The sequence below is a fragment of the Enterococcus crotali genome (genome assembly GCF_000633635.1).
Classification (GTDB): Bacteria; Bacillota; Bacilli; order Lactobacillales; family Enterococcaceae; genus Enterococcus_L; species Enterococcus_L crotali.
Genome location: NZ_AYPQ01000001.1, coordinates 346,029 through 461,371 on the forward strand (window position 1 = coordinate 346,029; position 115,343 = coordinate 461,371).

General features: G+C 36.2%; 101 protein-coding genes, 1 other RNA gene, 10 pseudogenes, 2 riboswitches and 1 other annotated feature (1 of these 115 only partly in view). Of the genes and pseudogenes, 91 read left to right on the top strand and 21 right to left on the bottom strand.

The features are described 5' to 3' along the window. The 16 genes and pseudogenes from V192_RS0101680 to V192_RS0101750 all read left to right on the top strand — a co-directional run. On the top strand, positions 1–185 hold the 3' portion of the coding sequence (locus V192_RS0101680) for an LPXTG cell wall anchor domain-containing protein (protein ID WP_025868662.1). It extends 172 nt beyond the left edge of the window; only the last 185 of its 357 coding nucleotides appear in the window; its start codon lies beyond the left edge, outside the window; it ends in the stop codon at positions 183–185. After that, the gene (locus V192_RS0101685; RefSeq protein ID WP_025868663.1) at positions 182–973 is read left to right on the top strand and encodes a WxL domain-containing protein; all 792 of its coding nucleotides are present in this window, start codon (positions 182–184) and stop codon (positions 971–973) included. The genes V192_RS0101680 and V192_RS0101685 overlap by 4 nt, the downstream gene beginning before the upstream one ends. 30 nt (positions 974–1,003) lie before the next feature. Beyond that, the gene (locus tag V192_RS0101690; RefSeq protein WP_025868664.1) at positions 1,004–1,819 is read left to right on the top strand and encodes a WxL domain-containing protein; all 816 of its coding nucleotides are present in this window, start codon (positions 1,004–1,006) and stop codon (positions 1,817–1,819) included. 113 nt (positions 1,820–1,932) lie between these two features. Continuing rightward, positions 1,933–3,000, top strand: coding sequence for a WxLIP family cell surface protein (locus tag V192_RS0101695; RefSeq protein ID WP_025868665.1), 1,068 nt, complete (start codon positions 1,933–1,935; stop codon positions 2,998–3,000). Positions 3,001–3,023: 23 nt separating this feature from the next. Continuing rightward, complete coding sequence (locus V192_RS0101700; protein WP_025868666.1) at positions 3,024–3,686, top strand: hypothetical protein; 663 nt, start codon at positions 3,024–3,026, stop codon at positions 3,684–3,686. Between the two features lie 15 nt (positions 3,687–3,701). Then, on the top strand, positions 3,702–4,457 hold the full coding sequence (gene lepB, locus V192_RS0101705) for a signal peptidase I (protein ID WP_025868667.1): 756 nt from the start codon (positions 3,702–3,704) through the stop codon (positions 4,455–4,457). A gap of 231 nt (positions 4,458–4,688) precedes the next feature. Next, entirely contained in the window at positions 4,689–5,045 is a 357-nt protein-coding gene (locus V192_RS0101710; RefSeq protein ID WP_025868668.1) for a hypothetical protein, read from the top strand. A 309-nt stretch (positions 5,046–5,354) separates the two neighbouring features. Beyond that, positions 5,355–6,476, top strand: coding sequence for a tyrosine-type recombinase/integrase (locus V192_RS0101715; protein ID WP_025868669.1), 1,122 nt, complete (start codon positions 5,355–5,357; stop codon positions 6,474–6,476). 265 nt (positions 6,477–6,741) lie between these two features. Then, a complete protein-coding gene (locus V192_RS0101720) occupies positions 6,742–9,393 on the top strand; it encodes a glycoside hydrolase family 38 N-terminal domain-containing protein (RefSeq protein ID WP_025868670.1) in 2,652 nt (883 codons plus the stop codon). Continuing rightward, positions 9,390–10,712, top strand: coding sequence for a PTS sugar transporter subunit IIC (locus V192_RS0101725; protein WP_025868671.1), 1,323 nt, complete (start codon positions 9,390–9,392; stop codon positions 10,710–10,712). The genes V192_RS0101720 and V192_RS0101725 overlap by 4 nt, the downstream gene beginning before the upstream one ends. 83 nt (positions 10,713–10,795) lie before the next feature. Next, positions 10,796–11,233, top strand: coding sequence for a MurR/RpiR family transcriptional regulator (locus V192_RS21835; protein ID WP_239644540.1), 438 nt, complete (start codon positions 10,796–10,798; stop codon positions 11,231–11,233). Beyond that, positions 11,152–11,592: a MurR/RpiR family transcriptional regulator gene (locus V192_RS21840; RefSeq protein ID WP_239644565.1), complete on the top strand. Its 441-nt coding sequence runs from the start codon at positions 11,152–11,154 to the stop codon at positions 11,590–11,592. Before V192_RS21835 ends, V192_RS21840 begins: the two co-directional genes overlap by 82 nt. Positions 11,593–11,606: 14 nt before the next feature. After that, the gene (locus tag V192_RS0101735; protein WP_025868672.1) at positions 11,607–12,881 is read left to right on the top strand and encodes a glycoside hydrolase family 125 protein; all 1,275 of its coding nucleotides are present in this window, start codon (positions 11,607–11,609) and stop codon (positions 12,879–12,881) included. Positions 12,882–12,892: 11 nt separating this feature from the next. Then, a pseudogene (locus V192_RS18975) lies at positions 12,893–14,265 on the top strand (glycoside hydrolase family 1 protein). Positions 14,266–14,475: 210 nt separating this feature from the next. Continuing rightward, complete coding sequence (locus tag V192_RS0101745) at positions 14,476–14,841, top strand: hypothetical protein (protein ID WP_025868673.1); 366 nt, start codon at positions 14,476–14,478, stop codon at positions 14,839–14,841. A 151-nt stretch (positions 14,842–14,992) separates the two neighbouring features. Beyond that, positions 14,993–15,760, top strand: coding sequence for a class I SAM-dependent methyltransferase (locus V192_RS0101750; RefSeq protein ID WP_025868674.1), 768 nt, complete (start codon positions 14,993–14,995; stop codon positions 15,758–15,760). A gap of 89 nt (positions 15,761–15,849) precedes the next feature. Here the strand turns inward: V192_RS0101750 and V192_RS0101755 are convergent, their stop codons facing one another. The 3 genes from V192_RS0101755 to V192_RS0101765 form a co-directional block, all read right to left on the bottom strand. Further along, positions 15,850–16,284, bottom strand: coding sequence for a universal stress protein (locus V192_RS0101755; protein ID WP_025868675.1), 435 nt, complete (start codon positions 16,282–16,284; stop codon positions 15,850–15,852). A gap of 211 nt (positions 16,285–16,495) precedes the next feature. Next, the gene (locus tag V192_RS0101760) at positions 16,496–17,803 is read right to left on the bottom strand and encodes a murein hydrolase activator EnvC family protein (protein WP_025868676.1); all 1,308 of its coding nucleotides are present in this window, start codon (positions 17,801–17,803) and stop codon (positions 16,496–16,498) included. A 238-nt stretch (positions 17,804–18,041) separates the two neighbouring features. Continuing rightward, entirely contained in the window at positions 18,042–18,857 is an 816-nt protein-coding gene (locus tag V192_RS0101765) for a helix-turn-helix domain-containing protein (protein ID WP_025868677.1), read from the bottom strand. A 306-nt stretch (positions 18,858–19,163) separates the two neighbouring features. On the opposite strand from V192_RS0101765, the gene V192_RS0101770 reads away from it, so the two are divergent. The 22 genes and pseudogenes from V192_RS0101770 (at position 19,164) to V192_RS0101880 (ending at position 45,808) form a co-directional block, all read left to right on the top strand. Then, entirely contained in the window at positions 19,164–19,727 is a 564-nt protein-coding gene (locus V192_RS0101770) for a hypothetical protein (protein WP_025868678.1), read from the top strand. A gap of 202 nt (positions 19,728–19,929) precedes the next feature. Then, positions 19,930–21,976: pseudogene (locus V192_RS18980) on the top strand (heavy metal translocating P-type ATPase). 106 nt (positions 21,977–22,082) lie between these two features. Beyond that, positions 22,083–22,310 (top strand): hypothetical protein, encoded by a 228-nt coding sequence (locus tag V192_RS21845; RefSeq protein WP_239644541.1) that lies wholly within the window; start codon positions 22,083–22,085, stop codon positions 22,308–22,310. After that, complete coding sequence (locus V192_RS18985; protein ID WP_239644542.1) at positions 22,283–23,560, top strand: helix-turn-helix domain-containing protein; 1,278 nt, start codon at positions 22,283–22,285, stop codon at positions 23,558–23,560. Before V192_RS21845 ends, V192_RS18985 begins: the two co-directional genes overlap by 28 nt. A gap of 60 nt (positions 23,561–23,620) precedes the next feature. Next, on the top strand, positions 23,621–24,532 hold the full coding sequence (locus V192_RS0101785; protein WP_025868679.1) for an aldo/keto reductase: 912 nt from the start codon (positions 23,621–23,623) through the stop codon (positions 24,530–24,532). A 554-nt stretch (positions 24,533–25,086) separates the two neighbouring features. Beyond that, positions 25,087–27,732: a DNA polymerase I gene (gene polA, locus V192_RS0101795; RefSeq protein ID WP_025868681.1), complete on the top strand. Its 2,646-nt coding sequence runs from the start codon at positions 25,087–25,089 to the stop codon at positions 27,730–27,732. A 98-nt stretch (positions 27,733–27,830) separates the two neighbouring features. Then, positions 27,831–28,666: pseudogene (gene mutM, locus V192_RS18990) on the top strand (DNA-formamidopyrimidine glycosylase). A 3-nt stretch (positions 28,667–28,669) separates the two neighbouring features. After that, positions 28,670–29,266, top strand: coding sequence for a dephospho-CoA kinase (coaE, locus tag V192_RS0101805; RefSeq protein ID WP_025868682.1), 597 nt, complete (start codon positions 28,670–28,672; stop codon positions 29,264–29,266). A 456-nt stretch (positions 29,267–29,722) separates the two neighbouring features. Continuing rightward, positions 29,723–30,208 carry a transcriptional regulator NrdR gene (nrdR, locus tag V192_RS0101810; RefSeq protein ID WP_025868683.1) on the top strand — a complete coding sequence of 162 codons (486 nt, stop codon included), beginning with the start codon at positions 29,723–29,725 and terminating at the stop codon, positions 30,206–30,208. A 12-nt stretch (positions 30,209–30,220) separates the two neighbouring features. After that, positions 30,221–31,627 (top strand): replication initiation and membrane attachment family protein, encoded by a 1,407-nt coding sequence (locus V192_RS0101815; protein WP_025868684.1) that lies wholly within the window; start codon positions 30,221–30,223, stop codon positions 31,625–31,627. Continuing rightward, positions 31,627–32,556, top strand: coding sequence for a primosomal protein DnaI (gene dnaI / locus V192_RS0101820; protein WP_025868685.1), 930 nt, complete (start codon positions 31,627–31,629; stop codon positions 32,554–32,556). The genes V192_RS0101815 and dnaI overlap by 1 nt, the downstream gene beginning before the upstream one ends. A gap of 113 nt (positions 32,557–32,669) precedes the next feature. Beyond that, entirely contained in the window at positions 32,670–33,140 is a 471-nt protein-coding gene (locus tag V192_RS0101825; protein WP_025868686.1) for a hypothetical protein, read from the top strand. Positions 33,141–33,295: 155 nt separating this feature from the next. Continuing rightward, positions 33,296–33,465, top strand: a riboswitch (M-box (ykoK) riboswitch). Between the two features lie 565 nt (positions 33,466–34,030). After that, positions 34,031–34,561, top strand: a complete 531-nt coding sequence (locus V192_RS0101830; protein ID WP_239644543.1) for an MgtC/SapB family protein — start codon at positions 34,031–34,033, stop codon at positions 34,559–34,561. A 133-nt stretch (positions 34,562–34,694) separates the two neighbouring features. After that, the gene (locus tag V192_RS0101835) at positions 34,695–35,162 is read left to right on the top strand and encodes a GNAT family N-acetyltransferase (protein WP_239644544.1); all 468 of its coding nucleotides are present in this window, start codon (positions 34,695–34,697) and stop codon (positions 35,160–35,162) included. A gap of 249 nt (positions 35,163–35,411) precedes the next feature. Further along, positions 35,412–38,072, top strand: coding sequence for a magnesium-translocating P-type ATPase (gene mgtA, locus V192_RS0101845; protein ID WP_025868687.1), 2,661 nt, complete (start codon positions 35,412–35,414; stop codon positions 38,070–38,072). A gap of 177 nt (positions 38,073–38,249) precedes the next feature. Continuing rightward, entirely contained in the window at positions 38,250–38,981 is a 732-nt protein-coding gene (locus V192_RS0101850) for a LytR/AlgR family response regulator transcription factor (RefSeq protein ID WP_025868688.1), read from the top strand. A gap of 33 nt (positions 38,982–39,014) precedes the next feature. Further along, a complete protein-coding gene (locus V192_RS0101855) occupies positions 39,015–40,340 on the top strand; it encodes a GHKL domain-containing protein (protein WP_239644566.1) in 1,326 nt (441 codons plus the stop codon). 109 nt (positions 40,341–40,449) lie between these two features. Next, positions 40,450–41,121 carry a YhfC family glutamic-type intramembrane protease gene (locus V192_RS0101860; protein ID WP_025868690.1) on the top strand — a complete coding sequence of 224 codons (672 nt, stop codon included), beginning with the start codon at positions 40,450–40,452 and terminating at the stop codon, positions 41,119–41,121. Between the two features lie 11 nt (positions 41,122–41,132). Continuing rightward, positions 41,133–41,522 (top strand): DUF3887 domain-containing protein, encoded by a 390-nt coding sequence (locus V192_RS0101865; RefSeq protein WP_025868691.1) that lies wholly within the window; start codon positions 41,133–41,135, stop codon positions 41,520–41,522. Between the two features lie 538 nt (positions 41,523–42,060). After that, on the top strand, positions 42,061–44,664 hold the full coding sequence (clpB, locus tag V192_RS0101870) for an ATP-dependent chaperone ClpB (protein WP_025868692.1): 2,604 nt from the start codon (positions 42,061–42,063) through the stop codon (positions 44,662–44,664). A 125-nt stretch (positions 44,665–44,789) separates the two neighbouring features. After that, the gene (locus tag V192_RS0101875; RefSeq protein ID WP_025868693.1) at positions 44,790–45,230 is read left to right on the top strand and encodes a MarR family winged helix-turn-helix transcriptional regulator; all 441 of its coding nucleotides are present in this window, start codon (positions 44,790–44,792) and stop codon (positions 45,228–45,230) included. A gap of 173 nt (positions 45,231–45,403) precedes the next feature. Next, the gene (locus V192_RS0101880) at positions 45,404–45,808 is read left to right on the top strand and encodes an organic hydroperoxide resistance protein (RefSeq protein WP_025868694.1); all 405 of its coding nucleotides are present in this window, start codon (positions 45,404–45,406) and stop codon (positions 45,806–45,808) included. A 67-nt stretch (positions 45,809–45,875) separates the two neighbouring features. Here V192_RS0101880 and V192_RS0101885 read toward each other — a convergent pair whose 3' ends face one another. From V192_RS0101885 to V192_RS0101900, 4 genes are read right to left on the bottom strand one after another with little or no spacing between them, the layout of a single operon-like run. Beyond that, positions 45,876–46,232: a hypothetical protein gene (locus V192_RS0101885; protein ID WP_025868695.1), complete on the bottom strand. Its 357-nt coding sequence runs from the start codon at positions 46,230–46,232 to the stop codon at positions 45,876–45,878. A gap of 39 nt (positions 46,233–46,271) precedes the next feature. Continuing rightward, on the bottom strand, positions 46,272–46,964 hold the full coding sequence (locus tag V192_RS0101890) for a DUF2238 domain-containing protein (RefSeq protein WP_025868696.1): 693 nt from the start codon (positions 46,962–46,964) through the stop codon (positions 46,272–46,274). Between the two features lie 43 nt (positions 46,965–47,007). Continuing rightward, complete coding sequence (locus V192_RS0101895; protein ID WP_025868697.1) at positions 47,008–47,487, bottom strand: nucleoside 2-deoxyribosyltransferase; 480 nt, start codon at positions 47,485–47,487, stop codon at positions 47,008–47,010. 59 nt (positions 47,488–47,546) lie between these two features. Next, the gene (locus V192_RS0101900; RefSeq protein ID WP_025868698.1) at positions 47,547–48,767 is read right to left on the bottom strand and encodes a GNAT family N-acetyltransferase; all 1,221 of its coding nucleotides are present in this window, start codon (positions 48,765–48,767) and stop codon (positions 47,547–47,549) included. A gap of 141 nt (positions 48,768–48,908) precedes the next feature. On the opposite strand from V192_RS0101900, the gene V192_RS18995 reads away from it, so the two are divergent. The 8 genes and pseudogenes from V192_RS18995 (at position 48,909) to V192_RS0101940 (ending at position 57,044) form a co-directional block, all read left to right on the top strand. Beyond that, the gene (locus tag V192_RS18995; RefSeq protein ID WP_051581914.1) at positions 48,909–49,613 is read left to right on the top strand and encodes a histidine phosphatase family protein; all 705 of its coding nucleotides are present in this window, start codon (positions 48,909–48,911) and stop codon (positions 49,611–49,613) included. A gap of 87 nt (positions 49,614–49,700) precedes the next feature. Further along, positions 49,701–51,535, top strand: a pseudogene (gene lepA, locus V192_RS19000) (translation elongation factor 4). Positions 51,536–52,145: 610 nt separating this feature from the next. Further along, positions 52,146–52,883, top strand: coding sequence for a TraX family protein (locus V192_RS0101915; protein ID WP_025868699.1), 738 nt, complete (start codon positions 52,146–52,148; stop codon positions 52,881–52,883). A 129-nt stretch (positions 52,884–53,012) separates the two neighbouring features. Then, entirely contained in the window at positions 53,013–53,681 is a 669-nt protein-coding gene (locus tag V192_RS0101920; RefSeq protein ID WP_025868700.1) for a response regulator transcription factor, read from the top strand. 85 nt (positions 53,682–53,766) lie between these two features. Continuing rightward, positions 53,767–54,684: an ABC transporter ATP-binding protein gene (locus V192_RS0101925; protein WP_025868701.1), complete on the top strand. Its 918-nt coding sequence runs from the start codon at positions 53,767–53,769 to the stop codon at positions 54,682–54,684. Continuing rightward, positions 54,677–55,483, top strand: coding sequence for an ABC transporter permease subunit (locus tag V192_RS0101930; protein ID WP_025868702.1), 807 nt, complete (start codon positions 54,677–54,679; stop codon positions 55,481–55,483). The genes V192_RS0101925 and V192_RS0101930 overlap by 8 nt, the downstream gene beginning before the upstream one ends. 28 nt (positions 55,484–55,511) lie before the next feature. Continuing rightward, positions 55,512–56,417 carry a sensor histidine kinase gene (locus tag V192_RS0101935; RefSeq protein ID WP_025868703.1) on the top strand — a complete coding sequence of 302 codons (906 nt, stop codon included), beginning with the start codon at positions 55,512–55,514 and terminating at the stop codon, positions 56,415–56,417. Positions 56,418–56,843: 426 nt separating this feature from the next. Continuing rightward, a complete protein-coding gene (locus V192_RS0101940) occupies positions 56,844–57,044 on the top strand; it encodes a cold-shock protein (protein ID WP_010761095.1) in 201 nt (66 codons plus the stop codon). 481 nt (positions 57,045–57,525) lie between these two features. Here the strand turns inward: V192_RS0101940 and V192_RS19005 are convergent. Then, positions 57,526–58,889 (bottom strand): annotated as a pseudogene (locus V192_RS19005) (TrkH family potassium uptake protein). Between the two features lie 238 nt (positions 58,890–59,127). Between V192_RS19005 and treP the strand changes: the two are divergent. Further along, a complete protein-coding gene (treP, locus tag V192_RS0101950; protein ID WP_025868704.1) occupies positions 59,128–60,594 on the top strand; it encodes a PTS system trehalose-specific EIIBC component in 1,467 nt (488 codons plus the stop codon). A 523-nt stretch (positions 60,595–61,117) separates the two neighbouring features. Then, positions 61,118–62,122: a nucleoid-associated protein gene (locus V192_RS0101960; protein ID WP_025868705.1), complete on the top strand. Its 1,005-nt coding sequence runs from the start codon at positions 61,118–61,120 to the stop codon at positions 62,120–62,122. A gap of 119 nt (positions 62,123–62,241) precedes the next feature. On the opposite strand, the gene V192_RS0101965 is transcribed toward V192_RS0101960, so the two are convergent. Beyond that, complete coding sequence (locus tag V192_RS0101965; RefSeq protein WP_025868706.1) at positions 62,242–62,601, bottom strand: YxeA family protein; 360 nt, start codon at positions 62,599–62,601, stop codon at positions 62,242–62,244. Positions 62,602–62,784: 183 nt separating this feature from the next. Between V192_RS0101965 and V192_RS0101970 the strand changes: the two genes are divergently transcribed. Then, positions 62,785–63,489, top strand: a complete 705-nt coding sequence (locus V192_RS0101970) for a zinc metallopeptidase (protein WP_025868707.1) — start codon at positions 62,785–62,787, stop codon at positions 63,487–63,489. An 84-nt stretch (positions 63,490–63,573) separates the two neighbouring features. Next, a complete protein-coding gene (locus V192_RS0101975) occupies positions 63,574–63,909 on the top strand; it encodes a hypothetical protein (protein WP_025868708.1) in 336 nt (111 codons plus the stop codon). A 157-nt stretch (positions 63,910–64,066) separates the two neighbouring features. On the opposite strand, the gene V192_RS0101980 is transcribed toward V192_RS0101975, so the two are convergent. Beyond that, positions 64,067–64,921, bottom strand: coding sequence for a helix-turn-helix domain-containing protein (locus V192_RS0101980; protein WP_025868709.1), 855 nt, complete (start codon positions 64,919–64,921; stop codon positions 64,067–64,069). A gap of 69 nt (positions 64,922–64,990) precedes the next feature. Here V192_RS0101980 and tadA point away from each other — a divergent pair, with 69 nt between their 5' ends. Then, positions 64,991–65,503: a tRNA adenosine(34) deaminase TadA gene (tadA, locus tag V192_RS0101985; RefSeq protein WP_025868710.1), complete on the top strand. Its 513-nt coding sequence runs from the start codon at positions 64,991–64,993 to the stop codon at positions 65,501–65,503. Between the two features lie 40 nt (positions 65,504–65,543). After that, positions 65,544–65,628, top strand: an RNA gene (ffs, locus tag V192_RS21085) — signal recognition particle sRNA small type. Positions 65,629–65,746: 118 nt separating this feature from the next. On the opposite strand, the gene V192_RS0101990 is transcribed toward ffs, so the two are convergent. Beyond that, on the bottom strand, positions 65,747–65,971 hold the full coding sequence (locus tag V192_RS0101990; protein WP_025868711.1) for a hypothetical protein: 225 nt from the start codon (positions 65,969–65,971) through the stop codon (positions 65,747–65,749). 181 nt (positions 65,972–66,152) lie between these two features. Here V192_RS0101990 and V192_RS0101995 point away from each other — a divergent pair, with 181 nt between their 5' ends. Next, on the top strand, positions 66,153–66,422 hold the full coding sequence (locus V192_RS0101995) for a hypothetical protein (protein ID WP_025868712.1): 270 nt from the start codon (positions 66,153–66,155) through the stop codon (positions 66,420–66,422). A gap of 290 nt (positions 66,423–66,712) precedes the next feature. Next, on the top strand, positions 66,713–67,009 hold the full coding sequence (locus tag V192_RS0102000) for a putative quinol monooxygenase (RefSeq protein ID WP_025868713.1): 297 nt from the start codon (positions 66,713–66,715) through the stop codon (positions 67,007–67,009). Positions 67,010–67,102: 93 nt separating this feature from the next. Here the strand turns inward: V192_RS0102000 and V192_RS0102005 are convergent, their stop codons facing one another. Next, positions 67,103–67,648, bottom strand: a complete 546-nt coding sequence (locus V192_RS0102005) for a DUF5067 domain-containing protein (RefSeq protein WP_025868714.1) — start codon at positions 67,646–67,648, stop codon at positions 67,103–67,105. Between the two features lie 475 nt (positions 67,649–68,123). On the opposite strand from V192_RS0102005, the gene V192_RS0102010 reads away from it, so the two are divergent. The 7 genes from V192_RS0102010 (at position 68,124) to V192_RS0102040 (ending at position 73,948) form a co-directional block, all read left to right on the top strand. Beyond that, positions 68,124–69,068 carry a sugar-binding transcriptional regulator gene (locus tag V192_RS0102010; RefSeq protein WP_025868715.1) on the top strand — a complete coding sequence of 315 codons (945 nt, stop codon included), beginning with the start codon at positions 68,124–68,126 and terminating at the stop codon, positions 69,066–69,068. A gap of 215 nt (positions 69,069–69,283) precedes the next feature. Next, positions 69,284–70,081 (top strand): SDR family oxidoreductase, encoded by a 798-nt coding sequence (locus V192_RS0102015; RefSeq protein WP_420834548.1) that lies wholly within the window; start codon positions 69,284–69,286, stop codon positions 70,079–70,081. A 5-nt stretch (positions 70,082–70,086) separates the two neighbouring features. After that, positions 70,087–70,503, top strand: a complete 417-nt coding sequence (locus tag V192_RS0102020) for a PTS sugar transporter subunit IIA (protein ID WP_025868717.1) — start codon at positions 70,087–70,089, stop codon at positions 70,501–70,503. Position 70,504: 1 nt separating this feature from the next. Further along, complete coding sequence (locus tag V192_RS0102025; RefSeq protein WP_025868718.1) at positions 70,505–70,996, top strand: mannose/fructose/sorbose PTS transporter subunit IIB; 492 nt, start codon at positions 70,505–70,507, stop codon at positions 70,994–70,996. A gap of 11 nt (positions 70,997–71,007) precedes the next feature. After that, entirely contained in the window at positions 71,008–71,823 is an 816-nt protein-coding gene (locus V192_RS0102030; protein ID WP_025868719.1) for a PTS mannose/fructose/sorbose transporter subunit IIC, read from the top strand. Positions 71,824–71,835: 12 nt separating this feature from the next. Continuing rightward, entirely contained in the window at positions 71,836–72,696 is an 861-nt protein-coding gene (locus V192_RS0102035) for a mannose/fructose/sorbose PTS transporter subunit IID (protein WP_051581915.1), read from the top strand. A 22-nt stretch (positions 72,697–72,718) separates the two neighbouring features. Further along, the gene (locus V192_RS0102040; RefSeq protein WP_025868721.1) at positions 72,719–73,948 is read left to right on the top strand and encodes a zinc-binding dehydrogenase; all 1,230 of its coding nucleotides are present in this window, start codon (positions 72,719–72,721) and stop codon (positions 73,946–73,948) included. A 131-nt stretch (positions 73,949–74,079) separates the two neighbouring features. Here V192_RS0102040 and V192_RS0102045 read toward each other — a convergent pair whose 3' ends face one another. The 3 genes and pseudogenes from V192_RS0102045 to V192_RS0102055 form a co-directional block, all read right to left on the bottom strand. Next, positions 74,080–74,892, bottom strand: coding sequence for a TPM domain-containing protein (locus tag V192_RS0102045; RefSeq protein WP_025868722.1), 813 nt, complete (start codon positions 74,890–74,892; stop codon positions 74,080–74,082). Then, a pseudogene (locus V192_RS19010) lies at positions 74,889–76,060 on the bottom strand (TFIIB-type zinc ribbon-containing protein). The gene V192_RS0102045 and the pseudogene V192_RS19010 overlap by 4 nt, the downstream one beginning before the upstream one ends. Positions 76,061–76,176: 116 nt before the next feature. Then, the gene (locus tag V192_RS0102055; RefSeq protein ID WP_025868723.1) at positions 76,177–77,409 is read right to left on the bottom strand and encodes an SPFH domain-containing protein; all 1,233 of its coding nucleotides are present in this window, start codon (positions 77,407–77,409) and stop codon (positions 76,177–76,179) included. Between the two features lie 330 nt (positions 77,410–77,739). Here V192_RS0102055 and pbp4 point away from each other — a divergent pair, with 330 nt between their 5' ends. The 6 genes from pbp4 to argS all read left to right on the top strand — a co-directional run bounded on the left by pbp4 (position 77,740) and on the right by argS (position 85,008). After that, positions 77,740–79,776, top strand: a complete 2,037-nt coding sequence (gene pbp4, locus V192_RS0102060; RefSeq protein ID WP_025868724.1) for a penicillin-binding protein PBP4(5) — start codon at positions 77,740–77,742, stop codon at positions 79,774–79,776. Positions 79,777–79,904: 128 nt separating this feature from the next. After that, on the top strand, positions 79,905–80,624 hold the full coding sequence (gene tsaB / locus V192_RS0102065) for a tRNA (adenosine(37)-N6)-threonylcarbamoyltransferase complex dimerization subunit type 1 TsaB (RefSeq protein ID WP_035010684.1): 720 nt from the start codon (positions 79,905–79,907) through the stop codon (positions 80,622–80,624). Beyond that, positions 80,608–81,156 carry a ribosomal protein S18-alanine N-acetyltransferase gene (gene rimI / locus V192_RS0102070; protein ID WP_025868726.1) on the top strand — a complete coding sequence of 183 codons (549 nt, stop codon included), beginning with the start codon at positions 80,608–80,610 and terminating at the stop codon, positions 81,154–81,156. Before tsaB ends, rimI (V192_RS0102070) begins: the two co-directional genes overlap by 17 nt. A gap of 4 nt (positions 81,157–81,160) precedes the next feature. Continuing rightward, positions 81,161–81,625 carry a ribosomal protein S18-alanine N-acetyltransferase gene (gene rimI, locus V192_RS0102075; RefSeq protein ID WP_025868727.1) on the top strand — a complete coding sequence of 155 codons (465 nt, stop codon included), beginning with the start codon at positions 81,161–81,163 and terminating at the stop codon, positions 81,623–81,625. Then, complete coding sequence (gene tsaD / locus V192_RS0102080; protein ID WP_025868728.1) at positions 81,622–82,656, top strand: tRNA (adenosine(37)-N6)-threonylcarbamoyltransferase complex transferase subunit TsaD; 1,035 nt, start codon at positions 81,622–81,624, stop codon at positions 82,654–82,656. The genes rimI (V192_RS0102075) and tsaD overlap by 4 nt, the downstream gene beginning before the upstream one ends. 66 nt (positions 82,657–82,722) lie before the next feature. After that, positions 82,723–82,929: a binding site (T-box leader), on the top strand. Positions 82,930–83,316: 387 nt separating this feature from the next. Next, entirely contained in the window at positions 83,317–85,008 is a 1,692-nt protein-coding gene (argS, locus tag V192_RS0102085) for an arginine--tRNA ligase (protein WP_025868729.1), read from the top strand. 48 nt (positions 85,009–85,056) lie between these two features. Here the strand turns inward: argS and V192_RS0102090 are convergent, their stop codons facing one another. Then, on the bottom strand, positions 85,057–86,010 hold the full coding sequence (locus V192_RS0102090; RefSeq protein WP_025868730.1) for a Gfo/Idh/MocA family protein: 954 nt from the start codon (positions 86,008–86,010) through the stop codon (positions 85,057–85,059). Positions 86,011–86,234: 224 nt separating this feature from the next. On the opposite strand from V192_RS0102090, the gene V192_RS0102095 reads away from it, so the two are divergent. The 9 genes from V192_RS0102095 to purB all read left to right on the top strand — a co-directional run bounded on the left by V192_RS0102095 (position 86,235) and on the right by purB (position 93,677). Next, complete coding sequence (locus tag V192_RS0102095) at positions 86,235–86,756, top strand: hypothetical protein (protein ID WP_025868731.1); 522 nt, start codon at positions 86,235–86,237, stop codon at positions 86,754–86,756. Between the two features lie 20 nt (positions 86,757–86,776). After that, on the top strand, positions 86,777–86,977 hold the full coding sequence (locus V192_RS0102100; RefSeq protein WP_025868732.1) for a hypothetical protein: 201 nt from the start codon (positions 86,777–86,779) through the stop codon (positions 86,975–86,977). Positions 86,978–87,062: 85 nt separating this feature from the next. Next, entirely contained in the window at positions 87,063–87,686 is a 624-nt protein-coding gene (locus V192_RS0102105; RefSeq protein WP_025868733.1) for a glycoside hydrolase family 73 protein, read from the top strand. A gap of 28 nt (positions 87,687–87,714) precedes the next feature. Beyond that, on the top strand, positions 87,715–88,398 hold the full coding sequence (locus V192_RS0102110; RefSeq protein WP_025868734.1) for a beta/alpha barrel domain-containing protein: 684 nt from the start codon (positions 87,715–87,717) through the stop codon (positions 88,396–88,398). A 115-nt stretch (positions 88,399–88,513) separates the two neighbouring features. Continuing rightward, a riboswitch (purine riboswitch) is annotated at positions 88,514–88,611 on the top strand. Between the two features lie 82 nt (positions 88,612–88,693). Then, positions 88,694–89,275 (top strand): xanthine phosphoribosyltransferase, encoded by a 582-nt coding sequence (locus V192_RS0102115; protein WP_025868735.1) that lies wholly within the window; start codon positions 88,694–88,696, stop codon positions 89,273–89,275. A 2-nt stretch (positions 89,276–89,277) separates the two neighbouring features. Then, positions 89,278–90,606 carry a nucleobase:cation symporter-2 family protein gene (locus tag V192_RS0102120; protein ID WP_025868736.1) on the top strand — a complete coding sequence of 443 codons (1,329 nt, stop codon included), beginning with the start codon at positions 89,278–89,280 and terminating at the stop codon, positions 90,604–90,606. A gap of 155 nt (positions 90,607–90,761) precedes the next feature. Next, positions 90,762–91,250 carry a 5-(carboxyamino)imidazole ribonucleotide mutase gene (purE, locus tag V192_RS0102125; RefSeq protein WP_025868737.1) on the top strand — a complete coding sequence of 163 codons (489 nt, stop codon included), beginning with the start codon at positions 90,762–90,764 and terminating at the stop codon, positions 91,248–91,250. Next, on the top strand, positions 91,243–92,364 hold the full coding sequence (gene purK, locus V192_RS0102130) for a 5-(carboxyamino)imidazole ribonucleotide synthase (protein WP_025868738.1): 1,122 nt from the start codon (positions 91,243–91,245) through the stop codon (positions 92,362–92,364). Before purE ends, purK begins: the two co-directional genes overlap by 8 nt. Positions 92,365–92,381: 17 nt before the next feature. Next, positions 92,382–93,677 (top strand): adenylosuccinate lyase, encoded by a 1,296-nt coding sequence (purB, locus tag V192_RS0102135; RefSeq protein WP_025868739.1) that lies wholly within the window; start codon positions 92,382–92,384, stop codon positions 93,675–93,677. A gap of 116 nt (positions 93,678–93,793) precedes the next feature. Here the strand turns inward: purB and V192_RS0102140 are convergent, their stop codons facing one another. Together V192_RS0102140 and V192_RS0102145 are read right to left on the bottom strand one after the other, a co-directional pair. After that, a complete protein-coding gene (locus tag V192_RS0102140; protein WP_025868740.1) occupies positions 93,794–94,117 on the bottom strand; it encodes an inorganic pyrophosphatase in 324 nt (107 codons plus the stop codon). An 81-nt stretch (positions 94,118–94,198) separates the two neighbouring features. Then, positions 94,199–94,585: a hypothetical protein gene (locus tag V192_RS0102145; protein WP_025868741.1), complete on the bottom strand. Its 387-nt coding sequence runs from the start codon at positions 94,583–94,585 to the stop codon at positions 94,199–94,201. Between the two features lie 306 nt (positions 94,586–94,891). Between V192_RS0102145 and purC the strand changes: the two genes are divergently transcribed. From purC to V192_RS0102195, 10 genes and pseudogenes are all read left to right on the top strand, one after another. Next, a complete protein-coding gene (gene purC / locus V192_RS0102150) occupies positions 94,892–95,608 on the top strand; it encodes a phosphoribosylaminoimidazolesuccinocarboxamide synthase (RefSeq protein ID WP_025868742.1) in 717 nt (238 codons plus the stop codon). Positions 95,609–95,630: 22 nt separating this feature from the next. After that, positions 95,631–95,879: a phosphoribosylformylglycinamidine synthase subunit PurS gene (gene purS, locus V192_RS0102155; RefSeq protein WP_025868743.1), complete on the top strand. Its 249-nt coding sequence runs from the start codon at positions 95,631–95,633 to the stop codon at positions 95,877–95,879. Between the two features lie 2 nt (positions 95,880–95,881). Beyond that, the gene (purQ, locus tag V192_RS0102160; protein WP_025868744.1) at positions 95,882–96,565 is read left to right on the top strand and encodes a phosphoribosylformylglycinamidine synthase subunit PurQ; all 684 of its coding nucleotides are present in this window, start codon (positions 95,882–95,884) and stop codon (positions 96,563–96,565) included. Continuing rightward, positions 96,562–98,783 (top strand): annotated as a pseudogene (purL, locus tag V192_RS19015) (phosphoribosylformylglycinamidine synthase subunit PurL). The gene purQ and the pseudogene purL overlap by 4 nt, the downstream one beginning before the upstream one ends. Continuing rightward, positions 98,768–100,207, top strand: coding sequence for an amidophosphoribosyltransferase (gene purF / locus V192_RS0102170; RefSeq protein WP_025868745.1), 1,440 nt, complete (start codon positions 98,768–98,770; stop codon positions 100,205–100,207). The pseudogene purL and the gene purF overlap by 16 nt, the downstream one beginning before the upstream one ends. Positions 100,208–100,266: 59 nt before the next feature. Next, complete coding sequence (gene purM / locus V192_RS0102175) at positions 100,267–101,307, top strand: phosphoribosylformylglycinamidine cyclo-ligase (protein ID WP_025868746.1); 1,041 nt, start codon at positions 100,267–100,269, stop codon at positions 101,305–101,307. 2 nt (positions 101,308–101,309) lie between these two features. After that, positions 101,310–101,893: pseudogene (purN, locus tag V192_RS19020) on the top strand (phosphoribosylglycinamide formyltransferase). Continuing rightward, a pseudogene (gene purH, locus V192_RS19025) lies at positions 101,890–103,430 on the top strand (bifunctional phosphoribosylaminoimidazolecarboxamide formyltransferase/IMP cyclohydrolase). Before purN ends, purH begins: the two co-directional pseudogenes overlap by 4 nt. A gap of 12 nt (positions 103,431–103,442) precedes the next feature. Beyond that, positions 103,443–104,710, top strand: a pseudogene (gene purD / locus V192_RS19030) (phosphoribosylamine--glycine ligase). 732 nt (positions 104,711–105,442) lie between these two features. Further along, entirely contained in the window at positions 105,443–105,937 is a 495-nt protein-coding gene (locus tag V192_RS0102195) for a type II toxin-antitoxin system Phd/YefM family antitoxin (RefSeq protein ID WP_025868747.1), read from the top strand. A gap of 19 nt (positions 105,938–105,956) precedes the next feature. Here V192_RS0102195 and V192_RS0102200 read toward each other — a convergent pair whose 3' ends face one another. From V192_RS0102200 to V192_RS0102210, 3 genes are all read right to left on the bottom strand, one after another. Continuing rightward, positions 105,957–106,706 carry a TIGR03915 family putative DNA repair protein gene (locus tag V192_RS0102200; RefSeq protein WP_029948086.1) on the bottom strand — a complete coding sequence of 250 codons (750 nt, stop codon included), beginning with the start codon at positions 106,704–106,706 and terminating at the stop codon, positions 105,957–105,959. Next, positions 106,696–108,009: a putative DNA modification/repair radical SAM protein gene (locus V192_RS0102205; protein ID WP_025868749.1), complete on the bottom strand. Its 1,314-nt coding sequence runs from the start codon at positions 108,007–108,009 to the stop codon at positions 106,696–106,698. Before V192_RS0102205 ends, V192_RS0102200 begins: the two co-directional genes overlap by 11 nt. 268 nt (positions 108,010–108,277) lie before the next feature. Then, positions 108,278–109,090 carry a Cof-type HAD-IIB family hydrolase gene (locus V192_RS0102210; protein ID WP_025868750.1) on the bottom strand — a complete coding sequence of 271 codons (813 nt, stop codon included), beginning with the start codon at positions 109,088–109,090 and terminating at the stop codon, positions 108,278–108,280. Between the two features lie 183 nt (positions 109,091–109,273). Between V192_RS0102210 and V192_RS0102215 the strand changes: the two genes are divergently transcribed. The 5 genes from V192_RS0102215 (at position 109,274) to V192_RS0102230 (ending at position 115,267) form a co-directional block, all read left to right on the top strand. Then, entirely contained in the window at positions 109,274–109,879 is a 606-nt protein-coding gene (locus V192_RS0102215) for a DUF1361 domain-containing protein (protein ID WP_025868751.1), read from the top strand. 68 nt (positions 109,880–109,947) lie between these two features. After that, positions 109,948–110,496, top strand: coding sequence for a metallophosphoesterase family protein (locus tag V192_RS21850; RefSeq protein ID WP_239644545.1), 549 nt, complete (start codon positions 109,948–109,950; stop codon positions 110,494–110,496). Next, the gene (locus V192_RS19035) at positions 110,493–112,250 is read left to right on the top strand and encodes a 5'-nucleotidase C-terminal domain-containing protein (protein ID WP_239644546.1); all 1,758 of its coding nucleotides are present in this window, start codon (positions 110,493–110,495) and stop codon (positions 112,248–112,250) included. The genes V192_RS21850 and V192_RS19035 overlap by 4 nt, the downstream gene beginning before the upstream one ends. A gap of 280 nt (positions 112,251–112,530) precedes the next feature. Further along, positions 112,531–113,937 carry an NCS2 family permease gene (locus V192_RS0102225; RefSeq protein ID WP_025868752.1) on the top strand — a complete coding sequence of 469 codons (1,407 nt, stop codon included), beginning with the start codon at positions 112,531–112,533 and terminating at the stop codon, positions 113,935–113,937. Positions 113,938–114,070: 133 nt separating this feature from the next. Next, the gene (locus V192_RS0102230; protein WP_025868753.1) at positions 114,071–115,267 is read left to right on the top strand and encodes a multidrug efflux MFS transporter; all 1,197 of its coding nucleotides are present in this window, start codon (positions 114,071–114,073) and stop codon (positions 115,265–115,267) included. The last annotated feature ends 76 nt before the right edge of the window (positions 115,268–115,343 follow it).

The window sequence follows — 115,343 nt, forward strand, 5'->3', positions numbered from 1 at the left end:
ATTCATTAAGTGATTTAAAAATTTCTGAAGAACCAAAACAAAGTAAGCCGATCGGGCGATTTCCACAAACTGGAGAAATCGTAAAAAAATCACTGATGCTTAGTGGCATAGTGCTTGCTTTATCAGCGCTTTATGTCTATGTGAAAAAGCACAAAAAAGAACACGAAGGAGAGACCAAACCTTGAAAAAGATAATGACATTCACTTTTTGTTTCTCCGTCCTTCTTTTGCTCACTCCTAAGACTAATGTTCAGGCTCAGTCTGCTACAAATGAAGGAACGATTGGTTTTGATGCAGCGCTAATCCCGCCGCAAGTCGTGGATCCAGAAAAACCAGTGAAGCCAGTTGATCCAGGTCCTAGCCCATCTACAGAAGGATTCTTGCGAATTGATTTTGTACCTAGATTAGACTTTGGACGAAATCGATTATCTAAAGAAGATCAATTTTATCAGGCTAGAGCACAATTGTTTCATGACGATACAGGAGCAAGAGGCAATTTTGTTCAAGTGACAGATAGCCGTTCTACCGGAGCAGGCTGGACGTTACAAGTTCGTCAAGAAACAAACTTCATGATCCCAAACAACGAAGCATCGGAACTAAAAGGCTCGTATATTTCTTTGGATAAATCGTGGACAAACTCTTCGATGGATAAAAAATACGCGCCATCATTAGTTAATGATGTGATCAAAATCGATAAAATGCAAACAACTTATGATTTAGCTAAAGCTGATAAAGGAAAGGGTCAAGGCATTTGGAGTGTAGAATTTGGTGCTTCTGCTGAAAATGAGAATGATTTAGATTCAACACTCACACCACTTGTTGATGAAACAGGTCAACAAGTTCTTGATCCTAGCTTTGAAAATAAGCAAATATATGAAAACAATGCAGTAACATTTTTTGTTCCAGGCTCACCTGATCGAAAACCTGGAAAATACCAAACGGTGCTGACTTGGATATTATCCGAGTTACCATAAATATTAAAAGATAAATAGGGGGAAACACAAATGAAAAAAAGAACACTATGTTCTATCGCGTTATTAGCTGCACTAGGTGCTAATGTATTACTACCAGCTGCTGCGAGTGCGGACAATGGAAAAGCAACTCAAGCAAATGGACAAGGAACAATCGATTATGTAGAAGATTCTGGTAAAAATACAGATAAGGATCCAGAAAAACCTACAGATCCAGTAACACCACCATACACACCTAATCCAGATGATGGACCATTGAAAATCGATGGTGTTTCAGACATGAACTTCAAACAACAAAGTGCTGTCTTAACTGACGAAAACTATTTTGCTGAGCAAGTAGAAATTGATAAAAATGGAACAAAAGAAAAACGTGGTGTTTATTTACAATTAACAGATAAACGTATTGATAGCCGTGGAAAATGGGCTTTAAGAGCATCAATGACTCAACAATTTAAAGCTGCGTCTGGAAATGTGTTAAATAATGCTACAATTAGCTTTAAAAATCCAATCGTTGAAACAGAAACAGATGCAGCAGTTAGTCCTCATGCAGTTTTAGCATCAACTGGTTCAGTATTTGAATTATTAGAAACTGGCAATGTCGTTGACGTTTTAGAAACGAAAGATGCTAAAGACGGTTTTGGTACGTATACTGTCGCTTTTGGTAATACAGTTGAATATAATACTAATACTGGAAAAGGAACAGCTGAAGATTCAACAGGTGTACCAAATGCAACCAATAAAAACAAAATTGAAAATGGTTCAGTATCATTATTCGTTCCAGGTAAAACTGTGAAAACCAAAGAAGCACATACTGCAACAGTTTTGTGGGAAATTGCAGAAGTACTTTAAAATTAAGATTTAAATAAATAAACCGAGAATGTTTTAGATGACAAGCTCACTAATTATTACGAATTTTAGTAATTGGGAGCTTGTCTTTAAATGAGAGGATTTGTTTTACGTTTATGAAAAAATTTTTTCAGCAGTTAACTATTACCTTCTTTTTAATCATTGCTATTTCCTTTGTTCATACTCAAATAAGTGAGGCTTCCTCAGATCCTTCAGGAGCAGTTGGCTTTTTATATAAAAGCAACCATCCGGAAAATCAAATCGACGAGTCTGGTTATTTTAATTTGAAAATGACACCCGGACAAAAGCAGAAAGTATCAATCACATTATCAAACCTTAGTAAAGAAGAAGTCACTGTCAATGTAGGATTGAATGGTGCTAGAACCAACTCTAATGGGGTTTTAGAATATGGAAAAACAAAACTTGATAAAGATACTTCAATGAAATTTGATTTTACTGATATTGTAAAAGCGCCTAAAACAGTCACACTTCCTCCAGAATCAGATAAGGATCTAGAGTTAGAGATCAATATGCCGGAAACAAGTTATGACGGTATTATTTTAGGGGGAATCCAGCTTCAAAAGGCGACAAAGGAAAACGAAAAGAAAGAAAATACAGGAACAACAATTATTAACGAATACGCCTATACGATTGCAATGTTGCTTAGAGAAAACGATACAAACGTTGAACCTAAAATGGGCTATCTTAAAACATATGGAACACAGCCTAATGGACGGAATACAATAGTTGTAGATTTAGCCAATCAAGCAGCTAATTTATTGGAAGACTTGACTGTGGAAGTTCAAATCATGCCTGAGAAAAACGATGAAGTACTGTATGAATCGAAAAAAACAAAAATGAGAATGGCTCCAAACTCGGTTTTAAACTATCCAGTCAGCATGGAAGGTCAAGCGATGGTTCCAGGGAAATATCGGGCGCATGTTAAAGCTGCTTCAGCAGATAAAAACTGGGAATGGACCGAAACGTTTGAAATTACCAAAGAAGAAGCAGATAAGTTTAACCGTGAAGATATTGGTCTCGATCAAGAGCGCGGAATTGATTTCAAATTAGTCGGTATGATCATAGGAGGCGTCATAGGCCTTATCTTGATTATTTTCTTAGTCATTCGCTTTGCCGCAAATAAAAAGACCAAGAAAAAGAAACGCCCCTCTAAAAAAAGATAGGACGGAAAGTTGGAAGAGATAAAATGACATTATTGGATTGGATTGCGGTCATAAGTTTAGCAATAGCAATTATCTTTCTTCTCTTTATTCTCTTGTTCTTAGTGGGGATCATAAAAACTGGAAAAGAACAAAAAAAAATTCTGTTGATTCGAACTAAAAATAAACGTAAGAGAAAGGTAATTGCTAGAAAAAAGCGACAACTACAGAAGAAAAAGAAAAAAAGCATCGTTGCAAGCTTTTTATGTTTGATTGTCATGTTTATAGGCATTGCTACTTCTATGTATGCAGTTTATTATCAATCAACGAATCTAGGTGAGGAAGATAAAAAAGCAATTGTTTCAGGATATTACAATCTTCGAGATATTGAGGATCAATTGCAATTGGCTGAATCAGGTGAAGGAGAACGGGCAGAGCAAAACCTAAAGAATCTTTCTTTACGGCTAGCAGCATTTGCTTTGAATAGAGCAGACTATCGTATTAATGGTGATGGACAGATACGTATCAATCGCTATTATTCTTCGATGAAGGAGCTGGGAATCAATCTGTCTTCACAAGAAAAAGGCTTTTATAATGATCCGTCTTTACTAGAATCTTTTAAAGGAGATATTGAAAGAGTGAAGAAAAATGAGCAGGCTGTGATCGAGCAATTTAAAATAAACGAAAAATCATTGGCAGAAAAAAAATAACGGAGTTAAATGTTTATGGCAAACACAGGGCATTCATCAAATAACAAAACTAAGTTACAAACGCCTTCAAATAAAAGAGCTCGGAAAAAGCGCCTAAAGAACAAACATAAGACTCCAGTTATACAAAAGCAACATGAAGCAACTAAAAGGAAAAAACGGTCAAATCAAAGACCCAATAAAAAGAGAAATTCGATTTATTTAAAACGAAAAAGACAGCAAAAGTTTGTTCGATTTAGTCTTGAAATCAGTAGTTCAATCTTGATTGCGTGTATTTTTATCTGGGTGCTTTCCTTATTTTTATTTACCTTTTCAAAAGTTGATGGTTATAGCATGCTGCCAACACTTTCTGAAAATGATTTTGTGTACATCAATCGTCGAGCGAGAATCAAACGCTTTAGCATAGCTTATTTTAAGACACCTGATCAACACGGAAAAGCAATGCGTCGCATCATCGGATTACCTGGTGAAACTGTGGAGTACAAGGGCGATAAGTTGTTTGTGAACAATGAAGAAGTAATGGAGTCGTTTATTGACAATCAAGAAGTAAAAAAAATGCAAAGTATGGATACTTTTTTTACAGAAGATTTTGATACAAAAACGATCAAAAATGGTCAGCTAATAATTCCCAAAGATTCATACTTAGTATTGGGGGACAATAGACCCTATTCTACCGACAGTCGATATTATGGTTTCGTTCCGAAAGAAAATATTATCGGCGTTGTCAAAGTGAGAATTTTACCCATACACAAGATAGAAAATTTAAATCGATAATTAGCTGATACAAGCTATTTTAGATTGTGCAAAAAACATAGGAAGTATAAAGAAATCAGAGTTTAGTACATATGTTGGCCTATTTTTATCATAAGAAATAGCCACATATTTATGAAAGAATAAAAGAATCAGCTGCTAATGAAGAGTGATTCATATCTCTTTCAAATGTATTTGATAATTTTGGTTTTTTTAAAGGGTCACTTAACAATATATTACGAGGAGATGTTATAAATGAAAAAGAAATTATTAGTTATGTTTTCACTAGCAATGGGACTATTCATTCTGTTAGGGTTCGGAGGACAACAAGCCGAAGCAACAACTGCAAAAAACACTTATTTTGAAAATCAAACAGAGGTAACCAATGCAAAATCAACTAACCCTAAATTAATTTTAAAGGGGGAAGTTACAGTTACTACTGAATCTGAAGCTACAACTAAGTATGCAAAAATTTATACAGTTTATAACAACAGAAAATTTTATGATAGCTGTGCAAAATTAGTTTCTACAACACCAGAATATGATTCTAAAGGTCTTGAAACAGGAAGATATTTCCATGTTTACAAATTCTGTGGCTGTAAAGTAAAATAAATAATTAAGTAAATTGAGTGACTTCTTTAAAAACTATTATTATATACAATGCCAAACAAAAAGAGTTTATTTTTTGTTTGGCATTTTTGTTCTTCAAATGATAATGAGAACGCTTTTGAAAGGAGTTTTAAAACATTTTTATATAATATAGAGAAAAATATCGATAGCATACCAGATAAAACAAAAAAATATTAAATAGTAGTGTATATTTATAATGATATAAGGTATATTAAATTTACACTATTTATTTTAATTATTTGGTTTGGAATAATTGAGTGTATGATTTGTTTGTTGAAAAGGGGTATAGAAATGACTAGAAAAGGTGAAAATATTTATAAACGGAAAGATGGTAGGTGGGAAGGCCGCTATATAAAAAAAAGAGATAGTAAAGGCAGAATTATTTATGGCTATACTTATGGAAAACGCTATATAGAAGTAAAGTCAAAATTAATATTATTGAAAGCGCAACATTTTGAGTTAGATACTATCAAGACTTTTAATGGCGATTTACAAGAGTGGAGTGTTTATTGGTTACATCACTATAAAAAATCTACTATAAAGCAGTCTACATTTTTTAATTATAAATGGTTGATAAACAAATACATTCTTCCTTATATAGGTGAAAAAAGGATAAGTGATCTGAAAAATGAAGAAGTTAGAAGCTATATTGAAACGATAGAAGGACTGGGATTATCACATGGAACAACGAATAATATTTTTATTTTACTTAAAAAAATTTTAGAAGAAGCAGAAAATCAAAACATAATTTCTTCTAATCCTTGTCGAAACATTAAGTTGTCCAGAAAAAAATATAGGAATAAAGTACCAGTTGCTCTGACGGTGAATGAGCAAAAGCAATTAGAATATTTTGCATTCAAAGAAAAAGGGTGCTCCGCAATTATTTTGGCCTTGTACTCAGGTCTTCGGATTGGTGAGATTAGTGGACTTAAATGGTCAGATATTGATTTTGAGAATGGAACTATTTACGTTAATCGTACGATTTTCAGAGTAAATAGTCATAGCGAAGGTCGCAAGACGGAAGTACTGGTTGGAATTCCTAAAACAGATCAATCCTCTAGAGTTGTTCCATTAGCTGGAAACTTAAAAAACTACTTGCTTGCAAAAAAAGCACTATCAGCTTCGAGTTATGTTGTATCATGTAAAAATAAAATGACTGAACCCAGAGTGATCAGATACCGATTTAAAAAAGTTGTAGAAGCCTCAGGAATTAGAAACATCCACTTTCATTCTTTGCGCCATACATTTGCGACTCGATGTTTAGAAGAACGTGTAGATATATCCAGTTTGAGTAAGCTTTTGGGTCACACTTCAGCAAAAATGACTTTAGATACGTATGCAGATTCGGTACTTGAAAGTCGACAAAAAGCGATCTTTAAAATAGACAAATTAATGACTTATCAATTGGATTAAGACTGTTTATTGAGTTAAAAGAGGTATGAGATGTGAAAATATTTTTAGTTTTTATCAAATAAACAATGAATATGTAGTATTAGTGCCTAGTGAATGAGTCAGTTTCTTTTACTCAGGCACTTTTTTTTGCTGAAATCTCACTTAGAAAATATTTTCGTTATATTTGAATAATTAAGAAAATACTTGAAAATATTACCGAAATCGTTTTCTTTTCAAGAAATGCGGAGTATATTTATAAAGAAGAGAGATGGAGGGAAAAGTTTAGATGAAGAAGATACATGTAGTGGCTCATACTCATTGGGATCGTGAGTGGTACTTTAGTGACAATGAAGCATTTATCCAATTTTCTTATCATATGGACGAAGTGATTTATGCTTTAGAAAACAACGAACTGGATTATTACTATTTGGATGGACAATTGAGTATTTTAGATGATTACTTAAAAGTGTATCCAGAAAAAGAAGCAAAAATCAGAGAACTTGTTGAATCAAACAAGTTATTTATTGGTCCTTGGTATACGCAAATGGATGAATTTGTTGTTGCGGGAGAGTCAGTCGTTAAAAACTTACAAATCGGGATCAATATGTCCACACATTTAGGGGGTCATACTTCATTAGGTTATTTACCAGACTCGTTTGGTCAAGGAAAAGACATGCCCAAAATTTATAATGGTTTTGGGATCGAAGATGCTGTATTTTGGCGAGGTATGCCAAACGAAGTGACAAAGAGCCGTGAATTTTATTGGGTAGCCGAAGACGGGTCGAAAGTTTTAACGATCAATATACGTAATGGCTACTATGCTGGAGTAGCGTTGGTTGAAGGGGAAGATTATCAGAAAAAGGCCATGTTAGATCTTGTGTCTCAGGACAATGCTACAGATATCGTTACTTTACCAGTTGGGGGAGATCAGCGAGCTGTTGATCGAAATTTGAAAGAAATTATTCAACAAGTGAATGAGCAATATGGCACTGAATATCAGATTGAAGAAAGCAATTATCCACATATTTTTAATTTATTAAGAAAAACAGCTGCAGATTTACCTACGGTTCAAGGCGAATTTATGAGTGGTAGCGTTTCAAAAATTCATCGTTCGATTTATTCATCAAGGTACGACCTAAAAAAACTGAACGATACGATCGAAAATCGTTTGATTTTCCAGCTAGAACCATTGATGCTGATGGCTGATGATTTAGGGATCCCATTTAAACGAGAGCTTTTGGATTATATTTGGAAACTATTGTTAAAAAATCATGCCCACGATAGCATCGGCGGATGTAATACTGATAAGACGAATGAAATGATCTTAGCCCGATATAAAGAGGCCGATCAACTATCTTATTCTACGATTGATTATTTAGTAAGGAAAATTTCGGAGTCAATAGAAGGAATTCAAGAGAATGACTTAGTGTTATTTAATACACTACCGTATACGAGAACAGATACTCAGATAGTGGAAGTCAGCACCAAACTTGAAAAAGTCAAGCTATTTGACGAAAATCACAAAGCATTAGAGATGCAAATTTTGTCGACAGAAAGAGTATACGCTGGTGAAGTCAGAAGATCAGAAGAAGATTATGACGAATCGAAATACTACTACATTCATAAGATAAGTTTAACCAAAGAAATTCCTCCACTTTCTTATGTGATCGTTACTGTAGAAGAACAAATTGAAACAAATGAAAATGTAGAAACTGCTGATCTTAAAAAGACCATGATCGAAAATGAGAACTATAAAATTATTTTTTCAAATGGAAATTTCTCTATTACGACAAAAGAGCAAAGGAAAACTTACGAAAATTGTCTATTTATTGAAGAATCAGGCGATGAAGGAGATACATATGATTATTCTCCGGCTTACCATGATCAAGTCCATCAGTTATTATTTGATACGTCAGATGTTGCCATTCAAAGTGGACCTTTACTTTCTGAAATGATAGTAAAAGGAAAATGGCATGTTCCAAAAGATTTAGAGGCCAGAAAAGCACACAAGACAAATGCTGTTATTGATTATACTTTTACATTGTCATTAAAGAATGATTCTAAGCGAATTGATATGAAACTGAAAATCAATAATCAAGCGATGGATCATCGTATGCGCCTAGTTGTAAAAACGCCAGTTGAAACCAAAGTCAGCTATGCAGATACTTTGTTCGGGATCGTAGAAAGAGAAAATCAAGATCCTCATATTCATGATTGGAGAGAGTTAGGCTGGAAAGAAGAACCTACAGAAATTTATCCAATGATCCATTATTCAAACATTCATGATTTAGAAACTAGCTGGACCGTGATGAGTAAAGGAATCAAGGAGTATCAAGTGATCGACAGCGATTTGTATCTGACCTTGTTTAGAGGGATAGGATTTTTAGGGAGACCAGAATTGTTGAGAAGACCTGGAGATGCTTCTGGCAACCAATATCGTTATATTCCAACACCAGATAGCCAATTATTAGGTACTTTGGAGATGGAACTGTCATTATTGATCGCGGATGTTTTTGATCCAGTAATGAGTCAAAAAGAGTATCAAGCTTACTCAGTTACATGCCCGTATTATCAAATTCAAACATTGAATCGTTTTACGAATCCTATTCAATATTTCCAAAGCAATAAAGTAGACCAGTTACAGGCTCTAAAAGAATGTATAAATTTAACTGACTCAAATTTAGTCTTTAGTGCATTAGAGTTAAGTCGTGACGAGCAGTGGATCAATCTTCGTTTATACAATCCCTCTCTAATTGAGACGGTCATAGATGAAAAAATCACTTTACCAACTGAAAGTACTGTTCGTTTTGTCGATTTAAATGGCGACACACTTGAATCTTTAGGAAAAGTAAAAGAAATTTTATTAGGCGAGTTCAAACCAGGACAAATTAAATCAGTTTCAATAGAAAGAGAACACGGGAAGGTTGAGATAAAATGAAAATAAATATCGAAAAAATTCAAGATCCATTGCTAAAAATTGCCAATAAAGTGGATAACAACAGTGTTTTACAAGCAATTAAAAATGCCTTTATCAGCAGTATTCCCTTTACGGTCGTGGGGTCTTTTTCCAATCTAATCAAAATGCAGATCGATGCCTTTTTTGGTGAGACGGCGATCGGTCAAACCGCATCAGCAATTTTTGGAAATGTTTATTTAGGAACTTTGGGTATCGTAGCATTATTGATTGTATTTTCTACTGCTTATAATTATGCTAAAGAATTGATGAAAAAACACCCTGAGGCAAATATCAATCCACTATTAGCAACCTTATTAGCTTTTGCGGCATATTTTGTTATGGTGCCTAATAATGTGAATTTTGCTGATAGTTCTGCGGAAGTAGTTCAAGGTTATGCAAACAATTTCTTTAGTTATGAAGGAATGTTCACAGCGTTGATCGTTGGTTTACTTGCCGTATTTTTCTATTCAATCTTGGCGAAGCATAAAATTGCGATCAAATTGCCGGGAAATGTTCCGCCAAACGTATTTGATTCATTCTTTGCATTGATTCCAATTTCAATTGTTCTGCTTGCTTGTTCGATAATGAAAGTCGTGATCGAAGCGTTTGACTTTAATTCATTTATGGATCTGGTCAGTCAATTATTTGTTCAACCATTGACTTCTGTTGGAACAGGTTTACCAGCAATTATCGTCGTTATTTTATTAGAACAAATTTTATGGTTCTTAGGTCTACATGGATTTAATATTGTTTGGGGCGTTGTTTCTGCTTTATGGTTGCCGATTTTCTTAGAAAACGTGGCTAAATTTGCTGAAACTAAAAGCTTTGCTGATATTTCAGTTGCACCAAATACAATGACCAATGTGTATGCAATGATCGGAGGATCTGGTGCAACATTCGGCTTGATTTTAGCAATTTTGATTTTTACTCCTAAAACATATAGTGGTCGTGAGGTTGCAAAACTTTCATTTATTCCAGGTTTATTTGGGATCAATGAACCGATCATCTTTGGATTTCCGATTGTATTAAATCCATTAATGTTTATTCCGTTTGTCTTTGTGCCTGTCTTTAATGCAATTGTTGCCTATATTGTGACAAAAATCGGTTGGGTGGTTCCATTGGTTGTATTAAATTCAGGAAATGAACCGATATTTATCAGCACTTGGATTTTAGGAGCTTTCCACCTGAGCCCAGTGATATTGACAGCTGTTTTAGTCGTTTTAGACATTTTCATTTACGCGCCATTCGTACGTATGAATATGAAATTTGATGAAAGTCAGTTACTTAACGCACAAAACTAGTCTATCTATACTAACAAGAGACAAGCGTTGCTTAAAAGAACCTCGTCTCTTGTTTTATTGACGATAGAGGAAGGAGTTGTAAAATGGAAAGTTATATAGAGTTGATTATCCAGGCAAATGAAAAAAAATTTACTGATGTAGAGCGAGTGATTGCACAATATTTTTTAGCTGGAAATAAAGAGCTAGGGATTCAGGAATTGGCTAAAGAGCTGAGTGTTTCAAATTCTTCGATTACCCGCTTTTGTAAAAAAATTGGTTTAGCTAATTATAAAGAATTGATCTACCTTTATAAATATTCAAGTAAAGGAAACAAAAAACAAGCAGATTCTAGCATTAGTTATGTGAATTTGAACTATTCTTTATTGCTCAACGATATCATTGAAAAACTAGATAAAGATGAAGTTAAAAAAGCAGCATTGATGATCGATGGCGGCGTCTCATTCACTATTGGGGAACGGGGTACAATGCATTTTGTGGAGAAGATTTTCAGTTTAAATTTTCACGACTTGGAAAAATTGTGAATGTAATCAAGGATGAACATTCCATTGTGATGATGGCTCATGGGGTTCAACAGGGGGATCTTGTTGTTTTATCTTCGATCTCTGGCGATAACGAAGCCGTTCAGGAAGCGGTAAGAATCGTCTCTGAGAAAAACGCTAAAGTGATTGTGATTACTGCAAATGAAAAAAGCCCATATAAAGAGTTTGCCGAAGCCTTTTGTCTAACAAGTTCGATGGGTAAAAAAGATATGGGAGGAATATCTCCTCAGATTCCAGTTTTAACAGTAATCGATATATTGTATACAGAAATTCTGGCAATGTATCACGAAGATACAATAAGATCATGGATAAAATCAGAAGTAATTTTAAGAGGGAAATAAAAGGAGAGTATTCAATGACCGCAAACTATTCAAAAACAGTAATAGATCATTTAAAAAAACAAGTCGCAGAGCGCTCAAACAATCCTAGATGGAGTGAAGTCTTTTCAAATTGTTTTGATAATACACTGGAAACGACGGTTAAATCAACGGAGTATGAGGATACGTTTGTAATTACTGGCGATATTCCGGCAATGTGGTTACGGGATTCATCTGCTCAGATAAAACCTTATTTATCTGTAGCAAATGAAGATGTGGCTATCAAGCAACTTATCTGTGGTTTAGTTGCTCGTCAAATAAAATGTATCTTGATCGATCCCTACGCAAATGCTTTTAATGAATCTGAAAATGGCGCTTGTTATCACCATGATATCACAGAGATGAACGGCTGGATCTGGGAGCGGAAATACGAAGTCGATTCTTTATGTTATCCAATCGAATTAGCTTATTTATTATGGAAAAAAACAGGTGAGACAAAACATTTTACCGAGGCTTTTAAACAAGCGGCAGAAAAGATCATCGAAGTTTTTGAAACAGAACAGCATCATGAAAATTCGTCCTATCGATTTGAACGTTTTGGTGAACGAGCTGAAGATACACTTTCTAACGGTGGACTAGGTGAGCCTTGCAGTTATACTGGGATGACTTGGTCTGGTTTTCGACCGAGTGACGACAGTTGTACATATAATTATTTAGTTCCAGCTAATATGTTTGCCGTCGTTATATTAGGGTATCTGGAAGAAATAGCTAAAGTGATCTATGAAGATGACTTATTAGCAGAAAAGGCTAAGCATCTGAAAAATACAATTGATGAGGGGATAGCTGAATGGGGTATTGTTGAACATCTTGGAAAAAAAGTTTATGCTTATGAAGTTGATGGACTTGGTAATTATCTTTTGATGGATGATGCGAATGTACCTAGCCTGCTTGCTGCTCCTTACTTAGGCTATTGTTCCATGGAAGATACTGTCTATCAAAACACGCGGGCACTGATTTTATCTGATGATAATCCTTACTATTATGAAGGAACTAAATTAAAAGGAATCGGGAGCGAACATACACCAAAAGACTATGTTTGGCCGATTGCCTTATCGATTCAAGGATTAACAACAAATGATCAATCAGAAAAAGAAGCTCTTTTAAACACATTGGTTCAAACAGACGCAGGGACGAATCATATGCATGAAGGGGTCAACGTCAATGATCCGATGCAGTACACTCGCGAATGGTTTTCATGGGCGAATATGATGTTTTGTGAGTTGCTTTTAGATTACTTAAAACTGAACAAATAGGAGAATAGCAAATGAAAAAATTTCCAGAACATTTTTTATGGGGAGCAGCAACATCGGCGCCTCAATCAGAAGGTCATGGTTCGTTGAATGGAAAGTCACCTTCTACATGGGATAAATGGTATGAAATAAATCCAGAGAAATTCCAAAAAAATCAAGGGCCTGAGCACACCTCAAATATGTATGAAACATACATTGAGGATGCCAAAAGAATGAATGATATCCATATGAATTCCTTTAGAACATCTATTGCTTGGACGCGTTTGTTGCCGGATGGTAAAACAATCAATCCGGAAGCGGTCACTTTTTATCGTAACTATTTTCAAGAACTACATTCAAATGGCGTCAAACCGATCATTAATTTGTTTCATTTTGATATGCCTTGGTGGTTGATGGAAAAAGGTGGTTGGGAGTCACGAGAATCAGTGGATGCATTTGCTTTTTATGCTGCGACTTGTTTTGAGTTGTTTGGGGACTTAGTTGAGTCTTGGACAACTTTTAATGAGCCAATGGTTCATGTAGAATGCGGCTATTTATACGGGTATCATTATCCTGCTATTCATGATTTGAAAAAGGCAGTTCAGGTAGCTTTTCATACCGTGATGGCACATACGATGGCTGTGAAAGCATTTAAAGAGGGCAAATACTCTGGGGAAATCGGAATTATTTTAAATGTGTCTCCATGCTATCCAAAAAGTCATTCTGCAGCAGATTTGCGTGCGGCAGAACTTGCTGATTTATTAAATACAAAGAGCTTTTTAGACCCAGCTGTTTTAGGTACATTCCCTGAAAAATTGATCGATTGTCTAGCGGATAATCAGTTATTACCTATAGTCGCAGAGCAAGACTTACACTTGATACAAATGAATACAGTCGATTTTATTGGAATGAATTATTATCAGCCTCGTCGTGTTCAGGCACCATCTAAGGTCAATCATCCAGCTGTTTCTCCAGCTGATTTTTATGAGCATTACGATTGGCCAGACAAAAAATCAATCCATATCGAGGCTGGGAAATTTATCCAGAAGCCTTGTATGATGTTGCAATGATGATCAAAAATGAGTACAACAATATTCCTTGGTACGTTTCTGAAAACGGAATGGGTGTTGCAGATGAAGATCGATTTATGGATCAAACTGGAATGATCCAAGACGATTATCGCATCGAATTCATGATCGAACATTTAGAACAACTTCATAAAGGAATTGAAGCTGGCAGTAATTGTTTTGGTTACCATACGTGGACCTTTGTTGATTGCTGGTCTTGGTTAAATGGCTATAAAAATCGTTACGGCTTTTATCGCTTAGATTTAGAAAACGATCAACGAACGTTAAAGAAAAGTGGTATCTGGTTCAAAGACTTGATCGATCGTAATGGTTTGTTATAAAGCCATAATCGAAGGAATAAAGACAAGTTTTACGTAGTGTTACCCAACTAAAAAGCGCAGACCGAAACGAGTGATTCATTTTGGTCTGCGCTTTAAATTTGATTAGACGACAAAGCTAAAACGTTTTCCTTAAACAGGTTTTACTGTAATCTTTTTGATGGTATACTATGGAAAAGAAGATTACTTTGTAAGTGAAATGGAGCCATCAGGATGAATAATAGAGAGCAGCAAAGAAAATTTTCTGAACGATCTACTATCAATAATAGTACATTTGATGTGATGAATACAAACCAAACCCGCTACTCTAATGGTCAAGGAAAAGAAGTACTGCCAACTGATCGAGAAGAATCAAGAATTTCCAGCTATTACCTTTCAACAGGAGCCATTTATGTTTCAGGAGTGCTATTTGGAATCGGGCTATTTTGGTTGATCACTCTTCTGGGAGAAGAATATATATCATCCGCATTTTATGCTAGTACTGCATTTTTAGTATATACATTGCTCTTTTGTGTGATCATGAGCTATTCATGGATTTTCATTGGGCTAAAACTTGCTAAAAGAGATAGGAGAAAATGAATATGGAAAAAATGGTGAGGAAACGAAGTAACGACTTGATACAGTTAGCGTCCTGATAGAGGCTGTATTGAGTTAAGAATTTCTATCAGAATCGAGCATAACTGTATCGAACTTACACGAAGAAACAATAAATTGTAAGGGAGTTTTCGTTATGAACGAGAAAGAGTTAAAAAGAGCTTGGCAAATGATTGAACAAATTGAATTTAAGGGCTGGGATTTTTCATATATGGAAAATAGATGGCGACAAGAGAAGCTACCTTGGAGTTATTCAATGCTTGTGCACAATTATTTATCCAAGGAGATGGAGCTCTTAGATATGGGAACTGGCGGGGGAGAATTACTTCTGACGTTTGAACATCCATATCCCAAAACCTCTGTAACAGAAGGGTGGGAGCCCAATTATCTTTTGCTAAAAGAAAGACTTCAACCATTGGGTGTGACGATTACCTTCGTCGATGAAAGTGATCAGTTAGCTTTTCAAAATGATTCTTTTGATATGGTATTAAATAGTCATGAGTCGTATAATCCAAGTGAAGTATCCAGAGTATTAAAGCCAGGTGGGATCTTTATTACCCAACAAGTGGGGGATCAAAACGGGCGACTACTTTCAGAAAGACTACTTATGACATCACTTCCTAAAGAAGCTGAGTGGTCGTTACAAGCAGCCAGAAAAGCATTGTTAGAAGAAAAATTCCAAATTCTTTTTGCGGAAGAATATTTTCCATATCAAGATTTTTATGATATGGAAGGATTGATTTATTATATGAGAAGAATTCCTTGGGAATATCCTAATTTTTGTGTGGAAACTTATTTTGAGCAATTGCTGCTGCTTCAAGATGAACTGTTAGATAAAGGATTTATTCATAATCAACAGCATCGATTCATTTTGGTTGGAAAGTTAGAAAAAGAGTATAATTAAAACGAGTGAAGCAAAAGACTGAGACCTAACTCAAAAAGTTAGGTCTCAGTCTTTTGTTATTTTAGTCTAAAACTCTTTTCTCAATACAATTATTTAACGACAAGAACATTACAAGGTGCGTATTGTACAACATAACTTGTTGTAGTGCCGAGCTGATTTGATTGAATCATCCCTTTACCAGTTGCTCCAACAATGATTAAATCAATCGACTGATTTGTCGGAACAATCGTTGAGATCATTTCTTTTGGATTGCCGATTTCTACTATCGGTATCACGTCATCTAACCCTTGCTCAGTAGCATAATAAATATTTTTTAATAATTCTTTTTCGATTGCTTCTTTTTCTTCAGCAAGCACTTTTGAATAAGCATAGGAACTATGGCTGATTGCATTTTCGTCAACAACAGATAATAAATATAAAGTGGCATTTTTTTCTTTTGCAATAGCGACACCATGTTGTAGAGCTAACTCAGCATTTTTTGATCCATCAATTGCAACTAAGATATTCGAATAGTTATTGATCATTTTAATCAGCACCTTTCTTTATCTATCTTCATTATAACATGTTCATCACAAGAGGTTAAATGAATTGATGAAACACTTGTTTGAAACAAATCTGATAATACAAAAAATGTGATTGAGATACGACTCAAAGAGTCATGCCTCAACCACATAGAATCTGTCTAATGATAGAAATAATAGTAGCTGTTCCATCATAAAACTGTTGTTTAGTTACTTATAAGCCAAGAAATGGTGCAGGGTTAACGAAACCACCCCATAAACTAGTCGAGATGCTAAAGTGGAGATGGACACCCGTAGAATTACCAGTGGTACCCATGCCGCCTAACATTTGTCCAGCGCTGACGCTTTGTCCGGCAGATACGCTTAAGCTACTCATGTGAAGATAATAGGAATAATAACCGTTATCATGTTTGATCACAACGTGATTCCCTGCCATTCCACTATAATTTGCGCTAACAACTTCACCAGAACGAGCAGCCATAATAGGCGTTCCACTTGCTCCACCAAAATCAATTCCATCATGGAAAGATCCTGAAATACCAGTAGGATCTTCACGACCACCAAATCCACTAGTAATCGTCATGCCTGAAACTGGTGCAGACCATCCACCAGAAGATGCTGGCGGCGTAGTAACTTGTTGCTCACTATTAGAACTGTCACTCGCAGTAGAATCATCAGTTAAATCAGGAGCAGCTGCTTGAGGCTGCTCTTGTTTTGCAGACTGAGTAGGAGCGGATGAAGCTTCTGCTTGTTTTGCCTTCGCTTGTTCTTTTGCTTGTTTTTCAGCGGCAGCTTGGGCTTGGGCTTCTTTTTTCTTTTCTTCAGCGATTGCTTTCAACTGTGCTTCTTTTATTTTTTCTGCTTCTTCTTTTTGTTTAACGAACTTGTCTTTTTCAGCTTTTTCAGTTGTAAGGCTAGCTGCTATTTCATTGATTTTAACATTTTGTTCTAATTTTGCTTCAGCCAAGGCAGCTTCTTTTTCTTCAAGTTCTTGGGTTTTCTTCTCAAGTGTACTTATTGTTTCCGTCAAAGAGACTTTCAACGTTTCAAGTTCTTTTTTATCGTCTTTTTGAGCCGTTAAAATATCATTATTTGCAGTAATCAATGTGTTGACAGCTAAAGCTTTTGAGAGTGCATCGGAAAGTGATTCAGCGCTTAGTATAACTGAAAGCATTGATTCTTGTTCATGATTTGTTTGGGTAGCTCTTGCTTGAGCTTGTAATTGATCGTTTCTTTTCTCAATCTTAGTTTCTAAATTAGAAATATCAGTGTTTAGCTTATTCATTTCTTTTTCATGTTTTTGTTTTTCCGAAAGGACCGTTTGGTATTCCGTTTCGATTGTTGTGATCTCATCTTCCAAGCTTGCTAAGTAGTCCTTAGCATCTTGTTCATTCTTTACGATATCTTCAATTTTTTTTGTTTGATTCTCTATTTTTTGGTCGATATCATCTGCTAATACGCTCATTGGTGCCATATTTACTAATAGAATAAATGAAAGTGTAATTAGTAGTTTTTTCTTCAAGTGACATTCCTCGCTTTGTATTTATCATTTTTTAGTCTATCACTTCTTTTAAAGTAATCACTGAGAGTTTGTAATAACACAAAACAAAGTATACCATAACGATCGAAAAATAATCAGATTTAACGAACAAATTAACAAAAAATGGTGATATTTAAAATCCAGCAATGAAGATATCATCTAACTGTAATATTTGATACTTACAATTAATAAGGAAGCATCTTTGTAATAGTCAAAACGATTACGCATTGTATTCAGAATAAAAGTCATCTAGTAAATTGATTAGTTGATCCTTTGTTTGGTCGTATTTTTTCAAAACATTTTTCTTAGCCAAAGGATTGCCTTTATCGTGTTTCTTGATAAGTTTAGCGTAATCAACCACTTTTGATGAGGGTCTTTTTCTATAAGCGATGTCATTTGTAATGATTTCTGATAGCATAGTAAAAACTTGAATGATCGATGGATAATTTTGCGTTGTTTCAGCCCGATTTAATAAATCAAGTACAAGATAAAAGATAGCTGCATTGATTTCCTTTTGATTGGAATCATGAAGTAATTTTTCGATCATTGGTAGAAAATCCGTTCTGTAACGATCATTTTGTTCAATTAGATACGTTGTAGAATCTTCTGAAATAAGTGAAACGGTTTGTTCTGAAAACTCTAACTGATAATTCATTTCAAATAGATCTGGAAACAATTCATTGGCAGCAAGTAAAATCTTCAAATCTTGAGAATAAGTGATCCTTTGTTTTTTCAATGCTTTAATCAGTTGCTTTAGTTGCGGTTCATCTAACTCCTGCTTTAATTCTGATTCAGATAACAATTGTTTGACATACGTTTCAAAATCGCCATAACGAATCCAATCTACAGTTGTATTACCGAAAAGTGCTAATCTTTCCAAGCGCTCTTGGTTGGGCAAATTATTGCCTTTTTCCCAATTATTTACTGTACTGGCACTGGAATTTCCAATTAATTTTGAGAAGCGAGCCATTGAATATTTATGTTGCTCTCTGATCTCTTTGATTCTTTTACCAGCCGCTTTTAAATCAATGTCCAAATTAATCCCTCCTAGGATAGTCTCTCTCCAACTATATCATTTTTTTAATGATTGGTGTACCGTTTTTTTTTCATTTTGTACTTGAATTTTGTTGTTTGAAATGATATAGTGTTTGTACCGAAAATTATTCATTTTGTTGTTTTGTTTTTAATTTGAAACGATAGAATAGATGTAAATACGTTGAACATGATTGTTTTAACTATTATTTTATCTACTGAGTGATACTCGGAAACATTGTGATTTATTTGTTATAGCTTTGGTATTTTTATACCGAAAAATATTCATTAAAGGGAGGCGCAAGCTAATATGAAAAAAATAACAAGGGTAGAGGAACAAAAAAATCAACACCTATATCAATTCTTAGAAAAACTCAACAATGAAATTCCCCACCAAGAAAATAAACAAAAAATGGAAGCATACTGCGTTCATCAATATAAATTATTGGTGAATATGTCTTTTAGCGCGAATATCTTATATAAAGGGCTAGAATATGCAAGCCACGTATATAATCATGTAGTGAAGATCGAATATACTCGCTTATGCAAAATAATCATCAAGCAAAATTTTGATAAAGCAATAACAGAAGAAATACTCAAAAAATTAAAGAAAGCACAAAATGAACTATTTTTACATGCTCCAATGACAAAAGAGTCAGAAGGAATCGATATATTTTATGGTTTTACTGGAGGAAACCGTAAGAAATACAAAGCGAATCGGAACGCAATAAAACAGATGTATGAAATAATCAAACGAGAGTCAGAAAAAAGCATGTATAGATATATCAAAGATTCATTTAATAGAAAGCGACGTAAAGTTAAAGAAAAAAGAGCATACGCACTTTGGCTATTAAAAAGTTATACCTGGCATTAAGCTTCCCTTATTGTTAAAATACGCAAAAAATCAGGATTTTTGTGAGAAAGAGACTTTATTTTTTGAAAAAGAGATGTTGTGTTATGCTTGATATGAAGAGCTTAGGTATCCTTAAAACGATACTGAAAGGTAAGCCTGTTATGCACATGAAACTTGAATAGAGAAAGAAGGAATTTAAGTGAATAACAATGAGGACAAGCATATGGATCACAAGGCTCATTCTATGAAAATGATGGATCATGATGGGATGACTAAACACGATCATAAAGAAATGGCTGGTATGGATCATTCCATGCATATGGGCAATTTTAAGAAAAAATTTTGGCTTTCTCTCATCCTGCAATACCGATTATTTTTCTTTCGCCGATGATGGGTGTGGACTTGCCTTTTCAATTCACATTTCCAGGTTCAGATTGGTTGGTCTTGATTTTAGCTTCGATCCTATTTTTTTATGGAGGAGAACCTTTTTTAAGTGGAGCTAAAATGGAATTGAAACAGAAAAGTCCGGCTATGATGACACTTATCGCAATGGGGATTTCAGTTTCCTATTTTTATAGTATTTATGCGTTTATCGTGAACCAAATGATGCCGAAAAATCATGTAATGGATTTTTTCTGGGAGTTAGCGACATTAATTGTTATTATGCTGCTAGGACATTGGATTGAAATGAATGCTATTTCAAATGCAAGTGATGCGTTACAAAAAATGGCCGAACTATTGCCTGATACAGTAAAAAGGGTGAATAAAGATGGCAGTGAAGAAGAAGTCTCCTTGCAGGAAGTTCAACCAAAAGATCACTTAGTTGTCCGAGCTGGAGATAAGATACCAGCTGACGGTATCATTACGAAAGGAACAACCTCAGTGGATGAATCCATGGTGACAGGTGAATCAAAAACGGTCACAAAAAATGAGCACGATAAAGTAATCGGTGGTGCTGTAAATGGAGCTGGAACAATTGAAATAATCGTTACTGGTACAGGTGAAACGGGCTATCTTTCAAAAGTGATGGCTATGGTCAAAAAAGCACAGACTGAAAAATCAAAATTGGAATCACTCTCTGATCGAGTGGCAAAATGGTTATTCTATATAGCATTGGGCGCTGGACTTTTAGCTTTTGTTGTTTGGTTGATCGTTGACCAAATTTGGGTACAGCATTTGAACGAATGGTGACAGTTTTCATCATAGCTTGTCCACATGCGCTAGGTTTGGCGATTCCTTTAGTGATCGCTCGATCTACTTCAATTGCAGCTAAGCATGGTTTACTTTTAAAAAATCGCAATGCGTTGGAACAAGCAAATGATATTCAATATGTTATGTTAGATAAAACTGGTACATTAACACAAGGCCGATTTACTGTTACAGGTGTAGAAATAATCAATAATCAGATCACGCAAAAAGAAGCATTGAAAGTGATTGGTGCTTTGGAAAATAACGCGAATCATCCTTTGGCGATTGGAATTATGAATTATTTAAAAGAACAAAAAATTTCACCTTACAAGGTGGAAAATCTTCAAAGTATTTCTGGTGTAGGACTTACTGGAACCGTTAATGGTCAAGCAATTAAAATTGTTAATGAAAAAGAAGTTAAGCGATTGAAACTTCCGCTTGATCATTTGTTGAAAGAACGATATCAGGAACAGGGAAATACTTTAAGTTACTTAATTATTGATGATCAATTGATGGCTATGATTGCATTAGGCGACATCATAAAACCAGAAGCAAAACAGTTCATAATAGATTTAAAAGCTCAGGGTATCACTCCTGTGATGTTGACAGGTGATAATAAAGTAGCGGCTGAATCAGTTGCCCACTACTTAGGCATTGAAGAATTTCACGGAGAGTTACTGCCGGAAGACAAAGAAAAAATAATCCAAACGTATACAAATGAAGGCAAAAAAGTTATGATGGTCGGTGATGGGATCAATGATGCACCAAGTCTAGTTAGAGCGACAATTGGCGTTGCAATTGGCGCAGGAACAGATGTAGCCATTGATTCTGCGGATGTCGTTTTAACAGATAGTGACCCAAAAGATATTCTGCGCTTTTTAGATTTAGCAAAACAAACTCGACGCAAAATGATTCAAAATCTTTGGTGGGGAGCGGGCTATAATATTATTGCTATCCCGCTTGCAGCTGGAATTCTTGCACCATGGGGAATCTTGTTAAACCCGGCTGTAGGAGCCATTTTAATGTCTTTAAGTACGATTATTGTCGCGGCTAATGCTATGACATTACGTATCCACAATTAAAAAAATGAAAAGTAATGGATAGTGCGTATATTTAATATGCATATTCATTACTTTTTTTTGTGAATCGGATAACATCAATATTTATTTTTTAGAGTGGAGGCTTAGGATGGAATATGAAGAAATGCTTGATTTTGAATCTCGCAAATTATTGAGGATTTTTAATCTACTTAGCGCAAACAATGAGTCCAGTTCATTAGAAGAACTTTCAGTTAAGCTTGGAATCAATTCAAAAACAATAGCAAGGACTTTAAAAAAAATAAAGAACTTAATTGATCATTACCAGTTAGATGAGCATTTAGAGATTTGTTGCCGATTAAAAAATCAGTCTATCTAAAAAGAACGAATGATTTATATGTGGCGATTTTTTTGGTCCGGTATTTAAATGACGTACCTGAGATTATTTTTTTAAAAGCAGTTATTGAAGAAAAAACAATTCAAACAAAACAGTTAGCCAAAAGGTTATTGATTAGTGAATCCAGCATGAGGCGACGAGTGAAAAAAATCAACGAGGTATTGAAAAAAATGGCTATTCGTTTAAAGTGGGGAACCTATGAATTGGTTGGAGAAGAAGAACAGATTCGAGCGTTGATTTTGCATTTTTATTGGTTTGCCTATCAAGGGATGGAAAATGATTTTTTAATGGAGGAAAAAGTAAGAAGTCAGCGTTTAACCAATCAACTGACTCATTTTTTTCAAATGAAAATCAATGATCTTCAAAAGGAATCACTATTTCGAATCGTTCAAATCGCAGCTTGGCGTTCTCGAAATGGAAGAAAAGTCTGGATCAAGAAAGAATGGAAGCAATATATTGAGAACAGCGTTATTTTCACACGATTTATAGCAGTTATGAAAGGGGAAAATAAGGTTGATAGCTGGGATTTTGATGAATTGACTTATCTTTATTTGATTGTTCAAGCGAATTTTTTACCTTATTTTGATCCAAGTGTGCAGACATTCATTATTCAAGAACATTATTCGAAGAAAACCACGAGCTATAGAAAAACACATCTAGCTACACAAAAATTTAAACAAGTATTTTGGGATAAAGAGTTTAATCAATCAAACGCAAGTATGCTCTCATTTTTAAGCTTTCACTTGTATTATGAATTAATTTCCGATTTTCCATTTGGGAGGAATCCGACAATTGTCGATTTGGAAAAAAAATATCCTTGTTTTATGAGAAAGATTGAAGAAGGAATCGGAGAACTAACTGAAGCACATACGAGCTATCAAAAGATACCTAAAGAAGCCTTATATTCACGATATTTTATCATTTTAAGTTCACTTATTTCACCACTGTACAATGAAAAAAGAGTATTGATTTGTTTGATGACTGATTTGTCACTTGAAAAAGAAAAGGAACTTGGGAAAAGAATCATTAACTTTTTCGAATATAAGTTCAATTTAATGGTGATCTATGCGAGAACATCGGGTTCCATTTCCTGTGCAGACATTATTTTGACAACGGTCATTTATCAAGCTTTAGAACAACAACATGCCCAACGTGTCTTATTTATAGACCCTATTTTTTCTGAAGAAGTATTTTTCAAAATTGAAAATTTAATCAAAAAAGTTAGAAAATGAAGCCCTTTCAACTAAATGTGTTAAAATGGATTAGTGTATAAATTATTAGGAGGTTTTTCTGTGAAAAAGATTCAATTTGGTACAAGTGAATTACAAGTAACATCAGTTATTCTTGGTTGTATGAGAATGAGCGGGGCTGAAAATCCAACAGAAATCATTGAAACAGCCTATGACCATGGCATTGATTTTTTTGATCATGCAGATATCTATGGTGGTGGAGAATGTGAAACAATTTTTGGTCAAGCACTGAAGGAATCATCTGTTAAAAGAGAAGATATCATTATTCAGACAAAATGTGGAATTCGTAAAGGGATGTTTGATTTTTCTAAAGAACACATTGTTTCCTCTGTAGAAGGCAGTTTAAAGCGCTTAGGAGTCGATTATGTGGATGCGTTATTACTTCATCGTCCAGATACACTTGTCGAGCCAGAAGAAGTAGCCGCCGCTTTTGATCAACTAGAAACACAAGGAAAAGTAAAATATTTCGGTGTCAGTAACCAAAAACCAATGCAAATCGATCTATTGAAAAAAACGGTGAAACAACCACTGCTTGCAAATCAATTACAGTTTGGTATCAAACATACAGGTATGATCGATCAAGGAATCCATGTGAACATGACAGATGAGGCGAGTGTTGATAGAGATGGCAGTATATTAGATTATTCTCGATTGAATGAGATGACGATACAAGCATGGTCACCTTATCAATATGGTTTCTTTGAAGGTGTATTTATCGGAAATAAAAAATTCTCAGAACTTAATGCAACGTTAGATAAAATCGCTAAAAATCATAACTGTACAGCCACTGGACTTGCTACTGCATGGATTTTAAGACATCCTGCCAAAATGCAAGTTATTGCTGGAAGTATGAATAAAGAGCGCATTAAGGAAATCGCTAAAGCAGCGGATATTGTATTAAGCAGAGAAGAATGGTATGAAATTTATCGTGCAGCTGGAAATATTCTACCATAAAATACAAAAGCAAATAATTTTCGTTGAATGATCTATGAGTACAAAAACATCCATTCTGAGTCGATAGAATGGATATTTTTGTTACCCAATTTTAAAAATAAAAAATCGTAATAACTAACGTTCAACCGTTCAGGTATCTCTAAAAGAACATGAAACTTCAAGTTCGTTTGATTTCGCTTGATTCCAGAATTCGTATGTATGAAAAAGTTCGTAAGGAAATAACAAATGCAACTGACAAAAAAGAAAAACACTTGAATTTGATTTCAATGAAAAACAAAGCTTGTTCTGTCCAAAAAAGTTACATTTTAGAAATGTTTCGTTCATATAATATTCACAAATTGCTTGTATTATAAGGACATAGAAGAAAGACAATAGTTACAAAAAATCAATTTCATTTGTGTGAACTCCTAATTGATCCGCTCTGAGTGTGCAGAGCGGGTCTTCTTTTTGTTTTCGATTAAGCTTTACGAACTTTAGTTCCTTCCTACTGCAAAGTTGACAGATTTTTGTTAGAATAAGAAGGAAACCAGTTTGCTGAAGATGAGGAGAAAAAGATGACAAAAAATAAGTTATTATTAGTTGATGGAAATAGTGTGGCATTTCGAGCGTTTTTTGCTTTGCACAATTCCTTAGAACGTTTTAAAAATAAAAACGGGCTACACACAAATGCAGTCTATGCGTTTAACAACATGTTTGAAAACGTCATGACAAAAGAAAATCCGACCCATGTTTTAGTTGCATTTGATGCAGGAAAAACAACCTTTAGAACAGAATTTTATCCTGAGTATAAGGCAGGTCGTTCAAAAACACCGGGTGAATTTAAAGAACAAATGCCTTACATTCGTGAATTGCTGACTGGTTTAGGTGTGAAATATTATGAATTGGACAATTATGAAGCCGATGACATTATCGGAACACTTGCTACCAAAGTACCAAAAGATGAATTCGATGTTGTTGTATTGTCTGGGGATCGAGATTTAACACAGCTAGCGACAGATTCAGTAAAAGTTGATATTACGATTAAAGGAGTTAGTGATTTAGAAACCTACACACCTGAGCATGTCGCTGAAAAGTACGATGGGTTAACACCAAATCAAATCATTGATATGAAAGGGTTAGCTGGAGACACTTCAGATAATATCCCTGGGGTAACGAAAATTGGTGAGAAGACCGCTATTAAATTACTGAAAGAATTTGGTTCAGTCGAAGGTGTTTACGAAAATATCGATAGCTTAAAACCGAGCAAGATGAAAGAGAATTTGATCAACGATAAAGAACAAGCCTTTATGTCTAAACGCTTGGCAACGATCAATGTAGATTCTCCAATTGAAATAAATATTGATGAACTTAAATATGAAGGAAAAGACTTAGAAAAGCTGATTCCTTTCTATAAAGAAATGGAATTTAAGCAAATGTTAAGCAAGCTAAACGTCGAAGAAGAAACAGTTGAGCTAGAAGATGTTCACTTTGATGTGGTTGATACATTTACAGAAGAAATGTTTACTGATGATATGGCCTTATATGTTGAAATGCTGGAAGACAATTATCATACTTCACCGATTGTAGGTGTGGCTTGGGGAACTAAGAAAAAAGTGTATGTGACAAATAGTTTAGAGTTATTTGAAAGTAAACCATTCGTTGACTGGCTCTTGTCAGATAATTATAAGAAAACAGTTTATGATGCAAAACGGACATATGTTTCACTTAACCGTTACGTTGGCAAGCCGCAAGGGATTACGTTTGATGTATTATTAGCAGCTTACTTATTAGATACAAATGATAACAGCGCGGATATTGAAGGTGTAGCGCAGCATTATGGTTATATGGATATTCATTCTGATGAATCAGTTTACGGAAAAGGTGCGAAAAAAGGCTTGCCGGAAGATGATGAAGCATTTTTCAGCCATCTTGCCCGAAAAGTCAATGCAATCCAATTTCTTTCTGAAAAACTAGATACAGAATTAGTAGAGAAAAATCAAGCAGATCTATTCTATAAAATGGAATTACCACTATCAAAAATTTTAGGTGATATGGAGATTACAGGAATTCGTGTGGATGCTAATCGATTGAAAGAAATGCGTATTGAATTTTCAGATCGACTACGTGAAATCGAACAAAAAATATATGCAGAAGCAGGCGAAGAATTCAACTTGAATTCACCGAAACAATTAGGGGTGATTCTATTTGAAAAAATGGGTTTGCCGGTTATTAAAAAAACGAAAACGGGTTATTCAACTGCAGTGGACGTATTAGAACAATTAAAAGAGCAAGCGCCGATTGTAGAAGATATTTTAGTTTACCGTCAGATTGCCAAAATTCAATCGACGTATGTTGAAGGACTACTAAAAGTCATTCAGCCAGATGATAAGATCCATACACGCTATGTTCAAACATTAACGCAAACTGGACGTTTAAGCTCAGTGGATCCTAACCTGCAAAATATTCCGATACGTTTAGAAGAAGGACGGAAAATTCGTGAGGCCTTTGTACCAAGAGAGAAAGATTGGTTGATTTTTTCATCAGATTATTCTCAAATCGAATTACGTGTGTTAGCTCATATTTCAGATGATCAACATTTGAAAGAAGCATTTATTGAAGGGCAAGATATTCACTCAAGTACAGCAATGCGTGTATTTGGTATTGAAAAACCAGAGGATGTGACGCCGAATATGCGTCGTCAAGCGAAAGCGGTAAACTTTGGGATCGTTTATGGAATCAGTGATTATGGTTTGTCGCAAAATCTGGGGATTACTAGAAAGCAAGCGCAAGAATATATTGATACCTATTTTGAAAAATATCCAGGAGTTAAAAAATATATGGAAGATATCGTTCGTGACGCAAAGGATAAAGGTTTTGTAGAAACACTTTACAATCGTCGTCGTTATTTACCAGATATCAATTCACGTAATTTCAATTTGCGTTCTTTTGCAGAACGAACTGCGATCAATACACCGATCCAAGGAAGTGCTGCTGATATCTTGAAAATTGCGATGATCAACATGCAAGATCGACTAAAAGAAGAAAACATGCAAGCTACAATGTTACTGCAAGTACACGATGAACTTGTTTTTGAAGCACCTGAATCTGAATTAGATCAGTTGAATGCACTAGTTAAAGAAGTAATGGAAAATGCTGTTGCTTTGCATGTACCGCTATTGACTGACAGCAGTTGGGGTAAAACATGGTACGAAGCAAAATAGTAAACTAAAATAATTGAAGAAAAGACTGACCAAACGAAGAAGTTTTGACAACTTTGATGTGTTCGTTTTGGTCTTTTTCTTCTAAGGAGAGATGAAATTTGCCTGAATTACCAGAAGTTGAAACAGTCAGAAAAGGGCTAGAAAAATTAGTAGTTGGAAAGACGATCGAAGAAGTTACAATATTATGGCCGAGAATCATCGAGTCACCAGAATCAGAAATTTTTGCTCAGCAGTTGATTGGTCAAACAATTGAAAAAATGGAACGTCGTGGCAAGTTCTTGATTTTTAAATTGACGAATTACGATATGATTTCCCATTTACGAATGGAAGGAAAATATGAAACCCATGATCCAGAAGATGAGCGAACTAAGCATACACATGTGATTTTTACTTTTTCAGACGGAACAGAATTGCGTTATCTGGATGTTCGTAAATTTGGCCGTATGACCTTAGTGCCTAAAAACCAAGGGGCAAATTACAAAGGGATTTTGGCTTTAGGCCTGAACCGATTCCCTCAGAATTTAAACTAGCAGAATTTCGTATAGGATTAAAAAAACATCATAAAGCAATTAAACCATTGTTACTGGATCAGCGTTTAGTGACAGGTTTAGGTAATATTTATGTAGATGAAGCGCTATGGGAAGCGAAGATTCATCCTGAGCAACCTGCTGATACCTTAAAACCTAAGGAAGTCGAGCAGCTATATTATGCTATCATCGATGTTCTTGGTCGAGCAGTTGAAGCTGGTGGAACGACCATCCGCAGTTATCTAAACGCTTTAGGGGAAGCTGGGACCTTTCAAATTTCGTTGAACGTTTATGGTCAGACAGAAAAGCCTTGTCCAAGATGCGCAACGCCGATCAAAAAAATCAAAGTTGCGCAACGCGGTACACATTTTTGTCCGAAGTGTCAAACCTTGAAAGTGAGGAATTGATCGATGGGACTCATATTAGGGGTGACTGGTGGTATTGCAACGGGAAAAAGTACGGTTGTCTCGATATTTAGAAGTCTAAATTTCCCAATTGTGGATGCTGATGTAATCGCACGGGAAATCGTTGAGGTTGGGGAACCTGCATTGGAAAAAATAGTGGCTGTTTTTGGTTCAGAAGTAATCAAAACAGATGGTTCTTTAGACCGTAAGAAGTTAGGGAAAATTATTTTTTCTGATGATGAAAAAAGGAAAAAGCTGAATAAAATACTCTCTCCTTTTTTGAAAAAAGCAATTTTAACTCAGATTGCTGATAAAAAAAATCAAGCGCCAATGGTTATTGTTGATATCCCTTTACTGTTTGAAGGAGGCTATGATAAGTATGTTGACAAAGTCGCAGTTGTTTACGTTCCAGAAACAACACAACTAGCCCGTTTAATGAAACGAGATCATTTAACACAAGGCGAAGCGCAACAACGAATCAATAGCCAGATGTCAATTGAGAAGAAAAAACAAAAGGCAGATATCGTATTCGATAATCAAAAAAGTATTCAAGAGACAGAAAAAATAGTTCGAAAATGGGTATCTGAAAATATTTTTGAGTAATATAACACGAGTGATTCTCGTTTTTTGTGATAATCTAAAAAATTATATGAGTAGAGGTTGGGACAAGAATGATGTGCCCCCTATAAGTCATCCGTAGATTACCAATCTAATTGGCTGGTATGAATTCGGTATTGAACCGGACTCATGCCAGTCAATTTTTCTTCTTAAATAAATATATGAATGAAGATGTATCTTTTATTTATATCCATTAAAATAATAGAACTCTAAGACAACAAAAATTGGGTAAGATTGAACGTTCAAAACGTCGACTTGTTCGATTATTTTTTTTGAAGAAATCGAAAAGTGTTATTAAATAAGAGAGCTGTAATAAGAAAAAAATGCTTAAGAAGTAATCGTTAATGACTGGTTTCTCAGGCATTTCATGTTATAATATAGATAGTAAACTAAAACGAAACGTTGAAAATAGATAGTAAAAGATAAAATGAGGTGAATACTATGCGTTGTCCAAGATGTCATCATAATAATTCCCGTGTAATCGACAGCCGTCAAGCGGATGATGGGCGTGCGATTCGTCGTCGCAGGGAATGTGAAAATTGCAATTACCGTTTTACAACTTTTGAACGAATTGAAGCAGCTCCACTCCTAGTCATTAAGAAAAATGGCGATCGGGAAGAATTTAATAGAGAAAAAATTTTACGTGGTTTGATCCGTTCTGCTGAAAAAAGACCAGTAGCCATGGAACAAATGGAACAAATCGTTGATAATGTTGAAAATCGTGTACGTAGTTTAGGTGAAAATGAAGTTTCGACTACGTTAGTCGGAGAATATGTTATGGAAGATTTGGTTAATTTAGATGAAATTGCTTATATTCGATTTGCCAGTGTCTATCGTCAATTTAAAGATATGAGTGTATTCTTGAAAGAATTGCAAGGAATCGTAGATAAAGCAAAATCTTCAAATTCAGATACAACGAATGAATAAGGAGGTCTTTCCTTGAAAGACAATTGGAAAGAGATCCGTCCTAAAAGTATATTTCAAGCGGCTATTGCTTCTCCTTTATCAGATCAAGAACGATCGGTATTGACGCTTTTATATCAGCCGATCATTGGTGCACAAGCATTCAGTTTATATTTAACACTTTTATCAGAAGTTGATGAATCAGGAATCAGCGAATCTTTGTTTCATGCCGATCTTATCACGATGATGGATATCAGTATAAAACAAATTGAAGCAGCTAGAATGAAGTTAGAAGGCATTGGGTTATTATCGACTTTCGCTAAAGAGGATTCTGAATTAGGAATCCATTTTATCTACCGCTTGAATCATCCTGAAACAGTTGAACGCTTTTTTAAAGATGAAGTATTGTCGTTAACGCTTTTAAATAGTGTTGGGCAAAGAAAACTAGATAAATTATTTGATCACTTTAAACCAAAATTTCTCAATTTAACTGGTTTTGAAGAAGTATCAGTAGGTTTCAAAGATATCTATATATTCAAAGAAGAGCAAATCCTATCCCAAAGCCAACAGCTAAGCCAAATGGAGCAGTCATTCCATGAACCAAGACCAGCCGTAAAACCAAGTGCAGTCAATGAACGTTTTGATTGGTCCTATTTCGTCCAAGGAATCGAAAAACTTGGAATCAAGCTTCCAGATAACAGCGCTGGGTTTAAAGAAGAAGTATTTGTTTTTCATAATTTATTTGGCATCACAGAATTGGATATGATTGATTTTTGCTCTAAATCATTTGATTATTATACGAGTAAAATAGATGTGAAAGATTTCGAAAGAGCGATCTATAGAACCTATGATCCAGACAAAAAACAAAAAGCAAGCGAGTTTCAAAAAAATAATTCAGTAGATTTATCTGCCGAGGATCAGCAAACATATCGTTATAACTCATTAAAAATGAATGGTTTTTCAACTCAAGATATTCAAATGATCATGGATAGTGAAAAGAATTTCCCACTAAATTATTTGGAGGCTTTAAAAAATGAACGAGGTGGGTATACAACGCCTCAAGAGCGCTCGTTGGTCAAATATTTAGTGAGTAAATCTGGTTTGCCTAATAGTGTGATCAATGTATTGATCAATTATGTCTACAACATACAAAAACAACCAACATTAAAAGCTGATTATGTCAATCGAATTGCGAATGAATGGGCGCAAAGTGGTATTTTTTCACCAGAGAAGGCGATTGATCATGTACGTGAACTGGCCAAGAAAGGCAAAGAGCAAAAACAAACAAGACAGCGATACGGTCAAAATAATCGACCGATTCGTCAAGAAACGTTACCTGATTGGGTAGAAAATCCAGTTGAGGAACAAAAATTGTCTAAAGAAGAGCAAGCAAGATTGGATAAAGAAATTCAAGATTTCTTGAGTAAAGGAGGCGACAAATAATGGAAGATGTGGGCAAAGAAATGTCAAAAATCATTCAAAATAGAGATATGAACGAACGCTACAATGAGCTTGTCGAAGTTGTTTTAAAAGATACGGATGTACAACAGTTTATTCAAGAAAATCGTGAACGATTGACGGATGATGACATCCGTAAAAGTTATTCAAAACTGTATGAATTTGTTCAAGAAAAACGTAAATATCAATTGAATGATCCGACTATGATCGCTCCTGGCTACGAGCCCAAATTGACCTTGAATTTCCATTATATCGATGTCACCTACGTACCAACAGAAGCCCTTATCGCTAAGCAAAAAGAAGATGAGATTCGTAAAAGAGTTCGTGCGATGGATATGCCAAAAGATGTTCGGGAAGCTAGTTTAAGTAGATTCGATACAGCGTCTCAAGGCCGTGCGCAAGCCATGGCTGAAACAATGAAATTTTTAAATGAATACACCTCAGAGCCAAAAGAATTCCATAAAGGTCTCTATCTTCAAGGTACGTTTGGCGTTGGAAAATCATTTTTATTAGGTGCAATTGCCAATAGTTTAGCTGAAAGAGGTTTTGTTACAACAATCGTTCATTTTCCAACATTTACAGTTGAGATGAAACAAGCGATTGGCAAAGATATGGTTGGTCCCAAGTTAGATGCAGTCAAAAAATCTCCTGTCTTGATGATTGATGATTTAGGTGCGGAATCAATGACTTCTTGGATTCGAGATGATGTTTTGAGTGTTATTTTACAATATCGAATGCAGGAACAATTAGTGACGTTCTTTTCATCTAATCTTGATTTAAAAGAGTTAGAGAAACATCTATCTGTGACGCAACGAGGAGAACAAGAACCTTTGAAAGCCCGTAGAATCATGGAACGTATTCGTTATCTAGCAAAAGAGATCACGATGTCTGGTAATGATCGAAGAAATGGTTGAAACTGTCTAATTGCTAGACAGTTTTTTTCTATCTAATGATCTGTCGATTGTGATAATGGACTGAGGTGGATTATATCGTTTATAATAAAGTATCAACATGGGAGGGCGAGTCTATGAAAAAAATCGTACTATCACTATTGTCGATTATCACATTAATTTCTTTAGGAGCCTGTACTGGTAATGAAAAGAATTCATCGAAAGGAAGCAGTGAAACCGTAATGACTAGCAAGAAAGAACAATCAAGTGAGCATACATCCAGTAGTTTAGACAAAGAAAACTCACAATCCATCTTTACGGCTGTTTTGGTCGAGGATGCAAAGAAAAACGAAACGATCGATCAATCAATTCGCTTGGTTTTAAATAAGGTTGAAGCAATTGAAGACCCAGAAGAAATTCTCAATATGATGAAAAATGATGGAGTTATCCTAAATGTCTTAACAGAGCAATTAACTAAAGGTGTTACAGAAGAAAGTTTAAAAAAGGGAGATAAAATCCAATTTACTTTAGCTGGTTTACCTGCTATGACAATGTCGATCCCACCACAAGTTGCTGGTAACTCAGTCATAAAAGTAGAAAAAATTTAATAAATATTTTGAAAAAACAGATGATCTAAATCGTATAGAGTATGCGTTTTTATCATCTGTTTTTTATATATTTGAAATGAATAAAAATTGATTTTTAAATAAAAGTGTTGACAGTCGTTTTGAAATGATGGTATAGTTTCACCTGTAAGATAACTAAATAGATTTGTTAGGTGAGGCTCCTATACAAACACAGGCTACTGCCCAAAAATGTCGAGAGACGCCAATGGGTAGAACAGGGATTGTCGATTTAAGGCTTTTCATAAGGTAGCTAAAAGCTCTGCTTTTTACGTTGTATAGTGCCAAAACTCAACGACTAGATCATGCAGGCTTTTTTTTGTGCGCTTATTTATGACCTTCCGCTGAGTTTTGGCGGAAGGTTTTTGCTGTGAATCACTACGATTGGCCAAAGGACAGAGTAGATGATGAACAGTACTTGGCGAACGAAGAGAGCGAAGTAACCTTAAAACTGAATCACGGACATCATACGGAAAGGAGATACAGTGAGACACTCAATGTCACTTTGATTGCATCAATATCTAAAAACTAAAGCCCTAGTAAATGAAAGCCCACAATTCACCAAAGGACAGAGTAGATGATGAACAGTACTTGGCGAACGAAGAGAGCGAAGTAACCTTAAAACAGAATCACGGCCATCGCACGCAAAGAAAATACAATGAGTCACTCAATGTCACTTTTATTGCAAAACGAAAGCTCTAGTAAATGAAAGCCCACAAATCACCAAAGGACAGAGTAGATGAAGAACAGTACTTGGCGAACGAAGAGAGCAACAACCTCCACCTCAAACAACAAGTTTCCACCTAACATCAAATCTAAGAAAGGGGACAGCCTATGCATTTTTAATCAGTATTATTGCTAGTATTTTTGCAGGAATGATCATTGGAGCAGAAAGACAATGGCGAAAAAAGTTAGCTGGTATGAGAACGATGACTTTAGTCACATTTGGTGCCTGTCAATTTGTTTCATTGTCTACTTTGATTCAAGACGATAGCAGTCCAACACGAATAGCAGCGCAAGTAGTTAGCGGAATCGGTTTCCTTGCTGGAGGCGTGATTTTAAGAGAAGGATTTAGTGTTACAGGTATTAATACGGCAGCAACCTTATGGTGTTCAGCAGCGATTGGCAGTATGATTGGAGCGGGATTTGTGCTTGAAGGAGTAGTGTGTGCAGTCATTCTAATGTTAGTTAATATTTTGCTAAGGAATCTATCTTTCAAAATAGATGACTACACTGTTCAAAGAGCGGAACAAACAGAATCGATCCATTATCTTTCCGTGATTGCAAGTAATACTAGTGAGGTCATGCTTAGAACTGAGATCATTCAGTTGTTAGATAAATATTGTTTAACCTTTACCAAGTTTTCCTGTACAGATTTAGCAGGGAAAAAGTACGATTATTTCTAGAAATCGAAGCGACAAGAAATGGCACACTTGCGGTAAATACGCTCACTTCAGAATTATCTCAGCTATCAGAAGTCATTGAGATCAATCAAATGAATAATTAAAAGAATGGAGGAATCAACATGGTAAAACAGTGATGGTAAAAATCGTAAATTGGAACAGTAAAGAATATTGGACAGGAATAGATTTGAGAAATAAGTTGCTAAAAACATCTGCAGGTAAAGAGTGGATCAAGGATTTACCTTTAAACGAAAAAAGTGATATTCACATGGTTGCGCTGATCGATGGAAAGGTTGTGGGAACCTTGCTTCTTTCAAGAAAGAGTCAAACAATCGCTCAAATCAAGCAGGTCGCTATTCATGAAAACTATCAAGGATTTGGTCTGGGAAAACAATTACTTGAATTTGCTGAAAAAGTAGCAGAGCTTATGTATTTTCAATCTGTCTTTTTAACCGGACGTGAGCAAGCTTGGGGATTTTATGATCATTTTGGTTACCAAAGCATTGGTTATGCTTATTCAGAAGGACAAGTGAGTTTAAAAAAATTTGAAAAAAACTTTGCGCTAAAAAAAGTACAGGTAGGCGTGGAATTATCAAACATATAATGCTAAAGGAGATGGAAACAAATGGATGACAGTAGCCAGTTAAAGAAGGACCAATGTAAAAAGAAATTTGTTGTTGCGGAAGTTGAGTCTATTATTGTCTATTTGTTTCTAAGACAATCAAATCTGGAACTCCGATAATAGCTTCTCTTTTCCATTGGTCCATTTCTAAAGGAAGACAACAATTTGAAATTTGAAATCACATATATTTGTTATTTCAGTGATCAGAGTTTTAGAAAGAAGGAGAAACAAATGGAGAAAAGAGTAATAGTAACTAAAAATGGTAACCAGACTTATGAGTATTTTGCAAGGAACTCAATAGAGAATATTCTAGCTTATTTTAACTCTGCAAAAGGTGGGTTAACTCAGCAGCAAGCTGTTCTTGCTAGAGAAAAATATGGAGAGAACATCATTTCACACGGTAAAAAAACACCGCTATTCGTTGAAATCATCAAAGCTTATTTTACCCCGTTTACGATTGTGTTGCTTACGCTAGCAGTCATTTCATTTATTACTGATTATGTGATTGCAGCACCTGCTGATCGTGATCTTGTTGGTGTTTTGATTATATTAGCAATGGTCTTGATCAGTGGGACAATGACCTTGATTCAATCGGTCAAATCGAATCAAGCAGCAGAAAAATTGAATAATTTGGTAAAAGTTACAGCGACTGTTGTCCGGAGAAAGAAGCCAGTAGAGCTTCCAATAGAAGAAATTGTTTGCGGAGATATCATAAAATTATCAGCTGGGGATATGATTCCGGCAGACATACGGCTAATCAAAACCAAAGATTTATTTGTTGCCCAATCTGCTATGACTGGTGAAAGTTATCCAGTAGAAAAGAGAGCAGATTATCAATTAAAGGCGAACAGTGTTGAAACGGAATATGAAAATGTTGTCTTCATGGGTAGCAATGTTATCAGTGGTAGTGCAGAAGGGATCGTAGTTTCAGTAGGAGATGGAACACTTTTTGGTAAAGTAGCACAAGACGTTTCTGACAAGAATCCCCAAACCAATTTTGAAGTGGGGATCAGTAAAACGTCATGGTTGTTGATTCGTTTTATGTTAGTAATGGCACCTGCAGTATTTTTGATTAATGGTTTAACAAAAGGAGATTGGTTTGAAGCTTTTCTTTTTGGTTTATCTGTCGCAGTTGGTTTAACGCCGGAAATGTTGCCGATGATCGTCACGACTAATCTTGTAAAAGGTGCTTCAAGCATGGCGAAAAAAGGAACTATCATTAAAAACTTGAATGCAATTCAAAATTTTGGTGCAATCGATATTTTGTGTACAGATAAAACAGGTACACTAACCCAAGACAAAATTATCTTAGAATATCATTTAGACTGTAATGGAAAAGAAGATAGTCGTGTATTGCGTCATGCTTTTTTCAATAGTTATTACCAAACTGGGTTGAAAAATTTAATGGATGTTGCCATCATTGATGCAGCAAAATCGGAGCTAGCGATCGATCCTTCTGATTATCGAAAAGTAGATGAAATTCCATTTGATTTTAAACGTCGTCGAATGAGTGTAGTAATCGAAGATGGCTCTGGAAAAACGCAAATGATCACTAAAGGCGCTGTAGAGGAAATGTTAGAAATTTCAAGCTTCGTTGATTATCAAGGAGCAGTCATTCCATTAACTGAAGAGCTGAAAAATAAACTTTTAAAAACAGTTGAAGCATTAAATGAAGATGGCTTACGCGTATTGGCGGTTTCTCAAAAAACAAATCCCGCAACAATTGATGAATTCTCTGTTTCGGATGAAAATGAAATGGTTTTGATCGGCTATCTTGCCTTTCTTGATCCGCCAAAAGAAACGACGAAAGCAGCTTTAGAAACACTAAAAAATCATGGAGTCGGCGTTAAAGTGTTAACAGGTGATAATGCCTTAGTGACAAAATCAGTGTGTAAACAAGTGGGATTGGCTAATGAGGAGTTGATTACTGGAAACCACATCGCACGAATGGACGATTTTGAATTAGAAAGAGTTGCAGAGAAGTACAACATTTTTGTAAAATTAACACCACGACAAAAAACTAGAATCGTTCAGATATTAAGGAAAGCGGGACATACGGTTGGTTTCATGGGTGATGGCATCAATGACGCGCCAGCGATGAAAGAAGCGGATGTGGGTATTTCAGTTGATACGGCTGTAGATATTGCAAAAGAATCAGCAGATGTCATTTTACTTGAAAAAGATTTGATGGTACTTGAACGTGGCTTATTAGCAGGGAGGACAACGTTTGGTAATATCATGAAATATGTCAAAATGACAGCGAGCTCTAATTTTGGCAATATGTTTTCTGTCGTTATTGCTAGTATCTTTTTGCCATTTTTACCAATGCTACCGCTACAATTGCTATTTTTGAATTTGATTTATGATATTTCTTGTATGTCGATTCCTTGGGACCATGTTGATAATGAATATTTGGAACACCCTAAGAAGTGGGATGCGTCAAAAATCGGTTCATTCATGACCTGGTTAGGGCCTACTAGCTCAATTTTTGATATTACGACGTATTTATTGATGTATTTTATTATCTGTCCTCAATTGGTTGGCGGCAACTATCATGACTTAGCTCCAGCTCAACAAGCGACGTTTATCGCGATTTTTCATGCTGGTTGGTTTGTTGAATCACTTTGGTCACAAACCTTGGTCATTCATACATTACGGACGCCAAAAGTGCCATTTTTACAAAGTCGTGCATCTTTTATTTTAACGACGATTACTTCCTTGGGAATTGCAGTCGGAACGATTTTACCCTTTACAGGATTTGGACAAAGTTTAGGCTTAGCTGAATTACCATTAAACTATTTTGCTTGGTTAGCTTTAACGATTGTTAGTTACTTGTTGTTGGTTATGATCGTTAAAAAAATCTACGTGAATCGATTTGGTGAATTGCTGTAAAAAAATATCTCCCAAACTTGTTAGATTAGGAGCGAAACAAAAGCAGAGCAAAACATTCTTTACTGAGTGCGTTGTCTTTGCTTTTTTTTGTTCACCTTCATATGTTTTTTTATAGAAAAGCTTGTATAATTGAATTAGTAAAAAAAACTTAAAAAGTCGATTGAGGATTGAGCATACATGAGTATTTTTATTTTAGAGGATGATATTATTCAAGCGCAAGCTTTAAAAAGGTTAGTAGAAGAAATTTGTCAGAGAAAGAATATCGATATTGAAACGATTCATGTCACCAATAAAGGAGAACAACTTATTGAGCAGATTTCTAAGTCATTGACGCAAAACCTTTATTTTCTTGATATTGAAATCAAAAAATCTACATATAGTGGATTTGAGGTTGCTAAAAAAATTCGTACGATTGATGATACGGGTTTAATTGTTTTTATAACAACGCACTCAGAATTTGCACCGATATCTTACCAATATATGGTGTCAGCCTTAACATTTATAGAAAAAATGACTGAACCTGAAAAATTAAAAATAGAAATTGAAAAGTGCTTGATTAAATATCAGCAGTTGAATCAAAAACAAGAAATTAGTGAGTATTTACTTATTAATAATAGTCATTCAACAATCAAAGTACCTATTTCAGATTTTTATTATGTGATGACAACTGAGGCACATCGTTTAGCGCTTTTTACGCAAAATCGCTCCTTACGTTTTTATGGTGAATTAAAAGAAGTTGAACAGAAAAAGAACCAATTTATCCGCTGTCACCAATCATATGTGGTTAATTTGGATAAAATTTGTGAAATCGATCATACTAATCGCGAGTTGATTTTATCGAATGAGATGAAAATTCCGGTGTCAAGACGACTGTTGAAATCAGTGACTGATCGTTGGATAGAAAGATAGAAAGTATTTTTTTAGGAGGGTTGGTCAGTGCATATGGGAATAGTTACTCTATGTACAAGTTTAGTCATTGGATTTGTTTATTTCATCTTTTATTTGGAGTTGATAAATAGTAAAGTGACCTGGATTAGACTTGGCATAAGCAATGCTGTTTTAACAATTATGACAGGATATTTTAATAGTAGTGGGTACAATATTTATTCTGTTTTTACTATTTTTCTGTTGTTATTTTATTTAGGTTTAAGGCAAAAGCAGCATAAATTATCAATCGTGGAAAATATTTATTTTTCTGGATTAACGGTTTTTTTGATTACATTTTTGCAAAGCGAGCTGAATAAAATTCTTAGTTGGCTTTTGATCCACTCGTCTTTTCCGATCTATTTATCAACCTTTATTGTATTGCCTTTAGTTGTTGCATTAATAATGTTGGGTTTATTAATGATTCTACGAAGAAAAATCAGCCAAGTATTTGCGTATTTAGTTGAAAGTCCAATGCTCTATGTCAGTATCCTATTCATATTAATTTGCAATTTCTTTCTTTTTACAGCTTTTAATCCAGAATCATTTTCTTATCAGCATTATTTTTGGCAGTTTGAATTATTTGCATATCCAATGTTATTTTTTGCTTTTGGACTGGCCCTTTTTTTCTTTTATTATAGTTTTAAACTGACAAATAAGAAACAATTAGCCAAGCAAAAAGAATCAGAATATTATGAAATGAAACAATATACAGAGAAACTAGAAATATTACATGAGGAATTGGCCACTTTTCGACATGATTATCTAAATTTGCTTCTTTCTTTAGATGAAGGTATTCGATCTAAAGACTTAGATCTCATTCAGCAAGTTTATAATGAAGTCATTAAACCAACTTCCAAAATCATTTCTAACAAAGAGCTTGAGCTGACTAAATTAACTAAAATAAAAATTGTTGAAATCAAAAGTGTGCTAAGTGTAAAAGTTATCGATGCTTGTCAACGAGAGTTAAATGTTACTGTTGATATACCAAGCGATATCACGGCAATTTATATGGATGTGGTTGATTTTATTCGAGCTATATCTATCGTGATCGATAATGCAATTGAAGAGGCTGTTACATCCAACAAAAAAATAGTAGTGATTGCTTTTTTTGAAGTGGAGAATGATTTATTTTTTGTAGTAAAGAATAGTTGTTCTGAAAATAAAATATCCGTTGACAAAATGTTTCAAAAATCTGTATCGACTAAAGCAAATCAGCAAAAGCAAAGAGGCTATGGCTTGTTTTCTTTGGAGCAAATCGTTAATCATTCAGCAAATCTAATGTTAGAAACAATCATAGAACAGGAGTATTTTGTTCAAATTTTAAAAATCGACAAGTCTTAATGTTAGCCAGTCATGAATGAAATTGTACCACTTGCGAACAGTCCCATTACAGAGTAGCTGAGACGATGTATACTTACCTTGAAGTAACATATGAGAAGAGGTGAGGAACTTGTTTAGTGCATTGATAGCCTTAAGTGTAGGTGGTATTTTTCCACTGGCTGTTTTTATCTACTGTTTAGTCAAAAAGAAGGATTTGAAAGCGTTCCTTTTAGGTAGCTTGACATTCATTATTTTTCAAGTAATGCTGAGAATTCCGTTATTGCAACTTTTATCAAAAAATAGTATTGAATTTAATCTATTTCAATCGTTGCATCCCATTCTTTACATACTCTTTTTGGCTATTACTGCTGGGATTTTTGAAGAAGTAGGTAGATATTTGATTATGAAGTATTGCTTGAAAAAGAAGGATTCTTTTCAAACAGCAATATTTTTTGGATTAGGTCATGGGGGAATTGAAGCGTTTTTATTTCTAGGGATGAACGCAATAATCTATTTCTTTACTACCAGTTCAGATATTATGAATGGTGACTTTTTATGGGGAAGTCTGGAAAGAATCATCGCGATAATCCTTCATGTAGAATTATCGATTATTGTAATGAAGAGTGTAAAAGAGCACAATAATAAGTATCTGTGGTTGGCGATAATTTTACACGGAATGATTGATTCAATAATTACAATCGTGCAATTCTTTGGGGGACAATCACTTATTTTGACGGAGAGCATTTTTGGAGTTAGTGTAGTTTGTTTAGGTTTTTATAGTATGAAATTAAAAAAAGAGTAGAGTGTAACAAAATGAAAAAAGTAATATCATCAATGCTGACTATAGTTATTGGAATCATGGTACTGGCTGCTTGTGGAGAAAAAGTCGATCAAGAAACAACAAATAAAATGACAGCAAAGGCTGAGGAAATTGTTACATTGATAAATAATGGAAACTATGAAAAAGCGAGCGATTCTTTTTCTGACCAAATGCAAGGTCAGTTGAATAAAGCCGATTTTGAAAAAGCTGTTGCACCACTTCTTGAAAAATCTGGCGCTTTTGAAAAATTTGATAAAAGTACTGTTGAAAAGAAAGATGATTTTTATGTAGTCGTCTTAGTCGCTAAATATGAAAAAGATAAAAGAGTTTTTACGATTTCAATTAACGATAAAGAAAAATTAGAAGGTTTTTTCATTAAATAGACAATGTATAGTTATAGTGGTTTATGGAGAAGAAACAATACGTTTTTCGTGTTGTTTCTTTTTTTTCTTTGAATGACAATAATATTTGCGAAAAAATGAATAAGTTGTATGATAAAAATAGATAGGTAAAATTGGTCAAAAAAGTGAATGCTTTTCGTTTGACCAATATTGACCAAATGAGTATAATTGATTTATAAGGTCAAAATTAATCAGACTTTAGACCTTGAAAAAATAGTACAAAAGACCTAATGTCTTTTTGATAGATTAAGGATACTATTGATATAGTTGAAAGTTATGGGCTACAATTTTGAAAAAAGAGAAATGATGATTGAGGTAAAAAGCACCTCATTCATAATTTCCTATTTTTCTGTCGAAGCCGAGCGAGCCCACTACGCTTTTGATTATCTAGCTACGCGGGCTAGCATCTCGGAAAAAAGATAAATGATGATTGAAGCAAAAAGCACCTCATTCATAATTTCCTATTTTTCTGTCGAAGCCGAACGAGCCCACTACGCTTTTAAATTTAGGAGGTAATTATATGAATATCGAGAAAATGACAACGACATTACAAGAGGCAATTGCAGAGGCGCAGCAGGTGGCAGTGACTCGTCATCATCAGGAAATCGATATTGCTCACCTATGGAAGATTTTTTTACAGCCAAATCATTTTGGACGTAATTTTTATACAGATGCAGGGGTTGATGTCGAAGCTTTTGAACGTGAAATCGATAAGGCAATCGACGAATATCCAAGTATTCAAGGAAGCAATATTCAATATGGTCAAAGCATGAGCCAAAATCTGTTTAACTTATTAGGTGAAGCAGACAAACTTAGAGAATCATTTCAAGATGAGTTTCTAGCAACTGAAATTGTGATTTTAGCGTTGATGAAATTGAAAAATTATCGATTAACTAAATATTTAACAAGTCAGGGAATCACCGAAAAAGAACTACGTAAAAACATTGAAGACATGAGAGGGGGAGATCGTGTGACTTCTCAAAATCAGGAAGAACAATATAAAGCATTAGAAAAATATGGGGTAGACTTAGTCCAACAAGTAAAAAGTGGTAATCAAGATCCAATCATTGGACGTGATGAGGAGATTCGTGATGTTGTTCGAATTCTATCTCGTAAAACAAAAAATAACCCTGTTTTAATTGGTGAACCAGGTGTTGGTAAAACTGCAATCGTCGAAGGGTTAGCCCAACGAATCGTCCGTAAAGATGTACCTGAAAACTTAAAAGATAAAACTATTTTCTCATTAGATATGGGGGCACTGATTGCAGGAGCTAAATTCCGTGGTGAATTTGAAGAACGTCTAAAGGCAGTTTTGAAAGAAGTGAAGAAAAGCGAAGGTCGTATTATTCTGTTCATCGATGAAATCCATAACATCGTAGGTGCTGGCAAAACAGAAGGTAGTATGGATGCTGGAAACTTATTAAAACCAATGCTTGCTCGTGGTGAGCTGCATTTGATCGGTGCAACAACACTAGATGAATATCGCCAATACATGGAAAAAGATAAAGCACTTGAACGTCGTTTCCAAAAAGTTTTGGTAAAAGAACCAACAGTTGAAGATACGATCAGTATTTTACGTGGACTAAAAGAACGTTTTGAAATTCACCATAGCGTGAACATCCATGATAATGCGTTAGTCGCTGCTGCAACTTTATCAGATCGTTACATCACAGATCGTTTCTTACCGGATAAAGCTATTGATTTAGTCGATGAAGCGAGTGCAACGATTCGAGTTGAAATGAATTCAATGCCGACAGAACTCGACCAAGTAACACGTCGATTGATGCAATTAGAGATCGAAGAAGCAGCATTGAAGAAAGAGTCCGATGATGCTAGTAAAAAACGGTTGAACGCTTTACAAGAGGAATTAGCAGATCTTCGTGAAGAAGCCAATGCGATGAAGATGCAATGGGAAACAGAAAAAGAAGAAGTCAATGCTGTCAGCAATAAACGTGGAGAAATCGACAAAGCAAAACATGAACTAGAAGATGCTGAAAACAATTATGATTTAGAAAGAGCAGCGGTTCTTCGTCATGGTACGATTCCACAATTGGAAGAAGAATTAAAAGAACTTGAAGCTAAAAATGCGAAAGACAATGTCCGCATGGTCCAAGAGGCTGTGACTGAAAACGAAATTGCGCAAGTGGTTGGTCGTTTAACTGGTATTCCTGTAACGAAACTAGTTGAAGGTGAACGTGAAAAACTAATGAAATTGAATGAAACTCTTCATAAACGTGTCATTGGTCAAGATGAAGCGGTAGATGCTGTAAGTGATGCCGTGATTCGTTCGCGTGCTGGTTTGCAAGATCCAAACCGTCCATTAGGTTCATTCTTATTCTTAGGACCAACAGGTGTTGGTAAGACAGAACTTGCTAAAGCATTAGCGGAAGATCTATTCGATTCAGAAGATCATATGGTTCGGATCGATATGAGTGAGTATATGGAAAAACACAGTGTGTCTCGTTTAGTTGGAGCACCTCCAGGCTACATTGGTTATGAGGAAGGTGGTCAATTAACAGAAGCGGTTCGCCGTAACCCATATACGATCGTTTTATTAGATGAAATTGAAAAGGCACATCCAGATGTGTTCAACATTTTACTCCAAGTATTAGATGATGGCCGCTTGACTGACTCTAAAGGACGAGTAGTCGATTTTAAAAATACTGTGTTGATCATGACAAGCAATATCGGTTCTCAATTATTGCTTGAAGGTGTAACGCCTGAAGGCACGATTCCAGAAGAAGTAGAAGAGCAAGTAATGACGATTTTACGAGGTAATTTCAAACCAGAATTTTTAAACAGAATCGATGATACGATTTTGTTCACACCACTAAGCCTAGATAATGTCAAAGGCATCATTGGTAAAATGACCGCTCAATTAGCAAAACGGTTGGAGCATCAAGAAATTGAATTAGTAATTTCTGATGAGGCCAAAACGTGGATCGCTGAAAGTGGATATGATCCAGCATATGGTGCACGTCCATTGAAACGTTTTATTACAAAAGAAGTGGAAACACCTCTAGCAAAAGAAATCGTTTCAGGACGAATATTACCGAAAACAAAAGTAACCATCAGTTTATTGAATGAGCAATTAGTGTTTGAAAATGAACCGATAGAAGAATAAGAATGAAATTGAGATGACTTTTTTTAAAAGTTGTCTCAATTTTTTTATAAGTATAAAAAATTGATTTTAAAAATGATATTGTGTAGAATCTAACTATTATACTAACAATTTAAAAGAGGGATCTAGTGGATAAAAAAAGTAGAAGATTAGAAGAGCAACTTTGTTTTTCTTTGCAAACAGCTTCAAAACAGTTTAGCAGGATGTATGCTAAAGCGTTAAAACCATTTCATTTAACCTATCCTCAATACCTAGTATTGCTAGTTCTATGGGAATATTCAGATTTGCGGATATCTGATATTGGAGAGAAACTTGCCCTTGATACGGGAACATTGACTCCCATGCTTAAAAGAATGGAAAAAAATGGCTATATTCATCGAAATCGCTTGCCAGAAGATGAGCGGATCGTGATTGTTTCGCTTTCAGAAAAAGCGATTCAATTAGAAACAGAGATTTATGATCAAGTAGAAGGATGTTTAAATCAGCTTGATTTTAATGAAAAAGATTATTTTTTATTGATCGAACAAATCAATTCTCTAAGTAAACAAATTGGTGAAATCAACCATTAGAATATGAATCAAAGGACTTCGAAAAGAATGGAATGCTCAAATTCCAGCTTTTTGAAGTTTTTTTAGAAACAGAATTGATTTTTATGAAGCAAACTATTGTACATCGATAAAAATATTGTGTACAATTTAATTGTACGATGTGGTTATGATAATATGAATTGGAGGAATGAATCATGAAAAAAATCTATTCAACAACAATCATCAATACAGGCGGAAGAGAAGGGGAAGTTTTCTCACCGGATAAATCATTTAGCTATCAAGTGACCTCTCCGGGCCCTCATCAAGAAAATAAAACCAACCCAGAACAACTATTTGCAGCAGCTTATAGTTCTTGTTTTAACAGTGCATTAGAGCTTGTGATGGGAAAACAAAAAATCAACTCTAAAAGCACAGTAAAAGCGACTGTTTCATTATTTAGCGATGAACAATCTGGTTTTCAAGTTGGCGTTGTCTTGTCTGTAAAAATCGATGATGTCGATCGTGAAAAAGCAGAAGAATTGGTCAAAGCAGCTCATGAAGTTTGTCCTTATTCAAAAGCTACAAGAGGAAATATTTCAGTTGAGTTGGAAGTCGAATAAAAAAATAGATTGAAGAAAAAAACGATGAGATAACTTGAACAAGTTTTTCATCGTTTTTTAGTGATTATTATAAATCTAAAAGTAGTAAGGCTGCAGCTCCTGCGCCATCATCATCGCTATCGCCATCGTAAAAACCAATGACATCATTCGAGAGCAAGCCTGTTTTTTTATAAATTTTACCGTTTGCATAAGAACCAACTACATCGGTTGAAAGTAAGCCAGTCTTTTTATAGATTTTACCGTTTTTATAAGAACCAATGACATCACTTGAAAAGGCTCCTGTTTTTTTTGAAATGTTTCCGTTTGAGTATGAGCCAATTCTATCACTAGAAAACAGCCCTGATTTTTTGTGAATTTTACCATTCTCATAGGAACCAACCTTATCTTTAGACAGCAAACCTGTTTTTTTGTAGATACCAGACATTCTATTTCCTCCTTTTAAACTAAATGACTTCTAAAACTGCTAGAAAAAAGGTTCCTTTTTATTCACTTTTCTAAACGCATACGCTTTAAAATACTCTGGTTTATGTCGTTGCGTAAAACTATAGACGGTTAAAATCAAGGCACCAATTGTATTCGTAAATAAATCACCCATGGTATCCATCAACGCTTCACGACCAATATAAGGTTGCCTAGCTTCTGTCATATAACGTTGCAGATTCATATTACCAAGTGAATCGCAAAGGAATTCCCAAAACTCCCAGAAAACGCCGCATAATCCAGCGAATGCAAAGCCCATGATAATGAACAACCAAGGACTGATTTTAGAAAAATCCGATTCTCGCAAACAATATCCAATAATTGCGTAACCAACAGCTACTAATAAAATTGGGCTGACAGCATGAAGGATTTTATCCCAGAATGGGACAACAATAATCAAGCGCAGACCAGTTCCAAGGAAAACGGCGATCCAAATGAAAAACCAATAATAAAGACGGACCATTTTTGGAAAAACTAAGCCTGTAAATTTAGTAAAGACAAAGGGTACGAAAATCACAGCGATCCCCGCAATCATTTCAAATGTCAATAATACATATTGTTCAGTTGGTTGAACCACAAATGTTTTAACGATATTCACGAGTAGTGTAATAAATCCAAATACAAGTAAAAAGTAAAAAACACTTTTTTCCTGTTTATCCTCAAATTCTAACTTCATATAAAAGCCTCCAATCGTTATATTTTATCAAGGGAAATTGACTCTATTTATTCAATTTTTCCTTAATTAAGGCTAAGAAATCTTGTTCATTTGTAGCGACCGATCCATTTAATTTTACTAAACCAACGGTGTATAAGTTAAGATAATGGAATTGATTTTCAGCAGTATCAGCTAAAGCAGCTAATTTTTTTGGATTGTCTGCACCTTGTTGGCGCGTGTCAGTATATAGACCGATCATAGGGATATTTTTGGCATAAGCGACACCAATTTCAGAAGCAACACCAGCATCAATCGTAAGACCATCTAAAACAGCTACTAATAAATCACTTTCAAGGACTTTTTCGGTATCCGCTAATGCAATCATCTTGCTATCCGCATAAGCTGATTTATCATTGATCGCACCATTTTCTTGTGGTAAATACACTTCGATTGAATCATCTAGATCACGTATTTGTTTCACCATATATTCATTATAAAGTAAATCCGCTTTGGCAAACATCGGTCCTGCAAAGTATAGTTTCATGTATTGTTTCCTCCAGTAGTTGTTATGTGATAATAAAATATTCGACAATCAATTGATACTTAAAAGTAATCGCTAAAGTAAGCTTCTTGATCAGGTAAAATCCGCTCCAATGAATGTAAGGTTTCCTTATCAGTTTCTAAACGCTCAATTCGATGTAAATAAGTCGGACGGCGATAATTCATCAAAAGACAAGTCAAGGTTTGAATATCGATATGAACAGGTTGTCCCAGTGGTTCATCTGTCACAGAAACTTGATCATCTTCATCCCATAATAAACTAAATACACCATTGTTCCATTCTGCAACAGGATCGGTTACGACAAAATGAAATGGTTTTGCAGTACTAGCATACGGATAAGTCAGCAATAACTCTTTAACATCCACGATTCGTGCCATAAAGTAAGGCTCGATCGTTTCTTTGATTTGGCTGTCGTCTAGTAAAAAGGCTAACGGTTCATTTTTGTAAATATCCCCTTTGACCCAATAAACCATCGAAAAATGAGCAGAAATGAAGTTCCATAAGCCATTTCGAGCTTCCTGATTGATATAAAACATTTCCTTAATATGAAATACTTCTTCTGCTACCCAATAAAAAAGGACACCTAATGGCTCTTGATTCGCACCATAATAAACCGCGGCTGTTCGTTCCTCTTCATTTTCAAAGCGCCAATATTCTTCCCAATTAAATTCACTGCGGATCAAAGCCCCATGATTTTGGCGAGCAAATTTCGCATATACTGTAAAGACATCTTCATGGTCCACGCTTACTCGTTCCACCATCCCAGGTACCTCAACTTGTTTAGGTAGTTGGGTATCTCGGATTTTAAAAGAAAGCTTGTCGGACATGATCTCCCAGCCTTTTCTCCGATAGTAGGGAATACTGTATGGATATAGATATGAGATCCATTGTTGATCTTGACGCATATTTTTTAGGGCCAGATGAATCAAGTCTTGCATTAAGCCATGATTTGCATATTCTGGATAGGTTCCAACACCTGTCACCCCGCCCATTTTAAATAGTGTTCCGTGAATATTTACTTCACAAGGATAAATCGCAATTTGTGAAATCAGTTTATCTTCATGAAACCAGCCGAAAACTTTCGATTGCTCTAAAATAGGCTGTTTAGATTTAATCAATTCCTTCTTGCTTTCGTAGCCGCTCTCTTCTAAATCAGCTTCTGTAAATTGAAATACATAACTCAATAATTCGTTGAATTGATCCACGTATTGTTCATCCACGGCTTTCAATTCTAAATTTTCTCTGAACTCTTTTTGGTCCATTTTTCCATCTCCAATTTATTTTTCTATACCCAGTATATCAAAAAAATAAGAATAAACGGAATAATTCTCTCTAAGAAAAGGTAAAGAGGCATTTTTGCTTTGACACGCTTGTGGTAAACTTTTTTTGGGAGGTGTTTTTTTTTGAAGAAAATAATTTATTTACTCAGACATGGAGAAACAGAATTTAATCAACAAGGAATTTATCAAGGAGTGCTTGATTCGCCATTAACACCTCTTGGGAAAATACAAGTCAAAGAAAATGGATTCCTTTTAAAACGAAAATTAAAATCTTTAGAGGATCAAGAAATTGCTTTTTTTTACAGCCCACTAGGTCGAACACAGCAGAGTGCTGAAATCATTTATCGAGTATTAGATCGTCACTTGATGAAACCTGTTAGTGATGAGCATTTAAAAGAGGTGAATATTGGCTCGTGGAATGGTAAAACCAGACAAGCGATTGCAGCAGAAACTAAAAACAAAGAGTATAATGAATTTGATTGGTACTTTAAATCCCCCAATGGAGAAACGTATGAAGATGTTCAGCAACGCTGTAAAAAGTGGTTAGAAGAAATCAGTACAATCCAACAACAGCATATTATTGTGATGTCCCATGGTTTATTGGGACGAGTTCTACGTGGTAGTCTACTAAATTGCCTTATGAAAAAACAATACGACTGGAGGTTCCGCAAACTGGTTTTTTTATTGTTAAAGAAAGCGGACTGGATTATATTACAAACGACTATGAGTTTTTCTAAGCAAAGGAATGATTGTCCTAATAGGGAAGGAAACATAGGAAAGTTCTTTAATTCTGGCGAAAAAATTGCTATAATGGAAAGTGCTGATTGAAAATGATTTGAGCGATGAGCCAAGCCTATGTGATTTAATGAAATCACACGCTCATTCAGCTTTTCATAAAAGAAATGAGGACTATTAATGAATATAAATGAAATGAAGCAAAGACAAGAGAAAATTCGTAATTTTTCCATTATTGCTCATATTGACCACGGGAAATCTACACTAGCTGACCGGATTTTGCAAAAAACTGAAACTGTTTCTGATCGCGAGATGCAAGATCAGTTACTTGATGCAATGGATTTAGAGCGTGAACGTGGCATTACGATCAAGCTAAATGCGGTTGAATTAACCTATACAGCCAAAGATGGGGAAGATTATATTTTCCATTTGATCGACACTCCAGGACATGTGGATTTTACGTATGAAGTATCAAGAAGTTTAGCAGCCTGTGAAGGAGCTATCTTAGTGGTTGATGCGGCGCAAGGTATTGAAGCACAAACATTAGCAAATGTTTATTTAGCGTTAGATAATGATTTGGAAATTATTCCAGTGATCAATAAAATCGATTTACCAGCAGCAGATCCAGAACGAGTTCGTACAGAAATCGAAGATGTGATTGGAATCGATGCCAGTGATGCAGTTTTGGCAAGTGCTAAAGCGGGCATTGGGATTGAAGATATTTTGGAACAAATCGTTGATTTAGTTCCGGCGCCGACAGGGGATCTTGAAGCACCGCTAAAAGCGTTGATTTTTGATTCAGTCTATGACAGTTATCGTGGGGTTATTTTAAATGTTCGGATCATGGATGGGGTTGTAAAACCTGGTGATAAAATCATGATGATGAATAATAATAAAACCTTTGAAGTGACAGATGTTGGTATCTTCTCACCAAAACCGATCAGTCGTGATTTCTTAATGGTCGGCGATGTCGGCTATATCACTGCTGCAATCAAAACGGTCCGTGATACCCAAGTTGGGGACACAGTAACTTTAGCGAATAATCCGGCAAAAGAAGCGTTGGCGGGTTATCGTAAAATGAATCCAATGGTTTATTGCGGATTATATCCAATCGACAATTCACGTTATGTTGAGTTACGTGAAGCATTGGAAAAATTACAACTGAATGATGCAGCGTTACAATTTGAAGCCGAATCATCTCAAGCTTTAGGGTTTGGTTACCGTTGTGGATTTTTAGGTTTGTTGCATATGGATGTAATTCAAGAACGATTAGAGCGAGAATTTAATCTTGATTTGATTACAACGGCTCCGTCCGTAATTTATCATGTAACGAAGACTGATGGGACGAAAATCGTTGTTGATAACCCAGCAGAATTTCCAGATCAAAGCTCCGTTGATTTTGTAGAAGAACCATATGTTAAAGCGACTATCATGGTGCCAAATGAATATGTTGGGGCTGTCATGGAAATTTCTCAACGTAAACGTGGTGAATTCGTTACAATGGATTACTTAGATGAGTATCGAGTGAATGTTATTTATGATATGCCGTTGTCAGAAATTGTTTATGATTTCTTCGATCGTTTGAAATCTGGTACTAAAGGATATGCTTCATTAGACTATGAAATGATCGGTTACCGTAAGAGTAATCTATCTAAGATGGATATCCTGTTAAACTCAGAAAAAGTCGATGCACTAAGCTTTATTGTGCACAAAGATTTTGCTTTTGAACGGGGGAAAGTAATTGTTGAGAAGTTGAAAAAATTAATTCCTCGACAACAATTTGAAGTGCCGGTTCAAGCTGCGATCGGGCAAAAAATCACCGCTCGTTCAACCATCAAAGCCTTGCGTAAAAACGTTTTGGCTAAGTGTTACGGTGGAGATATTTCACGCAAACGTAAGTTATTAGAGAAACAAAAAGATGGTAAGAAGCGGATGAAGCAAGTTGGTTCTGTTGAAGTTCCGCAAGAAGCTTCATGGCTGTTCTGAAAATGGACGAGGATGAACCGAAGAAATAGTAAGTTTAAGAGCAAAAGTTTACTTTTTAGACACGCTTAGTTGTTTGAAAACGAGTGAAATACTAACGATTATTGATAATATAACAAGTAATGAATAAGCGACTGAATAGCTGTTACAGTCATCGTAAGGCAAAAGTACCTTCAAACGAAGGTGCTTTTTTCTATGCTTAAAAATGAAAAGGCTCAAAAAAAAACTGAATATTTATTTGAACGATTTGAAAACCGCTATGAATAAGTTTGATTTTCCGATTTAAATGAATAACAGCAATTCCTACTGAATATTTCTATTTGTTGAGAAAATAATATTTTTTGAAGAAGTTAAAAGAGTAGGAAGTACTAGAGTCTTGAAAGAATGAGTATTGAAGTGAAGTTAAGTAATCGACACCTGAAAAAGATAAAATTTACCTATAACAAAAACGTCACAAATCTATTTTCCTATTTTTCATTCAAGTCTAAACGAGCGTGTGGAGCTGTTTTTAAGTGCGCCTAAACTAGACTCATTACAACTTTACCTTTTCTTTACGTTTTATTGAAAATGAATTTGTACTTTATCGCTAAAGTATAGAGAGTACTAAAAATTGTAGTAAAACGAAAAGAGGAGAACAAGAATATGAATAAGAAACTTGATGCTTTCCATTTGAAAATTATAGCAGTAGTGGCTATGGCAATGAATCACGCAGGCATTATTTTTTCATGGAGTCACAGTATCAATACGGTTGGATTGTTTGCAATCTCGGAATTTGTTGGAAGATTGACGTTTCCAATTATGGCCTATCTATTAGTTGAAGGGTTTCACTACACCAAAAATTTGCGAAAGTATTGTACAAGGTTAATTCTGTTTTGGTTCGTCTCAATTTATCCATTTTATTTGATTCATAATCCAACAGATGCATTTTCAATCACTGATATTCCCAATAATATTTTCTTTACGCTGTTGATGGGCTTATTGATGATGATTGTATATTCACGAACGAAGAATAAAGTAGTTCACGTACTAATTGTTTTTGGGTTTAGTCTCCTGACTGTGCTTTCGGATTGGGCAATTATAGGTGTTTTTATCATTTGGTCTTTTTATGTAGAGCACAATCAAAAAGGCAAAAAAAGAACATTAATTAGCGCATTTATCATTTTTGAAATCATTTCAATTGTTGGTTTTATCATGAATAATGCTTTACCCTCTTGGGGAGCAGAGGTATTTTCGCAATTTGGTTTTTTAGCAGTATTATTCTTGCTATTACAATACAATGGAGCAAGAGGATATTCTCCGAAGTGGGTCAAATGGGGATTCTATTGGTTTTATCCGATTCATTTGATTGTCTTTGAATTGATTAGATGTTTTGTTTTTTAAAGTGCTAAATCAAAAATGGTTTTAAAGTGATCGAATTTGAGGGCTTTTTTGATGCGCACTCTGCTATAATGAATAGCGATAATTATAAAGACAAGCTAATCTATAAATAACAAGGATGAGGAAGAAAAAATGAACAATATTTTGATTGTTGAAGATGATATGTATATTAATGATCTACTCTATGAAGCTTTAGTGACAGAATCGTTTTCCTGTACACGAGCTTATTCTGGAACGGAAGCATTATTGTGTATAGAAAAGAAAATTTTTCAAATTATTTTATTAGATTTGATGCTGCCTGGGATGACAGGGGAAACATTAGTACCACTTATAAAAGAAAGGTGCAATGCAGCGATAATCATCATTTCATCAAAGGATATATTAGATACTAAAGTTGAGATGTTGACTAGTGGAGCGGATGACTATATCACGAAACCGTTTGAAATCGAAGAACTATTGGCTCGTATTCAAGTTCAATTGCGAAAAAGTAGTCCATATCAAGGACAATTGCTATCCTTTCAATCGCTGACATTGGATAAAGATAGGAATGCTTTGATCGTATCGGGTCAGGAGATTGCTTTAACACATCAAGAATTTAAAATTATGGAGTTGTTCCTATCTTACCCTAAAAAAATATTTAGTAAGCAGGAAATTTACGAATATGCTTGGGCTGATTTTTATGTTGGTGAAGATAAAACGGTCAATGTCCATATTTCAAATATTCGACAAAAAATCAAAAAAACTTCTGGACAAGAGTGGATCAAAACTGTTTGGGGAGTTGGCTTTACTTTACAACAATAAGCTTTAACTTTTCTTTAACTCTTTTTTGTATTGAATTTGCAGTTGAAAGCTAAAATGAGTTTAACAAGAGAGAGGGGTAAAAAAGATGAGTAACTATTTACTGGAAACAAATGAGTTAAGTAAAAAATACAAAAAACAGTTTGCAGTCGATCATGTGAGTCTACATGTTAAACGTGGTGCTATTTACGGATTAGTTGGAAAAAATGGAGCTGGGAAAACTACGATCATGCGAATGATCAGTGGGCTTGCAACACCGACTAGTGGGGAAATCGCACTATTTGGTGAGAGTGGTCCTCACGCCAAAACCTATTTTTCTCGTATTGGAGTATTGATAGAAGCACCTGGTTTATATGGCGATATGAGTGCTACAGACAACTTAAAATTAAAGCAAATTGCAATCGGTTTATATGGTAATGAATACATTCCTGCACTTTTGAAACTAGTAGGTCTTGCAGATGTGGGGAAAAAGAAGGTTAAACAGTACTCTTTAGGAATGAGACAAAGATTAGGAATCGCGATGGCTTTACTTGGTGAACCAGATTTACTCATATTGGATGAGCCGATCAATGGGCTAGATCCACAAGGAATTGTAGAGATGCGAGATATCTTGATAAAATTAGTTGAAGATAAAAATATTACAATCATGATCTCCAGTCACCTTTTAGAAGAATTAGCCAAAATGGCGACAGACTACGGTTTTATTCATCAAGGGCAACTGATTCAAGAAATTTCTCATGAGGAATTGCTAGAGGAATGCAAACAGTTTATCGAGATTCAATTAAAGGAACCGCAATTAGCTACTACTGTGATCGAAAACATGGGCATTTCAAATTACAAAGTAGTTGATCGAAATACCATTCGAATTTATGAACAATTAACTAAAAATAGTGAAATTAATTTAGCTCTTGCACAAGCGAATATTGCCATTGACTCTTTTACAATTTCGCAAGTTTCGCTAGAGGAATATTTTTTAAGTTTGACTGGAGGTAGTCACCATGATTAATGTAATGAAAATGGATCTGTATCGAATGTTTCGGTCAAAAAGTACCTACCTTATTTTGTTGGGGATTTTAACTTTTGTAGGAATAACTTTGTATACTATGAGAGATTCGATTGGAATGCCTAATGTGGGTGTTACCATAGGGATTACTACAAATACGGACGGCTTAAGAAGTTCCACGGATTTAACAACACTCTTTAAGATCATGGCAAGTAGTAACTCTTTTTTGATTGGGATTGTGATCTTTAGCGTTATGTTTATCAACCGTGAAGAGGCATCTGGTTTTACTAAGAATATTGTAGGACAAGTGACAAGTAAAGGGTTACTCGTATTGTCAAAATTTGTCAGCCAATGTGTATTTATAGTACTTTCTTTTATTGGTAGTCTTTTTATTTTCTTTTTTATTGGGAATGTTATTTTCGATTCAGTTAGTCTAGGAAATAGTTTTGATCTAATCAAAGAAACAAGTCTGCAATTTATTTTTCATGTGGCATTTGCTGCAATTGTATTGGGGCTGATCACCTTGATCCAGCAACCTGTTGTGAGTATGCTAATAGGTATTTTATTGACTTTCGGTGGATTTAGTTACCTCTATCAAATGATCAATAACATTATCCATGGAATCACTGGAAATCAGACGTTTGATTTGATGAATTACACCATCACTGGGATTGTACCAAGTATTTCAGGGACTTCTCCTGTAGCAAGTATTATTCGAGGTATCGCTGTCTCTTTTGTATTTATTGTTCTGATGTTGACGTACAGTGTTACAATAAAACAAAAGAGAGATGTAAACGGATAATGTTCATAAAGTAAAAAGGGGAGAGAAAATGCTTTTAGTTACGATCATCGTTGGATTTTTAGCTATTTTATTACTAGTCCGCGTAATTCAATATAAGCAGCAAATCAAAGGAATCAATCAACAAATGCGTTTTATTCAACGACATGAAAGTAATCTGCTATTGTCCAATCAATTTAGTGATAAGCAGCTAAATGAATTACTCACCTTACTAAATCAGATGTTGATCGAGCAACGTTCTAATAAAATGACAACTCGAATGCATGAACAGCAGTTGAAGGACTCAATCACAAATCTAGCACATGATATTCGGACACCGTTAACATCATTGGATGGCTATTTTCAATTATTGATCAGAAATAAGGATAGTCAAAAGCAGCAACAGTATATAGACGTCATCAATAATAGAATTGAAACCTTGACCGAATTATTAGAAACAATTTTTACCTACACCAAATTAGAAAATGATGCGTATAAGATCGAACTGCAAAAGATAGAAACAAATCAAGTTTTATTGAATACAATCTTTACCTTTTATCAACAATTTTCAAATGAGGAGATCGAACCGATTCTTTCGATTAGTGAAAGTCCACTATATATTTTAGCGAACAGCGCAGCTTTAACACGTATTTTCTCTAATCTAATAAAAAATAGTCTAGATCATGGGCAAGGAGAAATAAAAATTTCTCAAACGAAACAGGGAGATCAGGTAGTCTTTACCTTTCAGAATAAAGTATCTGCTGAAAATGAACTGGATTTATCACAAATTTTTAACAGATTCTATATGTCAGATAAATCAAGAGCTGGAAATTCAACAGGACTGGGTCTTTTTATTGTAAAAGAATTTGTAGAGAAGCTGAACGGGCACATTGAAGCAGTGTTGATCAATCAACTTTTTACAATTTCACTTACATTTTCTATTGTGAGCGATAGCTAAAGAATTTTTTTAGGTGGAGAAGAATTCTGATTTAAGCAAAAGATTAAATCAAACTAAGTATTATACGAAAATACGTAAGATAAGATTGCGCGGGCGAGGTTTATATAGTACACTGATAAAGTCTGAAAAATCAATACCTTAACAAATAACTATCCTTATGACTGAGATTTGCCTTTAAGAGGCAAGACTCAGTCATTTTCTTTTCTAGTTGAAACGATAGAGTTCTTATTGAAAATGAGTGTTTTCTCATAAATAGAGAAATATGTATACTTTCATTTCATTCCATTGTACAATAATAAATGTAGTATAATTGTAATTTAAATTAATAGGTCATTTCATTCGTAAGGGTGTTTTAATTCCTCTTTTTTTTATCACAAAGGTATTGCAAAAATTAATCGTGCTAAGAGCACTAGGAGGAACACATTTATGAATACAGGTACAGTGAAATGGTTTAACGCAGACAAAGGTTTTGGTTTTATTACTCAAGATAACGGAACAGATTTATTCGCACACTTTTCAGCAATCCAAGGTGACGGATTTAAATCTTTAGATGAAGGTCAAAGCGTATCTTTTGATATTGAAGAAGGTCAACGTGGACCACAAGCAGTAAACATCGTTAAAAACTAATTGAAAATTTCTGAAACGACTCAATGTATGTTGAGTCGTTTTTTTATTAATTATTCTTTTTTTAGATATATTTATTTTTCCAAGGGATATTAGTTGATATTTTATTTATTTGAGTTTAATATACACATATACCAACAACAACCCTTTTTATTTTTTCATTTTACTCTTTTAGAGTAAAACTCCTTTTCCCATCTTCGTCAGAAGGTGGGATTTTTTCTTTTTTTAGATAAAAACGAGAAATTATTGCTTAAAAAAAATAATAATATCTTTTCAAGGGATATTAGTTGATATTTTTTTAAATAAATAGTATTATACATTCATACCAACAACAACCCTTTTTATTTTTTCATTTTACTCTTTAGAGTAAAACTCCTTTTCCCACCTTCATTAGAGGGTGGGATTTTTTATGATTACTATATAAAATACTTGTGAAAAAAGAGAAACATAAAATGCTAAGAGCGTTTATGTTTCTCTTTTTATTTTATCCAATCATGACACTTTCATCAGGATATTTAAATTTAGCTTGTTGTTTTTGTCCTTTAGTGAGTAGTGAAAACCCAACAGTATAAATACCAACTCGTCCAATATACATCAGTAACATAATGATCACTTTTCCGACGGCAGTTAAGTCCGGAGTTAGCCCCATTGTTAGTCCAACCGTTCCAAAGGCAGAAAATACTTCAAATGCGACATACTCTATACCAGAGGATTCTGGAATATTTTCAGTAATCGTTAAAAGCATGATCGATAGGACACATAAAGTCAACGTAATAAAGAACAATGTCAACGCGCGAAACACTGTGCTATTTCGAATTGTACGTCCTTGAAACTCAGCACGTGTCCGGCCTTTAAAGATGGAGACGATTTGAATAACTAAAACAGCGAATGTGGTTGTTTTGAGTCCGCCGGCAGTAGAACCTGACGTTCCACCAATATACATCAAGAAGATGGTTGTGATCAAGCCGGCATTTGTCATTTGCATATAATCAATTGAATAGTACCCGGCAGTTCTTGGAGTAACAGACATGAAGAAAGTGTTTGCTAACCGCTCAAAAAAAGTAGTCCCAGTAGTCAAGTTACTGGCATTGTGTTCTGTGATAAAGAATAGGATAAAGCCACCGATCAATAAAGAAAGTGTTGTGATTAATGCAATTTTTGTGTGTAAAGAAAATTTCCGTTTTTCTTTAAAACGTAGTAAATCTTGCCAAACAATAAAACCAAGCCCACCAGAGATAATTAAACTCCCGATAACTAACAAAACGTATGGATTTGACTGATAAGGAGTCAAACTATCACCTAATAGATCAAAGCCAGCATTACAAAAACTGGATATAGAATGAAAAAGACCGAAAAAGAGTCCTTTTTTCCAACCAAATTCAGGAACAAACTGGATTGAAAGTAAAATCGCACCAGCAATTTGAATGATCGTAGCTAGTTTAACGACATACATCATCAGACGAAAGGCACCTGACATATCATCTAAATTGAGCGCTTCCCGTAATAAAATACGTGTACTGAGTGTGATTTTTTCCGCAGAATGAAATATAACAGTACGGGCATGGTCATAAAACCCAAGCCGCCGATTTCAATCAATACCATAATGACTAACTGTCCATAAGCATTCCAATGTAAAGCTGTGTTAAGCGTAGTTAAACCAGTTACGCAGACAGCAGAGACCGCTGTAAATAATGCATCGATAAAAGGTGTTGCGTTGCCACTACGTGAGAATATCGGTAAGGATAGAAGGGTCCCACCTAAAAAAATCAAGATAATAAATCCCAAAGCCAAAATTTGAACAGCAGACAAACGTTTTTTTAATTTTGTAGCAAGTTTATTTTTTTTCATTTTTTCCTCGGCTAAAAACTATCATAGGATAGCTTTTTTATTTTATTTGATACTCCCAAGTTTACCATTTTGTGGAATAAATTCCACTAATTTGAAAACGTGTTTTTTGATGATCGACCATATAACGAAAAATAAATTTATTTTTTAAAAAGAAAACGCTTGTAAAAAATCAAATAATAAAGTATTATACAAATACAGATTAATTGTATATACAAGTTACTTGAGAGGAGCAAAGGAAATGGGTAAGTTTCAAGAAGATGCAAAAAAACTGTTAGAAGACGTAGGAGGGAAAGAGAACATTGCAGCAGTTTCGCATTGTGCAACACGAATGCGTTTTGTACTTAATGATCCAAATCAAGCTGATACAGCAGCAATCGAGAAAATCCCTTCTGTAAAAGGAACTTTTACAAATGCTGGGCAGTTTCAAGTTATTATCGGGAATGAGGTACCACAATTTTATAATGAGTTTTCTGCTATTTCAGGACTTGAAGGCGTTTCCAAAGAGCAAGGTAAGGCTGCAGCTAAACAAAACTTAAATCCAGTCCAACGTGCTATTTCGGTCTTAGCGGAGATTTTTACACCATTGATTCCTGCATTGGTGATTGGTGGATTGATCTTAGGATTCCGCAATGTATTGGAAGGGATTCCATTCGGTTTTTTGGATGGACAGAAAATTGTTGAAGTGTCACAATTTTGGAGTGGGGTGAACTCATTTTTATGGTTGATCGGTGAAGCTATATTCCAGTTTCTACCAGTAGGTATAACTTGGAGTATCACTAAAAAAATGGGTACGACACAAATTCTTGGTATTGTTTTAGGGATTACATTAGTATCACCGCAATTATTAAATGCTTATTCTGTAGCAAGTACAGCTGCAGCTGATATTCCATTTTGGGATTTCGGTTTTGCACATGTGAATATGATTGGCTATCAAGCACAGGTCATTCCGGCAATGCTCGCAGGATTTTTATTAGCCTATTTAGAAATCTTTTTTAGAAAAATTATACCGCAAGCAATTTCAATGATTTTTGTTCCGTTGTTTGCTCTGGTTCCAACTGTGATTGCTGCCCATGTGATTTTAGGACCTATTGGCTGGGCTGTTGGAAGCTGGATATCTGATATTGTCAATGCCGGTTTAACTTCTTCACTTAATTGGTTATTTGGGGCAGTCTTTGGCTTCATGTATGCACCATTAGTTATCACTGGTTTGCATCATATGACCAATGCGATCGATTTACAACTGATTGCTGATTTTCATTCAACGAACCTATGGCCGATGATTGCATTGTCCAATATTGCTCAAGGATCAGCTGTGTTAGCTGTTGTCTTTATGCACAGAGGAAATAAAGAGGAAGAGCAAGTATCGATTCCAGCCATGATCTCTTGTTACTTAGGTGTAACGGAACCAGCGATGTTTGGTATCAACTTGAAGTATATCTATCCATTTGTTGCAGGGATGATCGGGTCTGCGTGTGCTGGCTTATTTGCAACATTATTTGATGTAAAAGCGATCAGTATTGGTGTTGGCGGCTTGCCAGGAATTTTATCTATTGTCCCACAATATTATTTACCATTTTTCGGTGCTATGCTGATAGCAGTTATTGTGCCACTTATTTTAACGTATATTTTCAGAACAAAAGGAATTTTCAATAAGCTTGATCCTGTTGATGAAGCAACAGGAAAATTATTTGTTGAAGAAAGATAAAAAGAAGGAAGTATCTTCTTATTTACTAGAGCAAGGTAAGCAACTGTTGCCTTGCTTTTTGTCTGCTGTAAAAAAAACGGTTCATTTCACTTTTCATGATCTAGCTGCTTGAACCAGCTCTTCAGGAAATAGATAATCTTTATATGAAACGAAAAGCGTTTCACATTCAGATTCCTAATTTTCATGAGAGCTAAMCRGTTCATTTCACTTTTCATGATCTAGCTGCCTGAACCAGCTCTCCAGGAAAATAGATAATCTTTATATAAAATGAAAAGTGTTTCACATTCAGATTCCTAATTTTCATGAGAGCTGACCAGTTCATTTCGCTTTTCATGATCTAGCTGCCTGAACCAGCTCTTCAGGAAAATAGATAATCTTTATATGAAACGAAAAGCGTTTCACATTCAGATTCCTAATTTTCATGAGAGCTAACCAGTTCAGTTCACTTTTCTAATAATAATAGTTGGCTTTTTTGTTTCTTTCGGGTAGACTAAATAGGGTTTAAGAAAAGGGAGAATGATAGATGGATATTTATTTAAAAAGTGCAATTTTACACATTATTGATCGTGAAACTGGGACTCCGGTGTTCTCGGCAAAAGAGCTAGATTTAACAACGGAATATATACGTGTTTATCTAACAAGTAAAATTACAAAGCTGTCAACTGCACAAACTAAGACAGGTATTTTAGCGGAAGAAAGTACGTTTGTGGACAAGATGCGTGGAATCCCCAATGACTTTGTTCAAAAAAGTCAACAATTAGCTCAGCATTGGTATGATGTTTATTCTGGTAGTGAGGATGCACCAAGTGCAGATGTTCTTTTTATTTTGTATGAACTAGATACGGTGATGCATTTAGCCATGATCAAGTTGAATTACAAAGAAAGTTACACACATTACGTGGACTATGAAGACGATGCGGTCTATAATAAGCTGATCATCAACCGAGCGATCTTACCATCTAAATCACAAAAACCGGATGAAGGAATGACGGTTAATTTAGATACACTAGCCTATGAATTGTTAGAAAAACGTTATGAGTTTTCGGGAGAAAAAGTCTGGTATTTTTCTGAAAAAGTGATTGAGTCACAACCTGCTCCTTCTATTGAGGAAAACATGAAGGAAATTAAAAAAGCAGTAAAACGAATCGGAAAAAAATTCAATGAAGATGAGTTTGAACTTATCGCATCTGTTAAAGAAGCGGTTTATGAGAGTATTGAAGAAACTGGGACGATCGATAATGAACAAGTAGCTGAATTGGTTTTTAAAGAGAATGTTTCAGCTCGAATGGCTTATCAAGAAGAGGTCAACGAATCAAAATTTGTAGATAAAACTCCGCCAGTTCGTGAGGCTAGAGAAATTTCAGAGAAAAAATTTGGAAAACAAAAATTAAAAATGAGCAACGGCATCGAATTGATTGTACCACTCGAAGTATACCGTAATGGCGATCTAATCGAATTTGTTAATAATCCAGATGGAACAGTTTCCATTGTATTGAAAAATATTGAAAAAATTAGCAATCAGTTGTAGAAATAAAAAATAGAATTATGTGAGTACGAATGAGTAGAGTGACACTCTATTAAAGAGCCTCAAACGACACTAACTTTTAGTGTCGTTTGAGGCTCTTTATCTAAAAATAATCACTATATTTATTGAGTAGTCAGCTGTTCAAGGGCTTTTTTAGGAACATCCTCTTCAGGGATTTCTTCCCAGCTGAGCACACCTTTTCTTGGATTCACTTTTAATTTTAAATAAGCATTGATGCGCAACGGCTTTGCTCGAATCTCTCTTAGGATTTGAATGTCTTTTTCTCCTTTTTTATTAAAAACGGCTTGTTTATAGTCGTATTCTGTATATTTTTCCCCATTTGAAAATATGCCTGTCTTTATTTCAGTTGGTTCGCCGACACGCGTATAGAAATCTTTGCCGCCAAAATAGTAATTATAACCGAACCAAATACCTGTTGTTAAAAGTACGAATGGCAAAATCAAAAGTAATAGTTTTTTCAATATCGTCACCTCTTAAATGTAGTATGCCTTTTTTTTAATCCAGATGCCATTGAAATGACTTAAAATGATGTGACAATTTTGTTAGGAGGAGCACTTTTTAGAGTTCATAAAATCGTCAAGTTATAGTTACACTTTTTTTAGAAACTCATGATACAATATAGAAAAGAATAGGGGGAATAAAAAATGATACCTTTTTATGCGGTATTTGATCCAACGTACATTTTAGTAATTGCAGGGTTGTTGATCTCGCTAGCAGCATCTGCTTATGTAAATAGTACCTTTAAAAAATATGACAAAATTCAAAGTCGAAACAATGTGACCGGGACAAAAGCGGCCCAATATATATTGAAAAAAGAACAGATCAACAATGTCGGTGTTCAACAAATTGCAGGAGATTTAACCGATAATTATAATTCTGGTAATAAGATGTTGAGTTTATCAGAAGCAACAGCGCAGTCAACATCTGTTGCAGCGATTGGTGTAGCGGCCCATGAATGTGGGCATGCGGTTCAAGATCATACGGGATATAGCCCTTTAAAAATTAGAGCCGCAATCGTTCCTGTCGCAAACTTTGGTTCAGCACTGTCATTTCCAATTATTTTGGTAGGTGTGTTACTTAGTTGGAATCAAACATTGATCAATATTGGTATATTGGCTTTTTCATTGGCGTTGCTATTCCAGTTAGTTACTCTACCTGTAGAGTTTAATGCATCGCGGAGAGCGTTGAAAATTTTATCAGACGGAAATATTTTGACGGAAGAAGAAGTGCCAATGGCAAGAAAAGTTCTATTTGCAGCAGCGTTGACCTATGTCGCAGCAGCGTTAGCTACATTTTTACAATTACTTCGTCTGATTATTTTATTTGGTGGAAATAATCGTCGGGATTAAAAAATGTATGAGATTTTGTTTTATTACCTCAATTTTTAAGAGTATGGTATCATAAGAATAGATAGTATGAGGAGGCTGAAAAGAATGAAAACATCTACAAAAATTAGTATTGGTTTAAGTATTGCTGCGGTAGCAGGTGTATCAGTAGCGGTGATTGCGTCTGAGAAAATCGTCAAGAAAGTTTATCACGTATCGAACCGTTTTAAAGCGAAAAAATTCGTGAACGATAAATTTGGTGGCAATGAAAAATTACTTGGAATTGTTGATGATTTATCTGATGATGAGCTTGATTCTATGATGAATGTTTTAGGTAAAGTAAAAGACGGTAGAAAAAAACTCTCTTCTTACGGAGAAACTTTAAAAGATAATACGGATAACTTGAAAGATCGTTTAGCTAGTTTTATTGAAGAAATGATGTAAAAAACAGTAGGTGGTAGTATAACTAGATGGTTTTTATTTCAAGTTAATACTAACGCTTTAGGATGACTCTGAGAGTTACTTCTGGTCTCACCGTATATTCAGATTTAAAGCCCGAAACAAAACTGATGATTAGTTTTGACTCGGGCTTTTTCTTTGTTTAGTTCGTGATTAATAAATAACAAAATACAAGATCGTCCATCCGTTTTAAAGAGAGGCCGGTTTGTTCGTAAAACTTTTCCAAGCGATAGTGAAGTGTATTGCGATGCATATACAGATCTTTAGCTGCCGAGCTGATATTCCCCTGATTATGCCAAAGAGAGAGGATAATCTGCCTGATTTCAGTTGTTAAAATTAATTGTTTGCCGAATGTTTCAATGATCAAACTTTTTTCCATGGCATCTTTTGTAAAATAATGTAAGGCAACATCACTTAGGGAAAAGGTTGATTTTCCTCGAAGAGTGTCTGCTTCTGCTTTAAAAATCCGCTGCTCTTCTTGAAAAAGTTTAAATAGATACTCATTGGCAGGAAAAAAACTACCGACGAAAACAATTGTGGAAGAATCAAAATCTGCATCCAAAGTCAAAAAAATACTTTGCAACTCTTCTAGCGTGTAATGATTCTTGCTATAGCGTTCGATTAAAGCGCCATCATTTTCGCTGAAAAAAAAGAAGTCGTTGAGCTCTGGGAAGATTTCTTTAATGCTATTTTCCCATTCGGTTTGTAAAAAATCCTTTGGTTTTTTAAGTTGAAACTGCAATATACGGAATGTTCCTTCAATTTCGATAGCAGTTTGATTAAATAAGTAACCAAACCAAGGATGCTTGTTTTGATCGATAGGATATTTTTTTTCAGGAAATAATTGTTTTAACAAACGAATTTCTGTTTCTTTCAATAAATCTTTGGCAAGAATAAAATAACTTCCATTGACTGGTAGTGAAAGAGCACTAGCATCCGCTTTTATTTGTTGGATTTTGCCAGTAGGATATAATTCGAATAATTCTTCAATAGTCATAGACACACCTCACTTGTTTATTGTACCATGAATAAGATAAAAGTATAAAGAACGAGAGGCGGAAAATGCTTGAATAAAAAAACGAGCCAGCTAACCATAGAAGAAAAAGAAGCCTTCATGTTGGAAGCAATCAAGGAAGCAAAAAAAGCTGAAATGATCGAAGAAGTACCTATTGGAGCAATCGTTGTTTTAGATGGAAAAATCATTGGCCGCGGACATAATCTGAGAGAGCAAAGCCAAGATGCAACGGCGCATGCGGAAATGTTTGCAATCAAACAAGCATGTGCGGCTATTGAAAATTGGCGTTTGGAACGTGCCCAATTGTTTATCACGTTAGAGCCTTGCCCAATGTGTAGTGGCGCTATGATTCTTTCTAGAGTGGATGAAGTTTATTATGGAGCGAAAGATCCAAAAGGTGGTACGGCTGGAACACTGATGAATTTATTGGAAGACGACCGTTTCAACCACGTAGCGTATGTGGAGGCTGGAATTTTAGAGCAGGAGTGTGGAGCATTGCTTTCAAATTTCTTTAGAAGCCTACGTAATGAAAAGAAACTTTTAAAAAAACAAAAGAAAGACTAGCCAAGAGACAAAAAATGCGGTATACTAAATCTTGCCGAAAGGCTAGGACAATGGTGGGCTTACGAAGCGTGTCAGATCCGGAAGGAAGCAGCACTAAGTAGGTGCCGCCATGTGTCTGAATTGAATAATTGACTTATCAAGGCTGATAGCCTTTTTTATTTTGCTTAAAATAACAAAAGGTGCTTAAACTGAAACTATATAAAAGTGTTTAGCTTATGTCCTAAAAAGCTGTTTTTTCCTCGCTTATTCGTATTTAGAGGGCTGTTTTAGGTCGGGTAAACTATTACAAAAATTAGAATCCCAAGCGGAGTACCTCTTTGTTGTCCCTTTTTTATCTCCAGATATAAATGTAATCTCAAAAAAATCACCTTCATAACAAGTATATGCATTAATAATTTTAGCTTGATAACCATCTATAAAGATTTCTTTTTTTAAGTATTGGTTCATACCATCAATCATTTCACCCATACGGATCCCCTTTTTTAAAGTATTTATCGTAATTTCATTTTAGCTGCTTTGCTAAGTGTGTATAATTATAAACTATGGGTACATCGTTTTGCAATTTCGTTCTTATATAATTTAGTTGTCTTAAAATATATGATAGAAACAAGAGAGTAGACATTGAAAAAATTTCGTGTATGATAAAGTTATGGATACTCACATTGGATTACTAACCCATATCAAGGTGTTTAAAGAAAAGCCGTATGCTATAACAGGAATGTTAATTTGGGAAAATGATGTCTGTATTAATTGTGTGATCAGAAATAAACCATTTGCCAAGTATGTTCTGTCGTTACCGATGCACCAATATGAAATCGAGGTAAAAGGAAACTATAATAGTAGAGGACAGTTTGACGTTAAACACATGCGCATCGTTAACATAGATAGCTATATTGCTTTGATAGGGACACCAGAATAAGCGTTTGACTCTGAGAACCAAGTAGGTACTGTGCAGCCATGTTTATCTGCAACGAGAAAACATCCACTCATACCTTATGGCTCAAGGAAATGCTTTTTTCCACCATTTATTCGAGTTTAGAGCGGGAGACAAAACGAATTTTTCGTTTTGTCTCCCGCTCATATTTAAAAAAACTGTATTTTGTTTATACGTACAAACGGTTAACTATTTGAGTGAATAGTAATGAATCAGGGAAACTATTTTTTTATTTCACTTAAAAAAAATTATTAGAGAAAGTAGAGGGAAATCAGGTGTTAAAATTGATCGCGGAAGATTATATAAAAGTGGAGCACCTTTCAACTGTAAGCCCTTTATATAAAGAACTAGTAGAAAAAACGAAAAGTGAGCCTCAATGTATCGCCTATGATTTGTTTATTGACCAAACAGATCCTGGTCATTTTATTTTTATTGAAGAATGGCCTAATGAGGAGGCTTTGAATGCTCATGTTGAATCAGAGCATTTCAAAAGATTAGTCCCACAAATCAATCAATTCATTCGAGAAGAAAACACATTTTTGCGAATGAAGCCATTTTCAAGTGATGTTTAATGACTATTTTTTTGAACATAAATAATCGGAATGGCAATCAAAGTCTTAGCGATTGTTGTTCCGATTTTTAAGTTGATCCCTCGAAATCAAAGTCTATTTTAAGTTAATAGTCTTCTCTCCAAGTTCTTTTCCAGCCATCCCTTGATTTGCTTTTAAAATAACAGGAGTTTCTGTGTCATCTAAGTCATAAGAGATAATAGCTTTTGCAGTATCATCAGGTTTAATGTCATCTAGCTGATGTTCCGTGTACTCAGCAAATTTTTCATCTTGTGGCGTCATTCCGACGTTTAATTTATTGCTGGTATCTTGGTTTTCTTGAGTTAAGCTCATGCAAGCAATCCAAACAGTAGAAGCAGAGATCGGCTCGTCACTATCATTGGTCACTTCATAAGTGATTGCTAATTGGGGCTTTTCTCTAAATAGGCTTTCATCTGCAGGCAAGACTTCAGTAGAAAGGATTTTGAGTGTAGCCATATCGATTTTCAACGTATCATTTTTAAAGTAAACATCTTCGGATTTTTTTTGAGAAGTTGACGTAGTATCCGCTTTTTTACTATCAGCAGAATTACTGTTTCCGTTACATGCAGCTAATGTTAATCCACATACCGTTAATACACCTAAACTTAGTATTTTTTTCATCAATATTTCCTCGCTTTATAAAATAATGTTTATAGAAGACCCAAGCTAAATGGCACTAAATTGTTTTGTCAGGGTTACTTGTCTATATACTACCTTGTATCTCACTAAATAACAAGATGACATTTATTGTTTCGGGTATTTTTGATAAGAAAAGCCTGTTTATTTGTTGTTCAGCTTGAGGAATAAATGAGAAATTTGAACACATGAGCTTGTCTTTCCTTTTTCAACATTTTCATCATAGTAAGATATTATTACTATTGACTGTTTGCTTTGCTCCTAAAACTAAAAAAGAGATGACGTTTTCAAATAGTTAAAAATGAGTCATTGTGCTTATCGGAAACGAATAACTTTGGTAAGAGATTTTCGTTTATTAGGTCAAACGCATGATTATTTTAAGTGTATAACATTCTTTTACCTTTCACAAATGTGATTCCTATGATATATTTTGTTCAAAAGGGAAAAAAGGAGTAATGATATGGATGAAGAAAAGTTATTGATCAGAATAGCAGAAATGTACTATCAAGAAGATAAAAATCAGAGCCAGATTTCTAAAGAGCTGAATATTCACCGAACAACGATCAGCCGTTTATTAAAGCGATCTAGAGAAGAAGGAATCGTTAAAATTTCTATTAACTATGATCTTTCAGAAACCTATTCTTTGGAACAATCTCTAGAACAACAATTTGGACTTAATAAAGCAATTGTTGTCCCAATTGCAATTGACGCAAGTACGGAACAAAAAGAACAGGTAATTGGAAAAGCTGCGGCAGATTACTTAGTTGAACAACTTGAAACGGGGATGAAAATTGGTTTTTCTTGGGGACACTCTCTGGCATCGATGGTTGATGAAATGAGGATCGTAGAAACAAAAGATGTCGTTTGTTTACCCATGATAGGAGGTCCTTCAGGCAAATTATCTAGTGAGTATCATGTCAACACAATTGCGTATACCGCATCTAAAAAGGTGGGGGCTCAGGCGTTGATGATTGATGCACCGGCTATTCCTGAAACACTAGAATTGAAAGAAGCACTGATGAAAAATTCATTTAATCAGAAATTACTTCAGCTATGGGAGCAGTTAGATATAGCTGTTTTTGGTATAGGAAGTCCTCATCTAAGTCAAAAGGATATTTGGCAAGCTTTTTATGGAAAAGATATTCTAAGTGAATTAGAAGAAAGAGATATAGCTGGTGATATTGTTTCTCATTTTTTCAATAGTGCTGGCTTACCAATCGCCAGTGAATTAGACGATCGCATTATCGGAATCACAATCGATCAGTTGAAAGAGGTGCCAATAAAAATTGGTGTTGCTGAATCAAAAGAAAAAGCTAGAAGTATCATTGCTGCTCTAAAAGGAAATCTACTGACAACACTTGTCACGACAGAAGAAACCGCAAAAGAAATTTTAGCGCAGTTATAGGGAAAATTCATTGATTGAAGGTAGTCTGATCAACTCTTTATCGTATTTTTATAGTATTGACCAAAACGATTCTATTCGCTTTGGTTAATACTATTTTTGTGATTTCGTAATAACAAATGTGAAAAAGAGCTTGACATTGTGAAAGCACATACATATAATGAGTGTGTGATATCACATAAGTTAATGTAAAATCACAAAAGTGAAGGGGTGTTTTGATGAACTGGTTAGAAGTGAATGGAAAAACAGTCATTGTAACAGGAGGATCTTCTGGCATTGGTGCGGCAATTGTCAAAGAATTGTGTAACTTAGGCGTTCAGGTTGTAAATACAGATTTACAAGAAGGAACTTTCAAACATGAAAACCTATCTTTTATTCAAACGGATGTAACGTCACGGGAATCCGTGGAACAAGCGGTTCAATATACTGTCGATAAATTTGGAACAATTGATGCATTGGTAAATAACGCAGGAATCAATATTCCAGCATTATTAGCAGATGCAAAACTATCAGATAGCCCGTATGAATTAAATGATGCTCTTTTTGAAAAAATGGTAAATATCAATCAAAAAGGTGTTTATCTAATGAGTCAAGCAGTCAGTCGATATTTAATCAAAGAAGGTACAGGTGTAATCATCAATATGTCATCTGAAAGTGGTTTAGAAGGTTCAGAAGGACAAAGTTGTTATGCAGCTACTAAAGCGGCAATCAATAGTTTTACCCGTTCTTGGTCGAAGGAATTAGGGAAGTTGGGTATCCGAGTAGTCGGAATAGCACCAGGTATTATGGAGGAAACGGGCTTACGTACGTTAAGTTATGAATCCGCTTTAGCCTATACAAGAGGAAAGACAGTGGACGAAATCCGAGCAGGATATAGTCAAACAAGTACCATTCCTTTAGGCAGAAGTGGAAAGTTGGTAGAGGTAGCTGATTTAGTGGTTTATCTGATATCGGATCGTTCTAGTTATATTAGTGGCGTAACAATCAATGTAGCTGGTGGTAAAACAAGGGGGTAATCATAATGACAAAAGTGTTGTTAGTGGCTCATGGAAAACTAGCAATCGAGATGAAGAATTCTGCTGAAATGATTTTTGGTGAATTATCTCAGTTTTCAGCCATTGAATTTTCTAAGCAAGATGGATTAGAAAGTTTATCAGAAAAAATCATCGGACAACTTGGAAAACCAGATGAAGAAACATTCATTATCACAGATCTTTTCTGCGGGACACCATATAACGCCAGTTGTAGTATTTGCATGAAAAGAGCAGAGTTACCCATTGAAGTTATTTCAGGTATGTCTTTACCAATGCTCTTAGAAGTGGCAACGATGATCGATGCAAATCCGCTTAGTCAGATTATTAAGCTAGTTAAAGAATCAGCCGCTGAGACGGTAAAATCGTTTAAAGAACAAGCAATCGAAGAAGAGGAGGATTTCTGACATGGAAATCAAGTTAGCAAGAATCGATGATCGGCTGATCCATGGTCAAGTAGCGACCGTTTGGGCAAAAGAAGCAGGTGCCAAACGAATCATTGTTGTCAGTAAAGAAGTGAATGAAGATGAGATTCGCAAAACGCTAGTTAAGCAAGCAGCTCCACCAGGAATCAAAGTCAATATCGTCGATGTAGAGAAAGCCGTCAAAGTATATCAGAATCCTAAATATGCAACAGAAACAGTTTTTTATTTATTTACGAATCCAAGTGAAGTTGTGGAGCTAGTTAATGGTGGCGTTCCATTGAAGACGATCAATATTGGTGGTATGCAATTCAAAAAGGGTAAGACCCAGATTACAAAAGCCATTTCTGTCAGCCAAACAGATATAAACGCTTTTTATGAGCTGAAGGAATTGGGTGTTGTGCTAGATTGCCGTGTTGTTGCAACAGATCCGAAGATTGATTTTGAAGGGAAATTGAAAGAGGCGGTTACACATTAAGGAGGAGCAAAATGACGTTATCAATAATTCAAATTGTATTGATTTTTATTTTTTCATGTATTGCTGGTATGGGAAGTGTTTTAGATGAGTTTCAAACCCATCGTCCTCTGATAGCTTGTACGGTCGTTGGGTTGATTTTAGGGGATTTGACTACGGGAATTATTTTAGGTGGTACATTGGAATTGATTGCTCTAGGCTGGATGAACATTGGCGCGGCACAATCACCTGATTCTGCTTTAGCAAGTGTGATTGCAACGATTCTAGTGGTTGTTGGGCATCAAGATATTCAAGCTGGGATTGCGATTGCATTGCCGGTAGCCGCAGCAGGCCAAGTTCTAACAGTGATCGCTCGAACGATTACTGTAGCTTTTCAACACGCTGCGGACCGAGAAGCAGAGAATGCGGCATTTAATAAAATTATTTTCCTCCACTTTAGTGCATTATTTATTCAAGCCTTGCGAGTAGCAATTCCTGCGACGATCGTGGCGATGTTTGTTAGTGCTGAGATGGTCAATAAAATGTTAGCAATGATCCCCGATGTTGTTACGGGTGGCTTGGCAGTTGCTGGCGGTTTCATTGTTGTTGTAGGATATGCCATGGTTTTGAATATGATGAGTGTAAAATACTTGATGCCGTTTTTCTATCTGGGGTTTGTTTTAGGCGGTTATTTAGAATTCAGTTTGCTTTCATTTGGGGCGATTGGCTTGATCACAGCTTTGATTTATGTTCAATTGAATCCCAATTTTAAAAAGCCGCAAATCTCAGGGCAAACGGAACAAATGGCTTTTTCTGGAACGATCATTGCAGATGATGAACTAGACGATTAAGGAGGAAAATCAATGGAGACAATAGCAAACAAAGCGATTGAGGAACAAACATTACAATCCGCAATCACAAAAAAAGATTTAATGACGACATTTGTGTTTTCAAATTTTCAACAAGCATCTTTTAACTATGAGCGGATTCATGCGCTTGCCTTTTGTGTAGATATGATTCCAACAATCAAGAGAATTTATCATACAAAAGAAGAGCAGTCAGAAGCACTAAAAAGACATTTAACTTTTTTTAATACAACACCAGCTGTATGTGGTCCTGTGATTGGTGTGACGATTGCTATGGAAGAAGCAAAAGCTAGTGGTGCAGATATTGATGACGGTACGATCAATAGTTTAAAAGTTGGTTTAATGGGACCTTTAGCGGGCGTAGGTGATCCTTTAGTATGGGGAACATTGCGTCCGATTACAGCAGCGATTGGTGCCTCACTTGCTTTGTCAGGCAATCTTTTAGGGCCTATTATTTTCTTTGTAGCATTCAATGCTGTTCGTTTAAGTATGAAATGGTTTGGCCTAACATATGGATTTAGAAAAGGCTTGGACATTGTTCAGGATCTTGCTGGAAATCTTTTACAAAAATTGACAGAGGGTGCAACGATTCTAGGACTGTTCATTATGGGTGTTTTAGTCACTAAATGGACAACGATCAATATCCCTTTAGTTGTGTCAAAAACACCTGGTCAGGATGGAGAAATGGTCGTTACGACGGTTCAAAATGTGCTGGACGATCTAGTTCCAGGACTGTTAGCACTAGGATTAACTTTATTGATGATGAAATTATTGAAGAAAAAAGTGAGTCCAATCGTATTGATCTTTGTGTTGTTTGCTGTTGGAATTATAGGGTACGGATTAGGAATTTTAAATTAAAAATAGTTGGAGGTTTTTTGGGATGAAAACAAAAGCAGTGCGTTTATACGGGAAAAAAGATTTGCGGTTAGAAACGTTTGAATTACCTGAAATCAAAGAGGATGAGATCTTAGCTTCTGTCGTGACAGATAGCATTTGTATGTCCACATGGAAATTGGCTAATCAAGGACAAGAGCATAAAAAGGCACCACAAGATTTAATCAACAATCCAATTATTGTTGGCCATGAGTTTTGCGGTGAAATTTTAGCAGTAGGAAATAAGTGGCAAGAAAAGTATCAAGTAGGGGAGCGCTACGTGGTACAAGCAAATCTACAATTGCCAGATCGTCCAGATTGTCCCGGATATTCTTATGCTTATACTGGTGGAGACTCGACTTATATTATTCTATCGAAGGACGTTATGGAACAAGATTGTTTGATTCCTTACAAAGGCGAGACTTATTTTGAAGGCTCATTGATCGAGCCTTTATCGTGTGTGATCGGTGCATTTGAAGCAAATTACCATTTGATTGAAGGGTCTTATGAACATAAAATGGGGATTAAAGAAGATGGGCATTTACTAATCATGGGCGGCACGGGTCCAATGGGGTTATTGGCGATTGATTATGCATTACATGGTCCGATTACGCCTAAAAAGATAGTGGTGACTGATATGAGCGATGAAAAACTAAAACGTGCTGAAAAGTTATATCCCAGTCAAAATGGTATTGAAGTGATCTATCTCAATGTAAAAGAGTTGAACAATCAAATTGACGTCCTGAGAGAAAGTGTTTCTGGAGGGTTTGATGATATTTTTGTAATGGTTCCGGTTGCGGAAGTTGTTGCGGATGCTTCTAAATTATTGAATCCAGACGGTTGTCTAAACTTCTTTGCAGGGCCGCAAGATAAAGCTTTTTCAGCACCAATCAATTTTTACGACGTACATTATTCCTTCACTCATTATGTTGGAACATCTGGTGGAAATACGGAAGATATGCGCAAAGCTGTCGATTTGATCGAAACAAAACAAGTAAAAGTTGCCAATGTTGTAACGCATATTTTAGGACTAGATGCAGTAGCCGAAACAACGTTGCATCAACCAGAAATTGGTGGAGGAAAAAAATTAGTTTATACCCACCAATCTTCTCACTTGCTTCCATTAGCAGAGATGGAAAATTATGATACTCAATTGGCTGAGATTCTTAAAAAGACGGATGGCATTTGGAGCAAAGCAGCAGAAGAGTATGTGTTAAAGACATTTGATAAAATCTAAACAGAAAAAGTCCCAGACGAAAGTGTTTAGCTCCGAAGCCTAATAGCTACTTCCTTATTGCCCTTTATTCAAATTTAGAGCGCTAGATAAGACTAATCTTTAGTTTTATCTAGCGCTCTTTTTATATAAAATTAGAAACTTCGGCCACCACCGCCAAATGTTCCGCCGCCGGTCGAGTGAGTACTGCTGCCACCGCCACCACCACCGCCTCCTCCGCCACTAGAGTTATTTCTAGGAATACGGCGAGTCGTAACGAATGAATTAACTAAAACATCATTTCGTCGGGTTAAATTAAGGTTGGACTTTTCCCTAAATGGGTACTTATAAGTGCCAAATTTTAACTGGTATTTTGAAATGTTTACAACAAAGAAAATGCCACTCAAAACAAGTGCCGCTATAAAAGCAATGACGATTTCAGTTGTAGTCAAAGATTTATAGCGCGTAATTTTTCCGGTCTCAGTATCGACCCGATAATGTCCGCCAGGGACACCCTGGTCAAAGTAATAACTAGTTTTCTCAAGAAAAGTTTGAGCTGCTTGGAAATAATTTCCAGCGATCATACTAGGCTCGATAGCATCCAAACTTTGATCGATTCTCTTATCAGTCAAATAATCGATCATATTTCCTGAAGTAGAAATAATAAATTTTCTTTGATTCATATCTAGATAAAATGTAATACCATTTTTATTTTTTCCAATACGATCAAGCATGTAATAATCTGCAAATCTCGTGGAATCCATGTCGTTGTCATTATTTGTCACGATAAAAATACGTGCTTTCGCTTTCGCTTCAATTGGTGCAATCGTCTCTTTCAGCTGAGCGACTTCTTCAGAAGTGAACAGGGATGCCTGATCGTCGATCGAGTCTTGCGCTGCCTGAACATCTACAGTGAAACCGAACAATAGAAAAAGAAGAGTCAACAGACTAAAACTGATTTTTCTCATATAAACCAGCCTCCAATCAGAAAAATAGCTAAGATTGATGCAAAAATACTCAATGTAAATAAACCTAATCGTTTATAACTTACAGGTAAAATCCCACTGACTTTTCCAGTTTGCCCATTCATAGCATAGTAATAAACTTTTTTGGATTGTTCATGGCTGCGATAGGTCACTACCCAAATCGGTAGTAACATGTAATGATTTGCTTCACTGTCCAACGAAATATCTGTTCGTAATTTTGTTAGTGTGGTATAGCCGGAAGCTGTATCGCGTAATAAAGATTCAGAGTACTCTTTCAATTCACTTTGAATTGCTTTTTGGATTGCATCATATTCAATGTCGCGTTTTTCGGCTTGAAATCCTGCCAAGTATTGACTCTTAAATGAAACGGCTTTATCTAATAAAAAGGGCTGAACGGCCTCAACCATTTTCTGTTGGACGTTTTTAGAAAGGGCATTTTTAATCAATTCTTTAAAAGAAATTTTTCCTTGTCGTTCAACATCGAACTGCTTTGTTTCAGTATATTCAAGGTCTCCAACACGCCAGACCCGAATCGTGGTTCCCATACCTTGAAGCTGACCATCAATTTCAGCATCCACGACCCAATAAGGGAAATAAACCCCAGTCATTTTATCAATCTGTTCTTTATTGAAAAAGTCTTTTGGAATAAACCATTTCTTCTTGGTCCAAGCTAAAAACTTTTCAACAGCTTCTTCCTTTTCAATTGAAAAGGTAAAACCTTTTCTGGGAGGAACTTTCCACTTAATCGTCCGGATAAAACAACTGGATTGTGACAATAATAACAATAAGTAGCAGCGGTCGTGGCTTCGGTGACAATTTGAGCACCACAGCTTGGACAATCGAATAATTCCATTGCGCCTTCTAAAGTATCCTCAGCCATATCGTCAGTTCCACTGGCTTCTTTAAACGCAGCTTTTTCTTCTGAAGACATTTTATCAACCTGTGATTCAGCTGAAAAGGTTAGCTCTGGCTCAGATGATTGAGTAGAAGTGTCTTCTAAATGTGCATCTCTTTGTGCTTTTTCATAAGCGGAGACCTCACCTTCCGTATAGACACTTAAGCAATATTCACAGTGGAATTTTTGATCTTTAGGATCGAATAACAATGGACCACCGCAGTTAGGACATTTGTGTGTAAATGTATCTGTCATGATTGTTCCTTTCTTTGTGTAGAGAATTAAAATAAGCGATGAATGCTTCTTTCTGTTTTACAAGTGTTAGATAGAAAAAGGGCAAGACACGGTCGCCCAGCCCTAATCTTTTTGGATTATAAAGGAATACCTTGGAATGGTTTGCCGCAATGTGGACAGAATTTTGGAATTCCATTCGATAAATCAACGATCTCACTACATTCGCTACATTTCATTTCTAGTTTTGCTTTTTCATTTGTTGGTTTAGGTGTGCCGCAATTTGAACAGAACTTGCCGCTGTTTTCAGTTCCACACTGAGGACAAGTCCAGGTATCTGTTGAACCTTGAGCATTTTGCTGATTTTGTTTCTCCTGCATTTGTTGTTGATTCGTTTGAGAAGCTTGAGCAAAATAATTACCACTTGTATTCATACCCATACCAACACCCATAAAGCCGTTCATTGCGCCGCCTTCATTATTTCCAGCAGCTTCCATGCCGCGTGCCATCGATCCTTGAACATAGCCTTCGCGAATACCGGCATCACTAAGCATAGCCCCTTGATTACGCATATTGATCAATTTAGTAGAGTCATCTGTATAAGAAATGCTGGCAACCGCTACAGAGATGATTTCCATACCACGTAATTCGCGCCATTCATCATCTAATACTTGTCCCATATACTTACTTAATTCTAGACTTTTAGAAGGAACATAAGAGATCCGTTCACCATCTGCAGACATTTTATTGATCGCAGACTGTAACGCGGTTAAGAATTCTGCTAAATATTGTTCGTTGATATCCTTGATATCGACTTGAGATTTATTTCTAGGGATTGCATTTGAAAAGAATAATAGTGGATCAGTGATTTTGATTGAATAGTTACCATGAGCTCGTAAGAACAATTCGGCATTGTAAAAATTGTCAAAATAATTGATTGGTGATGACGTACCAAACTTGATCCCTTTGATTTCTTGTAAGTTAATATAAAAAACTTGTTGTTTTTGAGGTGTTACGCCGCCAAATTTAAAGCGATCAAATGTTTCAGATATTGCCTCTTTTAAAGTTCCGTTAAATGCGGAAGGAGCAGAATCATTTTTAACCGTGTAATATCCTTCTTCAGCAGTATAGTCAATAATTTTACCACCATCAACTAGAATCATCATCATGTTCGGATAGACATGAATCACAGAACCATCTGTTAAAACATCTTCGGTTCCTTTACGATTAGAGCCGCGTTTATCATTCTTACGAACAAAAACACCTTTCGTCATCACTGTTGTGTCGCCCATATTATCTGGTTCGATGACTTCGAGCCATTGGTCAGCTAACCCGCCGCCGACTGTACTTGTTGCTGCTTTGATAATTCCCATTTGAATTCCTCCTAAAATTGAAAGCATAGCAGGGGATTTAGTTCTGATAGAAAATACAGTTGTATCATTAAACGTCATAGGTAGATTCTATTTTTTCAAAAGTAATAGCCTGCATAGCTAGATAAAAAAGTAGTTAGTAAAAATAGTATACCATAGGTGAGGGACAGAAAAATACTGTTTGAGAGTGATTATAGAATGAAAAAAGTCAATTAAGATGAATAAATTCAATGTTTATTTTTTTGCTAAACCTAACGTTTTTCTATCGTGTCCGCTGAAGAATAAGGTATAATGAAGATAATACATTGAAACAAGAGCTTGGGGGATTGGAAAGTGGAACGAAAAGACAAGAGAAAATCGAATAAATCACTGATTTTAATTGTGAGTGGTGTTGTAGTAGTTGGGGCTGTGACAGGTGGATATTTCGCTTATAATACGTGGCAAAAATCACAAGAGTTAAATAAGGCAGAAAAATCCGCAAAAACGTTTTTAAAACACCTTTCAAAGCAATCCTTTGATCAGTTTCCGGATTTATTGAGTGAGTCATCTTTAAAACAAAGCGGTTATGACAAAGAAACGGTTGTAGAGAAATACCAAACCGTTTTTTCTGGGATCCAAGCACAAGGTATCAAAAGTAAAGATATCAAAGTGACGCAAGAAAAAAATGAGCAGTTTAGTTTTACTTATCAAGTTGAAATGACCACTCCTTTAGGCAAACTGAAAGATTTATCGTATAAAACAGTCCTAAAAAAAGAAGGTGGCACTTACAAAATTGATTGGGCGCCAGATTTGATTTTCCCTGGAATGTCAGGGCAAGATAAAGTTTCGATAGGCGTAGATCCGGCGAGTAGAGGAGAGATCGTGGATCGTAATGGTGAAGGTTTAGCTGTCAATCAAGCCTTTGATCAGGTTGGGATCGTCCCTGGTAAACTTGGCGAAGGACAAGAAAAAACCAACAATATCAAATCTTTCAGTGATCAATTCAAAATTCCGGTAGACGAAATTGAACAAAAGCTCAAACAAGCTTGGGTACAACCAGATTCTTTCGTTCCACTAACCATCTCTTTTGATCCGATAACTACTTTACCAACAGGGGCAGCTTCTCAAGATGCGATCGTTCGCTACTATCCATTAAAAGAAGCGGCGGCGCAACTTGTCGGTTATGTCGGTACGATTACTGCAGAAGATATTGAAAAAAATCCAGACTTAAGTAGCTCAGGGGTTATTGGGAAAGTCGGAATGGAGCAAACGTTTGATAAACAATTAAGAGGACATGATGGTGGAAATATCACAATCACTGATGAAAATGGTCATGCCAAAAGTGTTCTGCAAAGTGTAGATAAAAAAGATGGAGAAAAAATCCAACTGACAATTGATAAAAACGTACAGTCACAATCGTATGATATTTTCAATAATCGTCCAGGGAGCGCAGTAATCATGGATCCTCGTCAAGGTGATTTATTGGCGGCGTCAAGCTCACCTTCTTTCGATCCAAATAAGATGGCCAATGGCATTTCTCAAACAGATTATGATGCTTATGCTAATAATGAAAATTTACCTTTTACAGCAAGATTTGCAACAGGCTATGCCCCAGGGTCTACGTTTAAAACAATTACAGGCGGTATTGGTTTAGATGCTGGTACGTTAAAACCAGAGGAAGAAATAGCAATCAGCGGCTTAAAATGGCAAAAAGACGCATCGTGGGGCGATTATTTTGTGACCCGGGTGAAAGAAGCTAGCCCTGTCAATTTGCGGACAGCTTTAGTGAATTCCGATAACATCTATTTTGCAGAACAAACGCTGCGTATGGGAGAAGATACCTTTAGAAAAGGATTAGACAAGTTTATTTTTGGTGAAAAATTAGATTTGTCGATTCCGATGAACCCAGCGCAAATCTCTAACGAAGATAAATTTAACTCAGAAATTTTACTTGCTGATACAGGCTATGGTCAAGGACAATTATTGGTGACGCCAATCCAGCAAGCGACAATGTACACAGTTTTCCAAAATGAAGGGAAACTCGTGTATCCAAAAATCGAGTTGAACAAAGAAACAAAAACAAAAGAAAATGTTATCAGTTCAAATGCAGCGAATACAATCGTGACAGATTTGCTTGGTAGCGTCGAAGATGAAACAGGATATGTGCACAACATGTACAATCCAGACTTTTCATTAGCAGCAAAAACAGGAACTGCTGAAATCAAGGAAAAACAAGACACGCTTGGAAAAGAAAATAGTTTTCTTTTAGCGATGGATCGAAGCAATAATAAATTTTCCGCCATGATCATGGTGGAAGATTCCAGAAAAAATGATACCGCAACAAATATCAGTAAATCATTGATCGATTATTTAGAAGCGAATATCAAGTAATAATCAAAGCTGGGACAAGACGCAATGAGCGTTTTTGCCCCTCTTTGCTTTGAACGGCTCGTTTTTTTACGAACGAATAAAAATATGCTACAATTAACCAACTACATGATGAAAGAAAGGGATTTTTTGTGCGGATTTTAGCAATCGATACTTCTAATCAAACATTGACAGTTGCTGTTTGTGAAGAGAAAAAAATTATAGGACAATATACAATCACTGTAAAAAGAAACCATAGCCTGACCTTGATGCCGGCAATCACACAACTCGTGAAAGATGTTGGATTGACACCCAATGATTTTGACCGCATTGTTGTGGCGCAAGGACCAGGTTCATATACAGGGTTAAGAATAGGTGTAACGATGGCAAAAACACTTGCTTATACATTAAAAAAAGAATTAGTAGGCATTTCTAGTTTGAAAGCTTTAGCAGCAAATTGCGTAATGGTGAAAGGGGCAATCATTCCAGTTTTTGATGCAAGAAGAAATAATGTTTATACTGGAGCTTATGAGTATGTCGATGGTGTTTTAACGACCGTTATTGCTGATCGACATGTTGCACTGGAAGAGTGGCTGGAACAGTTAAAAGAATTCGATCATCTTTACTTTGTTGGAGAAGATGTTGAGAAATTCCGCACGCAAATCGTGTCAGTTTTACCTAATGCTGAAATTTGTGACATTTCCGAATGGCAAATTCCTAACGGAGCAGCTTTAGCAGAACTTGGCAGATTAGCCGAGCCTGAAGTGGATATCCATCACTTTTTACCTAATTATTTAAAACGAGTAGAAGCAGAAGAAAATTGGTTAAAAGATCATACACCTGAGGTAGAAAATTATGTTGAAAAAATTTAATCTTTTTCATAGTCTTCTGGGCATCTTTTTTAAGAATCGTCCTTATGATGAGAAGGCAGTACAAATTTCAAATCAAGAGTATTTTGTTCGTGGGATCACAATCGATGATATCAAAGATTTGCTTTCAATCGAAAGAGAAGTATACGCTGGAGAATTGCCTTGGACGAAAACCGCTTTTTTGGTTGAGCTTCAATCGGCAGAGCCTCATTTATACTTACTCATTCAAAAAGAAGGTAAAACGATTGGGTTTATAGGTTGCCGTATTTTCGGTAAGGATGCTCATATTACAAATGTTGCTGTTTCAACGAAAAACCAAGGAAATGGCATAGGGAGTTTCTTGATTAGAGAAGTTCAGCAATTTGCAAGAATCAACGATTGTGAAACGATCTCTTTAGAAGTTCGGATCAGCAATAAAAATGCACAACGTGTTTATCGACAACTTGGGTTTGTATCAAATACGATCAAACCTGATTATTATACGGAAAACAATGAAGACGCACTAGAAATGATTTTATATTTAAAAGAAGAGTGAAGCGATGTATTATTCAAAAAAAAATTTACCAACGGAACAGCCAGCTGAAAAACTTTGGTCGATCAGTGAACAATCATATGATCATGGCTCACCTTGGTCAAAAGAACAATTTGGCGTTGATTTAACGCAAAAAACGAGTGACTATCTTGTTTTGATCCAAGAAAATCACTGGATCGGATTTATCAGCTATCAGTTGATTTTAGATGAAGCTGAACTCACTCATGTTGTGATCCATAAAGAGTTTCAACAAAAAGGATATGGGAGTAGATTGCTCGATCAATTGCACCAACGTTTTATCGAGCAAGGAGTTTGTCAGGTTTTTTTAGAAGTGCGTGAATCTAATTTAAATGCACAAAAATTATATGAAAAAAAAGGATTCAGAACAATCAACCGTCGCAAAAATTATTACAGCCATCCAAAAGAAGACGGGATCGTTATGTGTTTAAAAGTTAAGGAAGTGAATCAATGACTTTTTTTAATAAGGAAAGAAAATTAATACTAGCTATTGAAAGTAGTTGTGATGAAACTAGCGTTGCAGTTATTGAAGATGGGGCTAAAATCCTATCCAATATCGTAGCTTCCCAAGTCAAAAGTCATCAACGTTTTGGTGGTGTTGTACCAGAAGTTGCTAGTCGTCACCATGTGGAAGAAATCACGTTATGTATAGAAGATGCTTTAGGTGAGGCAGGTGTAAAACCAAGTGACTTGAGTGGGGTTGGGGTTACTTATGGTCCCGGTTTAGTAGGTGCCTTGTTGATCGGTATCTCTGCCGCCAAGGCATTTGCGTGGGCGCACGATTTGCCATTGATCCCAGTCAATCATATGGCTGGACATATTTATGCTGCTCATTTTGTAGAACCACTGCAGTTTCCTTTGATGGCTTTATTGGTCAGTGGTGGTCATACAGAATTAGTTTATATGAAAGAAACAGGTTCCTTTGAAATCATCGGTGAAACGAGAGATGACGCAGCTGGTGAGGCGTATGATAAAGTCGGTAGAGTTTTAGGTTTAACCTATCCAAGTGGTAAAGAAATCGATGAATTAGCTCATTTGGGTCAAGATACGTATCATTTTCCCCGGGCGATGATCAAAGAGGATAATTATGACTTCAGTTTTAGTGGGTTGAAAAGTTCATTTATCAATACTGTTCACAATGCTGAACAGCGTGAGGAAGAGCTGATAGTGAACGATTTGGCTGCAAGTTTTCAAGCGAGTGTTATTGATGTATTAGTCGATAAAACGATTCGGGCGTGTAAAGAATATCCAGTCAAACAATTAGTCATGGCAGGTGGTGTTGCAGCTAATAAGGGCTTACGTGAGCGTTTGAGCAGTGAGGTGTCCAAAGAACTTCCAGGAGTAACGTTTATCGTTCCGCCGCTTCGATTATGCGGAGATAATGCTGCGATGATCGGAGCTGCGGCATTCGTTGAAGCTGAAAAAGGCCATTTGGCAGACTATCACTTAAATGCGGATCCTAGCTTATCTTTTATGACGATTTAAAAATAAGAATCAACGGATAAGACTAGGCATAGAGAAAAATATTTGCTATAATAAACCCAGTTTAATACTGATTCATCGATAAAGAGAGTACTTCATTACCTATTATTCAAGCGATTTCGGGCAGGTGGAAGCCGAAAATAATCAAATGAAGGAAGCGCACTTTAGAGAATCTGCATAGGCAGACGGCTATCTACCGTTAATAGATTAAGTGGGTTCGTCTTTATAAAAGCACGAACAATTAGAGTGGTACCGCGGGAAAATCTCGTCTCTGGTGTTTTTTAACACTAGGGACTTTTTGCTGTGAATCACTGCGACTGGCTTTGCCAGAGCAGATGATGAACAGTACTTGGCGACCAAAGGGAGAGAAGTAACCTTACTAGGAATCACTACACTACACTTCGTTTGGGACTCATCAATTTCTAGGAGCAAAAGCTCTAAGAATTGAAGGACTGTGACTGGCTTTGCCAGAGCAGATGATGAACAGTACTTGGCGACCAAAGGGAGAGAAGTAACCTTACTAGGAATCACCAAGCACCTTTGATCTAGAAAAACAGTAGTAGCAGTTCCTCAAAACAAAGAACATCTAAACTAAAGACAATGAAAATACTCAACGAGTAAGTTCCTATCAATCAATAAAACCCAACCATTAGGAGGATATATATGAACAACAAAGCAATCGTAGCAAAAGCCATTTACGAAGTGGTAAAAGATGACCTAACTTTAGAGAACGTTACACAATTATTGGAAAATCCTAAATCTGTCGATCACGGTGATGTAGCCTTTCCAGCTTTTTCATTAGCTAAAGTCTACCGCAAAGCACCCCAGCAAATTGCTGCTGATTTAGCAGAAAAAATCGCTGGAACAGACTTTGAAAAAATCGAAGTCGTTGGACCTTACTTAAACTTTTTCATGAATAAAAAAATGATCAGCCAAGCAGTGATCGGTCAAATTGCCAAAGAAAAAGGGCACTATGGAGATAGTTCAATCGGTGATAAAGGTAATGTACCAATTGATATGTCTTCACCTAATATTGCAAAACCAATTTCAATGGGACATCTACGTTCAACGGTAATCGGGAATTCGATTGCTTTTATCCTTGAAAAAATTGGTTACACACCGATTCGTATCAACCACTTAGGTGATTGGGGCACACAGTTTGGTAAACTGATCGTAGCTTACAAAAAATGGGGTTCAGAAGAATCAGTCAAAACGGCACCAATCACTGAACTATTGCGTTTGTATGTACAGTTTCATGAAGAAGCTGAAACCCAACCTGAATTAGAAGAAGAAGCTCGTGCTTGGTTTAAAAAATTAGAAGAAGGCGACGCAGAAGCAACTGAATTATGGCAATGGTTCCGTACAGAATCATTAAAAGAATTTGATAAAATTTATTCTATGCTGGAAGTTTCTTTTGATTCGTACAATGGTGAAGCTTTCTACAACGATAAAATGGATGAAATCGTAACAATGCTGGAAGAAAAACATTTATTGCAAGAAAATCAAGGAGCTGAAATCGTTGATTTAACTGCGTATGATCTAAATCCGGCATTGATCAAAAAATCTGATGGCGCAACGCTCTATATCACACGTGATTTAGCAGCAGCCGTTTACCGCAAACGCAACTATGATTTTGCAAAATCACTCTATGTTGTCGGAAATGAACAAAGCAATCACTTTAAACAACTAAAAGCAGTTTTAAATGAACTTGGATTTGATTGGTCGAAAGACATGCATCATATACCGTTTGGTTTGATCACGCAAGGTGGTAAAAAACTATCAACGCGTAAAGGGAAAATCGTTTTACTTGAAGAAGTGTTGAATGAAGCGGTCGAGTTAGCAAATAAACAAATTATGGAGAAAAATCCTGATTTACCAGATCGTGAAGAAGTTGCTAGACAAGTTGGGATCGGCTCTGTTATTTTCCACGACTTAAAAAATGATCGATTGAATAACTTTGACTTTGTTTTAGAGGAAGTTGTTCGTTTTGAAGGTGAAACAGGTCCTTACGTGCAATATACACATGCACGTGCTATGAGTATTTTAAGAAAAGCTAATTTCACTATCGATGAAACGAAAGAGTACGCATTAGATGATAAAGAAAGCTGGGAAGTCATTAAGTTATTGCAAAAATTCCCAGACGTTGTCATGCAAGCAGCGGATAAATATGAACCTTCAGTTATTGCAAAACATGCGATTCAAGTAGCTCAAGCGTTCAATAAATACTATGCCCATGTGAAAATCTTAGTAGAAGATGAGCAAAAGGAATCACGCTTAGCTTTAGTTTATGCAATGGCAACAATTATTAAAGAGGATCTACGTCTGTTGGGTTTACATGCGCCAAATGAAATGTAATAAATTAGCTGAGACAAATGAGCAGTAGCTCGTTTTGTCTCAGCTTTATTATTTAGTCCAATTTTGTTGCATTTGATCTAGCAGATCGATGACATCCTTTGTTAAAAACAGCGAACGATTCGTTTTTTCTCCTTCGATCATTTTAACCATATTGGTGATTTCATAGTTCAATGCTTGATTACTGTCGCCAGAAACAATTGTTTCTACAGTTCCATCATTAAAGAAAATCTTTGCTTCATCCGCTCGTGGATAGTCGTTGATTACAATATAAGCATCCTCAAAAGCGACGATTCCTTGTTTTGGCATTTTTGCTTGGAAACTTAAAGAAACAGTTGCCATTTCTTGTGCTTGATTTTGCAGGATAGTAGCCGACTGTTCATCTACACCAGTTGAAAAAGGTTGCATAACAGAGGCAATCACTTTTGGTTGTGAGGTAAAGAACCAACGGGCAAAAGAGACTGCGTACGTTCCAATATCTAAAAGAGCACCACCTGCTAAATCAGGATTGAAAAAGCGGTTCAACGGATCAGGCTCTTTATAACTGCCAAAAGGAGCTTGGATCATTTTTAACTTGCCAAAACGTTTCGTATCAATTTGACTTCGCAACTCTTCGTATAAAGGCATATTAAAAATCGTCATTGCCTCAGCTAAAATCAAGCCTTTTTCTTCAGCTAATTTCATTGCCTTAGCTAATTCTGCACTATTCATCGTAATCGCTTTTTCACAAAGGACGTGCTTTCCAGCGGATAAAGCGCTCAAAATATGTTCGATATGTTGTCGATTAGGCACAGCAACATAAACAATATCGATTGTTTCATCAGCTAATAACGCTTCAAAAGAACCGTAAGCAGATTGGATACCGTATTCTTTTGCAAATGCTTCGGCTTTAGACAAGGTTCTAGAGGCAACTGCTGTGATCTTGCTATTTTCTTGTTGGAAACTTTCCGCAAAGCTCGTTGCGATTTCCCCAAGTCCGATAATGCCCCAATTGTAATACTTCATAAATAATCCTCCTTAAATTAAAAGCGTAGCTAGATAGTTTAACTTGTATAAATCTATTATACATGAGAAGCTCAAAATGGTGGTTTATTTTGGACACATGCTAGCAATTGTCTAATTATTTGTGGACATCAGCTGAATCTTTCTTAAAAATAAAGAAATAAGTGATGCAAAGAGATGCAATTTTTTGATATTTTCAGTAAAATAGGGAAAAGGGGGCAAATGACATGCACCAAATGTATATAGATATTCTCATCGATGCAATTATAGAACAATTTGAAACAGAAGAAAAATTTTATACTGAGTATCTCCAAACCTCAAAAGAAAACTGGGAAAACTGGAAAAAAGGCAGAATTAATTTAACCAGTGAAGAAATGCAAAAAGTCAAAAATTTGTTTTCTGATTATGAATGGATGCTAACGCAAAAAATATTACGTCAAACAATCCTCTTCCCAGAAAAAAGAAATATTGCTGTTTCCGAGTATAAACGTTTAAAAACATTGATCGCTAAAAAATGGCTCCAGTCCGGATCAGGCATTGCTGAGCTGATTCCTTCAAAAACGAATCGTGAAGAAGCAGAACAAACGTTTATTGATTTAAAAGTAACGGTTTCTTATGGCGAATGGGGCTTTGATGATATTGTGACGTTTCGATTACCGGCTACATTACAAGGTCAATTAGAGGGCTCAAAAGTAGAATTACTTGATTGGGTAAATGAAAATTTGATGGGTACTTACGTTGGTGAATAAGTAAGTAAGGGAGTTTTTTTGTGAAACAGATTTTAGGAATCTTATCCGTCATTATAGTTTTAGGGGCTGTGATTTTTGTCTTTTTTGGTCACGCTGCACCAAAAGAAAAAACAAAAAACACGAGTGAAGAGACAAAAGAGACGAGTGTGACAATTCCAACAACTACGTCTGAAATACAAACGAATACATCGACAACTATGACTACAACAGCTGTTGATTGATTGTATGAATAAAAACTGATATAATCAGTCAGCCATTGTCCTGAACGAATGTGCAGGAACGAATACAAAACAAAGTAGGGAATGTATGAATAGTCCAAGATATAAAAAGAAAAAAACAAGAAAAGCGAATCTACCTGCACTGTTTGCAGGCTTGTTGATTGTGGGTGTAGCATTCATCTTTTCAATCAATGTATTGTCAGATAGTTCTAAAACAGTGGAGGAGTCTGCTCAACAAAAAGAGGAAGTAACAAAAGAACAGTTCATTGATAGAATAAGTCCTCATGCTAAAGAGTTACAAGCTTCATATGGTGTTTTACCTAGCATCATCATTGGTCAAGGAATCTTAGAATCAAATTGGGGGCAGAGTACTCTTGCATCTAAATATAATAACTTATTTGGTATCAAAGCTTACGGGGATCAAGAAAAAGTCAACCTTGAAACTAGGGAATATATCAATGAAGAGTGGATTGTTATCCAAGGTGATTTTAGAGTCTATAATACGTGGGAAGAGTCCATGGATGATCATACTCGTTTATTCGTTGATGGTGTAACGTGGAATCCTCGCTTATATGAGCATGTTCTTTTAGCAAAAAATTACAAACAGGCAGCACATGCCTTGCAAGCTGCTGGCTATGCAACGGATCCAACTTACGCTGACAAAGTCATACACGTGATCGAAAGTTATGATCTGAATCAGTATGATCATTGATTACCGTTATAATAAAGGAGTGTATTGAATGAACGAAAAATGGGTACCGGAGATCGTGACACCTTTAAAACAAGATATTGTTCAAGTGCCTAAAGTGATTGCGCAGGCAAGTGGAATACGAATCTTTGGAAAAAAAATCAAATCAATTATTTTTACAACAGATATTGCTATTATTCGAAATACAGATGCAAATGCAGTAATTGCTGTTTATCCATTTACACCACATCCGGCAATTACAAAGAGTATCATAGAAGCCGCAGACATTCCTGTTTTTTCAGGTGTTGGAGGCGGGCTGACTCAAGGTCAACGTTCTGCTTATATGAGCTTATTTGCAGAAGCTCAAGGATCGATCGGAGTGGTATTAAATGGTCCAACGCCAGTTGAGACGGTAGAAATGGTTTGTGAAGTGGTAGATATTCCTGTAGTTAGTACAGTAACTTCAATTCATACGCCGATTGATGAAAAAATTGCTGCAGGAATAACAATGATCAATATCAGTGCAGGCAAGAATACAGCTAAGACGGTGAAGTTTTTCCGGGAGCGCTATCCGGAATTGCCAATTATTGCAACGGGTGGCCCAACGGATGAATCCATTACTGAAACGATTGAAGCCGGTGCGAATGCAATTACATATACGCCGCCTAGTAATGGGGAGCTTTTTAGCCATAAAATGGATAAATATAGAAATTTAGAAAAGAAGAATGATGTATAGTAAAAGTTAAACAATGTCTAAAAATATAAAAATTTATAGATGTAATGATAAACTCTGTAAAATTTCAATGAAAAAATTATTTTTTTCATTGAAATTTTCAGAGTTTTGTACTATTGTATACTAATACAAAGAAGCTTATATATGGTCATAATAAGGATGACCGTCTCTACCCAACGCCGTAAATGTTGGTCTATAAGCGAAAAAGAGTCGTGGACCCTTTTTTGCTTACGCAGAAAAGGTTTTTTTGTTTTTATAGAAATGTCGTATAGAAAAAATTGGTGAAGGAGTCGGAAAAATGGAAGAATTAGTACAACGAATCAAAGAAGATGGACGAGTTTTGGGAGAAGGTGTCTTAAAAGTAGACAGTTTTGTGACCCATCAAGTAGATCCAGATTTGATGGAGGCAATTGGCTATCGTTTTGCTGAAGTATTTGCGGAAGCAGGCATTACCAAAGTCGTTACGATTGAAGCGTCGGGAATTGCTCCAGCTCTTTTTGCGGCGAAGAAATTAGCGGTACCGATGATTTTTGCCCGCAAAGCAAAAAGTTTAACGATGGATGAGGAATTGCTGACTTCTTCTGTTTATTCATTTACTAAACAAGTAACAAGTCAAATTTCTATCTCAAGAAAATTTTTGTCAAGCGAAGATAAAGTATTGATCATTGATGATTTTTTGGCGAATGGCCAAGCGGCAAAAGGATTAGTTGAATTGTGCCAACAAGCAGGAGCGAATGTTGACGGAATTGGTATTGTTATTGAAAAATCTTTCCAAGATGGCCGGGACTTATTAGAAGAAATGGGAATGCGTGTCGTTTCGTTGGCTCGGATTGCTTCTTTAAAAAATGGCGAAGTTGAATTTCTTGAGGGGGATGCATAAACTTGGAAAGCAAAGGCAATCTAAAAGAGCAATTAAAACAACCAGATGCTGAGAATGGCAAGGCAGCAGTTTTAGGTTTGCAGCACCTATTGGCGATGTATGCTGGAGCTGTAGCGGTGCCATTACTAATCGGGACTGGCTTGAATTTTAATTCTGAACAAATGACGTATTTGATTTCAATTGATATTTTTATGTGTGGTATCGCAACCTTACTGCAGTTGACTGTAAATAAATTTTTTGGGATTGGCTTACCTGTAGTACTTGGTTGTGCGATCCAAGCCGTTGCGCCATTGATCATGATTGGTAGTGATAAAGGTGTGGGTGCAATTTATGGCTCAATTATCGCTTCAGGTATTTTTGTGGTATTGGTTTCAGGGATATTCTCGAAAATCAAGAAATTGTTCCCACCGTTAGTAACAGGAACGGTCATTACAGTTATTGGTTTAACGTTGATTCCAGTAGCCGTTGAAAAAATGGGCGGTGGTGTGGCAGCTGATCCAACTTTTGGTGATGGGACTAATCTACTGTTAGCTTTTGTAACGATTGGCTTGATCATAGTGATCCAAGTGTGGGGTAGAGGATTTATAAAATCAATTGCTGTATTGGTTGGTTTAGTTGGGGGCACGATTTTGGCCGCATTGTTAGGTCAAGTAGATTTAACACCAGTAGGAGAAGCAACTTGGTTTCATTTTCCCCAACCTTTTTATTTTGGTACACCAACATTTGATGTTTCTTCCATTGTGTTGATGATTATTATTTCAATTGTTAGTATGGTTGAATCGACAGGGGTTTATTTTGCCTTAGGCGACATTACTGGGAAACATATTGGAGAAGAAGAGCTGAAAAAAGGCTATCGGGCAGAAGGTTTGGCAGTCATTTTAGGCGGTATTTTCAATACATTCCCTTATACTGGTTTTTCTCAAAATGTTGGATTAGTTCAGTTATCCGGTATTAAAACACGTCGCCCCATTTACTACTCAGCATTCTTCTTAATTGTGTTAGGCTTACTACCAAAAGTTGGCGCTGTTGCTCAAATCATTCCAGAACCTGTTTTAGGTGGTGGAATGTTAGTGATGTTTGGTATGGTAGCTGTTCAAGGAATGCGGATGCTATCAAAAGTTGATTATAATAATGATAAGAATTTATTGATCATTGCCATTTCGATTGGTTTTGGTCTTGGGTTCAATATGATTCCGACATTGTTCCAGCAAATGCCTGAGACAGTAAGAATGTTTACTGGAAATGGTATTGTTATGAGCAGTCTAACAGCAATTATTTTGAATTTATTGTTCAATGGATTAAAAAATGAGGAAGAAATCGAAGAACATTAAAAAAAGAAAAACCGGATAATTATTCGGTTTTTCTTTTTTTGTTCGTTATAAGCGAACATTAATATTAAAAAAATCTATAATATTCGATTTTATTTTGACAGGTAAGAATTCCATTGATAAAATGTAAGGTGAATAGAGAAAGAAAGGGGAATAGTATGCCTGTCGTAGTTTCAGTGGTTATGGGAAGTACATCTGATTGGACAACAATGAAACATGCGTGTGATTCTTTAGAAGCATTTAACATTTCTTATGAAAAAAAAGTAGTCTCGGCACATCGGACACCTGATTTTATGTTTGAGTTTGCGGAGCAAGCGCGTGCTCGGGGGATCAAGGTTATTATTGCTGGTGCTGGAGGAGCGGCTCATTTACCTGGGATGATTGCTGCTAAAACGACTTTACCTGTTATTGGTGTTCCAATTCAATCTCAAGCACTTAATGGATTGGACTCATTGTTGTCGATTGTCCAAATGCCTGGTGGAGTTCCTGTGGCAACAACTGCAATTGGAAAAGCGGGAGCAGTCAACGCCGGACTACTTGCAGTTCAGATGCTTTCCATGTATGATGTAGAGTTAGCAGGGAAATTAGACGCTAAGCGTAAATTTCTTGAAGAATCTGTGATGGAAAGTAGTGATGAACTTGAATAAACCTCTATTACCGGGACAAATGATCGGTATTATTGGTGGCGGACAATTAGGCAGAATGATGGCACTTAGCGCACGAGAAATGGGTTTTCGTGTAGGAGTGTTGGATCCGACTGTTGATTGCCCTGCTGCTCAAGTCGCCGATTGGCATTTATTAGCTGATTATGATGACATAGAAGCGTTAGAAGAACTGGCAAAGCGCTCGCAGGTGTTAACTTACGAGTTTGAAAATGTAGATGTTGGAGCGCTGATGCAAGTTCAAGAATTGGTAAGCATCCCTCAAGGAACCGATCTTTTAGCGATCACTCAAGATCGATTATTGGAAAAATCCTTTTTGGAGGCTAATAACATTGTGATTGCGCCTTTTGCTACAATTGTTAGCCCTACGGATATTCAAGATGCTATTGATGGAATCGGTTATCCTTGTGTATTAAAAACGACACGTGGCGGATATGATGGTAAAGGCCAATTTGTTTTATATAGCACATCTGATTTGGCTCCTTCAATGAATATCCTTAGAGAAGGCACTTGCGTGTTAGAAGCGTGGATTCCGTATGAAAAAGAAATCTCAGTATTAGTAAGTGGAAATGGTAAAGGTGAGTTCACCGTTTTTCCCGTTGTTGAAAATATTCACCGAAATAATATTTTACATGAAACGATCGCACCAGCGAGGGTAAGCGAAGATGTTGTGGAGGAAGCTCAGCGAATCGCCCGAGTGATTGCAGAGTCTGTGGATCTTTCCGGTACATTGGCTGTAGAAATGTTTTTAACAAGCAATGGCGGGATTTACGTCAACGAATTGGCACCAAGACCTCATAACTCTGGACATTATTCGATCGAAGCGTGTTCTATGAGTCAGTTTGATGCGCACATTCGAGGGATTTGCGGCTGGCCGTTACCGGAAGTCGATCTGTTGTCAGAAGCGGTGATGGTCAATATTTTAGGGAATGAGATCTATGAAACCATGGATGTTATTGCTGAAAAACCAGATTGGCATTTCCATTATTATGGTAAAGCAGAAGCGAAAAAAGATCGTAAAATGGGACATATCACTATTTTGACAGAAGATATTTTTGAGACATTAGAAGATATATATCAAACCAATATTTGGGATTAAAAGGAGTAAATATACGAATGATTGATCGTTATACACGCCCAGAAATGGGCGCTATTTGGACAGATGAAAATCGCTACAAAGCTTGGTTGGAAGTAGAAATTCTTGCAGATGAGGCTTGGGCTGAATTAGGTGAGATACCAAAAGAAGATGTACAAAAGATTCGCGATAATGCTTCATTTGATGTGGCTCGCATTTTAGAAATCGAAGCAGAAACAAGACATGATGTCGTAGCCTTTACGCGTGCAGTTTCAGAAACGTTGGGAGAAGAACGTAAGTGGGTACACTATGGTTTGACAAGTACTGATGTAGTTGATACAGCCTATGGTTATCAGCTTAAGCAGGCAAATGATATTTTGCGGAAAGACTTAAAAAAATTCACTGAAATCGTTGGTGAAAAAGCAAAAGAACATAAATATACGGTGATGATGGGGCGTACCCATGGTGTTCATGCAGAACCGACTACTTTTGGGTTGAAATTGGCTCTCTGGTATTCTGAGATGAAAAGAAACATAGAACGTTTTGAACATGCCGCAAAAGGTGTAGAAGCTGGGAAAATTAGTGGTGCAGTAGGAACGTTTGCAAATATTTCTCCTTTTGTGGAAGAATATGTATGTGAGCATTTAGGAATCCGTGCACAGGAAATTTCTACTCAAGTTTTACCAAGAGATCTACATGCGGAATATTTATCTGCAATGGCTTTAGTAGCAACCAGTATTGAGAAGTTTGCTACAGAGATTCGAGGTTTACAAAAATCAGAAACAAGAGAAGTAGAAGAATTTTTTGCCAAAGGCCAAAAAGGTTCCTCTGCGATGCCACATAAGCGTAATCCGATTGGCTCTGAAAATATGACAGGCCTTGCTCGTGTTATTCGCGGTCATATGGTAACTGCCTATGAAAATGTAACTTTATGGCATGAACGGGATATCTCTCATTCGTCGGCTGAGCGAATCATTATTCCAGATACAACGATCCTATTGGATTATATGTTGAATCGATTTGCTAATATTGTCCAAAATCTAACAGTTTTCCCAGAAAATATGAAACGAAATATGGATGCCACATATGGGCTGATCTATAGTCAGCGTGTGCTACTGAAGTTGATCGATCATGGTATGGCAAGGGAAGCGGCTTATGATTTAGTACAGCCAAAAACGGCCTATGCTTGGGATCATCAAACGGCCTTTAGACCATTATTGGATGCAGATGAGAAGATTACTACTGTTTTATCCAAAAAAGAATTAGATGATGCATTTGATTATAATTATCATTTGAAAAATGTTGATTTTATTTTTGAACGCGTAGGGCTTGCATAAAAATGTCAAGGAGATCTAGAAATTTTTTGTTTCTGCTTTCCACTTATCTGAATTTTAAGGGTCTGAGGTATAACTCAACGAGTTATACCTCAGACCCTTGTTTTATTTTCGTAATATCAAAGAAGCTCAACGTAGCTATCAAAGTGTTGTTCAATAAAGTAAGTTTGATTGATAATTTCCTCTTCAGAGATAGAAGAGCCTTCCGGAATTACGATCCACTTTGTCTCATTATCGTCACGTCTATGGATAATTGCTGAAACTATACCAATAAATGAGTCTAACTTATCAACTGGCCCATTTAAAATATATGCGTCTTGTTCTTCCTCATCGCCGCCGATCACTCCTGAAATATAGCCATAATTAATTGGGTAGATATTTCCAAAAGCATCTTGATAACCAACGGGACGATCGATCGTGACGGACACTTTCAATTTTTCCACATTATCCCTCCTTTATTACATAAAAAATCTTAATGAAAACTCTACGAGTTCAAATTAAGATTTTCAAATGGTGTCGTTCATTTAAACTGTGATTTCTCGGAAACTCTGTAAAGGTGAAGCGGTTGGAGCTTTTAAATTTGCGAGTAATTGATCAATAAAAACATAGCTATACTCAGTTGAATTTAAATAGACATGAATACAATAGTTATTTTTAAAAAAGTGTTGTTCATGAATCTGATGGATAACTAACTCGTTGTTCCATTTATTCATATAGCGGAATGTTCGCTTACGTCTTTCGGAATGACGATGAACCGCACGTTTTAAATTTTTGAATGTGTAGTAAGAACTATGTTGATTTAATTTGTGAACGTCTTCTAAAGCGAGTAAATCATTATATAATCTTGTTCTTTCTTCTGGTACTAATCCTGCCAAAAACTCCTGCGTTAAGCTGTCATAATCGCTAGTCATTCTTGTGTTCCCTCCTAAAAAATCATCACTAATTGTAATAAGAATAAAGTGAATTTTTTAACGTTTTCTTCTTCATTAGCATACCATTTTTCTTTGTTGTTGTAAATGCTTACAAGTTCTTTTTGATTCGTTGGCTATTATTATTCATCATATCGTTTAAACACGAACATTAAATGGTTTTATTGTGTTTATTGTTAATAAAAAGTTGACTGAGAGAAAGAGCCTTGCTAAACTGTAAATAAGAATAAACACGAACTATTTATATTTTTTTGTAGTTAACGTGCGTGAAAAGGAGCGTTTAAACTGTTGGAAGAGAATACCTTGTTGTATGAAGGAAAGGCAAAGCGATTGTTTAAAACAGATGATTCTAAAATACTGAGAGTTGAATATTTAGATCAAGCAACAGCATTGAATGGTGTTAGAAAGGACACTGTAGCAGGTAAAGCTGATTTGAATAATAAAATTACGGTGTTGATCTTTGAACAATTAAAGAAAAAAGGCCTTCAAAATCATTTGATTAAAAAAATATCAAAAAGCGAACAATTAGTAGAGGCACTTGAAATTATTCCTTTGGAAGTTGTGATTAGAAATGTTTCAGCTGGAAGCTTTGCCAAACGCCTTGAAATTCTGGAAGGACAGCAGTTGCCCTTTCCTGTTTTAGAATTTTACTATAAAGATGATTCTCTTGATGATCCGTTTATTAATGACGATCATGTTAAAATTTTAGAAATTGCCTCAAACCGAGAAATTGACTTCATAAAAAAAGAAGCACATCAAATCAATCTATTGTTGATTGATTTATTTGAAAAAATTGGGATTCGCTTGATTGATTTTAAAATCGAGTTTGGCCGTCGAGAAGATGGAACTATTTTATTAGCGGATGAAATCACACCAGATACCTGTCGTTTGTGGGATAAGCAAACAAATGAGCATTTAGATAAAGATGTTTATCGTAGAAATCTGGGTGATATTGTACCGGTTTATCAGGACGTTCTCGAACGCCTAGAGCGAGCATTTTACTAAAAATAAAGGAGTGTTAGTTATTATGTATAATGTAAAAGTATATGTGACGTACAAAAGTTCCGTGCTGGATCCTCAAGGTGAAGCGGTTAAAGGAGCTGTTCACCGTCTTGGCTTTGACGAAATCGAGGAGGTCCGAATTGGGAAGTATTTTGAAATCAAGGTAAAACAAACTCAGAAACCTATTAAATCAGTTATTGAGGAAATCTGTGACAAGTTGCTGGCTAACGTTAATATGGAAACTTATCGATACGAAATCGAGGAGGAAGCTTAAAAATGAAGTTTGCGGTAATTGTTTTCCCAGGATCTAATTGTGATATGGACCTTTTATGGGCAGTCAAAGATATATTAAAAGCTGATGCTGAGTATGTTCGTCATGACGCAGATAGTTTAGTTGGATTTGATGGCGTGTTGATCCCTGGTGGATTTTCTTATGGAGATTATCTTCGGTGTGGTGCAATCGCTCGTTTTTCAAAAATCATCCGTGAAGTCATCCGTTTTGCTGATGAAGGAAAACCAGTTTTTGGGACGTGTAATGGATTTCAAATATTAACGGAAGTAGGTCTTTTGCCAGGTGCTTTGCTGCGCAATGAATCGCTTCATTTTGTTTGTAAAACAGTTAAATTAACAGTGGTTAATAATCAGACAGATTTTACCTCAGAATATCAAAAAGATGAAATTATTCAGTTGCCGATTGCACATGGAGAAGGAAATTATTATTGTGATGAAGCAACGTTGGCACAATTAGAGGCGAATAATCAGATCGTATTTACTTATGCTGATGAGAATCCTAATGGAAGTTTGGCAAATATCGCAGGAATCATCAATGAAAAAGGGAATGTACTGGGCATGATGCCTCACCCAGAACGTGCAGTAGAAAGCTTGTTAGGTTCGAAAGACGGTTTACGTTTTTTCCAATCGATTGTTAAAAATTATAGAAAGGTTAGGGAAAACGTATGATGAAAGTGAAAGAGCCGACACCTCAGGAAATCAAAAATCAACGGATTTATGCCGAGTGGGGCTTGACCGACGAGGAATATCAGCTGATCGAAGAAACTATTTTAGGTCGTATGCCCAATTATACCGAAACAGGATTGTTTTCTGTGATGTGGAGTGAACATTGCTCTTATAAAAATTCAAAACCTGTCTTAAGAAAGTTTCCAGTAACAGGTCCAAACGTTTTACAAGGTCCAGGCGAAGGCGCAGGTATCGTTGATATCGGAGATGGTCAGGCGGTTGTCTTCAAAGCGGAGAGCCATAATCATCCCTCAGCAGTTGAACCATATGAAGGAGCTGCTACAGGCGTTGGCGGGATCATTCGTGATATTTTTAGTATGGGTGCAAGACCTATCGCAATTTTAGATTCATTGCGCTTTGGCGAGTTGACCAATGAGCGGACAAAATATCTTTTAGAAGAAGTGGTAGCCGGTATCAGTGGTTATGGAACTGTATTGGTATTCCAACTGTTGGTGGTGAAGTAGCTTTTGATCCGTGTTATGAAGGCAATCCCTTAGTAAATGCGATGTGTGTTGGGGTGATCGACCATCAAGATATTCAAAAAGGGCAAGCCAAAGGAGTCGGTAACGCTATCATGTATGTCGGGGCGAAAACAGGACGCGACGGGATTCATGGTGCAACATTTGCTTCTGAGGAATTTATTGAAGGGGAACAACAACAACGGTCGGCCGTGCAAGTGGGTGATCCATTTATGGAAAAATTATTGCTGGAAGCGTGTTTGGAATTGATCTTAGAACATTCAGATATTTTGGTTGGAATTCAGGATATGGGTGCAGCAGGATTGGTATCTTCAAGTGCGGAAATGGCCTCAAAAGCAGGCTCGGGCTTGATTTTAGAGTTGGATGATGTACCTCAGCGGGAAAGTGGAATGACGCCGTATGAAATGATGCTTTCAGAATCTCAAGAGCGAATGCTGATTTGTGTTCAAAAAGGGCATGAAGCAGAAGTTGTTTCATTGTTTCAAAAATATGAATTAGATGCTGTAGCGATTGGAGAAGTTACGGATGATGGATTATATCGTTTGAACCATAACGGTGTAGAGGTCGCTAATCTACCAGTTGATGCTCTAGCAGAAGATGCACCAGTATATACTAAAGCACGTCAGGAACCAGCAAGAATCAAAAAATTTGAAGCATTAGAAGATTTTCAGCCTGAAATAGTTGACGGCGCACAAACGCTATTACAATTACTTCAGTGTCCGACGATTGCCTCTAAAAAAATGATTTATGAAACGTATGATTCCCAAGTACGGACCAATACAGTTGTTGCTTCGGGAAGTGATGCTGCCGTTTTACGGATACGGGGAACAAAAAAAGCGTTAGCGATGACGACAGATTGTAATGCACGTTATCTTTATTTAAATCCAGAAATAGGTGGACAAATTGCAGTAGCTGAAGCTGCTAGAAATATTGTAGCCAGCGGTGGTCAGCCCTTAGCTATTACTGATTGTTTAAACTACGGATCACCAGACAAACCAGAGGTATTCTGGGAGCTTTGGACTTCGGCTGATGGAATTGCTAAAGCTTGTGAAGTTTTGGAAGCACCAGTAATCTCAGGCAATGTTTCTTTATATAATGAGACGAATAGCCAAGCGATTTATCCGACTCCAGTCATTGGGATGGTAGGCTTGATCGATGATTTAGCAGACATTACAACGCAAGATTTTAAAAATAACGGAGACCTCATTTATGTCTTAGGAGAAACAAAACCTGATTTTAATGGTAGTGAGTTGCAAAAGATGATTCTTGGCTTGGTTGAAGGGAAATTAATGGACTTTGATTTAGCTGTTGAAAAGGAAAATCAGCAATTAGTGCTGACTGCAATCAGAGCGGGTTTGATCCAAAGTGCTCATGATTGTTCTGAAGGTGGTTTGGGAGTTGCTTTAGCGGAATCAGCTTTTAAAAATGGATTAGGAATCGATGCGGCGTTGGATATGTCTGTAGCTCTTCTCTTTTCGGAAACGCAGTCCAGATTTGTTGTATCGATCAAACCAGAAAATCAGGCGAGATTTGAAGAAATGATGCGTGCTAAGGCACATTTTATTGGAAAAGTAACTGATGATGGAACGATTCGTATACAAATGAAAGATCAAACAATCAAAGTGGTGACACAAACAGCCAAAGCGTTGTGGGAGGAAGCTATTCCATGTCTTATGAAGTGAAAAGTTTAAATGAGGAATGTGGTATTTTTGGTATTTGGGGACATCAGGATGCCGCTCGCGTAACGTACTTTGGTTTGCATAGTTTACAACATCGAGGGCAAGAAGGTGCAGGTATCGTTTCAAATCATGAGGGGAAATTAAATGGTTATCGTGGGCTCGGTTTGCTTTCTGAGGTGTTTAAAGATGATCGTTCATTAAAGGCGTTGAGTGGAAATTCTGCGATCGGACATGTTCGTTATGCAACTGCTGGAAACGGTAGCGTGGATAATATTCAGCCGTTCTTGTTTAAATTTTATGATGGTGCCTGTGGTTTAGCGCATAACGGAAATTTGACAAATGCAAAAACGTTAAGAAATGAATTAGAACAAGACGGAGCGATTTTTCATTCAAACTCGGATACTGAGATTTTGATGCATTTGATCCGCCGCAGTAAACAGCCGACATTTATTGAACGCTTGAAAGAAAGTTTAAGAACGGTAAAAGGTGGATTTGCTTACTTATTAATGACTGAGACCGCGATGATTGCAGCGCTGGATCCAAATGCTTTTCGACCGTTATCGATTGGTCAAATGAAAAATGGGGCGTATGTGATTGCTAGCGAAACTTGTGCACTAGAAGTTATTGGTGCTAGATTTGTTCGTGATGTCGGACCGGGAGAGGTAATCATCATTGATGATACTGGCTACAAAGTTGAAATATATACAGAACACACACAGTATGCAATTTGCTCGATGGAGTATATCTATTTTGCCAGACCAGATTCCAATATAGCTGGGGTCAATGTTCACACTGCGCGAAAAAATATGGGTAAACGTTTAGCTCAAGAAGCACCAATCGATGCCGATATGGTCGTCGGCGTACCTAATTCATCTCTTTCAGCTGCAAGTGGTTATGCTGAGGCTAGTGGAATTCCGTATGAAATGGGGTTAGTAAAAAATCAGTATATAGCTCGTACCTTTATTCAACCAACACAAGAATTGAGAGAACAAGGGGTCAGAATGAAGCTTTCAGCTGTACGCGGTGTGGTAGAAGGAAAAAAAGTGATCATGGTGGATGATTCGTTGGTTCGGGGAACGACAAGTCGCCGCATAGTCGAACTACTTAAAGAAGCTGGTGCAAAAGAGGTACATGTCAGGATTGCTTCGCCACCGCTAAGATTTCCTTGTTTTTACGGAATCGATATTCAAACTAGAAAAGAATTGATTGCCGCTAATCATTCAGTATCTGAAATTGAGCAGTTGATTACAGCAGATTCCTTATGTTTTCTGAGTGAACAAGGCTTGATTGATGCTATTGGATTGTCGTACGATGCTCCATATTCTGGCTTGTGCATGGCCTATTTCAATGGGGATTACCCAACGCCATTATATGATTATGAAGAGAAGTACCGAGCGTCTTTGAAAGAAAAAATTAGTTTTGCTTAGCAAGAAACGACTAGAGAAAAAGTTGATTTATTTTTAATGGATAGTTAGGAGGAACCTGAGTGGCAAATGCCTATGCAAAAGCTGGTGTAGATGTTGAAGCTGGCTATGAAGTAGTCGAAAGAATCAAAAAGCATGTAAAAAAAACGGACCGGTTAGGTGTGATGGGAACACTTGGCGGTTTTGGTGGTTGTTTCGATTTAAGTACGGTGGAAGTGAAGGAGCCTGTCTTGATTTCGGGAACAGACGGGGTAGGAACCAAATTGATGGTTGCCATTCAAGAAAATAAGCATGATACAATAGGGATCGATTGCGTGGCAATGTGCGTAAACGATATTGTTGCTCAAGGAGCTGAGCCGTTGTATTTTCTAGATTATATTGCGACAGGGAAGAATCAGCCAGAACGCTTGGAACAAGTTGTTGCAGGGATAGCAGAAGGCTGTGTGCAAGCAGGCGCAGCATTGATTGGCGGCGAAACAGCTGAAATGCCTGGGATGTATAATGATAATGAATACGACCTCGCTGGATTTGCTGTTGGAATCGCTGAAAAAAGTCAGTTGATCACAGGAAGTGCTATCCAAAAAGGAGACGTTCTGATTGGATTATCCTCAAGTGGTATTCATTCAAATGGCTACTCGTTAGTACGAAAAATCTTTTTTGAGACACATCAGTTAACAGGGCAAAGTGTTCTTCCAGAGTTAAACGAAAAGACCTTAGGAACTGAACTTTTAACGCCTACAAAAATCTATGTAAATACAATACTACCTCTAGTAAAACAGGAACTAGTGAATGGTATTGCTCACATTACAGGTGGCGGCTTTGTAGAGAATATTCCTCGAATGTTACCTCAAGGTTTGGCTGCGGAAATTTATCTAGGAACTTGGCCGTCATTACCTATTTTTACGGCATTAGAAAAGTATGGTCAAATTCCTAAAATGGAGATGTATGAGATTTTCAATATGGGAATTGGCATGGTTTTGTCTATTTCACCTGATAAAGTCGATGACGTGCGGACTATTTTAAGCGAGCTGAACGAACCAAGTTATGTCATTGGACGCGTGACTGCAGATGAGAAGCAAGCGATTGTTTTTAAAGAGGTGTAAGAATGAAATTAGCGGTATTTGCTTCAGGGAACGGTAGCAACTTTCAAGCAATCGCTGAAGCTGTAGTAGCAGGAGTGATCGATGCAGAAATTACGCTACTGTTTTGCGATAAAAGAGATGCTTATGTAGTACAACGAGCGAAATCTTTGTTGATTCCAGTGATTTCTTTTTCGCCAAACGATTTTTCGTCAAAAGCGATGTATGAAGCAGAGATTCTTCATTTGCTTGAGGAAGAACAGATCGACTTAGTCATTTTGGCAGGATACATGAGAATTGTCGGCCCTACTTTGCTGGAAGTATTTTCAAATCGGATAATCAATATCCACCCATCTTTGTTACCCGATTTTCCTGGGTTGCATGGTATTAAAGATGCGTTTTATGCAAAAGTTCCTGAAACAGGCGTGACTATCCATTATGTCGATGACGGTGTTGACACAGGCCGATCATCGCACAAGAAAAAATAGAAATCAAAGCAACTGACAGTCTTGATTCTTTAGAAGAAAAAATCCATAGAGTAGAGCATAAACTATATCCAAGTGTCTTAGCGAAACTCATTAAAAATCAGCAAGGAGAGAGTGATTTATGATAAAAAAAAGAGCGTTGATCAGTGTTTCGGATAAAACAGGAGTGGCTGATTTTGCTAGGGGATTGGCTGATCATGGAATAGAAATTATTTCTACTGGAGGAACGAAAGCTGTTCTTGAGCAAGCAGGTATTCCAACTATTTCCATTGAAGAGGTCACAGATTTTCCAGAGATGATGGATGGGCGGGTCAAAACACTTCATCCTAAAATCCATGGTGGATTGTTGGGACGTCGTGATGTGGATGCTCATGTTCAAGCGATGGAAATTTATGGTATTCAACCAATCGATGTTGTTTGTGTCAATTTATACCCATTTAAAGAAACAATCTTGAAAGCTGATGTAACGCAAGATCAAGCGATTGAAAATATCGATATTGGTGGACCGAGCATGCTGAGAAGCGCTGCTAAAAATCATCAATTTGTGACAGTAGTTGTTGATCCTAATGATTACGATCTTGTATTGTCTGAGCTTTCTAACGCTGAAAAGACAACTTTAGCTACCAGAAAAAAGCTTGCTGCTAAAGTCTTTCGGCATACAGCAGCATATGATGCGTTGATCGCAGGATACTTAACGAAGGCTGTAGATGAAAAAGAACCTGAATCATTGACACTAACATATGATCTAAAACAGCCTTTGCGATACGGAGAAAATAGTCATCAACAAGCGGGTTTTTATCAGGATGCATTGCCTGTATCTTTTTCAATTGCTAGTGCAAAACAACTACACGGTAAAGAATTGTCTTATAATAACATCAAAGATGCTGACGCAGCAATTCGGATTTCCAGAGAATTTGATCAGCCAGCTGTAGTTGCTGTTAAGCATATGAATCCTTGTGGCGTCGGGATTGGCGAAACAATCAATGAGGCGTATCAATACGCATATGAAGCAGATCCTATTTCGATTTTTGGGGGAATCATTGTTTTGAACCGTGAAGTTGATAAGGAGACAGCACAAAAAATGCATGAATTATTTCTGGAAATCATCATCGCACCAAGTTTTTCAAAAGAAGCGTTTGAATTGTTGTGTAGCAAAAAAATCTACGATTGATGACGTTGGATTTCAGTAAAAAAGAGCAAGCGGTGGACGATGAAAAAGTTTCTGTTTTAGGTGGATTGCTGATTCAACATCAAGATATTATTGAAGAAAATGCACAAGAATGGCAGGTTGTAACGAAGAGACAGCCAACAAGTGAGGAGCTGACGGCTTTGGAATTTGCTTGGAAAACGGTCAAACATGTGAAAAGTAATGCGATCGTTGTGGCAGATGCACACCAAACATTAGGGATTGGTGCAGGCCAAATGAATCGTGTTGGTTCTGTTCAAATTGCGATAGAGCAGGCTGGAACTATGCTTGATGGAGCTGTCTTAGCAAGCGATGCTTTTTTCCCAATGGGTGATAGCGTAGAGTATGCTGGCAAGCGTGGAATCAAGGCAATCGTGCAACCAGGAGGTAGTATCAAGGACCAGGAATCAATCGAGATGGCAGATAAATATGGCATTGCCATGTTGTTTACAAAAATTAGACACTTTAGACATTAAAAGGAGAATTTGATGGGATTAACGATTTTAGTCATTGGAAGCGGCGGCAGAGAACATGCAATTGCCCAAAAATTGCTTCAGAGTTCTAAGGTAGCGACAGTTTTTTGTGCAAGAGGAAATGCCGGAATGAAAAGAGACGGGATTCAACTGGTAGATATTGCCGAAGATGATCACTCTGGATTGATCAAATTTGCCAAAGAAAATGCGGTCGATTGGACGTTTATCGGACCTGAGTTACCATTGTTGAACGGGATTGTGGATGACTTTCGCATGGCAGGATTGCTGGCATTTGGTCCATTGAAAGCAGCAGCGCTTATTGAAGGATCAAAAGATTTTGCCAAAGAATTAATGAATAAATATAAAATCCCTACCGCTGATCATCAGACGTTTTTTGATTTTGAAGAGGCAAAAGCTTATGTACTTGAAAAAGGCACACCGATCGTTATTAAAGCGGATGGGTTAGCAGCTGGTAAAGGTGTTGTTGTCGCGCAGGACATTGACACTGCACTCACAGCATTAAGAGATATGCTCACGCAAAATAAATTCGGATCGAGCGGTGCAAAAGTAGTGATCGAAGAGTTTCTTAGTGGTGAAGAATTTTCTTTATTGGCTTTTGTAAGAGATCAAGAAGTCTATCCAATGGTAATTGCTCAAGATCATAAACGGGCATATGAAGGCGATCTTGGACCAAATACTGGCGGGATGGGCGCCTACGCCCCGGTACCGCAAATTCCTGATAAAATGGTTGTCGAAGCAATTGAATCAATCGTGAAGCCAACTGTAAGAGGCTTAGCTGCTGAAGGAAGAGCATTTACGGGTATCTTATATACTGGTTTGATTGTAACCGAAGATGGACCTAAAGTGATTGAATTTAATGCTCGATTCGGCGATCCAGAAACCCAAGTTGTGTTACAGCGTTTAGAGAGTGATTTTGCTCAAATCATTGACGACTTACTAAAAGGACGGCAGCCTATAGTTGAATGGAAAAAAGAAGGCTATAGCTAGGCGTTGTTGTCGCAGCTGTAGGCTACCCCAATACGTATGAAAAAGGCTACCCAATTCCTGATTTTTCTGATTTAAAAGCAGCGCACATTTATTACGCTGGAGTAAAAGAGCGGGAAGATCAGCTAGTTTCAAATGGCGGACGCGTGTACCTTGTTGAAGCGAGTGGAAAAACATTGCAGGAAGCGCAAAAAGCTGTGTACACACTTTTAAATAAAGTCGATACAGCTGGTACATTTTATCGAAAGGATATAGGTTTTAAAGGAGTAATTGATTAAACGAAACAGTTCAAGGATCCATTTAGTTTCGCTTTGTAAATAATGAAGAATCAGATAATAAGGAACCAAAAGGTGAGAGGTCGATTCAATAAAATGACCCCTAAGTCAGCATTTTTTTTAAATCGGCACGGAGGTCAAGATCGGAATAGCTGGAACTAAATAAAAATACATGCTGGTTTTAACTGTGCCAATTCTTTTCATAGGAAAATTCGAGTTCAAAGGGGATTGAATAAGCAGACTAGATTAGAAGCTACACTCATTGACGAATGTGTGCCCTCTCTAATCATAGTCTGTTTTTATTAGTTGAGTCATTGTATTTTTGATTATTTGAGACTGCAATAATTTGTCTGTTCTATGCTGATCTTTCGGCAACAATGATTGTCATAAGTAAAGGGGACAGTTAGAGGTCATTTACTTGTCATGTAAACAGTTTATTTTTTTTATAGCGTTCATTTCCTTTTCAATCAAGCCGATAATGTAATAGACGTGAAGATGATTCGGAAAAACTTGTGGAATTGCTCTGAAAGAAACGGACCTTTATTTGAAGTCCTGCGTCATGAGTTAAAAACTTTTTCTTTGTTACCATTTGATCATCACCTCTTTTTTTACTCTCTACTTATAACAAAGTGAAAGGTGAATTTATGAAGGGGAGTGACGAAATATGGATAATGCAAAAAAGCCCTTCACACGTTAAATCTGTATGATATAATCATTTGGAAGGGGAGTTGACCAATGGATAACAAAGTTAAAGAGGATGTTATATTTTCAATTACGGATGTGAAGCAGTCTCCGATGACTATTTTTGAAACAGCCAAAGAAAAAAATACAGGAGTCTATATTTACAATAGAAATAAGGTCGCAGGTGTAATGTTGACTGCAGAACAATATGAAACGCTAATCAAGAAAAAGGCAAATGAGCAAGGGCAGGATCTGAAGATAGCGGAATTAAATCAGGCGATTCGTCAAAAAATTGCGTTTGGTTCATTAATTTCTACTAAAAACTTAGATGATCAATTGGTAGCATTGGGTTTTATTACCAGAAAAATCAAAACAGATGATTATAGTGAAATGATGAATGAGCTAAATGAAACTGGGAAGATTGATTATCAATTTCAAAAAAAAGAAGACCGAACCAATATTTTAGCCGAAGTTATTGGCGAACAAAGCAACCAGTCTCATCTATCAGATAAGCTAATTGTGAAAAAGATCCACCTTAGAATAGACTGACAACAAATCGAGAAAGTGTTCAATGAAAATCAATCATGTGGTTGCGATATCGTTTTGGCAAATGAGAAAGCTGCGCTTGCTTATTTGCCCGTTCCTTGATAGTAACAGCTTGAAGAAATGTTCGCCAATTTTCTTGAATCGTCTGTTCCTTGTTTTCTTTATTGAAGATTGGCGGGTCACAATCTTCAATAAAGCGTATTTGTCCCTTCTCAATAATTCCCAACAACCGATGTGTTTCATCATAGATCATAAGCGTTTCTTGTGGGTAACGTTTGGCGAAATGAGGGCACAAATACGGCAATGAAAAGTGTTTTGGTGCGATTTTACTATATAGGAATGTTTCAGCATATTCAAAACGAACAAAGCCGGTAAATTGATGAACTTCACTAAATAAAGCTTTCAAAGAGTTATTTAGTGCTAAAATAGACGGGTGACCTAGATGATTGGTGATTAAATCGTTTGTTCCTAGACTGATCTCAATAGCATCTAATAAGCAGCGGTCTTTTTCTTTTAAGGAACAACAAAAACCATCCAGAATAAACTGAAGGTTTTCTTTTCTCAGCCTTTGAGTGAGACGCTGATGCATCTTTTTTGCTAAAGCCTTATCTGTGCTGATCCAATGACTAAAAAATAGATTTTTGATAGCAGTTTCCTGTGTCAATATGACCTCAGGAAACTGTCTTTTTTTGAATGCGAAATAAACAATGGTTAAAAAGCCATAATAGGTTCCATCATATTCCCAAACCTCACTTGTCTTTTCAATTAGCATGATGAGCTTCCTTTCGTTTAGTCGTTTCAAAGCGTTCTACATCAAATAACGATAACTGCTCTTGCTGTGATTGGCCGTTTACTTTTTTTAAAGTTTCATATTGTTTAGATGAAATCAAAGAGGAAATTACCCATTCAGGATCATTAATCAATCCAGGTTGACGACTACCTCCGCAACTGATAAAATATTGCGCTCGTTTGATGACTACTCCTAATTTCTTTAAATCAGATAGGTGTAACTGATAATACATTCTTGCTTTGACAATATTTTGGGCACTTTTTGGACCAATACCAGGAATTCGCAATAGTTGTTCATACGATGCGGATTGAACGTCAACGGGAAATTGATCGTAATGTTGAACAGCCCAGTTGGCTTTGGGGTCCAGATATAAATTAAAATTAGGTTTATCCTCGGTTAAAATTTCATCAGCAGAAAAACGATAAAATCGTAATAGCCAATCTGCTTGATACAACCGATGTTCTCTTAATAAAGGAGGATCTGTTGTGATTGCAGGTAACAAGGAGTCTTGATTTACAGGAATGTATGCGGAATAATAGACTCGTTTTAGTTCATATTTTTGATAAAGATTCTCAGCAATTTTAACAATTGAAAGGTCATTTTCTGGTGATGCCCCAATAATCATTTGAGTAGACTGACCCGCAGGAACAAAGGAAGGGCTATTTCGCAAAGCAGGAAACTGGGCCATTTCTTTTTTCTTGTGAGTAATTTGCTTCATTGGCTTATAAAGTGCTAAAGGATCTTTATCAGGAGCTAATCGTTTGAGACTTTTTTTTGAAGGGAGTTCTACGTTGACGCTCATTCGGTCGGCTAAAAAACCAAGCTCTTCGATCAATTTTCCATCGGCTCCTGGAATAGCTTTAACGTGAATATAGCCTTTGAAGCCTTTTTCATAACGTAAAATCTTTAATGTCTTAATCAATAATTCGCTCGTATAATCAACATTTTTTATAATAGCAGAACTTAAAAAAAGACCTTCGATGTAATTTCTCCTATAAAAATCCATCGTTAAATCAGCAACCTCTTGCGGCGTAAAGGTCGCCCGAGGGATGTTGTTGGATTTTCTATTGATACAGTAATGACAATCAAAAATACAAGCGTTTGTGAAAAGCAATTTTAAAAGTGAGACACAACGTCCGTCACTTGTGAAAGAATGGCAAATTCCAGCTGTTGAAGTACTGCCAATAGAACCTTTTCGAGTATTTTCCATAACACCGCTACTAGAACATGAAACATCATATTTTGCTGATTCAGCAAGAATCTCTATTTTTTTGGATAAATCCATTTCAATCCCTCATTTCCGAATAAAACCGAACGTACGTTCTTATTTTAACAAGGGTTGTTTCTTTTGTCAAAGGTAAAAATAAAAAAATGAGTCTGTGACAAAACTAAAAATCAGTTTTGTCACAGACTCTAAATCCGAATAAACGGTAGGATCAGAAGCAACCCCTTCGGAAATAAGCTGAGATTCACAAAAATTTGAAGAGCAATTTTCGTGAATCCCTTCTTATTTCTCGGGATTAAACACTTCTGCCCCAACCTCATCAAAAAAATTATTGATTATTCAAATCTAAATACCGTTCCAAATAATCGGCTAAGCCGTCTTCATCGTTGCTTTTGTCAGTAACGTCATTTGCTACGGATTTGATTTTGTCAGTTGCGTTTTTCATAGCAACGCCCCAACCAACGTAGTCCAACATTTCTTCGTCGTTATGTTCATCACCAAATGCAATGATATCTGAACGTTTTATATCCAAGTAGTTAGCCACTTGTTCGACTCCTTTGGCCTTTTGGATTCCTTTTGAGACAATTTCTAAAATCGGCGTCGGACCGCCCCAAGTTCTAACATCAACGTACTCTCCGTATTGTTTCATTAAAGAGTCAGAGACATGTGCAGCTTGATCTTTTGAAGTACGGACCATCATTGAGGTTGGATCTGTAATCAAATTTTTAGCAGTCAAAAGATTACTCGGCGTAGCTTCAGAGGCAAAAAACGCTGAATCAAAATAATCTAAACTATCGATATAAAATGTCTCTTTATTTTCAGCAGCGACAAAATCAAGATTCAAGGCTTTTTTTTGAGCCAAAATATCAAAAACTAAATCTCTTTGAATTCCTGTTTCTTTTTCATCAGCCCATTGTTTTTCAGGCATATGGACAAGAGCACCATTAAAATTGACCATAGGGGTTGTTAAGCCTAATTGGCGGTAGAATTGTCCGCTCATTCGATAAGGACGTCCTGTAACGATACTGACGTAGTGTCCTTGTGCTATTGCTTTTTTCAGCGCTTTTTCAGTTGTTTCAGTGATTAGTGATTGTGCATTTAATGTAGTTCCATCTAAGTCGATTGCAATTAATTTTTTCAAAATCGTTCCTCCCGGAAAGTTTTCTTTAACTTAGTCTAGCATAAAATGGCAGAATGACAAGTTTTCAGGAAAATTTTTGAAAAAATTTTCTTTATGATACACTAGATGAAAAAGGCGGTGAAAAATTTGAATCTTGCGCTACGTTGGTCGATCCGGCTAGGGACGTTACTCTATTGTACGTACATGCTGTTTTTTGCTAAGACCTATCAATTTATGGCACTAAATGTCTTTTTAGCCTACATTCCGATTGAAATTAGTTTTTACTTTGAGAAAAGAAATAATCAGTTGTTTCTTATATTAGCAGGGCTGTGGTTGCTGTTTTATCCGAACGCTCCTTATTTATTCACGGATTTTTTTCATCTAGAAACGTTATCGATTTATCAAGGAATGGACCGGTTATTTGAGCAATCTTTATCTGCGTGGCTCTCTTTTAGTTTGTTGACTGTAGGGATTTGCGTTTATGCTTTTTTAGGGATGGCAACTTTATTTATCGTTCTAAACGAATGCTATCGAAGAAGCTTTTTGAGAAGAAAATGGCAAGGCCTTCTTGTGTTTTTAATGGTGAATGTTTTATCTAGTTTGGCTATTTATGTGGGTCGTTTTGACCGTTTACATAGCATTCATTTATTTACAAAACCACTCCAAACGTTGAAGACGATCTTTTTTGACTGGTCATTGGAAAAAGGGTTCTTTATTCTGTTGTTCACAGCGTTACAAGCCGTTTTGCTCGCTTCTGTTATTGGTTTAAGAACGTTAGTACCGCTTGAAAATCAAGAAAAATTGTATTGACAGTGTGTGAGAAAATCGTTACTATTTAGCTAAGTGTATTCGCAATCAATTGAAGAGGAGTTATACGAATGAAAAAGTGGCAAAACTATTTGTTGACTGTTTTATTTACTGTTGGGGGAATGAGCAGTGGGGCAGTTGTTGCTGGTACTGCTGTAGAGGCACAAACGCTTGGGGGAGCAGAGACTGAAAATTTGCTGACTGAAGCTAAAATAACGGATAAGCAATCATCAGAAAATGAAAAAATTCCTTTCCAAATTTTAGGGATCAACGATTTTCATGGTGCGTTGAATACGACAGGTTCTTTCTTTGATGATGGAGGAAAGAAGATCGCAAATGCGGGGACAGCTCCTTTACTAGCAGGATATTTAAATCGAGCACAAGAACAGTTTGCTTCAGAAAATAATGGAGCACAAACATTGCGTGTACAGGCAGGCGATATGGTTGGTGCAAGTCCGGCAAGCTCAGGTTTACTTCAAGATGAACCAACAATCAAAGTCTTGAATCAGATGGATTTTTCAGTTGGAACATTAGGGAATCATGAGTTTGACGAAGGATTGCATGAGTTTAACCGAATCATGGTTGGTGGTAAACCGTTGAATGATCCTACGGTATTTTGACGGCTTATCCACGAGAAGCATCGAAGACTGAAATCGTGATTGGTAATGTAGTCAAAAAAGGAACAGAAGAAATTCCTTTTGGCTGGAAACCTTATACGATCAAAGAAGTAGGTACAACGAATAATAAAGTCAAGGTTGGGTTCATCGGTGTTGTCACCACAGAAATTCCAAATTTAGTTTTAAGGGAACATTACGAAGAATATGACTTTTTAGATGAAGCTGAAACGATTGCTTATTATTCAAGCAAGCTAAAAGAAGAAGGCGTGAATGCAATCATAGTGTTAGCGCACATTCCTGCCACTAGTAAAGGGGATACAGTCAATGGAGAAGCTGCTGAAATTATTGATAAGGTCAACGAAATTTATCCGGAAAATAGTGTAGATGCATTTTTTGCGGCACATAATCACCAATATACAAACGGTGTTGTGAAAAAAACAAGAGTTGTACAATCTACAGCGCAAGGAAAAGGGTACATTGATTTACAAGGAACACTTGATCCGAATACTAAGGACTTTACCGAAACCCCTAAAGCGAAAGTTTTACCAGTTGATCCAGCTGCAAAAGATGTGCCTAAGGTGGATGTAAAAGTTGAAGCAACAGTAAGAGATGCTGAAGAACGTGTGGCATCTGTAACAAATAAAAAAATTGGAACGGCAAAAGAAAAAGGGCCGATCACTCGAGAAGTCAATGACTCGAAAGAATCACCACTTGGAAATCTGATTACAGATGGTCAAGTAGCCATGGCTAAGGCTCAAGGAATCGATGCTGATTTCGCTATGACTAATAATGGCGGGATTCGTGCTGATTTGATAGTTGAGGAAAACCGAGATATCACCTGGGGGGCAGCCCAAGCTGTTCAGCCGTTTGGCAATATCATGCAAGTGGTAGAAATGACAGGGACTCAAATTGAACAAGTGTTAAATGAGCAGTATGACGAAGAAGAGCGCTACTTTTTACAAATTTCTGGGTTGAACTATACTTATGTAGCTACTGAAGCCAAAGAACAGCCGTTTAAAGTACATGAGATGTTTAAAGCTGATGGAACACCGATTCAAGCAGATCAAATCTATCTTGTCGTGATCAATGACTTTTTATTTGGCGGTGGTGATGGTTTCTCAGCTTTTACTGGAGCAAAATTAGTTAATGCGATTCAACCCGATACAGAAACGTTTATTGGCTATATCGAAGGCAAAGAAGCTGCTGGAGAGATGATTGCAGCATCTGTTGAGCAACGTAAAAAGTTGGTTGATCCTTCAGAGCCGAACATTCCAGAAGTGCCTGATTCAAATGAAGGAGAAGAAAAACTCAAAAAAGCGACTATTTTTGATCCGTTATATGAAGATGATGAGCTTTTGAGAGGGGTTACATTACCGAACGCAACAATCATGCTTTATGATGGAGAATTGCCTGAGACTAAGACAAGAACAGCAGAAGCTCCCCAAGGAGATTTAGCCGGCCAAGCTGATTCAGAAGGTCGGATCAAAATTAATGTCACTTCACTAAAAATCAAGGGGAAAAAGCAATTGACAGCTATGGTGATCGATCCAGAAGGAAATAAAGCTGTGTTTCAAATAGCGATTTTGCCTAAGAAAGAAGTGCTTATAGAAACAACAAATCCAAAAGAGCTTTCTGAGGGTGGGACTAAAAAAGAATTGCCTAAAACGGGTGAACAACAATCACTTTCTATCATTTTATTAGGAGCAGCAATTAGTAGTGTTACTTTTGTTGCGTTATCAAAAAGAAAAATTTTGTAAAAAATCATACTTTACAGTTGCTTTGGGTACTTGCAACTGTAAAGTTTTTTTGTGTATTGAAATATAAAAAATACGAACATTAAAAAGAATTAATGTTGTTAAAGTTAATAATTTGTTGAAATGGTGTTGGATCTCGCCTATACTTTAAAAGTATTCATCAGGAAAAGGGAACATGCATTTATATTTTTTAAAATGGTTTTACTTTCAAAAAGAAAATTTATGAAAAGTAAACGAAGTTATCCTGGTGAAATTTTGATGTAAAGAGGAGCGAAACAATTTCATGGAAAAGTTTTTCAAGTTAAAGGAAAACAACACAACTATTTCAACAGAAATGATGGCAGGGGTAACGACATTTTTTGCAATGAGTTATATTCTATTTGTGAACCCGTCGATTTTATCTCAAACAGGAATGCCATTTCAGGCAGTATTTTTAGCTACGATCATCGCATCGATCATCGGAACATTGATTATGGGACTTTTTGCAAATGTTCCTTATGCACAAGCACCAGGGATGGGACTTAACGCTTTTTTCACCTTTACAGTGGTTTTTGGATTAGGTTATACATGGCAGCAAGCGCTAGCGATGGTCTTTATCTGCGGGTTGATCAATGTCGTGATCACCGTAACTAAAATCCGTAAATTGATCATTAAAGCTATTCCAGAGAGCATGCAGCATGCAATCGGTGGTGGTATTGGGATTTTTGTTGCTTATGTGGGGATCAAAAATGCTAAGCTTTTGGATTTTACTGTACAAGCAGAACCAAAAAATGGAGTTGTCAATGGAGATAGTATTGTTCCAGCTCTAGGGAATTTTAACAATCCCGAAATTATACTGGCAGTGATCGGTTTAGTTTTAACAACTGTATTAGTCGTTTTAAATGTTCGTGGTGCGATTTTGATAGGAATCGTAGCGACTACGATTATTGCTATTCCATTAGGTGTGGTTGATTTAACTTCAATCAATTGGCAAGAAAATTCTTTGGGAAGCTCAATTAGTGAACTAGGAACGACTTTTGGTGCAGCGTTTGGTGCTGATGGGATGCAGTCATTGTTTAGTGATGTCTCAAAAATCCCACAAGTTTTAATGACAGTTATTGCGTTTAGCTTATCAGACACTTTCGATACGATTGGTACGTTTATTGGTACAGGACGTCGTACAGGTATTTTTTCTAAGGAAGATGAATTGGCTCTAGAAGATAGTAAAGGATTTTCGACAAAAATGGATAAGGCGTTATTTGCTGATGCGATTGCAACATCCATCGGGGCTGTTTTTGGCACGTCAAATACAACGACTTATGTAGAAAGTGCTGCAGGGATTGGCGCTGGTGGACGAACTGGTTTAACTTCTGTTGTAGTAGCTGCTTTATTTGCATTAAGTAGTTTATTTTCACCACTGATTGCAATTGTTCCGGCACAAGCAACGGCTCCAGCCTTGATTCTTGTAGGTGTGATGATGCTAGCGTCATTTAAAGATATTGAATGGACAAATTTAGAAGAAGCTGTTCCCGCATTTTTCGCTTCGATTTTTATGGGATTGTGCTATAGTATTTCTTACGGTATTGCAGCTGGCTTTATCTTTTATGCAATTGTAAAAGTAGCAAAAGGTAAATTTAATGAAGTTTCGCCAATTCTTTGGGTTGTCAATGCGTTATTTATTTTGAATTTTATTATTTTAGCGATTTTATAAGATATTCTGATAATAGAGCTTAGCTGTCTTTTTGATGGCTAAGCTCTTTATTGTTATTAGGGAAAAATTTTTTGAGAGATTGGAGAATTTGGAGTATAGTTAATAGTGAAGAATTTGTGAGGTGTACTTTAAGATGAAAATTGATTGGAAAAAGAATTTAATGGTTGCTTGGTTAGGCTGTTTTTTTACAGGCGCAAGTATTAGCTTAGTGATGCCCTTTATACCTGTTTATGTTGAGCAATTAGGAACGCCAAAGAATCAGGTTGAGCTGTTTTCAGGACTTGCAATAGCTGTTACAGCATTTGCAGCTGCAATTGTAGCGCCAATTTGGGGCAACTTAGCAGACCGAAAAGGCCGAAAGCTGATGATGATCAGGGCTGCGGCTGGAATGACCATTACAATGGGGTCGCTAGCTTTTGTGCCGAATGTCTACTGGTTGTTGATCATGCGTTTTTTCAATGGTATTCTTTCAGGCTATATTCCAAATGCAACAGCCATGATTGCGTCTCAAGCACCAAAAGAAAAAAGTGGCTGGGCATTAGGCACACTTTCAACTGGCGCCATTGCCGGAAACTTGATTGGTCCGTCGATCGGCGGCGCCCTAGCTCAATGGTTTGGGATGGAAAATGTTTTTATCATCACCGGCGTAGTATTGTTGATCACGACGTTGTTGACGATTTTTATGGTAAAAGAAGATTTCCAACCAGTCGAGAAAAAAGATTTACTCAGTACAAAAGAGATTTTCTCAACTATGGATCATGTTTCTATTTTAATTGGTCTATTTGTTACGACCTTGATCTTGCAAATAGGCGTTACGAGTATTAGCCCAATCTTAACGTTGTACATTCGTTCACTAAGTCATGATACTGGAAATATTTTATTCATTAGTGGTTTGATCGTTTCAGTGGCAGGAGTTTCTGCGGTCATATCATCACCTGTTTTAGGGAAACTTGGAGATAAGATAGGCAATCATAAGGTGCTATTAGCTGGCTTGATACTCTCAATGGTTTGCTATGTCCCAATGGCGTTTGTAAAAACACCCTTTCAATTAGGGTTGCTACGTTTCTTTTTAGGATTTTCAACGGGGGCTTTGATGCCGTCAATTAACACCTTGATCAGTAAAATCACACCAACAGAAGGCGTTAGCCGGATATACAGTTATAATCAAATGTTCAGTAATTTTGGGCAAGTTTTAGGTCCGATGATTGGTTCAACGGTGGCACATGGTTTAGGTTACAGTGCAGTATTTATCGTTACTGCTTGTTTTGTACTAGGAAATATCTGCCTTTCATTATTTAATTTTCGCAAAATTTTAAATAAAAGGCTATAAATAGTTGAAAACATAAAAAACCAGTTACAATGTTTGTAGTAACTGGTTTTTTATAAGTGTGATTTTTAAGCAATAA

Coding starts and splice junctions, on each gene's coding strand:
- V192_RS0102040 (WP_025868721.1), top strand. CDS start 72,719: ATGAAAACAAAAGCAGTGCGTTTATACGGGAAAAAAGATTTGCGGTTA.
- V192_RS21850 (WP_239644545.1), top strand. CDS start 109,948: ATGAAAAAGTGGCAAAACTATTTGTTGACTGTTTTATTTACTGTTGGG.
- lepB (WP_025868667.1), top strand. CDS start 3,702: ATGGCAAACACAGGGCATTCATCAAATAACAAAACTAAGTTACAAACG.
- V192_RS0101850 (WP_025868688.1), top strand. CDS start 38,250: ATGAGTATTTTTATTTTAGAGGATGATATTATTCAAGCGCAAGCTTTA.
- V192_RS0101920 (WP_025868700.1), top strand. CDS start 53,013: ATGAACAATATTTTGATTGTTGAAGATGATATGTATATTAATGATCTA.
- V192_RS0101980 (WP_025868709.1), bottom strand. CDS start 64,921: ATGACTATTGAAGAATTATTCGAATTATATCCTACTGGCAAAATCCAA.
- V192_RS0102035 (WP_051581915.1), top strand. CDS start 71,836: ATGGAGACAATAGCAAACAAAGCGATTGAGGAACAAACATTACAATCC.
- V192_RS0101825 (WP_025868686.1), top strand. CDS start 32,670: ATGAAAAAAATCGTACTATCACTATTGTCGATTATCACATTAATTTCT.
- V192_RS0101885 (WP_025868695.1), bottom strand. CDS start 46,232: ATGTCTGGTATCTACAAAAAAACAGGTTTGCTGTCTAAAGATAAGGTT.
- V192_RS0102195 (WP_025868747.1), top strand. CDS start 105,443: ATGGATAACAAAGTTAAAGAGGATGTTATATTTTCAATTACGGATGTG.
- V192_RS0102005 (WP_025868714.1), bottom strand. CDS start 67,648: ATGAAAAAAATACTAAGTTTAGGTGTATTAACGGTATGTGGATTAACA.
- V192_RS0102090 (WP_025868730.1), bottom strand. CDS start 86,010: ATGAAGTATTACAATTGGGGCATTATCGGACTTGGGGAAATCGCAACG.
- V192_RS0101970 (WP_025868707.1), top strand. CDS start 62,785: ATGATACCTTTTTATGCGGTATTTGATCCAACGTACATTTTAGTAATT.
- V192_RS0101855 (WP_239644566.1), top strand. CDS start 39,015: ATGGGAATAGTTACTCTATGTACAAGTTTAGTCATTGGATTTGTTTAT.
- V192_RS0101930 (WP_025868702.1), top strand. CDS start 54,677: ATGATTAATGTAATGAAAATGGATCTGTATCGAATGTTTCGGTCAAAA.
- V192_RS0102215 (WP_025868751.1), top strand. CDS start 109,274: ATGCTGTTTTTTGCTAAGACCTATCAATTTATGGCACTAAATGTCTTT.
- V192_RS0101830 (WP_239644543.1), top strand. CDS start 34,031: ATGATCATTGGAGCAGAAAGACAATGGCGAAAAAAGTTAGCTGGTATG.
- V192_RS0101750 (WP_025868674.1), top strand. CDS start 14,993: ATGAACGAGAAAGAGTTAAAAAGAGCTTGGCAAATGATTGAACAAATT.
- purS (WP_025868743.1), top strand. CDS start 95,631: ATGTATAATGTAAAAGTATATGTGACGTACAAAAGTTCCGTGCTGGAT.
- polA (WP_025868681.1), top strand. CDS start 25,087: ATGACAAAAAATAAGTTATTATTAGTTGATGGAAATAGTGTGGCATTT.
- V192_RS0102095 (WP_025868731.1), top strand. CDS start 86,235: ATGCACCAAATGTATATAGATATTCTCATCGATGCAATTATAGAACAA.
- V192_RS0102230 (WP_025868753.1), top strand. CDS start 114,071: ATGAAAATTGATTGGAAAAAGAATTTAATGGTTGCTTGGTTAGGCTGT.
- nrdR (WP_025868683.1), top strand. CDS start 29,723: ATGCGTTGTCCAAGATGTCATCATAATAATTCCCGTGTAATCGACAGC.
- V192_RS0101690 (WP_025868664.1), top strand. CDS start 1,004: ATGAAAAAAAGAACACTATGTTCTATCGCGTTATTAGCTGCACTAGGT.
- V192_RS0101895 (WP_025868697.1), bottom strand. CDS start 47,487: ATGAAACTATACTTTGCAGGACCGATGTTTGCCAAAGCGGATTTACTT.
- V192_RS0102020 (WP_025868717.1), top strand. CDS start 70,087: ATGACAAAAGTGTTGTTAGTGGCTCATGGAAAACTAGCAATCGAGATG.
- rimI (WP_025868727.1), top strand. CDS start 81,161: ATGTATTATTCAAAAAAAAATTTACCAACGGAACAGCCAGCTGAAAAA.
- V192_RS0102225 (WP_025868752.1), top strand. CDS start 112,531: ATGGAAAAGTTTTTCAAGTTAAAGGAAAACAACACAACTATTTCAACA.
- V192_RS0101735 (WP_025868672.1), top strand. CDS start 11,607: ATGACCGCAAACTATTCAAAAACAGTAATAGATCATTTAAAAAAACAA.
- V192_RS0102010 (WP_025868715.1), top strand. CDS start 68,124: ATGGATGAAGAAAAGTTATTGATCAGAATAGCAGAAATGTACTATCAA.
- V192_RS0101710 (WP_025868668.1), top strand. CDS start 4,689: ATGAAAAAGAAATTATTAGTTATGTTTTCACTAGCAATGGGACTATTC.
- V192_RS0101880 (WP_025868694.1), top strand. CDS start 45,404: ATGAAAAAAATCTATTCAACAACAATCATCAATACAGGCGGAAGAGAA.
- V192_RS0101995 (WP_025868712.1), top strand. CDS start 66,153: ATGGATACTCACATTGGATTACTAACCCATATCAAGGTGTTTAAAGAA.
- purE (WP_025868737.1), top strand. CDS start 90,762: ATGCCTGTCGTAGTTTCAGTGGTTATGGGAAGTACATCTGATTGGACA.
- V192_RS0101700 (WP_025868666.1), top strand. CDS start 3,024: ATGACATTATTGGATTGGATTGCGGTCATAAGTTTAGCAATAGCAATT.
- dnaI (WP_025868685.1), top strand. CDS start 31,627: ATGGAAGATGTGGGCAAAGAAATGTCAAAAATCATTCAAAATAGAGAT.
- V192_RS0101935 (WP_025868703.1), top strand. CDS start 55,512: ATGCTTTTAGTTACGATCATCGTTGGATTTTTAGCTATTTTATTACTA.
- V192_RS0102045 (WP_025868722.1), bottom strand. CDS start 74,892: ATGAGAAAAATCAGTTTTAGTCTGTTGACTCTTCTTTTTCTATTGTTC.
- rimI (WP_025868726.1), top strand. CDS start 80,608: ATGTTGAAAAAATTTAATCTTTTTCATAGTCTTCTGGGCATCTTTTTT.
- V192_RS0102200 (WP_029948086.1), bottom strand. CDS start 106,706: ATGCTAATTGAAAAGACAAGTGAGGTTTGGGAATATGATGGAACCTAT.
- V192_RS0101725 (WP_025868671.1), top strand. CDS start 9,390: ATGAAAATAAATATCGAAAAAATTCAAGATCCATTGCTAAAAATTGCC.
- V192_RS0101900 (WP_025868698.1), bottom strand. CDS start 48,767: ATGGACCAAAAAGAGTTCAGAGAAAATTTAGAATTGAAAGCCGTGGAT.
- V192_RS0101890 (WP_025868696.1), bottom strand. CDS start 46,964: ATGAAGTTAGAATTTGAGGATAAACAGGAAAAAAGTGTTTTTTACTTT.
- V192_RS0101990 (WP_025868711.1), bottom strand. CDS start 65,971: ATGGGTGAAATGATTGATGGTATGAACCAATACTTAAAAAAAGAAATC.
- V192_RS0102030 (WP_025868719.1), top strand. CDS start 71,008: ATGACGTTATCAATAATTCAAATTGTATTGATTTTTATTTTTTCATGT.
- V192_RS0101745 (WP_025868673.1), top strand. CDS start 14,476: ATGAATAATAGAGAGCAGCAAAGAAAATTTTCTGAACGATCTACTATC.
- tsaD (WP_025868728.1), top strand. CDS start 81,622: ATGACTTTTTTTAATAAGGAAAGAAAATTAATACTAGCTATTGAAAGT.
- V192_RS0101975 (WP_025868708.1), top strand. CDS start 63,574: ATGAAAACATCTACAAAAATTAGTATTGGTTTAAGTATTGCTGCGGTA.
- V192_RS0101755 (WP_025868675.1), bottom strand. CDS start 16,284: ATGATCAATAACTATTCGAATATCTTAGTTGCAATTGATGGATCAAAA.
- V192_RS21835 (WP_239644540.1), top strand. CDS start 10,796: ATGGAAAGTTATATAGAGTTGATTATCCAGGCAAATGAAAAAAAATTT.
- V192_RS0101915 (WP_025868699.1), top strand. CDS start 52,146: ATGAATAAGAAACTTGATGCTTTCCATTTGAAAATTATAGCAGTAGTG.
- V192_RS0102115 (WP_025868735.1), top strand. CDS start 88,694: ATGGAAGAATTAGTACAACGAATCAAAGAAGATGGACGAGTTTTGGGA.
- treP (WP_025868704.1), top strand. CDS start 59,128: ATGGGTAAGTTTCAAGAAGATGCAAAAAAACTGTTAGAAGACGTAGGA.
- V192_RS0101835 (WP_239644544.1), top strand. CDS start 34,695: ATGGTAAAAATCGTAAATTGGAACAGTAAAGAATATTGGACAGGAATA.
- V192_RS0102025 (WP_025868718.1), top strand. CDS start 70,505: ATGGAAATCAAGTTAGCAAGAATCGATGATCGGCTGATCCATGGTCAA.
- argS (WP_025868729.1), top strand. CDS start 83,317: ATGAACAACAAAGCAATCGTAGCAAAAGCCATTTACGAAGTGGTAAAA.
- V192_RS0101865 (WP_025868691.1), top strand. CDS start 41,133: ATGAAAAAAGTAATATCATCAATGCTGACTATAGTTATTGGAATCATG.
- V192_RS0102110 (WP_025868734.1), top strand. CDS start 87,715: ATGAACGAAAAATGGGTACCGGAGATCGTGACACCTTTAAAACAAGAT.
- V192_RS0101715 (WP_025868669.1), top strand. CDS start 5,355: ATGACTAGAAAAGGTGAAAATATTTATAAACGGAAAGATGGTAGGTGG.
- coaE (WP_025868682.1), top strand. CDS start 28,670: ATGGGACTCATATTAGGGGTGACTGGTGGTATTGCAACGGGAAAAAGT.
- V192_RS0101695 (WP_025868665.1), top strand. CDS start 1,933: ATGAAAAAATTTTTTCAGCAGTTAACTATTACCTTCTTTTTAATCATT.
- V192_RS0102105 (WP_025868733.1), top strand. CDS start 87,063: ATGAATAGTCCAAGATATAAAAAGAAAAAAACAAGAAAAGCGAATCTA.
- clpB (WP_025868692.1), top strand. CDS start 42,061: ATGAATATCGAGAAAATGACAACGACATTACAAGAGGCAATTGCAGAG.
- V192_RS0101720 (WP_025868670.1), top strand. CDS start 6,742: ATGAAGAAGATACATGTAGTGGCTCATACTCATTGGGATCGTGAGTGG.
- purQ (WP_025868744.1), top strand. CDS start 95,882: ATGAAGTTTGCGGTAATTGTTTTCCCAGGATCTAATTGTGATATGGAC.
- purF (WP_025868745.1), top strand. CDS start 98,768: ATGTCTTATGAAGTGAAAAGTTTAAATGAGGAATGTGGTATTTTTGGT.
- mgtA (WP_025868687.1), top strand. CDS start 35,412: ATGGAGAAAAGAGTAATAGTAACTAAAAATGGTAACCAGACTTATGAG.
- V192_RS0102015 (WP_420834548.1), top strand. CDS start 69,284: ATGAACTGGTTAGAAGTGAATGGAAAAACAGTCATTGTAACAGGAGGA.
- V192_RS21845 (WP_239644541.1), top strand. CDS start 22,083: ATGGAATATGAAGAAATGCTTGATTTTGAATCTCGCAAATTATTGAGG.
- V192_RS0102205 (WP_025868749.1), bottom strand. CDS start 108,009: ATGGATTTATCCAAAAAAATAGAGATTCTTGCTGAATCAGCAAAATAT.
- V192_RS0101960 (WP_025868705.1), top strand. CDS start 61,118: ATGGATATTTATTTAAAAAGTGCAATTTTACACATTATTGATCGTGAA.
- V192_RS0101925 (WP_025868701.1), top strand. CDS start 53,767: ATGAGTAACTATTTACTGGAAACAAATGAGTTAAGTAAAAAATACAAA.
- V192_RS0101940 (WP_010761095.1), top strand. CDS start 56,844: ATGAATACAGGTACAGTGAAATGGTTTAACGCAGACAAAGGTTTTGGT.
- V192_RS0102145 (WP_025868741.1), bottom strand. CDS start 94,585: ATGACTAGCGATTATGACAGCTTAACGCAGGAGTTTTTGGCAGGATTA.
- V192_RS0102055 (WP_025868723.1), bottom strand. CDS start 77,409: ATGGGAATTATCAAAGCAGCAACAAGTACAGTCGGCGGCGGGTTAGCT.
- V192_RS0101770 (WP_025868678.1), top strand. CDS start 19,164: ATGAAAAAAATAACAAGGGTAGAGGAACAAAAAAATCAACACCTATAT.
- purB (WP_025868739.1), top strand. CDS start 92,382: ATGATTGATCGTTATACACGCCCAGAAATGGGCGCTATTTGGACAGAT.